We start from the raw sequence: 112,765 nt of genomic DNA, 5'->3' as shown, positions 1-112,765 counted from the left end.
TCGCGGGCCTGTGCCCTGCGCACCTGCACGGCCGATTCCCAGCCGCCGGTGCTCAGGAGCCAGTTCACCGCCAGCTGTTCAAGGACCGGGGTCCCCATGTCGGCGTACGCGCGTGCCGAGACGAGGCTGCGGATGACGTCGGGAGCGGCCCGCACCCAGCCGATGCGCATGCCCGCCCAGAAGGCCTTGCTGGCCGAGCCGACGGTGATGACGGTCGAGCCCGCCGGGTCGAAGCCGCAGACGGGGCGCGGCATCGTCAGGTCGTCGTCGAGCTGCAGTTCGATCATGGTCTCGTCGACGACGAGGACCGTCCCGGCGGAGCGCGCGGCGTCGACGAGCTTGCGCCGCTGGTCCTCGGAGGCGAGGGCGCCCGTGGGGTTGTGGAAGTCCGCGACCACATAGGCGAGCCGGGGCGCCGCGTCCCGCAGCACCTGGCGCCAGCGGTCCATGTCCCAGCCCTCGAGCCCCTCGGACATGGCGACGGGGACGAGCCGGGCGCCCGTCTCGCGCATCAGCTGAAGGATGTTGGCGTACGAGGGGGACTCGACGGCGATGCGTTCGCCGCGCGGGGCGAACAGATGGCAGATCGCGTCGATGGCGCCCATCGCGCCGGTCGTGACCATGATCTGTTCGGGCATGGTCGGGATGCCGCGCGCGGTGTAGCGCTCGGCGAGCATCTGGCGCAGGGCGGGCAGACCGGCGGGGAAGTCGCCGTGCGTGTGCGCGTACGGAGGCAGTTCCTCCAGGGCGCCCTGGACGGCGCGGGTGAGCCAGGGCTCGGGCGCGGGCAGCGCGGCGCAGCCGAGGTCGATCATGGAGCCGAGCGCCTCGGGCGGGAGCGGTTCGAGGCCGCGCGCGGGCAGCGGGTTGCCGGCCGGGACCGCGGTCCAACTGCCCGCTCCCCTGCGGGATTCCAGGAAGCCTTCGGTGCGCAGCGCCTCGTACGCAGCCGCGACCGTGGTCCGGCTGACGGCGAGGGACACGGCGAGCTCGCGCTCGGCGGGCAGCCGTGCGGCGACCGGCACACGTCCCTCGAGGACGAGCATGCGGACGCCGTCGGCCAGGGCGCGATAGGCGGGCGGGCGGCGCGAGCCGGGGCCCGCGGGGCGCGTCTGCTGAGAGGTGAGCAGCCGCGCGAGCTGTGTGGCGCCCACCGCCGAAGTCCACTGAGCCATGATTCCCAGTCCACCTTCCTGGAATTGGCCATGGTTGGTATCCCTTTACGAGCCACAGAGTGTCATGCGTCAGGCCACTACCACCAGCAGGGGGGCATCTCTTGTCCACGACCACGCCACATCTCGTACGACGGCTGATCCAGCTGTACGTCGGCCTGGCGCTCTACGGCGCGAGCTCCGGGCTCCTGGTGGTGGCCGGGCTCGGCCTCGAACCGTGGAACGTGCTGCATCAGGGCCTGGCCGAGCTGACGGGGATGTCCATCGGTGTCGTCTCGATCTTCATCGGCGCGGCGGTGCTGCTCCTGTGGATCCCGCTGCGCCAGCGCCCCGGGCTCGGCACGGTCTCCAACGTCTTCGTCGTCGGCCTCGCGATGGACGGCACCCTCGCGTTGATGCCGGACGCGCACGCGCTCGCCGCCCGCATCGCGCTGCTCGTGGCGGGCATCGTCCTGAACGGCGTGGCGACCGGGCTCTACATCGCCGCGAAGTTCGGTCCCGGCCCCCGGGACGGCCTGATGACGGGCCTGCATCAGCGCACGGGCCGCTCGATCCGGCTGATGCGGACCCTGGTCGAGGTGGCCGTGGTCGCCACCGGTTTCGCGTTCGGAGGCACGGTGGGCGTCGGCACGGTGCTCTACGCGCTGGCGATCGGCCCGCTGGCCCAGTTCTTCCTGCGCCTCTTCACCGCCGCCCCTGCACCATCCGAGGGAGGCGTGGTGGCTGCCGGCGGGCCACCGGAGCAGGCGATACTGCAGCGGTGAGCCCGCGTATGCGCCATCCCTATCTCGACCATCCCGGCCCGCTCGCCTTCGCCCACCGGGGCGGGGCGGCGGACGGCCTGGAGAACACCGCCGCCGCGTTCCGGCGCGCGGTCGACCTGGGCTACCGCTACATCGAGACGGATGTGCACGCCACGTCGGACGGCCGCCTGGTGGCCTTCCACGACGACACCCTCGACCGGGTGACGGACACGGGCGGACTGATCGCCGATCTCCCCTGGAGCGCCGTGCGCCACGCGCGCGTGGCGGGCAGCGAGCCGGTGCCCCTCTTCGAAGAGCTCCTGGAGTCCTTCCCCGACGTCCGCTGGAACGTGGACGTCAAGGCCGAGCCCGCCCTGCTCCCGCTCCTCGAACTGCTGCGCCGCACCGACGCCTGGGACCGCGTGTGCGTCGGCTCGTTCTCCGAGGCCCGCGTGGCCCGCGCCCAGCGTCTTGCGGGCCCGCGCCTGGCCACCTCGTACGGCACGCGGGGCGTGGCGGCCCTGCGGCTGAGCTCGTTCGGCGTCCCGGCCGGCGTGCGCCGCTCCGCGGTCTGCGCGCAGGTGCCCGAGACGCACGGCGGGATCCGGGTGGTGGACCACCGCTTCGTCCGCGCGGCCCACGCGCGCGGGCTGCAGGTGCACGTCTGGACGGTGAACGACGCCGGACGCATGGCCGCTCTGCTCGATCTCGGTGTAGATGGCATCATCTCTGATCACATCGAGACGCTGCGCGACGTGCTGAAGGACCGGGGAGCCTGGGCCTGACCGCCTCCGGGGCGGCAGCGGACCACGGGGACCAGCGAGGGGGCACGGGTGGGTACCGACACCGTGCGGGCAACACCACCGGCCGACGAGAGCGCCGCCGAACGCCGGCGGGAGCAGCGCGGCTGGTACATGTACGACTGGGCGTGCTCGGTCTACTCGACCAGCGTCCTGACGGTCTTCCTCGGCCCCTATCTGACGGAGATCGCCAAGTCGGCTGCGGACGGCGACGGGTACGTCCACCCGCTGGGCGTCCCGATCAGCGCCGGTTCCTTCTTCGCGTACGCGGTGTCGGCGTCGGTGATCCTGTCCGTCGTGGTCATGCCGATGGCGGGCGCCGCCGCCGACCGCACGGGCCGCAAGAAGCCGCTCCTCGCGGTGGCCGCCTACCTGGGGGCCGCGGCGACGGCGGGCATGTTCTTCCTGGACGGCGACCGCTATCTGCTCGGCGGCTTCCTGCTGATCGTCGCCAACGCCTCGCTCGCCGTCTCGATGGTGCTCTACAACTCCTACCTGCCGCAGATCGCTCCTCCCGGGGAACGTGACGCGGTCTCCTCACGCGGCTGGGCCTTCGGCTACGCGTCGGGGGCGCTCGTCCTGGTGGCGAATCTGGCCCTGTTCCTGGCCCACGACACCTTCGGCGTCCCGGAGTCGACGGCCGTGCGCATCTGTCTGGCCTCGGCGGGCGTGTGGTGGGGCGCCTTCACGCTCGTACCGCTGCGGCGGCTGCGTGATCGCAAGGTGCCGCCTTCCGCGGCGTCGGCCCGCGGCTGGCGGCAGCTCGCGTCGACCGTGCGCGACATGCGCCGCCATCCGCACACCCTGTCCTTCCTGCTCGCCTACCTCGTCTACAACGACGGCGTGCAGACGGTGATCTCCCAGGCGTCCGTCTACGGCTCCGAAGAGCTCGGTCTCGGCCAGTCCACGCTGATCGTGGCGGTGCTCCTGGTCCAGGTGCTCGCGGTGGTCGGGGCGCTCGCCATGGGGCGCCTCGCACGGACGTGCGGCGCCAAACGGACCATCCTCGGTTCGCTCGTCGCGTGGACGGTGACGATCGGGGCGGGGTTCTTCCTGCCCGCGGGCGCGCCGGTGTGGTTCTTCGTGCTCGCGGCGGGGATCGGTCTGGTGCTCGGGGGTTCGCAGGCGCTCTCGCGGTCGCTGTTCTCCCACCTGGTGCCGGCGGGCAAGGAGGCCGAGTACTTCTCCGCGTACGAGATCAGCGATCGCGGGATGGCCTGGCTGGGCCCGCTGATCTTCGGCCTGACCTATCAGCTCACCGGGAGCTACCGGGACGCGATCGTCTCGCTCGTGGCCTTCTTCGTGATCGGTTTCGTCCTGCTCGTGCGGGTACCCGTGGAGCGCGCGATCCGCGACGCGGGGAATCCCGTACCCGACAGGATTTAGCAACTGAAGCCAAAGGGCGGTAGTGTACGCGTTTGGCTTACCAGGCGGACCGTTACTGCGCGCTGAAGATTCAGAAACGCAGGGTGACATCCTCTGTCAGATGTGACATACCGGGCGCTGGTGGGTACAACAAGGGGCGGCATACGACGGCGACGCATGACCCTTAACGGGAATCTTTACCGCCGACCGGACGTTGACCGGATGACGACGACAGCGACACCTGTCCTGTGGGCGACAAGCCCGGGAGGCACGATTCATGAGTGAGCGAGCTCTTCGCGGCACGCGCCTCGTGGTGACAAGCTACGAGACCGACCGCGGCATCGACCTGGCTCCGCGCCAGGCCGTGGAGTACGCATGCCAGAACGGACATCGTTTCGAGATGCCGTTCTCGGTCGAGGCGGAGATCCCGCCGGAGTGGGAGTGCAAGGTCTGCGGGGCCCAGGCACTCCTCGTAGACGGCGACGGACCTGAAGAGAAGAAGGGGAAGCCTGCGCGTACGCACTGGGACATGCTCATGGAGCGCCGTACTCGAGAGGAACTCGAGGAGGTCCTGGAGGAGCGCCTCGCGGTTCTCCGGTCAGGAGCCATGAACATCGCGGTGCATCCGCGGGACAGCCGCAAGTCCGCCTGACGGCGAACTGAACAACACCGCACACGAAGGCCGGGGCCACTGCTGAGCAGTGGCCCCGGCCTTCGTGCTGCGTCCTTCGTGCCGCATCCTTTGTGCCGCGCCGGACCGCTCAGCGCGGCGGCAGCTGCGGGTCGTCCGGGTGCGGGCCGCGGGGCGGACGCTCGTCGTCCCTGATGACCTCGCCCTGGACGACCTTGCCGTCCGGACGGTGCATGCGCGCCTGCTGGAAGGCTTCGCCGAGACCGCCCTGGGTGGCCGCCTCGCGGACCTTGCGCTCGAACGTCTTCTCCGCCGTTCGGCTGACGGCCTTCTGGACGGGCGGCACCAGCAGAAGCAGTCCCAGGGCATCGGAGATCAGCCCAGGCAGGATGATCAGCAGGCCGCCCAGCATCGTCAGGGCGTTGCCACCACCCCGCTCGGAGGGATGCGGCGCCAGGCCGCTCTGCTGCTGTTGCACCGCCTCGCTCAGCTCGCGGAAGGCGCGCCGCCCGGCGTGCTTGATGACCATGCCGCCGAGCACCACACCGGCCACGAGCAGCAAGAACACCGTGAGCCCGCCGGCCGCGCCCGCCACGACGGTGAGCAGCCAGATCTCCAGGACCAGCCACGCGGCGATGCCGAGCGGCAGGAACCTGAGGACGCGGGAGCGCCGGGGCCGGGCGGGTCTGGTGGGCGGTACGCCAGTCGTCATGGCTCCAGTGTGCCTGGGCCCGGCTCAGACCGGCATAAGGGAGTGATCAGCAAGCGGCCGCCGGAGCGACGATCAGGGCTTCTTGCCGTCCTTGGAGGGCTCCTGCGCTCCCTCGGCGTCCTTGCGGCCCAGGGCGCGGCCCACACGGCCCACCCGCTCGCCCACGCCCCACGCGGTGACGCGCCACAGCGCCTCGGCCACGATGTCCTGGCTCATCTTGCTGTCGCCGTGCTCGCGCTCGACGAAGGTGATCGGCACCTCGACGACGTGATAGCCCGCCTTGATCGCGCGGCGCGCCAGGTCGACCTGGAAGCAGTACCCCTGCGAGGCGACCTCGCCGAGGCCGATGCCCTCGAGGGTCTCGCGGCGGAAGGCGCGGTAGCCGCCGGTGACGTCGCGGATCGGCACGTCGAGCATCAGGCGGGAGTACGTGCTGCCGCCGCGGGAGATGATCTCGCGGTACTTGGGCCAGTTGACGATGCGTCCGCCCGGCACCCAGCGCGAGCCGAGCACGAGGTCGGCGCCCTTGAGCGCGGTGAGCAGCCGGGGCAGCTCCTCGGGCTGGTGGGAGCCGTCGGCGTCCATCTCGACGACCACGCCGTAGTCGTTGTCCAGGCCCCACTGGAAGCCCGCGAGATAGGCAGCGCCGAGGCCTTCCTTGCCCTTGCGGTGCAGCACGTGCACGTTCTCGTCGTCGGCCGCGAGCTCGTCGGCGATCTTGCCGGTGCCGTCGGGGCTGTTGTCGTCGGCGACAAGAATGTGCGCCTCGGGTACGGCGACGCGGACACGACCGACGATGGCCTGGATGTTCTCCGCCTCGTTGTAGGTCGGAATGATCACCAAGGCCAGGCCGAGCGGGCCGAACTGCCTCCCCTGGTCACCGGTTTCGGAGACCGCACCGCCGTCGTTCACTACTGCCCCTTCGTTCGTACGCAGAGGACCACCATAGTGGCCGCTTCCCGCACGGCCACGGCGGCACGGGCGGTAAAGGGGAGTACTGCGGATCGGGGCCCGGCGCCCTTCGGGCCGACCTGGGGCCCGCTGGCTGCGGGTCGACCGAGAGCCGTTGTCTACTGAGCGTCCGGGCCCCACCCGGGTCACACCTGCCGGCCCGGTGGAACGTTCCCTCGCTTCCGCGGCGCGGGCGCTGGACCTGGCTCCCAGTGGTGGTGCGCCGGTGCGGCACACCGCCCATGGCCCAGCGGCGTTCGACGGCTGCGTGGAATTTCTCCGGTCGGACGTCCTTTGGTGGACCCGGCCGAACCTACCGGCCGACGGCCGCGTTCTGTCAATAGCCATGTGACCTGGGCCGATTCCAAAGACAGCCAGGTCAGTGCCGAGGATACGCAGGTCGTGCGACGCGACAACGAGCCGCGATCGGCCGTACGCACCGCCGGGACATCACTCGTCCGGCCGTACGAAGACCGGCTGTCCGAACACCACCGTGCGCAGGCAGACGGGGAGTTCGACGCCCGGGGAGAGATCCGGAAGGCCGGGCGTGCCGGAGCGCGGATCGGTCGACCAGCGCGCGACGCGGTCGTCCGGCGCCTGGACCACGAGTTCCGCGGTGCGCCAGACGGCGTAGTCGGCGGGCGCCCCCGGCACCAGGACACCGGCGTCGTCCCGGCCGATGGCCCGCCAGCCGCCCCGGGTGTGGGCCGTGAAGGCGGCGCGCACCGACACGCGGTGCTCGAGGGTCTGATGGAACGCGGCGGCGCGGACGGTGCCCCAGGGGTCGAGCGGGGTGACGGGGCTGTCGGAGCCGAAGGCGAGCGGGACGCCGGTGCGCAGGAGGGCCGCGTACGGGTTGAGGGTGCGGGCCCGATCGGCGCCGAGGCGCTGGACGTACATGCCGTCGTCACCGCCCCACAGGGCGTCGAACGCGGGCTGTACGGAGGCGGTGAGGCCGAGCTCCGCGAAGGCGGCGATCGTCTCGGGGGTGAGCATCTCGGCGTGCTCGACGCGGTGCCTCGCGGCGCGGACGCGGGCCAGGCCGACCTTCTCGGACGCGGCGCGGATGCCCTCGACCACGGCGGTCACCGCGGCGTCGCCGATGGCGTGGAAGCCCGCCTGCATCCCTGCCTCGGTGCAGGCGACGACGTGCGAGGCGACGGCGGCCGCGTCCAGATAGGCGGTGCCGGTGTGGCCGGAGTCGGCGTACGGCTCGTGCAGGCAGGCGGTGTGCGAACCGAGCGCCCCGTCGACGAAGAGATCGCCCGCGGCGCCGATGGCCCCCAGTTCCTTTGCACGGGCGACGCCTTCCTCGCCCTGCTGCGCCCAGTAGCCGACGACGCGCGGCCCGGCCTCGTCGGCGGCGAGGCGCAGCAGCCCGGTGAGGTCGTCCTCGCTGGAGATCTCGGGGCCCGCGCACTCGTGCACGGAGCCGATGCCGAGCGCTGCGGCGCGCCGCAGCGCCGCCCGCTGGGCCTCGGTGCGCTGCTGCGGGGAGAGCGCGCCGAGTGCCGCGGCGCGCACCGCGTGGTGGGCGTCGCCGGTCAGCGGCGCGTCCGGGCGGAAGCCGGTGCGCTCGGTGATGCCGGGGACGAGGTCGAGCAGCGCCGTGGTGACGACGGCCGAGTGGACGTCGATGCGGGTGAGATAGAGGGGACGGCCACCGGCCGCCTCGTCGAGTTCCGCGCGCGAGGGCGGACGGCCGTCCGCCCAGCGGGCCGCGTCCCAGCCGTGGCCGAGCAGGACCCGGTCGTGCGGCCGGGCGGCGGCGTGCTCCCGTACCAGAACGAGCGCTTCGCCGAGGGAGCGGGCACCCGTCAGGTCCAGGCCCGTCAGGGCGAGGCCGGTCGACGTGGTGTGCACATGCGCATCGGTGAACGCGGGGGTGACGAGCGCTCCTTCGAGGTCGACGACCTCGTCCACGCCGTCGGCGAAGGCGTCGGCCGCGCCCTCGGATCCCACCCAGGCGACGTGCCCGCGTTCGACGACCATGGCCGTGGCGAACGGATCGGCGGGGCTGTGGACGTCGCCACCGCGCAGCAGCACGGTGCGGTGGCCCTGAGGGCCGTTCTGGGGGGTGGTGCTCTCGCTCATGGGACCAGTTTGGCCCCTGCCCGCGCGGGCCCCGCGCAGGGGTCGCCCACGGGCGGCTCAGACCTGCGGGGGCCTGGCCTCGTACGGCGTGGAGAGGACGACCGTCGTGCGCGTGGAGACGCCGGCGAGAGCGCGCAGACGGCTCAGCAGGTGTTCGAGCTCAAGGGGGGTCGCGACGCGCACCTTGAGGATGTAGTTCTCGTCGCCCGCCACGCTGTGGCACGCCTCGATCTCCGGGACGCCCGCGAGGCGTTCGGCGATGTCGTCGGGCGCGCTCGGGTCGAACGGCTTCACCGAGATGAACGCCGTGAGCGGCAGCCCGACGGCCTCGGCGTCGACGACCGCGGCATAGCCGCGGATGACGCCGCGCTGCTCCAGGCGGCGCACACGCTGGTGCACGGCCGATGTGGACAGGCCCGTGGCCTTGCCCAGGTCGGTGTAGCTCATCCGCCCGTCCTTGACGAGCAGCTGCACGATCTGTCGGTCCAGCTCCTCCATGCGCCGAACCTACAGGGCTCTTGATCCCTCCGGGTACCGGTAGGCGCGACGGCGGCATCTTCTCGGGGCATGTGACGAACGCCACATACCTGTGACCGTGTCCAAAGGGATGTCACGATTACGTCTACGACGGGACGGGAAGTGCTTGCTGTGGTCGAGGCCGCAGCGCCTTCTCGGCCCACCCAAGGGGGAGAGTCCCATGCAGAATCTGAAGCGCCCCGGTCGCCCTGCCCGCAGCAAGCAGCAGCGCTCCGAAGAATCCGCGTCCGCACTCGTATCGGAGGGCGTCGAATCGGGTGAATCCGAGTTCGACGCGTACGACACCTTCGAGATGTACCGGGTGACGTGCCCGGACTGCGCGCAGCCCATCGCGCTCCTGGCCGACGAGGACGTGCTGCCCGAGCACGCGCTGTGCGCCCAGCCGTGGAACCCGTTCGGGCTCACGGTGTGCGCGGGCACGGGCCGTGCCGCGGCCGACGCCGAGCCCGCCGACGAGTCGATGGAGGCTCAGGAGCAGGACACCGCCCTGCTCCTGACGCTCCCTCAGGGACTCGACTGGCGGACGCAGCCCTTCTCGCACGTCGGCGGGCAGGGCTCGCGCCCGGTGCGCGTCGTGCCCCAGCCGGACCGGCGCTCCGCGGCCTGACCGGCCCGAGGGCTACCAGTAGCTGCCCTGCACCATGGCCGCCAGGCTGGCGTGGTGCAGGATCAGCGTGTCCGGGTCCTCGGGGACGGTTGCCTCGCCGAAGTGCACCTGCCGGTAGGCGACGCGCAGCATGACGATGGCGTGCCGCAGCGCCGCGTACAGCGTGTGGAAGTCCATGGACCGGGGCGTGTGGCCGGTGAGCCGGGCATAGCCCTCCTCGATGGTGTCGCGGCGCAGGAAGCCGGGCAGGCCCTCCTGGCCGAAGCTCACCGTCAGGTCCTGGAAGAAGCGGTGCAGATAGACCATCCAGCCGAGGTCGACCTCGCGGGGTGCGAGCGCCGCCATCTCCCAGTCCAGTACGGCCACGGGGTCGAAGCCGTCGTAGATGACGTTTCCGATGCGCGCGTCACCCCAGTTGAGGACGGGCTCGCCCTCGTCGTCCGGCCAGAGCTCCTCCAGCCGTTCGAAGGCGCGCTCGATGAGGGGTGAGCGGGGCAGGCCCTCGACCACCCAGCCGTAGTAGGCGCGTTGGGCGTCCACGTGGCGGCGCAGCGGGCTGCCTTCCCCGGGCAGGGCGAGGAACTCGGCCTGCGCGACGGGCACTTGGTCGTGGAGGTGGGCGAGGAGGCGGATCGACGCGTCCTCCAGGTGCGCGCGCTCGGCGTCACTCGCCGCATGGAGCCAATTCCCCTCGTACGTATAGGGCATGACGTCCGGCGGCACGCGTCCCTCGACCCGCTCCATGACGAAGAAGGGCGCGCCCAGCGGCCCGGGGTCCTCCTCCAGCCACAGCACGCGCGGCACCGGCAGGTCGGTGTGCTCGGCGACGAGCCGCATCGTGCGGTGCTGGCGCGGCAGGTCGTAGACCGGGAAGATCGTGTACGCGGCCGGGTCCGCCGCCACGCGCAACGCGCAGGCCCGCAGCGGTGGTTGTGGATGCTCGATGTCGAAGAGGAGGGTCTCGCTCGACATGCCGTTGGACTCGGGCACCCGCACTCCGGTGGCCTTGGCCCCGGGCAGCCGCACGCCGAGCCAGGCCGTGAGCCTGCGGGTGAGTTCCTCGGGGTCGCGCGTGGTGGTGCGGAGGCGGGGTCTGCTGGGTTCTGTCGCCATCGCGGAGTCCTCTCAGGGTGCGACCGATTCGAAGCCGGTGAAGCCGCTGGGGTCGTGGCGGCCGAAGCTGCCGTGCTCGAAAATGCCGTACCCGGTCTGCCCGTCGAGGGTGAAGCGTGCGGCGTGGTCGATGACTCCGTACGCGGCCATCGGGTGCGCCGCCGGATCCGACAGGTCGTACGTGCGGCGGTCGGTCCAGCCGCGCCCCTGCCAGGTGCCGTGCTGCCAGTCGTCCGCGGGCGGATAGCCGGCACCCACGGCGAGCGGCAGGGAGGCGAGGACCTCGACGCCGAGCTCGAGGGGCTTGCGGTCGTCCGGGCCGGTGAGGTGGATGACGGCGCGCTCGGGGTGCCGGGTGCCGGAGCGGTAGGTGATGTCGGCCTGGGGCCAGCCGAGTTGGCGGTCGCGCACGCCGTTCCGTACGACCGTGGCCTCGTTCAGGGTGCGGTGGCCGTCCGCGTCCTCCTGGGTGATGACCATGAGGAAGCGGTCCTCGAAGCGCACGGGGCTCCAGATCCAGTGGAAGCCCTCGGTGCCGAACTCCTCCTCGAGGCGCCCGCGTTCCTCGCCGGGTATGGGCCGCACGCCCCAGCTGCGGTCGCGGGTGGCGGTCCACTCCCCCGCCGTCACCGCGATGTCCTCGCCGCCGACGCGGATCGTCCCCTCGCAGCCGCCCGCCTGGACGAAGCGGCGCCCTTCGAGGGAGAGCCGGTCGCCGCGCCGCTGGATGTGGTGCGGTTCCCAGAGGGCGGGAAAACCGGCGGTCCACGTGATGTCGTACGCGAGGGAGCCGGGGTCGGCGGGATCGGCGGCGCAGGTCAGGCGCAGCCGTCGCAGCGGTTCCTCGACGGTGATGGTCAGGGGGCCGACGGAGAGGTTCATCCGGTCGTCGCCGAGGGCGTCGGACGCGCGTACGGCGTGCAGCGTGTCTCCGATGCGCAAGGTGGCGTACGCGTCGATCACCCCCACGTTCGGGTAGACCCCGAGCCCGAGGATGAGGAGCGCCTGCCCCTGGTGATCGAAGAGGTGGAAGATACAGCGGTCGTAGGCGTTGCGGTCGCCCGTCGCGACCTGCTTCATGGACAGCGGGACCTGATGGATCGGGTACTCGTCGAGCGGGACGGGGCGGTCGTCTGCCACGGCAAACCTCCCTGGGCGCACGGTGGTTGACGGGCGCGCGACCGATGCCGGGCCCGCGGCGCGGAGTTGACGGTACGTCAGACCGCGTGCCGGAGCCAGACACGTGTCAGCCCGCGTTCGGGGAGAGGGGCCTTCCCGTCCGGCAGCCGCAACGCCGGGGCCGCGCCTTCGTCCGGGGCGAGGGAGAGCGGGCCCCCCGCTCCTCGACACGGGCATGCCACGAACTGAGGGGCGAATCCCGCAGGCGGTGACTCGTCCCCCGCGGGGCGCGTTGGCCGCGTATGACCACCCCCACGCCGATGCCCATGGCGCACCCGCCGACCGGCCGCCGCAGGCGCACCCTCCTGACGGCTCCCCCGCCCGACGCAGAATCGGTTCCCCAGCGCCCTCAGCAGCCGCAGCGCCCCCACCCGCACCACCAGCAGCAACCGCCCCAGCCCCCGCCGCCACACCTGCAGGATCCGCCCATCTACCGCGCCCTCATCCGCAGCTGGGCCGAGCGGGGCAAGACCCTGCCGGGGCGGCACGACCCGGAGTGGGTGCGGCTCGCGGCGCCTCCGGTCAGGCTCGGTCAGTTCAGCGCGTCTCGGGACCCGCGAGGTGACGTGCGATGACCATGCGCTGGATCTGATTGGTCCCCTCGACGATCTGCAGCACCTTCGCCTCGCGCATGAAGCGCTCCACCGGGAAGTCCGCGGTGTAGCCGTACCCGCCGAGGACCTGCACGGCGTCCGTCGTCACCTTCATCGCGGCGTCCGTGCACAGCAACTTGGCCATGGCCGCCTGCTTGGAGAACGGCCTGCCCGCGTCGCGCAGCCGCGCCGCGGAGAGATAGAGCGCCCGGCCCGCCTCGATCTGCGTCGCCATGTCCGCGAGCATGAACCGAAGGCCCTGGAAGTCCGCGATCGGCTTGCCGAACTGCCGCCGCTCGGTGGCATAGCCGAGCGCCTCGTCGAGTGCCGCCTGGGCCACACCGATCGCACACGCCGCGATGCCGAGCCGCCCCGAGTCGAGCGCGGAGAGCGCGATCGCGAAGCCCTGGCCCTCCTCGCCGATGCGGCGGGCGTCGGAGACCCGTACCCCGTCGAAGTTGATCTGGGCGGTGGGCGAGCCCTTCATCCCCATCTTCTTCTCGGGCACCGCCGCGTTCAGCCCCTCGGCGTCGCCCGGCACCAGGAACGCGGAGATGCCGCGGGCGCCTTCGCCGCCGGTGCGGGCGAGGACGGTGTAGAAGTCGGCGACCCCGCCGTGCGTGATCCACGCCTTCGTTCCGCTGATCACCCATGCGTCGCCGTCACGGACGGCCTTCGTCCGCAGGGACGCCGCGTCCGATCCCGAGGCCGGCTCGGAGAGGCAGTACGCCCCGAGGAGCCCGCCGCCGAGCATCGCGGGCAGGTGCTCGGCCTGCTGCTCCTTGGTGCCGTACCCCGCGAGCGCGTGGCAGGACAGGGAGTGGACGCTGACACCGAGACCGACGGTGAGCCGTGCGGCGGCGAGCTCTTCGAGGACCTGGAGATAGACCTCGTACGGCTGGTCGCCGCCGCCGAACTCGGAGGCGTACGGAAGTCCGAGCAGTCCGGATTCGGAGAGGAGGGCGAAGACCTCGCGCGGGAAGTGCCCGGCGTCCTCCTCCTCGGCCGCGCGGGGAGTGATCTCCCGCTGGACGAGGTCACGGACGAGCGAGAACAGATCCCGCGCCTCGTCCGTGGGCAGCTGACGGTCCACCGGCTGCTGCGAGCTTCGCTCAGGCACGATCGCATCCTCCCTTTCGGCACTGCGGCGGACCCGCGGGGTAGTGCGGCGCCACCGTGTCTCACGCCCGGCCGATGGCGCCCTTCCGGGTCGCGGAAGGTGCTGTGACCAGCGGCTCTGGCGCGTTGAGTATGCCCGATCGGCGGCGGCCCGTCACTAGTTAACGACCGCTTACTCAAAAGATAGCCGACGCCCGCAAGAGGGGCCCGGAATTGGTCCGAACCATTGACCCCACTGGTCTAGTCCTCCTAGAGTCCAGCCGAGCGCCTTACCGCGTTCATGCCAATTCAACGTTCACCGACGTTCGTACGGCACCCGCAGGTCAACAGCACCATGTCCCCCCATGCGCCCTCTCCCCCCACGAGGAGAAACGATGCTCAGACCGCACCTCTCCCGCGCCCCCTTCAGGGCGCTCATAGCCACAGCGTGTTGTGCCGTGCTCGGCGGAGGTCTGCTCGCCGGCGCGGGCACCGCCACGGCCGAGCAGAACAAGGACTCCGCGACGAAGGCCGCGGCCGGCTCCAAGGTCGTCGGCTACTTCACCGAGTGGGGTACCTACGACCGGAATTACCACGTCAAGAACGTGGAGACGTCCGGTTCGGCCGACAAGCTCACGCACATCAACTACGCCTTCGGCAACGTCCAGGGCGGCAAGTGCACGATGGGCGATGCCTACGCGGCGACCGACAAGGCGTACACGGCCGACCAGTCCGTCGACGGCAAGGCCGACACCTGGGACCAGGAGCTGCGCGGCAACTTCAACCAGCTGCGCAAGCTCAAGGCCAAGCACCCGGACCTGAAGGTCCTGTGGTCCTTCGGCGGCTGGACCTGGTCCGGCGGCTTCACCGAGGCGGCCAAGAACCCGGCCGCGTTCGCGCAGTCCTGCTACGACCTCGTCGAGAACTCGAAGTGGGCCGATGTCTTCGACGGCATCGACATCGACTGGGAGTACCCCAATGCCTGCGGTCTGACCTGCGACACCAGCGGGCGCGCCGCGTACAAGGACCTGATGTCCGCGGTGCGGGCGAAGTTCGGCGGCGCCAACCTCGTCACCGCGGCCATCCCGGCCGACGCCGAGGAGGGCGGCAAGATCGACGCCGCCGACTACGCGGGCGCCGCCCAGTACGTCGACTGGTACAACCCGATGACGTACGACTACTTCGGCGCCTGGGAGGCGAAGGGCCCGACCGCCCCGCACTCGCCGCTGAAGACGTACGAGGGCGCGCCCAAGGCGAACTGGAACACCGACGCCACCATCAAGAAGCTCCAGGGCCTCGGCATCCCCTCCGACAAGCTGCTCCTCGGCATCGGCTTCTACGGCCGCGGCTGGACCGGCGTCACGCAGAAGGAGCCCGGCGGCACCGCCACCGGGGCCGCCGCGGGCAAGTACGAGGCGGGCATCGACGACTACAAGGAACTGAAGACCAAGTGCCCGGCCAACGGCACGGTCGGCGGGACCGCGTACGCGCACTGCGGGACCGACTGGTGGAGCTATGACACCCCGGCCACCATCGCGGGGAAGATGGACTACAAGAACCAGGCCGGTCTCGGCGGCACCTTCTTCTGGGAACTCAGCGGTGACACGGCCGACGGTGAGCTGATCAAGGCCATCAACTGACCCTCCGCGCACAAACGTTGGGGCGGGAGCCGGTCGGCTCCCGCCCCTTCGTCATGCCGTCGGCGGGCCCTCACGACCGCGGCGGGGCCGGGAAGGACGGCTCGAACTCCTCGATGACGCGCAGGGTGTCGCCGAGGGTCCGCACCAGCAGGTCACACACCGTCTCGCGCGTCAGACCCCGGCTGCCGATCCAGTCGAGCGCGACACCCTCGACGCTGCACAGCCAGCCGAGCAGCGCCGTGCGCGCCAGCTCCGGGATGTCACGGCGGCCGTACGCCCCGTCGGCGATCGCGCCGATCAGGGCCGCGCGCACGCCGTCGCGTATGGCGTGCACCTCGGCGTCGAAGCCGACGCCGCCTGTGATGATGGTGCGGTACGCGGCCTGGTGGTGTTCGGCGTAGCGCAGATAGCCGTCGATCGTGCTGCGCACCCGTTCCGCGGGCGGCAGGTCGTCGTGGCGCCCGGCGCGCGCGACCAGCTCCGCGACCGAGTCCTCGATGATCGCGAGGTAGTAGCCGCGCTTGGACTTGAAGTAGTAGTAGATCAACCCCTTGGCGACGGACGCCTGCTTGGCGATGTCGTCCATCGAGAGCGCGTCGTACGACGTGTCGGCGAACAACTTCCGCCCGATGGTGATGAGTTCGGCGCGGCGCGCCACGGAGCGGTCGGTGCCGCGCGCCTGCGGACGAGCGTCCGCGGGACGGTCGGTGCCGCGCTGTTGACTATTATTCAATTTCGGCCCTAGTCTCCAACTGCCTCGGGAATCCGCAGTATGGCAGAACCAACGCCACCTGCCGGTTCTGCGTCCGACGGCGCTCTCTCACGCACTCCCCCTACGCACACGGACCGCCGTACGGGAGGAAGACTCATGAGCGCAGCGCGTACCCCTTTGCGCGAGGGCAGAACCTCCTGGAAGAAGACGGCCGTCGTGGCCCTGCCGGCCGTCCTGGCCGTCGGCGCGATGGCCTCCGTGATGGCCGAGGGGGCGCTCGCCGCCTCCTTCGCCGTCTCCGGCACCAGCTTCCAGGTGTCATCCGGCAAGCTCACCAGCGAGGGCCTGTCCTCCTACGTACAGACCGACCGGGACATCGACGGCAAGGGGCACCCGGTGGCGCTCCTCGGGATCGGTGACGCGACCCTCTCCGACATCTGCCAGGCCGCCGAGGTGAAGACCCCGGTGGGCACCGTGGTCTTCAAGCTGACCGCGGGCGGCTCGGCGGGCGAGGTCACCGCGAGCAATCTCATCATCGACGGCGAGGACCTGGAGGGCGACGCACGCTTCGGCACGGCGGAGATCGGCCGGGACGCGTCGACCCTGGACGAGGTGTCCGGCGTCAAGGGCGAGCGGGGGAAGTTCGGGCTTCAGGCCGGGGACATCACCGTCTCCGGCGTGAAGTCCCACGCCTGGTCGGCGACCGGCGGCAACTTCCGGCTCAAGGGCATGAAGCTCGATGTCAGCATCGGCGGCAAGAAGTGCTTCTGACCGGCGGCCGGAGAGGCGGGGTCAGGGCGTGGCGCAGAGACGGCGGCGGCTGGCTCGACGAGCGCCTGCCGCTGCCAGACGCGCGTCGGGTGCTGCGCAGGTGGCGGCGCACCCGGCCCTTCTGGGGTGGCCTGCTGCTGATGCTCGGCGGCGCCGAGCTGCTCCTCGTGCCGCTGTCACCGCTGACGGTCCTGGTCAGTCTGGGGCTCGGCGGGCTCGCGGCGATCGGCATCGGGCTCGCCCTGATCGCCGCCGGGATCTTCCTGTGGCTGCTGCCGCACGCCCATCACTATGTGAGCGTCAACGCCCTGATCCTGTCGGTGCTCTCGTTCGCGGCCACGAACCTCGGCGGGTTCCTGGTGGGCATGACGCTCGGCATCGTCGGCAGCGCGATGGGCTTCGGCTGGACGCCGGTGCCCGAGGGCGCCGAGGAGGACGCCGAGCGGCCGAGGGTGCGGGACGGACAGGGCACGCGGACGCTCGGTGTGCTGCTTCCGGTGGTCATCGTGGGGGCGACGCTGTGGGGCGGAAGCCCGGCTGAGGCGGCTCCCGGTCAGGAGATCGTGGCGGCGAGGACTCCGCCGACCGTCACCACCACGCTCTTCGCACCGCAGGGCTTCCTCCTGGCCGGCGTACGCGAGATCCCCACGGCCGACGGGCCGTTGAAGGTCATGGTGCTGAAGATGAAGGCCGCCTCGCTCACCGACTACCGGCTGAAGACGCGCGACGGGAGCAGGGAACTGGCCCTGGGAGCCGACACGTTGGACCTCAGCGGCTCCGTCACGCTCTATCTGACGAAGTTCAAGGGCTGCCTGGAGGGGCTGCTCTGCCTGACCTTCACGCCCGACAAGCTGCCGGTGCCGCCCGTCGTGCCGCCGTTCGTCTTCATGACCGACGTACAGGCCGAACAGGCCCTCGTGACCTCGGACTTGATCGTCGCGGGCGGCCTCACCCTGAAGGCATCGGCATGATCCAGATCCAAGCGGCCCTCTTCTGGGCGTACGCGGTCGGCGCGACGTTCGCGCTCTCCGCGGCCCGGCAGCTCCAGGTGTGGGAGCGGATCAACGCGGGCGAGGGGCCGCGGACGCGCAGCCGCGCCGCGAATCCGTATCTGGCGCTCACCGCGCTCTTCGCGGCGGTCCTGATGGTGCCGACGGGGCTTTTCCTGCTCTGGCAGAACCCCGCGTGGGCGACGATGCACGTCGCTGACGGGCACGACGGCGTGTGGGCCGGGTTCGTGCTCTTCTACGCGGGCGGGATCCCGGTCGCAGCGATCATCGGGTTCCTGGTGGCGCAGGGGCTCGTCCTGGTGGGGGCCGGCTACTGGGCGTATCTCCAGTGCGTGGGCGGGTACTTCCTGCTCTTCGGGACGCTGGTCCACGGCTGGGACGGCAGGGGGTACGAGCGGTTCTTCTCCGCCGAGTCCCGGGACTTCGCCGACTGGCGGCAGGACAGCGTGGTCAACCACGTACTGGACTTCCTGACGTCCGGGACGTTCCTCGCGCTGCTGATCTTCGGCGCGGCCGTGATCGGCACGATGCTGTTGACGGAGATCGGCTGGCTGATGGAGGGCTGGTCGCTGCCCGGCGCGGACGAGGACCGCAAGGTGCACCGGTTCCTGGCGATCGCCGTCGCGGCGGCCGGGGTCTACGGCCTGCCGTTCATCGGCGCGCTCGCCGCGAGCGTCCTCGTGCGGCTCCTGGGCGGGTGGCTCGGCCTGCCGCTGTTCGCGGTGATCGCGGGGCTCACGCTGCTGTCGCGGCGCTCACCCGTGCGCCTGCTCTACGGGCTCGTGGGCGTGCCGCACCGGCACTGGCGGGCGGATCTCGACCCGGGGCAGGCCCACGACGCTCGTACGGGAGGTCAGGAGACCGGCGTGACCGGGGTCACAACAGACCGATCTGCGTGACGAGCATCGCGAGGACGACGACGAGCGTCCAGCCGAGGACGTGCTCGAGCACCTTCGGGCCGTCTTCCTCGGGGCCGCCGGTGCGCGTGGTCGCCCGGGGCTGTGCGGTGGCAGTGGCTGTGGCAGCGGTCATGGCATCACTCGATACATATGCGTCACGCCTCTCGACGCGACGTCCGGCAGCGGACTCCCCCCACTGACCCCACCACCTTGCCATCGGATTCCGCCGCCGCGGGCGAGAGCTTGGTCACGCGCGGGCCCGGCCGCCCACCACGGCCCCGTCCCCCACTGGGCAGGGCCCGTGCAACTCGCACCGAGTGCCGTGCGTCTCACTACACGTGGTGGGGCACACCCCCAGGCACACCCCCCGCCGCTCGTCCGCGCAACCTTCCGACCGAAAGGTTTCCGATGAGCACGCACCGGCCGCACCGGCCGTACCGGACGCCCCGCCGCAGAGCGCGGCTCGCCCTCGCGGCCGCCGTCACCGTGACGGCGGCCCTCACCGGCACGGCGTCACAGGCCGCGCCGTCCGCACCCGGGACACCCTCGCCGGGTGCGCCCGGCCTGGGCGACCCGATGTTCCCGCTGGACGGGAACGGCGGATACCGGGTCGACCGCTACACCCTGGACTTCGACTGGCAGGCGCCGAGGACACCGTTCGAGGCGACGGCGACGATCAAGGCGACCGCCACGCAGTCGCTGTCCCGCTTCAACCTGGACTTCGGGGGCAACACCCTGCACGGCGTGCGGGTCGACGGTTCCTCCGCGCGCACGTCCCGCGCCGGGGACGAGCTGACGGTGACGCCCAAGTCCCCGATCGCCAAGGGCCGTTCGTTCACCGCCAAGGTCACGTACACCGCCGACCCGACGCAGACGCGCCACCGCGACGACGCCATCGAGGACTACGGCTGGATACCCACCGCCGACGGCACGGTGGTCTACCCGCAGCCGAACGGGGCCCGGTTGATCTTCCCGGCGAACGACCACCCAAGCCAACGGGCGCCGATCACCTTCCGCATCACCACACCCAAGGATCTGACGGCGGTCGCCAACGGCAAGCTGGTCGACCGCACGGAACGCCCCGGTGACCGGGTGCGCTGGACGTACGACTCCGAACAGCCGCTCTCCACCCAGCTGGTGCAGATGGCGGTCGGCAAGTTCCAGCTGATCGACGGCAAGGGTCCCGGCGGCCTGCCCCTCCGAGACGTGGTGCCGGACGCCTTGGTCGAGCCGACGGCGGAGTACCGCAAACTCACTCCCGACCACCTCGCCTGGCTTCAGGAGAAGCTCGGCCCCTACCCCTTCAACCGCTACGGCCTCCTGGTCGGCGACACGGACCTGGCCGTCGCCCTGGAGACCCAGACGCTCTCCCTCATCCCGAAGGCGGACCTGCTGGGTACAAAGGTCGACGCCGAACGGAACATGGTGCACGAGCTGACCCACCAGTGGTTCGGCGACAGCGTCGCCCTGAAGAGCTGGTCCGACCTGTGGGTGAGCGAGGGGCACGCCCGTTTCTACGAGCGGATGTACTCCGAGGAGCACGGCGGCGACAGCTTCGAGACCGCCATGAAGACGGCCTACGCCGCTCACGACCAGTGGCGCCACGATTTCGGCGCCCCCGCCGAGCCGACCGAACCGAACCTCTTCAAGCGCATGCGGTACGACGGCTCGGCCCTGGTCCTGTACGCCTTGCGGGAGCAGGTCGGCAACGCGACCTTCGAGAAGATCGAACGGGCGTGGGTCAGCGGCTTCCGCGGAAAGACCGCAAGCACCCAGCAGTTCATCGACCTGGCGTCGAAGGTCGCGGGCGAAGACCTGGACGGCTTCCTGCGGCCATGGCTGTACGGCTCGAAGACACCGCCCATGCCGGGGCACCCCGACTGGGTGGTGGACCCGGTCCAGGGCTGAGAGGCGGCCGGGTCCGTCGTCTGGCGGCGGCGTTCGTGTGAAGCGGCCTGTCGGACGCCTGATCGACGGGGGGACCAGGTCTACGGTGGGTCTCCCGTCGACCTGGGAGGTCTCATGCCGGACCACGAGCAGGAGCAGAAACGCCCCGCGCTGCTGGGCACGGAGATGCGGGAGGCGACACTGCCGGACGGCACCCAGGCGGTGATCGTCGTACAGGCCGGAACCTCCCAGAGCGAGGTGGACGAGAAGGCGGCTCGCTTGCGGCGGGGTACGCCGGAGGCGAAGTAGCTCCGCGAGCGACCCGCGCACACAGACGGCCCCTCCCGTAGTCCGGGAGGGGCCGTCTGTTTCGTTAATGATCGGATAAGCGGTGTCGGATACCATCCCCAGGTCATGAACTGAACATGCTCTGCGGCCTGCCATGTACAGCAGTCGGGCCACGGGAGGGAGAGCCTTGTCCGGTAGCAACCTCACGGTCGACTACGAGTTCCTGAGCGGTTGCGAACGCCAACTCAGTACTTTGCGCACGACGTTCAAGGACATCGAGAACCGTCGTGACGACATGGAGAAGCACTGGGGCGCCGGGAGCATCGCGGATGCCATGGGCGGATTCGTCGACAACTGGGACGACTACCGCACCAGGCTCATCGAAGGCCTGGAATCGACGGGCAAGCTCGTGGCGGAGACGAAGAAGTCGTTCGAGGCACTGGACGTAGAACTCGCCAAGCAGACCAAGGGCAAAGGCAAGGGCGAGGGGAAGGGCCAGTGACCACTGCGGCATCGAAGCGCCGCCCCGTCGACTGGGACCCGCTGTGCGCGAGCGACCCCGTCCCCGGCGACCCGGAGGAGATCCGGGCAGAGGTCCGGCACATGGTCTCGGTCGCCGAGAAGCTGCGCACGCAGGCGAAGAACCTCAAGACCATCTCGGACGAGGAGAGGCTCAAGGGAAAGTACGTCCAACGCCTGCGCGAGGACTCCGGCACGCTGGAGAAGCACATGCGGGAGGTGGCCTCACGGTACGAGCGGGTGCACGGGCACCTCACCAAGTGGGCCGACAAGCTTGAGGACCACCAGGACGACGCCGACCGGATCCTGCGCGAGGCCAAGGAGGCGCACGCGGAGGCCGAGCGGGAGAAGGCCAAGGAAGCCGAGAAGGCGGACAAAGACCAGGACAAGGACAAGGACAAGAAGCCGAACTCGTCGGCGAGCGGCGCTGATCAGGACCCGCTGCAGACGTACAGGACCCGCCTCGGCACCGTCACCGGGAACCGCGACAGCGACGCAAGCCACTACGCCGGCAAGATCAACGATGAGATCGACGATGTCATCGAGGACTCGTGGTGGGACAACGTCAAGGGCTGGGTCCATGACAACGCGGACATGATCAAGGCCTTCATCGATGTGCTCGGCTGGATCGCGACGGCACTGGGCTTCCTGGCGCTGCTCATCCCCGGCCTCAATCTGGTCATTTTGGGCATCGCGGCGCTCACGATCGGACTCAGACTCCTCCTGGTGGCATCCGGCGACGCCACCTGGACCGATGTCATCTTCGACGTCGTGGGCGGGCTGCTCGTGGTGGGTGGCCTCGGGGCGGCCGCGAAGCTCGCCAGTGGGGCCAAGGCCACCGCGGGCGCCGCTCAGGCCGCCCGGACCGCCGGCCTGAGCCGAGGGCTCAGCGGCGTGAAGGGCATCATGGACGACATGGGGCGGTTGATGACCAGATTGCCGGAAGGGGCAGGGCGACAGGTCGTCGGTGCTGCCCGTAACGGCATACGCAAGTCCATCTCCCAGAACGTCGGCCTGGTGGCCAAGGGGCCGTTGAGGGTCAGCCCGCTCTCAACCCTCCTGCATCTCGGCGACAAGGAGATGGCAGGCATGGCGAAGATGCTGCAGGCGAACAAGGCCACCTTCCCGGCCGCCGCGGGGGCGGCCGCGGACAAGGCGTACAAGTCCTACCAGGTGGGGCTTGGCCTTGCCTGGACCGGCATGGGAATGGACGTCGCGGACAAGGCACTGGGCAAGAGCGACCTGACAAGCGTGACGGACGAGAAGTTCGGTACCGGCGAGAAGCCGTACAACGCGGGTTACTCGGACTGGAAGGACAACACCCTGAAGCCCGCCCCCGACACCCACTGGTAGCGAGGAACGACCATGGACCTGTACTCGGCGCAACGCATTGCCGAGGCCGAAGCCGCTCGTACCGGACTCGGCACCGGCCCCAACCGGCGGCTCCGGCTGACCCTGATCATCGGAATGCCCCTGTTCCTGCCGGTATTGGGGATCATGATCCTGGTGCCGAAGTCGATGATGAACACCGTCCTTTACGTGTACGAGGCCGGGATCATCGGCTGTCTCCTGCACTACGTCTGGGTCTTCGTGAAGTACCCCCGCCACGCGGGCCGTCCGCCCTACCTGACCCGGGATCTCGCCATGGGCGGGGGCTTCTTCCTGCCCTCGATGTTCTTCGGTTTCTGGGCAGGCATGATCGCTGCCCCGTTGTGGGCGCTCTTCGTCGGCGTCGCCTACGCCGTGGAAGAGAGGCGGGAGCACCGTGGCCGCCGTTGAGCACCACCAAGTCCCGACCGGCTTCAACCTGGTGCCGCCGCCCGGCTGGGACGTGATTCCGCTGCACTCGGGCACCGAGGAAGCGATGGACCGCATCGTCCGCAAGGCGATCTCGCAATTGCCCGTCGGCTTCCCCAAGGACGACATCCCGAAGGCCCGGCTGAAGCTCACCCAGGAGATGAAGAAGGTCGTACGCCGGGCAAGCGCCAAGGGCGGCATGACCCTCTACCTCCCCACCGAACGGCTCCATGGCGTCGCGCTGCCCGTCTCGATCGTCGCCTCGGAGCCGATCGAGATTCCGAGGGTCAGGCCCGAGAGCGGTCCGGAAGCGGTGCTGCTGGCGCTCGCCTCCGAGACTCCCGGAGCCGAGGTGCGGGAGCTGGACGAGACCGCGGCGCTGCGCTCGGAGCGTGATGTCCCCGCCGATCCCGCCCAGGGTGTCGACGTCGCTCACCGTCGGGTCGAGTACTTCGTGCCGGTTCCGGACAGCACCCCCGACAAGTACCTCACCTTCTCCTTCAGCGCCCTGATCGCGCCCGGCTCGGACCCCGCCTTCTACGACACCCTCGTGGAGCTGTTCGACGCCGTCATGGGCACCTTCCGCTGGAGCTACAGCTGACGGCTGCCGCCCTGCCCGCGCCCCCGACGAAAGAGACCGCTCATGTCCGAAGGCACCCTGTGGAGCGCCGACCTCGGCGAGCTCCACATCGACACGGATGCCAACAAGGGGCTCTGGGGTTATCTCTGGCTCCAGATCGACAAGAAGACGTTCAAGGTCTGGCTGGATGAGTCGCTGACCGACCTGGCCTCCAAGCACGGCATCGAACTCACCCGCAAACTCCGCCGATTCCACAAGACCTTCTACGAGCAGACCGTGGTGACCCTCCGGGACAAGCTTCAGGCCGACGAGGCGTTCATCTACCACCCCGTGCCGTTGACCTACATGCCCCTGGTGATGCACGCCACCCGCATCCACTGCGAGGCCCCCGACGCGGCGTCCTGCGAAGGGCTCACCGCGCCCACCGTGCCGCATCCGGAGATCCCCGAGTGGCAGCAGCGGTCCGGCAGCGTTGCCTTCGCCTCGCCGTATCTGGGCGAGGACGGGGTGCGGGTCACGCGTTCCTACCCCGCGGACAGCACCATCATGATGACCTCGGTGACGTACCACTGGCACACCCCGCCCGGCCTCCCCGACGTCTGTCTGCGCGGGCACCACGACGATCCGGAAGTGATCGCCGCGGTCATGGAGCCCCTGGACGACTTCGCGCGGACGCTGCGGCTCCCCGGGACGGCTCAGTAACCAACCCGCGGGTTCCCTCTTCGGCTGACGGAGAGGGAACCCGCCGCTGCCTCAGTGAATGCCCACCTCCGCCAGCGCCGCCTTCTGCTTCGCCGAGAGCTTCACCGGGAAGTACACGTAGCAGACGCCTCCCGTGCCGGAGACGACCTTCCCCGTGGAGTTGTAGCGCTTCGTGCGGAGCCAGATGTTCTCCCACTCGCGCCGCTTGTAGACCCGGCGCACCGCCTCGTTGCTCGGCGACGCGGGGTCGTTGGCGATCACGTCGCCCTTCGACGTGAAGCCGATCACCGTCATCAGGTGGCCCGCCGTGCCGTAACCCGCGCCCGTCAGCTCCTCCTTGAGGAACGACTGTGACGTTATGACCGGGATGCCGGCGGCGATCAGCGACTCCAGCTCGGTGAGCGAGGCGAGGCGGGTGACGACGCCCTGCATGTCCTTGTACGTCGACGCGTAGGCCGCGTTGAAGGGCCAGTTGCCGCAGCCCGCGTACTGGTAGTCGAAGGTGTACCGGGCCGCGTGGCACACCTGCGGGTCGGCGTAGGAGGGGTCGACCCAGGCGAGGTCGGCGGCGGTCGGCTTGCGGCCCCAGAACTCTATGATCATCTGCGAGGAGGTCGGGCTGCACCAGGCCTCGCCGCCGTTGTCGTACTCCGGGTACTGGCCGACGTGGGTCTCCTGCGAGTAGCGCGGGACCTTCAGCTCCTTGGTGAGCCCCGGCTTCGACGCCGGGACGGTGAAGCGGTCGGGGACGGCGGACGCCATCGCGCCGAGCCGCCACACGGTGGGCGTCTCGGTGGCGCCCGGCTTGCGGTACAGCGTCAGGCGCAGCTGGTACGAGACGAGGCGCAGGCCCGTCGTCGTGTCGTCGATGGAGAACGTGTCCGTCCAGATGCTCGACTTCCCGTCGCTCTGGTCGTCGACCGACGTACGGCGGATGTCCTTCTCCTTGTCGTCGCCGGAGGTCCAGCGGCCGAGGACGTACCAAGGAGTCTTCGCCTTGTCCGAGTACGTTCCCTGGAGCTCCACCTGGAGCCACGTCCCGGTGGGTGTGCGGGCGTTCCAGGAGGCGACGACCTCCGTCGCGGGGACGGTCGGCCGGTGCACGGGCGAGGTCCACCGGGCGTACTCCCAGGTGGCGGTCCTGCCGGTGTGCGGGTCGGCGTAGTCGGTGCGGCCCGCGGCCTCGGCGATCTGCACGGCGGGGCGGGCTCCGGCGACGGCCCGGGTGCCTTCGGCGGTGCCGGCGCTCCAGTCGGCGTGCGAGACCCAGAAGCGGTTGCTCACGGGCCGCTTCGCTCGCGGCGCGGGGCGCAGGCCGCCCGATGCGAGTGCCGGGCTCGCGGTGGCGGCCAGCGCCGCCACGGCCGCGGCCGTGGCGAGGACGGTTCTGCGGGACATGTCATCAGCTCGGTCCATGGCGGGGACCCCCAGTCGACGTGGGCTCCGGACGGGTCCGGAAGGGGCAGGTCGGTGCACGGCGGTAGGCCAACTATGGCTGCTTCGAGCCGACTTCTGCCAGCGCTCGGACCACCACCGCGTCCGCCAATATTGGCCTCGACCACTGGCGTGAGCTGGGACGGCGCGCGGAGTGCCGGATTCCGCACCCGTACGCTTGCCAGGTGATGACCGCTCACGCCACTCCCCTGTCTCACGTCGCCGCGGAGCTGCTGCGCCTGCCGCCCTCCTGCGGCCCCGTCCGTCTCGTCGCCGTCGACGGGCACGCGGGCTCCGGCAAGTCCACCTTCGCCGACCGCCTCGCCGACGCGCTGGGCGGCGCGCCCGTGCTGCGCCTCGACGACATCGCGAGCCACGACGCGCTGTTCGACTGGACGGAGCGGCTGCGTCGGCAGGTGCTCGTGCCGCTCTCGCGCGGCGAGACCGCGCGCTATGAGACGTACGACTGGCACGCGCGCCGCTTCGGTCCCGAGATCCGCACCCTCGCGCCTGAACCCGTGGTCCTGGTCGAGGGGGTCGGCGCGGGGCGCCGTGCGCTGCGCCCGTTCCTGGCGCGGCTGCTGTGGATGGAGCTGCCCCGTGCTGAGGCCTGGGGCAGGGGGCGCCGCCGGGATGGGTCGGTCCAGAGCGACTTCTGGGACGGGTGGGAGCCGGCGGAGCGCCGGCACTTCGCGGACGACCCTTCGCGCCCCTTCGCTCAGTCTTTGGTGCGACAGTGGCGCGAGGGATATGAGGTGCTGCAGGGACCGAATGAGACGCCTGCGCACCACCAAATCGTCACACAGGGTGAGGGACCAGAGGCGGTCAGCTGACCCTCGCCAAGAGCGCTCCCAGAACTTCGCGCCAGTTTCCATGAGTGCCTCAACTCGGCTTGACCGAGGGCCCTTACAGGACTTACGTTCTGAATGTGCGGCCTTTCGGGGTCGCCCGCAGACGCGAAGCCCCCGGTTGTTCCCCCGTGATCGGGGGCTTCGTTCTGCCCCCCATCCTCGCATTCCGGACGCTGCGAGCCGCCTTTCGCTCACCCTCGGTGACGAAGAGGCCTCCCCACTCCTGCCTGATCCCGCACTGCGGCACCCTACGGCCGAGTGCTCCCCCGCAGGTACGATGCCTTTCGGTGCGACTTACGGACGGCTGCTCTGCGCGCCGGTTCAACGTCCGTCCGCAGCACGGCGGTTCAGCGAAGTTTGCCGACGGGCACCGGTCCGGCGGTACACAAACGGGGGCACGGTTTGTGGGGGACGTGATGGACTTCGACGCGGTGGGCTCACCCGCCCCGGCCGACCTCGCCTGGCTGAGGGGCGTCGACGCCTACACGATGGGCGCCTATCCGCAGGCGGAGGAGGAGTTCCGCGCGGCGGTGCGGATGGATCCGGGGATGGCCGACGGCTGGCTCGGACTGCACGCGCTGCGCATCGACACGACGACGGCACTGCTGCGAATGTTCCAGCACAGGGACAGGTTCGGGGAACAGCGCACCCGGCACGGGCGCACGCTCAACTCCTGGTACTGGCTGGGCTGGTGGGTGCAGCCCGTCCTGGAGTCCACGCGTGACCTGCTGCTCGCGCACGCCTCGCACTGGCTCGACGGACGGCATGTCCCGGAGCTCGACCGGGCGTTGGCCGGCCTGCCGCCGGTCGACGCCGATCCGCAGGTGCGCTTCCTGCACGCCTGCCGCTCCTATCTGGTCAAGGACTGGGAGCAGTTGGTCCGGCACACGGACTCGCTGATCGACGACGCGATGCTGGGCATCGAGGCCGGCCTCTTCGGAGGCATGGCCCGCGTACGCCTCGAGATGTACGGCCAGGCCGAGCCGCTGCTCTCCGCGGCCCTGATGCGGTGCCGCAGCGAGCAGCCGCAGCGCAAGGAGCTTCGCTACTGGCTGGCCCGCGCGCACGAGGGCACCGGACGCTCGGCGGCGGCCCTGCCGCTCTACCGCGCGGTGCACCGCGTCGACCCCTCCTTCATGGACACCTCCGCGCGGCTGGCGGCGATCTCCGAGGGCGACGGGTACGACGAGGTCACCGACCTGGCGGCGATCGCCCTGACCGGCTTCGGGCAGGACGTGATGGACGGCCCCGACGGCATCGATCCGCTCTTCGGCCCGGAAGGCCGCGACCTGAAGGTCACCGAGGCCGACCTGCCGCCCACCGGCGGCCCCGCCGAGACCGACTCGGTGCGCGAGAAGGCCGTGATCCCCATTCAGCCGGGGCTGCCGCAGCTGCCGCCAGGACCCACCGACCCCGCCCTTCTGGAGGCCGCGCTCGCCGAGCTGGAGGGGATGGTCGGCCTCGAACCGGTCAAGCGGCAGGTCAAGGCGCTCTCCGCGCAGCTGAACATGGCGCGCCTGCGGGCCGCGCAGGGACTTCCCGTGCAGCCGCCGAAACGACACTTCGTCTTCTCAGGACCCTCGGGCACCGGCAAGACCACCGTGGCCCGCATCCTCGGGCGGGCGTTCTACGCCCTCGGCCTGCTCGGCGGCGACCACCTCGTGGAGGCGCAGCGCGCGGACCTGGTCGGCGAGTATCTGGGCCAGACCGCGGTGAAGGCCAACGAACTGATCGACTCGGCGATCGGCGGCGTCCTCTTCGTGGACGAGGCCTACTCCCTGTCCAACTCGGGCTACGGCAAGGGCGACGCGTACGGCGACGAGGCCCTCCAGGTCCTGCTCAAGCGCGCCGAGGACAACCGCGACCATCTCGTCGTCATCCTCGCGGGCTACCCCGAGGGCATGGACCGCCTCCTGGCCGCCAACCCAGGGCTCTCCTCCCGCTTCACGACCCGCGTGGACTTTCCCTCGTACCGCCCCCTGGAGCTCACCTCCATCGGTGAGGTCCTGGCCGCCGACAACGGCGACGTCTGGGACGAGGAGGCGCTGGAGGAGCTGCGCTCCATCAGCGGGCACGTGGTCGACCAGTCGTGGATCGACGAACTGGGCAACGGCCGCTTCCTGCGCACGCTCTACGAGAAGAGCTGCGCCTACCGCGACCTGCGGCTCTCCGGCTATCCCGGCGAGCCGAGCCGCGACGATCTGTCGACCCTGCGGCTGCCCGACCTGATGCAGGCGTACGGCGAGGTGCTTTCGGGGCGGGGGCCGCAGGACCCGCCGAGGGTCTGAGGCCCCCGCCCCGCACGCTCACACCAGGGCGCCGTCCCGCGACTCCTGCGAGGTCTCCCGGGGCCTGCGCGGCACGGTGACCCGGTGCGCCGGGTCACGGACCTCGCCGACCAGGAGTTCCAGCACGTCCTCCAGGGCGACCAGGCCGAGCACCTTGCCCGACGCGTCGGCGACCTGCGCCAGGTGCGTCGCGGCCCGGCGCATCACGGTCAGGGCGTCGTCCAGGGGAAGTTCGGCGCGCAGCGTCGTCATCGGGCGCCAGACCTGCTGCGGCACCGCGCGGTCCGTCTCGGCGCCGTCGGTGAGGTCGAGTACGTCCTTCACGTGCAGGTAGCCCATGAAGGCGCCGTTCTCCGCGCAGACCGGGAAGCGGGAGTAGCCGGTGCGCCCGGTGAGTTCGATGACCTGCGCCGGGGTGACCCCCGCGCCCACGGTCACCAGCGACGCCCGGTCGAGCAGCACGTCCGTCACCGGGCGCGAGCCCAGCTCAAGGGCGTCCTCCAGGCGCTCCTGCTCCTCGGGTTCGAGCAGTCCCGCCTGGCCCGAGTCACCGACGAGGCGGTTGAGCTGCTCACTGGTGAAGACGGCCTCGACCTCGTCCTTGGGCTCGACCCCGAAGAGCTTGAGCACGACGCGCGCGCACGCCCCGAGCGCCACCGTGACCGGACGGCAGAGGCGGGCGAAGGCGACGAGGCCGGGGCTGAACCAGAGCGCGGTCTTCTCCGGGGCGGCCATCGCGAGGTTCTTGGGGACCATCTCGCCGACGACGAGGTGCAGGAAGACCACCACGGCGAGCGCGATGGCGTACCCGAGCGGATGGATCGCCCCTTCGGGGATGTGCGCCGCCTCGAAGACGGGTTCCAGGAGGTGCGCCACGGTGGGCTCGGCGACCGCGCCGAGCGTCAACGAGCACACGGTGATGCCGAACTGGGCGGCCGCCATCATCTGCGGCAGGTTCTCCAGGCCGTGGAGGACCTGGCGCGCCCGCTTCGTGCCGAGGGGCTCGATCTGGCTGCGGCGCACGGAGACGAGCGCGAACTCGGCCCCGACGAAGAAGCCGTTGGCGAGGACGAGGAGGAGGGCGAACAGGAGTTGGAGCACGCTCATCGGGCGGCCTCCGCCACGCTCAGGGTTTTCGCTGTCTCCGCTGCCTCCGGGATCCGTACGAGCCGGACCCGCTCGGCGCGGTAGTGGTCGACCTGGCGCACGGCGAGCCGCCAGCCCGGGAGTTCCGCGCGGTCGCCGGGGGCGGGGATGCGGCCGAGCAGGTCGGCGACGAGCCCCGCCACGGTCTCGTACGGCCCCTCGGGGACGTCGAGTCCTATCCGCTGGAGCGTGTCGACGCGGCAGCTGCCGTCGGCCTCCCACGCTGGGCGGCCGTCCTCGGACGGGGCCGCCGCGATCTCCGGCAGGTCGAGCAGGTCGTGCTCGTCGCGGACCTCGCCGACGAGCTCCTCGACGATGTCCTCCAGGGTGACCACGCCCGCCGTGCCGCCGTACTCGTCGACGACGACGGCGATCGGCTGCTGGCTGCGCAGCCGCTCCAGGAGCTGCTGCACGGGCAGCGTCTCCGGGACCAGGACAGGCGCCTGCGCGATGCGGCCGACGGGTGCCCGCAGGCGCTCGTGGGCCGGGACCGCGAGGGCGTCCTTGAGGTGCACCATGCCCACGATCTCGTCGATCCGCTCGCGGTACACGGGAAAGCGGGAGAGCCCGGTGGCCCGGGTCAGGTTCACCACGTCCTCGGCGGTGGCCGACGTCTGCAGCGCGCTGACCTTCACGCGTGGGGTCATGACGTGCTGCGCGGTCAGCTCGCCCAGGGAGAGCGTGCGCACGAACAGATCCGCCGTGTCCTGTTCGAGGGTGCCGGCCTGCGCCGAGTGCCGGGCGAGCGAGACCAGCTCACCGGGGGTGCGGGCCGAGGCGAGCTCGTCGGCCGGCTCGACGCCGAAGAGGCGTACGAGCCGGTTGGCCGTGGCGTTCAGGAGGGAGATCACGGGCCTGAAGGCACGCGCGAACACGTGCTGCGGGCCCGCGACGAACCGTGCGACCTGGAGCGGCTTGGACACCGCCCAGTTCTTCGGGACGAGCTCGCCGATCACCATCTGCACGCCCGACGCCAGGAGCATGCCGACGACCACGGAGACGCCCGGTACGGCGCCTTCGGGGAGGCCGGTCGCCGTGAAGGGCCCCGCGAGCAGATGCGCGAGGGCCGGTTCGGCGAGCATGCCGACCACGAGCGAGGTGATGGTGATGCCGAGCTGGGTGCCGGAGAGCTGAAAGGACAGCTCCTTGAGTGCGTCGACGACCGTACGGGCCCGTCGGTCACCGTCGGCTGCGGCCTTCTCGGCGTCCGGGCGCTCCACGGTGACGAGCCCGAACTCGGCGGCCACGAAGAAGCCGTTGGCGAGAATCAGCAGGAATGCCGCCCCGAGAAGCAGCAGGGAGGTGGTCATGCCGCCGCCTCCCTGGTGTGTCCAGTCCCGGTATGTCGGGAGGGGGCGGCGCATGTACTACAGGACGAACCGTCCATCGCCGGAGGGAGTCACTCCTCGGGTAGCAGGAGCCCCTGTGGACCGGGCGGGCCCGACAGGGGCGGGGCGGCACACCATGCGTGCCCCGCCACCAGATTAATCAAGACCCGGCCCCAAGCGTCAGCCCTGCGGGCTGCGGGCGTCGGCGAGGGCGCGCAGCGCGCGGGCGTCGTCGATGGCCCGCTGCTTGGCGATGCCCGGCTGGATTCCCAGGGCGGGGAGGCTGGTGCCGTCGCTGAGGTCGAGGAACACCCACGGGTCGCCGGGGCGCAGGTTGACCCGGACGATCTCGGCCCAGGCAAGGCGCCTGCTCGTGGCGATGTTGACGACGGTCACGCCGGAGTCGTCCGCGACGACCTTGGGCCTGCTCAGGAGCATCAGGACACCGAAGAGCAGCACACCGGTGAAGATGAAGCTGAGCCGCTCCCCCGGGCTGAGACTCGGGATGAGCAGGGAGATCACCGTGAGGACCACCAGGATGGCGGCGCCCGCGGTGAGCAGGACGGCCCGGGTCCGGCCGGGCCGGAAGGTCACGGGCAGGGCGGGCAGGGCGGGGTGCTCGGACATGAGGCGGGTTCTCCTGCCCGATCAGAGGCGGCAGGCGTGGATGGCCGTGGTCAGGATGGCCCGCGCCCCGATGGCGTACAGGTCGTCCATGATCCGCTGCGCCTCCTTGGCCGGGACCATGGAGCGGACGGCGACCCAGCCCTCGTTGTGCAGGGGCGAGATCGTCGGCGACTCGAGGCCCGGGGTGAGGGCGACGGCCTGCTCCAGGTGCTCGGCACGGCAGTCGTAGTCCATCATCACGTACGACCGGGCGACCAGGACGCCCTGCAGGCGGCGCAGGAACTGCTGCACCTTGGGCTCTTCGGTGTCGGCGCCGGTGCGCCGGATGACGACCGCCTCGGACTTCATGATCGGCTCGCCGAACACCTCGAGGCCCGCGTTGCGCAGCGAGGTGCCGGTCTCCACGACGTCCGCGATGACCTGGGCGACGCCCAGCTCGATGGCGGTCTCGACGGCGCCGTCCAGGTGGACGACGGAGGCGTCGATGCCGCTGTCCGCGAGGTGCTTGGCGACGATGCCCTCGTACGAGGTGGCGACCGTCTTGCCCGCGAGGTCCGCGAGGGTGTTCGCGGTGCCCGGCTTGGCGGCGAAGCGGAAGGTGGAGCGGGCGAAGCCGAGCGGCAGGATCGTCTCGGCGTTCGCGCCCGAGTCGACGAGGAGGTCTTGCCCGGTGATGCCGATGTCGAGCTTGCCGGCCGAGACATAGATCGCGATGTCCTTGGGCCGGAGGTAGAAGAACTCGACCTCGTTGTCCGGGTCGACCAGGACGAGTTCCTTGGACTCCTTGCGCTGCTGGTATCCGGCCTCATGGAGCATCGCCGACGCAGGTCCGGACAGTGAACCCTTGTTGGGGACGGCGATGCGCAGCATGAGGTCGGATTCCTTTGCGTGACGGGAGAGTGGGGCGGAGTGGGTGTACGGCTCAGAGGTGGGCGTACACGTCGTCGAGGGAGATGCCGCGGGCGACCATCATCACCTGCACGTGGTAGAGGAGCTGGGAGATCTCCTCGGCCGCGGCTTCCTTGCCCTCGTGCTCGGCGGCCATCCAGACTTCGGCGGCCTCCTCGACGACCTTCTTGCCGATGGCATGGACGCCCTTGTCGACCAGCTCGGCGGTGCGCGACGTGGCGGGGTCGCCGTTGGCGGCCTTGTGCTGGAGCTCGGTGAAGAGCTCCTCGAAAGTCTTCTTGGACATGATGTCGCTTACTTTACGCGGCTCCCCGGCCCCGCTCACCGCCAGGGTTCGGAGATCGTACGCAGCGTGGTCGCGGTGGCGACGGCCGCGGTGACCGCTTCGTGGCCCTTGTCCTCGCGGGAGCCCTCGATGCCCGCCCGGTCCAGGGCCTGCTCCTCGGTGTCGCAGGTGAGGACGCCGAAGCCGATGGGCACGCCGGTGTCCACCGTGACCTGGGTCAGGCCCTGGGTGACGCCCTGGCACACGTACTCGAAGTGCGGGGTCCCGCCGCGGATGACGACGCCGAGCGCCACGATCGCGTCGTAGCCACGGCCTGCCAGGACCTTGGCGACGACCGGCAGTTCGAAGCTGCCGGGTACGCGCAGGACGGTCGGCTCGCTGATGCCGAGCTCGTGCAGGGCGCGCAGGGCGCCGTCGACGAGGCCGTCCATGACCTTCTCGTGCCACTGGGCGGCGATCACCGCGACCCGCAGGTCTCCGCAGTTCTTCACGCTCAGTTCGGGTGCACCCTTGCCACTCACGCGCTTCTCCTGGTTCTCGTATGCCGTACTTCTCGTGTGCCGGTACTTACTGATTGCCGCAGGCGGACACCTCGGGGGCGTCCAGCCAGGGCAGGTCGTGCCCCATGCGGTCCCGCTTGGTGCGCAGGTACCGGAGGTTGTGCTCGCCCGCCGTGACCGCCATGGGCTCGCGTCCGGTGACCTTCAGGCCGTGCCGGATCACCGCGTCGGTCTTGTCGGGGTTGTTCGTCATCAGGCGCACGCTGCGGACGCCGAGGTCGTCCAGGATGCGCGCCCCCGCTCCGTAGTCCCGGGCGTCGGCGGGCAGGCCGAGTTCCAGGTTGGCGTCCAGGGTGTCGCTGCCGCGCTCCTGGAGCTCGTAGGCGCGCAGCTTGGAGAGCAGACCGATGCCGCGCCCCTCGTGGCCGCGGAGGTAGACCACGATGCCGCGTCCCTCGTCCGTGATGCGCCGCATCGACGCCTCGAGCTGAGGGCCGCAGTCGCAGCGAAGGGAGTGGAAGACGTCGCCGGTCAGGCACTCGGAGTGCAGGCGGACCAGGACGTCGTCGCCCTCGCCGACCTCGCCGTGGACGAGGGCGACGTGCTCGACGCCGTCGACGGTGGAGCGGTAGCCGTACGCCGTGAACTCGCCGAAGGCGGTGGGCAGGCGGACCTCGGCCTCGCGGCGGACGGTCGGCTCGGAGCTGCCGCGGTAGGCGATCAGGTCCTCGATGGAGATGATCGTCAGGCCGTGCTTGCGGGCGAACGGGATCAGCTCGGGCAGGCGGAGCATCGTGCCGTCCTCGCCCGCGATCTCGACGATCGCGCCGGCCGGGCGCAGGCCCGCCAGGCGCGCCAGGTCGACCGCGGCCTCGGTGTGGCCGTTGCGGACCAGGACACCGCCGGACTTGGCGCGCAGCGGGAAGATGTGTCCCGGGCGCACGAAGTCGGAGGGCTCGTACGTGCCCGCGGCGAGCATCTGGAGCGTGGTGGCGCGGTCGGCGGCCGAGATTCCGGTGGTGACGCCGTGCGCGCCGCTCGCGTCGACGGAGACGGTGAAGGCCGTCCGCATCGACTCGGTGTTGTTCTCGACCATCTGCGGGAGCTGAAGGCGGTCCAGCTCCTCGCCCTCCATGGGCGCGCAGATCAGGCCGCGGCACTCGCTCATCATGAAGGCGATGATCTCGGGCGTGGCCTTCTCGGCCGCGATGACGAGGTCGCCCTCGTTCTCCCGGTCCTCGTCGTCGACGACCACGACGGGCCGCCCGGCGGCGATGTCCCGGATGGCCGCCTCGACGGGGTCGAGGGCCAGGTCGGAGGCGTCTTCTTCGTGTCCCGTGCTGTACCAAACAGGTGCCGCGCTCATGCCGGGGCTCCTTCCATGTCGGGCTGCGGGGCCTGCGAGGACGCAGTGCGCGACCGCAGCCACCAGTCGCGCATGCCCCACAGGACGAGCGCGAGATAGATGACGTACACGAGGCCGGAGAAGGCCAGACCACTGCTGAAGGCGAGGGGGACCCCGACCACGTCGACCAGGAGCCAGGCGAACCAGAACTCGACCAGACCGCGGGCCTGGGCGACCATCGCGGCGAGGGTGCCGACGAAGATGTAGGCGTCGGGCCAGGGGTTCCAGGACAGGTCGGGCACCGCGGAGAACAGGGCGCCGACCGCCAGGGTGCCGACGGCGGTGCCGCCGAGCAGGACCCCGCGCTCCTTCCAGGTGGCGAACCGGACGGCGATGGAGCCGTCCTGCGCCTGCTGCTTGCCGTTGTTCCACAGCCGCCAGCCCCACAGGGCGACGCCGATGACGAGGAGCTGCTTGCCGACGCCGCCGGAGAGCTGCGCGGAGGCGTAGGCGCCGACGAGGATGAGGCCGGAGAGGAACTGGGCGGGCCAGGTCCATATGGAGCGCCGCCAGCCGAGGGCGAGGGCGATCAGGCCGATGGTGTTGCCCACCATGTCGGACCAGATCACGTGCTGCCCGAAGGCCGTGAAGGCTTCGGAGTTGAGCCAGTTCACTTCGTGGCCTCCTGAGCGGGAGCGGGAGCGGCGGCGGCTGCGGCACCGACGCGGTCGCCGAGCATGCGCTCGACGTACTTCGCGATGACGTCCACCTCGAGGTTGACCGGGTCGCCGGGCTGCTTGATGCCGAGCGTGGTCAGGGCGAGGGTGGTGGGAATGAGGCTGATGGTGAAGTAGTCGGGCCCCGCGTCGACCACGGTCAGGCTGACGCCGTCGACGGTGATGGAGCCCTTCTCGACCACGTAGCGGGAGAGGTCCGCGGGGAGCGAGATCTTGACGATCTCCCAGTTCTCGGAGGGCTTGCGCTCGACGATCTCGCCGGTGCCGTCCACGTGTCCCTGCACGATGTGGCCGCCCAGGCGGTCGCCCACGGCGGTGGGCCGCTCCAGGTTGACCCGCGAGCCGGCCGCGAGCGCGCCGAGGCTGGAACGGTTCAGGGTCTCGGCCATCACGTCGGCGGTGAACTCGTCGCCCTCGTGTTCCACGACCGTCAGACAGACGCCGTTGACCGCGATGGAGTCGCCGTGCTTGGCGCCCTGGGTGACGACGGGGCCACGGACGCGGAAGCGGGACGCGTCGTCCAGGTTCTCGACGGCGGTGATCTCGCCCAGCTCTTCGACGATTCCGGTGAACACTTCAGTGCTCCTTCGCTACGAGGGTCGCGGTGACGCGCAGATCGGGGCCGATGCGGACGGTCTCGCTCACGTCGAGCCGCAACGCTTCGGTGATGGTCGTGATTCCGCCGCCGGTGAGGGCGGCGGGGCCCGCGCCGAGCAGGACGGGGGCGAGGTAGGCGATGACGCGGTCGACGGCGCCCGCGGCGACGAAGGCTCCGGCGAGCGTCGGCCCGCCTTCGAGGAGGACGGAACGCACCCCGCGCGTGTGCAGCTCGTCGAGGAGGGCGGGGATGTCCAACCCGCCGTCCGCGCGCGGCAGTCGTACGGTCTGAGCCGTGCCTTCGGCGCTCACGTTGTCGGCGACCGCGATGAGCGTGGGGGCCGCGTCGTCCAGGACGCGGGCGCCGGGTGTCACCGCGGTGCCGTTCGTGTCGACGACGACGCGCAGCGGCTGGACGGCGCCCTCGATGCCCCGCACGGCGAGGTGGGGGTCGTCGGCGCGCTGGGTGCCGGAGCCGACGACCACCGCGTCGCACTCGGCGCGCAGCCGGTGGACGTCGGCGCGGGCGTCGGTGGAGGTGATCCAGCGGCTGCTGCCGTCGGCGGCGGCGATGCGGCCGTCGAGCGTCGCCGCGTACTTCCAGGTGACGTGGGGGCGGCCCAGGCGTACGGAGGTGAGCCAGGCGGCGTTGCCCGCGGCGGCCTCGTCCTCCAGGAGGCCCGCCCGCACGTCGACCCCTGCGGTGCGCAGTCGCTGCGCGCCGCCGGTCGCGGTGGGGTTCGGGTCGCCGACGGCGTAGACGACGCGGGCGATGCCGGCGTCGATGAGCGCCTGGGCGCAGGGGCCGGTGCGTCCGGTGTGGTTGCAGGGTTCGAGGGTGACCAGGGCGGTGGCGCCGCGGGCCTGTTCGCCTGCCGCGCGCAGGGCGTGGATCTCGGCGTGCGGCCCGCCGGCGCGCTGGTGGTGGCCCTCGCCGACGATCGCTCCGGAGGCGTCGACGATCACGCATCCGACGACCGGATTGGGGCTGGTGGAGCCGAGCCCGAGGGCGGCGAGCGAGATGGCACGGCGCATGGCGACGAGCTCGTGCTCGTCCGCTGCTGTTGCGGGTGCGGTGGCCACCGGGTCCTCCTGCCTCATAGGGCACGGACTCCGGGGCCTGTCGATGACGACAGAATGTACGGACCGCGGCACCGGGGACGACGCCGGAAACGAGACCTCTCCCCGGGAAACCCGAAGAGACGGGTATCCCAAAAACAAGCCACTCGGCGACGTGCACGAATGCCCGCCCGCCGCGCACTGCCTCCCATCCGGACTTTCACCGTCGGTCCAGGAATTTCACCTGGTCAACCGACCGCTGGAGGCGGCCGGGTCGCGGACTATAACCGCCGGTTCGGAATTACACCGACCCCGGAGTGCGCTGCTTTTGGTACGAGGCCAGTGTGCCACGCCTGATCGACGCCCATACGGGCGAACCCCTGTGGCCTGGCTCACAGCAGCCTGTGACAGGCCTCTGACCGGCGGTGACGACCACGCCATCGGGTCTCAGCCGCCGGGTCCCGGTCCGAAAAGGTCGTCCTGGGCGGCGTCCCTGGCCGCAAGCAGCGCGCCCCGCAGCACCGCCGCGCCGCCGAGCGCGCTCGCCCGCACCTCGGTGCGCAGCGGTGACATGGCGGCGAGGCGCTCCGCCACCCGGGCGGCGAGCGCGTCACCGCCCGCGCGCCCGACCTCGCCGCCGAGGACGACGCAGCCGGGGTCGAGGATCGCGGCCATGGCGGCGGCGCCCACGGCGACACGGTCGGCGGCGGCGTCGAGGAAGGCCTCGGGGCCGGATTCCACGGCGCGGCGCACCATGTCCGCGGCGTCGCCCCCGGCCGCCATGCCGTGTTTCTCGCCGAGCTCGCGCAGGGCGGCGGCGCAGGCCAGTGAGTGGAAGCCGCCCTCGCACGCGGTGGCGGAGGGCAGTACGTGGGTGCCGGGCACCGGCAGGAAGCCGATCTCCCCGGTGCCGCCGGACGCCCCGCGGCGCAGGCTCCCGTCGAGCACGACGGCGGCGCCGACGCCTTCGCCGAGCCACAGGAGGACGAACGTGTCGCGGTCGTGGGCGGCGCCGTCGCGCTGTTCGGCGCGGGCGGCGAGGTTGGTCTCGTTCTCCACGAGCACGCGGGCCGGGAGCCGCTCCTGGAGGGCTCCGGCGAGGCGGCGGTGCCAGGCGGGCAGCGAGGTGGTGTCGCGCAGTTCGCCGGTGGCGGGGTCGATGAGGCCGGGGGCGCCGATCGCCACGGTGTGCAGCCGCTCGACGCCGCCGTCCCGCGCGGTGCGTTCCACGAGGTCGACGGCGCGTGCGACGGCGGGTTCGGTGCCGGTGTCGCCGCCGATGGGCGCGGAGGCCTCGGCGAGCACCGCGCCGAGCAGGTCGGTGACGACGACGGAGAGGCCGTCGGTGCGTACGTCGAGGGCCGCGAGATGCGCCCGGTCGGCGACGATCCCGTACAGGCGGGCATTGGGTCCCCTGCGCCGGGCACCCGCCTCCCCCACGACCGCGATCAGGCCGGAGCCCTGGAGGCGCTCGACGAGGTCGGCGACCGAGGGGCGGGAGAGGCCGGTGAGCTGCTTCAACTGGTTGGCCGTCAGCGGTCCTTCGCGCTGCAGGAGCCCCAGGGCGAGCCGGTCGTTGATGGCCCGGGCGGTGCTCGGTGATGCGGGCATGCCGGGGATCCTTCCATAAAGCCGCTATTTATCAGGCAGGGTTCCTGATAGTTTACGTCGCCGTAGCGGGCGGCACCTCGGGAGGGGCAGAGCATCGATGAGTGAAGTGACTTACGACGTACGTCAGTTGAAGCGGGCGCGGTACGCCGTGGCCGCCGTCTTCTGTGTGCACGGCGCCGTCACCGGCTCCTTCGCCACCCGCGTGCCCTGGATCCAGGAGCACGCCGGCCTCAGCGCCGGACTGCTCGGTCTCGCCCTCGCCTTCCCCGCGATCGGCGCCTCCGTGGCGATGCCGCTCGCGGGCTGGGTCAGCCATCGCTTCGGTGCGCGGACCGCGCTGCGCGGCCTGCTCGCCCTGTGGACGCTCTCCCTGATCCTGCCCTCGCTCGCGCCGAACCTGCTCACGCTGTGCCTCGCCCTGTTCGTGTACGGCGCGACGGCGGGCATGTCGGACGTGGCGATGAACGCCCTCGGCGTCGAGATCGAGGGCCGCATGAAGAAGTCGATCATGTCGGGGCTGCACGGCATGTGGAGCGTCGGCGCCCTCATCGGCTCCGCGGCCGGCACGGTCGCCGCCCATCTGGGCGCGGACGCCCGGCTGCACCACGCGCTCGCCGCTGCGGCGCTCACCGCGATCGGCCTGATCGCCTGCCAGGGCGTGCTCGACCTCCAGGCGGAGCCCGAGGACGTGGCGCCGCCGCGCTTCTCGCTGCCGCCCAAGTCGGCACTCCTGATCGGCGCGGTCGGCTTCTGCGCGGTGTTCGCGGAGGGGGCGAGCCTGGACTGGTCGGCGGTCTATCTGCGGGACGTCCTGGACAGCTCGGCGGGTGTCGCGGCGGCGTGCACCACCGGGTTCACGCTCACCATGGCCATCGCGCGGCTCGCGGGCGACGCGGTGGTGGACCGCTTCGGCGCGGTCCGCACGGTGCGGGTGGGCGGCGTGGTCGCGGCGCTCGGCGGTCTCCTCGTGGTGGTGGCGCCGCACCCGGCGGTCGCCATGTCCGGGTTCGCGCTGCTCGGGCTCGGCATCGCGGTCGTGGTGCCCCTCGCGTTCGCCGCGGCCGGACGCAGCGGACCGAACCCGAGCCAGGCCATCGCGGGCGTCGCCACCATCACCTACACCTCGGGCCTGATCGCCCCGTCCGCGATCGGCACGCTCGCCGACGCGACGAGCCTGGTCGTCTCCTTCGGCCTGGTGACCGTCCTCGCCTGCGGGCTCGCGGTGTTCGCGGGGGTGCTGCGCACGGACGGCCGCGAGGCCACTCCGGTGGCTCCGGCGGACGCGCCCGCCGGGAAACCGTGAACCTTACGCCGGATTAACATTGCGCTGACTCATTCGGGTCTTGACAAAGTCGGGCGCACAGAAGGCGGAACTGAACCATGGATCTCGGCGTGCGCTGGAGACTGCACGGCGACGGGCGCACCCCCGCGCCCGGAGCAGTCGTCCGTCCCGACGAGCGGCTCTCGTGGCCGCGCACCTTCGGGCTCGGCGCCCAGCACGTGGTCGCCATGTTCGGCGCGTCCTTCGTGGCGCCCGTCCTGATGGGCCTCGACCCGAACCTCGCGATCATGATGTCGGGCGTCGCGACGGTCATCTTCCTGCTCGCCACGCGCGGCCGGGTGCCCAGCTACCTGGGCTGTTCGCTCTCCTTCGTGGGCGTGGCCGCCGTCATCCGCGCGCAGGGCGGCTCCTCCGCGACCGTGACCGGCGCGGTCTTCGTGGTCGGCGCGGCGCTGTTCCTGGTGGGCCTCGCCGTCCAGAGGTTCGGGGCACGGATCATCCACGCCGCGATGCCGCCGATCGTCACCGGCGCCGTCGTCATGCTGATCGGCTTCAATCTGGCCCCGGTCACGGCGTCCACGTACTGGCCGCAGGACCAGTGGACGGCGCTCCTGGTGATGCTGTTCACCGGTTTGGCCGTGGTGTGCCTGCGCGGATTCTGGTCACGCGTCGCGATCTTCCTCGGGCTGATCTTCGGGTACGTCCTGTCCTGGGTCCTCGACCTGGTCTTCGGCAAGATCCACTCGGCGGACGGCTCGGGCAAGGTCGTCGACCACTGGCGCCTGGACCTCTCCGCCGTCGGCAACGCCGACTGGATCGGCCTGCCGACCTTCCACGCGCCGAGCTTCGAGTGGTCGGCGATCCTCGTCGCGCTGCCCGTCGTCATCGCGCTGGTCGCCGAGAACGCCGGGCACGTCAAGGCGGTCGGCGAGATGACCGGCGACTCCCTGGACGACAAGCTCGGCACCGCCATCTCCGCCGACGGCGCCGCCTCCATGCTCTCCACGGCGGTCGGCGGCCCGCCCAACACGACGTACTCCGAGAACATCGGCGTGATGGCCGCGACCCGCGTCTACTCCACGGCCGCGTACTGGGCCGCCGCGTGCTTCGCCCTGCTCTTCGGCCTCTGCCCCAAGTTCGGCGCGGTCGTGGCGGCCATCCCGGGCGGCGTCCTCGGCGGCATCACCGTCATCCTCTACGGCATGATCGGCCTGCTCGGCGCCCAGATCTGGATCAACGCCGGGGTGGACCTGCGCAATCCGCTGAACCTCGTCCCGGCCGCCGCGGGCATCATCATCGGCGTCGGCGGCGTCTCGCTGAAGATCACGGACAACTTCGAGCTGAGCGGCATCGCACTCGGCACCATCGTCGTGATCACCGGCTACCACGTCCTGCGTGCCTTCGCCCCGCCGCACCTCAAGTCGCAGGAGCCGCTGCTCGATTCGGGCACGTCCACGTACGACGCCACCGACCGGCATGCCGATGGGGACGAGAGCGGCGACGGCTCTCAGCCGCGCGCCAAGTCGTAGGCGTAGCCGGGCGTGAACGTCCCGGGCGCGCCCTTGCAGCCGTCGGACTCGCCCGGCAGTTTGACCCACAGATAGGCGTCGATGCGGGCCTGGCCGGTACGCAGGGTCGGGCTCGGCCCGAGCCCGCGGCCGTCCGGGTCGCACCACTCGCCGTCCGCCGGGGCGCCGTTTCCGTTGCGGCTCGTGTCGATGACGGCGCCGAGGCCCGCCGGACCGCCGAGCGCGGCCAGGACCTGGCGTGCGTACGCGGCCTCGGCGTCGGTGCGGTGGAAGTTCGAGACGTTGGTGAAGACGCCGTCGGACGACGCGGAGGACGCCGCGCCCGCCGCGCGCAGCCGCCCGGCCTGCTTGGCCGCGGCGTTCCAGCCGGAGTGCCCGGCGTCGTAATAGACCCTGGCCCTGGGGTTGGCGGCCTTCAGGGTGCGGCCCGCGCGGGCTAGTGAGGCATAGCGGGCGGTGCGCTCCCGCGCCGAGAGGCACTCGGAGAGCGCGATCGCGTCCGGTTCCAGGATGACGATGACCTCGCCGGAGCCGAGGCCCGCGGCGAACTTCCCGATCCACGCGTCGTACGCCGCGAGGTCCGGCGCACCGCCCTGTGACGCGCCCCCGCAGTCGCGGTCCGGTATCGCGTACGGCACGACGACGGGCACCCGGCTCCCGGCGTTCGACGTCACCGCGCGCACGCGGGAGGTGATGGTCCCGGGCGCGTAGTCCGCGAACCACACGGCGGCGGGGTGGGCGGCGATCCGCGACTCGATGAGCGGCCTGCGCGGGTCGCTCCGGTTGGCCCTGACCCACTCCAGGACCTGTGAATCGCCGTGGCGGTAGAGGGAAGCGGCCGGGGCGGTGGCGCGGTTCGTCTTCTTCGGGCGCTGCGTCGAGGGCTTCGGTCCCGGCTTCGGGGATGCGGAGGACTTCGTCGGCGAAGGCTTCGCCGAGGTCTTCGTGGCGGACGGCGTCGGCACCGCGGGCAGCGGTTCGAGCGTCGGCGACTTCGTCACCTTCGGGCGCGCCTGGTCCTTGCCGCCGCCCTCGTCCAGGGCGGACACCATGCCGGTGACGGTGCCCACGGCGGCCACGACCGAGGCCGCGGCGACCATGACGCCACGGCGGGCGGCGCCCCTCCGCTCGCCCCTCTGCTCGGCCTGCCGTCCGGTCGTCCGCTCGGCGCGATGTCGTGCGCGTTTGCCTGTCACGGTGTTGCTGTCCCTCCCCTCTCCCGTGTCCCCCTGACACGGCGCGCCGGCTCCCCTCCCCAGGGGCACACACGGTCGCCGTTCCCTCGTTCTGGGGAAGCGGCCGGTGCGGTGGCACTCGGGCCAGCCTACGGCTGGGACCCTGCCACCATGGCGCAGTCGGAGCGGTTCGCGGAGTTCACAGGCTCGGCACACGGGGTTGACGGCGTGGTGACCCGCATGCGCGCGCTGGGCGCCGGATTCCCCTCGGGCGACGGGGTCGGGGTCTTCAACCGCGTCTATCTTTCGGTGACCGAAGAGGTGGGACGCCATGTCGGCACCGGGCGCTTTCCGGACACCGGAGCCGCGGTCACGCTGGACGTGCTGTTCGCCGAGCGCTATCTGCGGGCGGTCGACGCGGTGGCCGCCGACCGCAGGCCGCCCGCCTGCTGGCGTCCACTGTTCCAACTCCGGCGCCATCCCGGCGTACGTCCGCTGCAGTTCGCGCTCGCGGGCATCAACGCGCACATCGGCCACGACCTTCCGCTGGCCGTCCTGGACACCTGTCGTACGCTCGGCTGCGAACCGGCGGACCTGGAGGACGAGTTCGACCGCGTGGGCGACATCCTCGTCTCGCTGGAGGAGAGCATCCGCGAAGACCTGATGCCGGGCCCCGACCTCTTCCAGATCGCCGACCCGCTCACCCACCTGCTCGGTTCCTGGAGCCTGGAGCGGGCCAGGGACAGCGCCTGGGCGACGGCACTGACGATGCGGGCCCTGGACGAACTGCCCGGCGTGGCCGAGGAGTTCGTGGAGCGCCTTGACGGAGCGGTCGGCCTGGTGGGCCGGATGCTGCTCACTCCCCTGCCGGCCTGATCCGGCCACCGTGCGCCCACCGCCGAGGAACTCCCGGACGGTAGCTGTACGTTGAAAGCAGTGACCCCGGATGCGAAGGAGCACCACCATGGCCACACGACTCGGTCTCAGCCTCCCGCAGGGCCGGCAGTACAGCATCGGACGGGATGTCCCGGCTGTCGCCCGCGCCGCCGAGGAGATCGGGTACGAGAGCCTGTGGGTCTACGAACGCGTCCTGTTCCCCGAACCGGCGACCCAGGGTCTGTACGGCATCGAGGGGCTGCCCTGGCCCGACACCTACCGCTCGGTGCCCGATCCGCTGATCACGCTGACCCTGGCCGCCGCCGCCACCGAGCGGGCCCGCCTGGGCACCAGTGTCCTGGTCGCCCCGCTGCACGTACCGTTCCAACTGGCGCGCTCGCTGGCCACGTTGGACGCGGCGAGCGGCGGCCGCGTCGTCGCGGGGTTCGGCACGGGCTGGTCCCACGACGAGTACGCGGCTTCGGGGGTGGCCCCCTTCGAGAAGCGCGGCAAGGTTCTCGACGAGCTGATCGACGTCTGCCACGCGGTGTGGGGCCCGGACCCGGTGTCGTACGAGGGGGAGCTGACCACGATCGCCCCCTCGGTGGTCGGCCCCAAGCCCGCGCGCCCCATCCCCATCCTGCTGCCCGCCAACAGCCCGCGCGCCCTGCGCAGGCTCGTCGACCGCGCCGACGGCTGGATGCCGGTGGGCGTGGGCGCCGAGAAGCTGGCCGAACAGGCCCAGGCCCTGAAGGAACTCGCCGCCGAGCGAGGGCGCACGAAGCCGGTCCAGAGCGTCCTGCGCGCCAACGCGCGGTACACGGCGCAGCCGTACGAGGGCGAGAAGCGCGCCCCCTTCCGGGGCAACGTCGCCCAGATCGTCGAGGACCTCCAGGCGCACGCGTCGACGGGCGCGGTGGAGGAGATCCTCATCGAACTGCAGGGCAGCACGAGGGACGCGGAGGAACTGAAGGATCTGGCGGCAGAGGTGTACGAGGCGGCGAGGGCGGCGGGGGTGTAGTCGCTCAGTCTTCCGGCAGCTCGACGGGAGCAATCTCGTCGTACACGTCCCCGGGACCGGGGTTGGTCGCATCCGTGGCCCCGCCAAAGTGATGCATGACGCCCCACACCGCGTTCAGCGCCGTCTGGACCGCGCCCTCGGCCCATCCCGCCGTCCAGGAAATGTCGTCCCCGGCAAGGAAGATGCCCCGCTTGTCCGCCGGCAGGCTCTCCTGCATGAAGTGCGTGAACAGACGCCGCTGGTAGCGGTAGTGACCCGGCAGGTTCGCCTTGAAGGCGCCCATGAAGTAGGGCTCGTTCTCCCAGGACACGGTCACCGGGTTGCCGATGATGTGCTTCCTGATGTCGACCTTCGGGTAGATCTCGCCGAGCGACTTGAGCATGACCTCCATGCGCTCGTTCGCCGACAGGGGCAGCCACTTCAGGCTGTCGTCGCACCAGGTGTAGGAGAGGCAGATGACGGCGGGCTTGTCCGGGCCGTCGTCGAGCAGGTAGGTGCCGCGCGTCATGCGGTCCGTGAGCGTCATCGACATGACGTCACGCCCCGTCTCCTCGTCCTTGTCCAGCCAGAAAGGCCGGTCGACCGGCACGAAGAGCTTGGAGGACTCCATGTAGTGGGTCCGCTCCATCGCCGTCCAGTGGTCGATGGGGAAGAGCGTGTCGTCGCACGCGATCTTGGAGAGCAGCAGCCAGGACTGGGCGGTGAAGATCGCCGCCTGGTAGGTGCGGATGTCGCCCGAGGCGTCGGTGACCGTGACGCGGTTGCCCGCGGTGCGGTCCAGACGGGTCACGGCGGGCTTCGGGACGCCGCCCTCGTGCAGCGAGCTCAGGGAGGTGCCGGGCGCCCAGTGCACGATCTTCTGCGGCTCGCGGTCCCACATGCGAAGCGGCAGCTGCTGGCTGCCGCCGACGATGCCGCGGTGGTGGTCGTCGGCCTCGGTGTAGACGACGCGCAGGATCTCCAGGATGGAGTTGGGGAAGTCGGTGTCCCAGCCGCCCGTGCCGAAGCCGACCTGACCGAAGATCTCACGGTGCCGGAAGGACTTGAAGGCCTCGGACTCGCAGAGGAAGCCGTAGAAGGTCTGGTTGTCGAGCTTCTCGACGAGCTTGGACCAGATCTCGCGGATCTTCGGCACGTCGCGCTCGCGCAGGGCGCGGTTCATGTCGGAGAAGTCGGCGCCCTCCTCCAGGCAGTCGTTCCACGCCTTCGCCACGTCGCGGTAGACCTGCGGCAGGTCGGCGACGGTCTCGGCGTAGTGCGACTCGCCCTTGAGGTCGACGACCGTGGAGGGCGTCGACTCGGCGAGGGGGTTGGGGAACGGCTGGGTCTTGAGGCCCACCAGGTCGATGTAGTGCTGCAGCGCCGTCGAGGACGGCGGGAAGCGCATCGCGCCCATCTCGGCGGTCAGGTCGCCGTCGCAGCCCTCGAAGCCGACGGTGCGCAGGCGGCCGCCGATCTGGTCGGCCTCGTAGACGACGGGCTTGAGGCCCATCTTCATCAGTTCGTACGCCGCCACGATGCCGGACAGGCCGCCGCCGATGACCGCGACCTCCGTGCCGTGCTCGGTCGCGGGTATCTGGCCGAGGCCCGCCGGGTGGGCGAGGAAATCGTCGTACGCGTAAGGGAAGTCCGGACCGAACATGGTGATCGGCGGCTGGGCGTCGGTGTGCTGGACGGCGGTGGGCACCGTGGACGTCATGGGGTACGGACTCCTTGCGGGAACGGCAGAACAGAAGAAGGGAAGCTCGGGGCGGGGCGGACCCGGGGTCAGATCAGGGAGTCGTACAGACCCGGGCGGCGGTCGCGCAGGTAGGGGTTGGCCTCGCGCGACGCGGCGAGGAAGACCGGGTCCGCGTCGGCGAACACCAGCTGCTCCTCGCGTCCTGCGCGGGTGCGCGCGACGCCGTCGGGTCCTGCCAGCGTGGAGAGCCCGACGAACTCGAACTCCCCTTCCTTGCCGACCCGGTTGACGTACGCGACGTACATCTGGTTCTCGAAGGCCCGCACCGGCACGACCGACTCGGCGACGAACTGGAAGGGGTGCATCTGGGCCGTGGGCACGAGCAGCAGGTCGGTGCCCGCGAGGGCGTGCGCGCGGACGTTCTCCGGGAACTCCACGTCGTAGCAGATCATCAGGCCGATCCGCAGTCCGCCCAACTCGGCCTGTACGACGGCCTGTTCGCCGGGGGTGAAGTGATCCCGCTCGAAGCAGCCGAAGAGGTGGGTCTTGCGGTAGTTCGCCAGGCGGGTGCCGTCGGGGCCGATCAGCTGGACGGAGTTGAAGACCTGCTCCGCCTCCCGCTCCGGGTAGCCGTAGGCGATCGCGACGCCGTGGCGGACGGCGCTCTCGGCGATCGCGGCGGCGGACGCCCCGTCGGCGGCCTCGGCGAGACGCGGCACGTCGTCGCCGATCGCGTACCCGGTGAGGTACAGCTCGGGCGCGACCAGCAGCCCCGCACCGGCCGCCGCGGCACGGCCGGCGGCGTCGTCGAGCGCCTTGAGGTTCTCGGCGACGGAGCCGAGCTGCCCGGAACTCTGGAGCAGGGCGGTGCGCAGCGCAGGCATGGCGGATCCTCGGGGCGTACGAAGGGGCAGGTGGGGTCCGTTAGACGGTACGGTCGGCGGCCCTGCCCGGACAAGGCGCGAGCGTTGCGGGCAGATGCTTGATCTGTTGCGCATACAGGCCCCTTGGCGGCGATTCGTTGCGTGGCCGTGTGGGACCGGAGCCGTAGCCGTGTCCACCGCCGGGTGCAGGGCGGGCCGCGGCGCTCCCCGCCGCGCGGCGGAGGCGGATTGCCGCCTGTGGCCGGACGTGCCGGCACCCCCTGTCGCGAGACCGTGATCCCGCCCGGAAGGACCGGGTGAACGGCACTTCGGACGGAGGCTCCCCGTGAGCCGCAACGCAAGCACCCGGATCACCGACAGCCGCCCGGACAGCACGCGCAACCGCGTGATCGCCCTCGGGACCGCCCTGCTGCTGTCCATGGGGGCGGTGGGAGCCGCCGTCGCGTCGGACGGCGGGGCACATCAGGACGGCGGGGCGCCCGAGGCCGCCCCGGACTCCCGGGCCCGCGAGGCCGCCGCCCTCACCGGCAGCGCGAAGCTGGACCGCAAGACCACCGAGGACGTGACGTTCACCTTCGACGCGCACCTGGCACCGCGCGACAACATGCGCCCGGACAAGGCGACCGGCACCTTCACGTTCGTGCACCTGGACAAGCCGGGCGGCAAGGGCGGCTGGGCGAAGGGCCGCATCGACTGCCTGATCACGGGCGGCAAGGTCGCCACGGCCACCGGCATCATCACCGGCACCAACCTGAAGGACATCAAGGGCGGCCGCGTCGGCTTCACGGTCCACGACCAGGGCAAGCGCGACCGCGTGGGCTACAGCTGGGCCGCCGTAGGCGGCCCCGACGGGACCAGGAAGCTGCCCAAGTGCACCAGCGCCGCCCCCTTCGAGAAGGTCGAGAAGGGCACCGGCGACTTCGATGTCACGCCCTGGCACCCCACGTACCCGACAAACTGACCGAGGCGCTAGGCAGGCGCCCCGGAGGAAAAGCGCCGCATCAAGGGCGAGAGCACGAGCACGGACTTCGTCCGCTCCACGAACGGCTCCCCCGCGATCCGTTCGAGGACCCGCTCGAAGTGCCGCATGTCGGCGGCGAAGACCTGGACGACCGCGTCCGCGTCACCGGTGACGGTGGACGCGGACGCGATCTCCGGATACCTCTCCAGACCTCGCCGGATCGCCTCCGGCGAGGTGTTGCGACGGCAGTAGATCTCGATGAACCCCTCGGTCTCCCAGCCGAGCGCGGCCGGGTCGACCCGCACGGTGAATCCCGTGATGGCCCCGGTCTCCCGCAGCCGGTCGACGCGCCGTTTCACGGCCGGCGCGGAGAGCCCGACCAACTGGCCGATGTCGGCGTAGGAGCGGCGGGCGTCCTCGGCGAGGGCGTGCACGATGCGTTCGTCGAGATCGTTCAGTCGCACTGGGGGTGGATCACTTCTCTGCGGAGGCCAATCGGGAGCGGCTCATGCCGTACAGGAAGTAGAACACGAGGCCGACGGCCATCCAGACACCGAAGACGACCCAGGTGACGGTGTCGAGACTGAACATGTTGTACGCGCAGAAGGCGAAGCCGAGGACCGGGAAGAGCCAGCCGAGCGGCACGCGGAAGGTGCGCGGCATGTCCGGGCGGGTCCGGCGCAGCACGATGACGGCGATGTTGACCAGGCCGAAGGCGAAGAGCGTGCCGATGCTGGTGGCGTCGACGAGCTTGCCGAGCGGGATGACCGAGGCGAGCGCGGCGCAGAACAGCGACACGATGACGGTGTTCACGCGGGGCGTGCCGGTCTTCTTGCTGACCTTGCCGAACGCCTTGGGGACCAGGCCGTCGCGGGACATGGCGAACAGGACGCGGGTCTGGCCGTAGAGCACGGTCAGGACGACGGACGCGATGGAGATGACGGCGCCCGCGGCGAGCAGCGTGCCCCAGAAGCTCTGGCCGCTGACATCGTTCATGATCGCGGCGAGCGCGGCCTCGGAGCCCTCGAAGTCCTTCCAGTTCCAGGCGCCGACGGCGACGGCGGCGACCAGGACGTAGAGGGCCGTGACGATGATCAGCGACAGCATGATCGCGCGCGGCAGGTCGCGCTGCGGGTTCTTGGCTTCCTCACCGGCGGTGGAGGCGGCGTCGAAGCCGATGTACGAGAAGAAGAGGCTCGCGGCGGCCGCGCTGACACCGGCCGTGCCCAGCGGCATGAAGTCCGCGTAGTTGCCGGACTTGAAGCCCATGAAGCCGATGGTGCAGAAGAGCACGAGCGCGGCGATCTTCACGATGACCATGATCGTGTTGGCCCGCGCCGACTCCTTGGCGCCGCCGAGCAGGAACACCATGGCGAGCAGCACGACGATCAGGCCGGGCAGGTTGATGATGGCCCCGTCGACCTCGCCGGGCGCCGCCGAGAGGGCGTCCGGGATGGTGACGCCGATGGTGCCGTCGAGCAGTTCGTTGAGGTACTCGCCCCAGCCGACGGCCACGGCCGCCACGGACACGCCGTACTCCAGGACCAGGCACCAGCCGCAGACCCAGGCCACGAGTTCGCCCATGGTTGCGTACGCGTACGAATAGGAGGAGCCCGCCACCGGTATGGAGCCGGCCAGCTCGGCGTACGAGAGCGCGGAGAAGAGGGCGGTGAGGCCGGCGATCACGAAGGAGATGGTGACGGCGGGCCCGGCCTTGGGGACGCTCTCGCCGAGGACGACGAAGATGCCGGTGCCGAGGGTGGCGCCGATGCTGATCATGGTCAGCTGCCACATGCCGAGTGAGCGCCGCAGTGAGCCGCCCTCACCCTGGCCGCCCTCCGCGACCAGGAGTTCCACCGGCTTGCGCCGCATCAGGCGGCTGCCGAACCCGGCGACCCCCTGGGGACTCGGTCGGTTCTGCGGGGGTGCGCCTTGGTCGAGCACGCATGGCTCCTTCATCGCTGCCGGTCAGGCGGTCAGGGCGGGCGGAACCGGCGGCAGCTCCCATGCATGGATGGGGACCGCCGAGCAGGCGGTCCCCGCCACACCACGTACAGCGGATGACTCTATGAGGCGAGCTTCACGTACGTAATGCAGCAACCTTGCGCAAGCCCGCATGATCGTTGCGTACTTCCCCGTCCCGCGGGTCTTCGTTGCGCGGTCCGTTTCGTCCGTTGCGTGCCGGGGCGTCGGGGAAGTCATTGACACTTCGTCAGATCTCCCCCATCGTGCACCCCGGTCGAGAGGGAGGCAGCAGGCGATGGACCTCGATGTGCTGTACGAGATCGACGTGCCGAAGCCCTGGAACGGACCCCATCCGCACGGCCAGCGCACCGCCGAGCAGCGCGCGTACCGCGAGGCCGTGGAGCAGATCCGGCTCGCGGACCGGGTCGGCTTCCGCACGGTGTGGGCCGTGGAGCACCACTTCCGCGAGGGCCGCTCGCACTGCCCGGCCCCCGAGGTGCTCCTCGGGCACCTCGCGGCGCTCACCGAGCGCATACGGCTCGGCTTCGGCGTCACCCTCACCCCCTTCGGCTTCACTCCCCCGCAGCGGATCGCGGAGAAGGTGGCGGCCGTGGACGTGCTGTCGGACGGGCGCGTGGAGTGGGGCACGGGCCGCTCAACCCCCATGGAACAGACGGCCTTCGGCGTCGACCGGGAGCAGTCGCGGTCCGACTGGCGCGAGGCGATCGAGATCGTGACGGGGATGTGGCGCGAGGAGTACTTCGCCTACGCGTCGGAGCGCTTCACCTTCCCCCGGCGGATGGTCACCCCGAAGCCGGTCCAGGACCCGCACCCACCCTGCTGGATGGCGGCGACATCCCCCGGCTCGGCGGAGGTGGCGGGCGCGGCGGGCCTCGGCCTGCTCTCGTTCTCGATCATGCAGCCGCTCGACGCGATGGCCCGTCAGGTCGCCGCCTACCGCGCGGCGGCCCGCACCCCGTCCCCGATCACCGACGTCACCACGGACCGCGTCAGCGCGTACACGCTGGTGCATGTCGCGGACCGGCCCTCGCGGCGGGTCTGGGACTCGGTGGCCTGGTGGTACCGCAACCTGGCCCAGTTCACGCTCGACTGGGAGCTGCCGCACCTGACCCCCGACGAGCGTGAGCGGACGTTCCCCTTCCTCACCCCGATCATCGAAGGGAACGTCCCTGTAGAGGAGTTCAACGACGGCGACATGATCCTCATCGGTGACGCGGAGACCATCGTCCGCAAGGCGAAGCGTTACGCCGACCTCGGCATCGACCAGCTCATCTGCTACGTCCAGTGGGGCTATCTGGAGCACCAGGAGATCCTGCGCACCATCGAGATCCTGGGCAAGGAAGTCATCCCCGAGCTGGCGTCCTACCGGCCCCGCCGGGCGGCACCGTGAGCGAGCCGCTCGACACCTCCCCCGTCCCCGACTACGCCACCCTGCACCGCCTGGACGGCCGCGCCTTCGTCCTCCTCGGCGCGGGCAACGGCATCGGCCGCCAGACCGCGTACGCGCTCACGGCGGCGGGCGCGCGCGTCCTGTGCGTGGACCTCGACAAGGGCCGCGCGGAGGCGGTCGCCGCCGAGACAGGCGGGGTCCCGTACGTCGCGGACGTGACGCGACGCGAGGAGATGAGGGAGCTCTTCGCCTACGCACAGCGGGAGTTGGGCCCCCTCGGAGGCGTGGTCGACATCGTCGGCATGGCCCGCTACACACCTCTGGACGAGTTGGACGACGCCTCCTGGGACTGGCACTTCTCCCTCGTCCTGCGGCACGCCTGGCTGGCGGTCCAGTACGGCGGCGCGGCGCTCGCCGACGCGGGTGGCGGCCCGCTCGTCTTCGTCGCGTCGGTGTCGGGGATGACGGCGGCGCCCCTGCACGCCGCGTACGGGGCGGCCAAGGCGGGCCTGATCTCCCTGGTCCGCTCGGCGGCGGTGGAGTACGGCCCGCGCGGGGTGCGGGTGAACGCGGTGGCGCCCGGAGTGGTGTGGACGCCGCGCGTGGCGGGCCTGATAGGCGAGGAGGGCCGCGAGCGCAACGCCCGCAACGCCCCGCTCGGCCGGGTCGCCGAGACCTCGGACATCGCCTCCGCCCTGCTCTTCTTCGCATCGCCGCTCTCCTCGTACATCACCGGGCAGACGCTCGTCGTGGACGGCGGGGTCGGCGTGAAGTTCCCGTATCCGACCATCGGGGGCGCACGATGAGGGAGTTCGTGCGGGGTGCGCCCTGGTGGACGGAGGACGGCCGGGTGGTGCGTGCCGATCCGGCCGATCGCGCCCGGCTGCCCGGGGACACGTGGGAGCGGGCGGGTCTCCCGGCCGGGGTGCGGCTGCAGTTCACGGCAAGCGGAGTGAGCGCCGTGGAACTCACGTACACCGCATCACACCCCTCACCAACAGACGCGTACAGCACGGCACCCCCGGTCTTCACGCTACTCACGGACTCGGCCACCGGGGGCGGCGGCGCGCAGGCGGGAGCGAGCAGCCCAAAGGAGGGCGCGGAAACCCGCAGGAGGGCGGGAGACCCACCGGAGAGCACCGAGATCGGTGCGCCGACGAACAATCCGGCGGAGAGCGCCGACGGCCGCACCACGGCGGACAGTCCCGCGGGCAGCGGCGGCGCTTCTGCGGCGCGGGGTGGTGATGCGGCGGCCCTCGGCTCACACGCACAAGACGCCGCTCCGGCCCCGGCACCGGCACCCGCCCGCGACACCCCCGCGACCTCGGGCACCCACACAGTGCGCATCGAACTGCCCTGCCCCGACGGCGACTTCATCCTCCACCTTCCCCAGGCACTGCGCCCCACCCTCACCGACCTGCGTCCCGTCGGTGGTGGCACGCTGCGGCCCCGGCGAAAGCAGCCGCGGTGGCTCGTGTACGGCGACTCGATCGTCGAGGGGTGGTCCACGAGCCGCCCCCACCTCGCGTGGCCCGCGCTGGCGGGTCGCGCACTCGGCGTGGAGACGGTGAACCTCGGGTACGCGGGAGCGGCACGCGGGGAGCTGGCGTCCGCCGAGCAACTCGCCACGCTGGACGCCGACTTCATCACCCTCGCCTTCGGCACGAACTGCTGGTCGCGGGTGCCGCACACGGCGAGGCTGCTGTACGAGACGGCCCGGGCGTTCCTGGACCTGGTGCGCCGGGGACACCCGGCCGTTCCCCTCCTGGTCGTCTCCCCCGTGGTCCGCCCGGACGCCGAGACGGTGCCGAACGTGCTCGGCGCCACCTTGCGGGACCTGCGCACCGCCATGGAGCGGGCGGCCCTGGACGCGGGCGCCGACCTGCTGCCGGGCGGCGGCCTGCTGGATGCCGGGCACCTCGTGGACGGAGTACATCCGGGCGACGCGGGCCACGCGCTCCTCGCGGAGGCGGTGACGTCAGCGCTGCGAAAGGAACTGCCGCGGGGGCGGGCCTGAGGCCGGGGCGCCCCCTGAAGGGGCGCGGGGAACTACGCGACCAGCCACGGCGGACCCGCGGCCGCATCACGCAGCGCCCCGCGCAGCGGCTAGCTCCAGCTGGCGTGCAGCGGCTTGCCCTCCGCGTAGCCCGCGGCGCTCTGCACACCCACGGTGGCCCGCTCCGCGAACTCCTCCAGGGAGCCCGCACCCGCGTACGTGCAGGAGGAACGGACGCCCGCGATGATCGAGTCGATCAGGTCCTCGACGCCGGGACGCTCCGGGTCCAGGAACATCCGCGAGGTCGAGATGCCCTCCTCGAACAGCGCCTTGCGGGCGCGGTCGTAGGCCGACTCCTCGCTCGTGCGGTTCTTCACCGCGCGCGCCGACGCCATGCCGAACGACTCCTTGTAGAGGCGGCCGTTGGCGTCCTGCTGCAGGTCGCCCGGGGACTCGTACGTCCCGGCGAACCACGAGCCGATCATGACGTTCGACGCACCGGCGGCCAGCGCCATGGCGACATCGCGGGGGTGCCTGACGCCACCGTCGGCCCACACGTGCTTGCCGAACTTCGCGGCCTCGGCGGCGCATTCGAGCACCGCGGAGAACTGCGGCCGGCCGACGCCGGTCATCATGCGCGTCGTGCACATGGCGCCGGGGCCCACGCCCACCTTGATGATGTCGGCACCGGCCTCGATCAGGTCCCGTACGCCCTCGGCGGCGACGATGTTGCCCGCGACGATCGGCACCTGCGGGTCGAGCGCGCGCACGGCCTTGACCGCGGCGATCATCGACTCCTGGTGACCGTGCGCGGTGTCCACGACGAGGGTGTCGGCGCCGGCGTCGAGGAGCTGCTTGGCCTTGGCCGCGACGTCGCCGTTGATGCCGACGGCGGCGGCGATGCGCAGCTTGCCGTCGGCGTCGAGGGCGGGCGAGTAGAGCGTCGCGCGCAGGGCGCCCGTGCGGGTGAGGATGCCGGCGAGGCGGCCGTCCTTGCCCACCGCGGGGGCGTAGCGGCGGTTGGCGGCGTCCAGCTTGTTGAAGGCGTCGCGCGGGTCGATGTCCGCGTCGAGCAGCACGAGGTCCTTGGACATGACCTCGGAGAGCTGGGTGAAGCGGTCGACGCCGTTCAGGTCCGTGTCGGTGACGACGCCGACCGGCCTCTGGTCGGCGTCCACGACGACGCCCGCGTTGTGCGCGCGCTTGGAAAGCAGCGCGAGCGCGTCGGCGACGGTCTGCGTGGGGGCCAGGACGATCGGGGTGTCAAGGACGTGGTGGCGCGTCTTGACCCAGGAGATGACCTCGGTGACGACCTCGATCGGAATGTCCTGCGGGATCACGACGAGGCCGCCGCGGCGGGCGACGGTCTCGGCCATCCGGCGTCCGGCGATCGCGGTCATGTTCGCGACGACCAGCGGGATCGTGGTGCCGGTGCCGTCCGGCGACGAGAGGTCCACGCCCTGACGCGATCCGACGGCGGAACGCCGCGGCACCATGAAGACGTCGTCGTACGTCAGGTCGTACGCAGGCTGGATGTCATTGAGGAAACGCACGTGCTGCTCATCCCAGTCGATCAGAGGTGGCCCCCGGACAGTTAGGCCGAGGGAAAAGCACGTACTTCAGTGTCCCATGCCCCGGGTGATGCGCCGCCTGGGACGATCACCCAGCCGGACCGTGAGGGCCCTGGTCGGATCCTCCAAGATCGGCCCACGGCGGTCACCGTCCGCTCAGGCACGGCTGCCGAGCGCGAGAACGATCTCCAGGCCCGAGCCGCGTTCCCTGGCGTACACCACCGCGTCGGTGAAGACCTCCTGGGCGACGATCCACTCCTGGGGCGCCGCTTCGGCGTACTCCTGCCAGCCGGTGACGACGAGCAGCCGTCCGGGTGCACGCCCCTGGTCGGTGAGACAGTCGGCGAGGGCGTCCCAGTTCCGGCCGAACCAGTCGGGCAGGCCGAGCGCACGGGCGCAGCGGTCCATGAAGGCGGCCTTGTCGCGCACCCCGGTCAGGTCGAGTGAGACGGTGCCGAGCCCGGCGGCCCGTACGGCCTCCAGGACGGCTGCCAGCGGTTCGGGCGTCATCTCAGTACCGCCTTGAAGGACGCGTAGTGATCGTCCGTGTAGTAGGTCTCGTCGCCGCTCCCGGTGACGATCCGCCGTGCGCCCCGGTCGCGCTCGCCGGGCGTGCGCACGGTGTACTCGCGATAGTGGCCGCGCCGCTGCCTCGGCAGCTCGCCCTCGAAGTTGCCGAAGACGGACCCGTCCTTGGCGTACGGGAAGGGCCCGCCGTCCTCGATGAGCCGCAACGTCCGCCGCGCCTCGGCGGGCAGCCGCTCGGCCCGGACGGTGGCCATGCCGTGCGGCGCCCAGGCGGGAGCGGACGCGCTGCTCCCGTCCTTCCCGCCGCTGTCCGAGGAGCACCCGGCCAGCAGCACGGCGAGACAGACGAGCAGCGCCCCCAGCAGACGGGGGACGAACCGGGTCAGCATGCGGCAGATGCTGCCACAGGGCCCTGCGCGACCAGCCGCAGCGCGCCCGCGGGCGGTCAGCTGCCGTCCGGGTCCGCCCGGTCAAGGGCGGGATGCGGGGTGTGCCCCATGACCATCAGCTGGTCCGCGGCAGCCGTGTCCGTCACCAGGCTGGTGACGAGCCCGGACCGAAGCACCGCGTCGATCGCGGCGGCCTTCCGCTGCCCACCGGCGATGGCGACGACCTCGGGAATCCGTCGAAGCCGGTCGGCCTCGACGGTGATGCACCGCTCCCCCAGGTCGCGCCCGACCCGGCGCCCCTCCGCGTCGAAGAGGTGCGCGGACATCTCGGCGGCGACGCCAAGGGACGCGTAGTGCGCCCGCTCCTCGTCGCTGAGCATGTCGTGGACGGTGGAGATGCCGGGCTCCCAGGAGCCGATGGACACCGCGGCCACGGTCACCTTGTCGAAGTACTCGAAGGCGCGGGCGATGCCCGTCTGGTTGCGCAGGGCCGCCGCGGTGGCCGGGTCCGGCAGGAGCATCGGCGCGTAGATGGGGTGGGCCTCGCCGCCGGAGACCTGCGCGGCACGCCGCACGGCCTCGACGGAGCCGCGTTCGGCCGTCCCGGCGTCGTACACCCCCGTCAGCTGCACCACCGTGCACGGCGGCAGCTGGTCGAGGGCGGCCGCCATGTGAATGGTCGAGCGCCCCCACGCGAGGCCGAGGACATCGCCCTCGGTGACCAGCTCGCCCAGCAGGTCGGCCGCCACCTCGCCGAGGTTCTCGGGGTCGGGCGACTCGTCGATCTCGTCGGCCGGGGCCGGCGACTCGACGACGACCGCGTGCCGCAGGCCGTAGCGGGCGCGCAGCGCGTCCGAGCGCTCCGCGTCCAGCTCGGCGGGCACACGGATCTCGATCCGTACGAGGTCACGCTCCAGGGCCGTCTCAAGGACCCGGGCCACCTTGAAGCGGCTGACGCCGAACTCCTCGGCGATCTGGATCTTGGACTTGCCCTCGAGATAGAAGCGGCGGGCCATGGCCGCCGCCTGCACCAGCTCCGCGGGTCCCATCCGCATGGCTGACCGGCCGCCCGTCGACACGACGGTCTCCTCACTGTCATTTCAAGACTGTCATTTCAAGCAACTGCTGTTCACGCGGTCACCCGCATACGCATTCACACGCATTGGTGCGGCTTCGCGCACATTGCCACGGCTTCTCGCGCATTGCCGCAGCGCAACCAGGGTTCGCCGTTCATCCTTGCAGATCTGACGTACTTGATCAGCCCTGAAGGACTGCGTTCACGTATCCGTGGCTCAGTGGCCGCATGCCCATGCCGCCGAGGACGTCGCCCCGGCCGCCTGGGTGCGCAGTGCACGTACCGCCGCTGCCGGGTCGTCGGCCCCGTAGACCGCGGAGCCCGCGACGAAGACGTCGGCGCCGGCCTCGGCGCAGCGCTCGATGGTTGCGGCCGAGACGCCGCCGTCGACCTGGAGCCAGAGTTCGAGGCCGTGCTTGCTGATCAACTCACGGGTGCGGCGGATCTTCGGGAGCATGATGTCGAGGAACGCCTGGCCGCCGAAGCCCGGCTCGACCGTCATGATCAGCAGCATGTCGAGCTCGGGGAGCAGGTCCTCGTACGGCTCGATGGGCGTCGCGGGCTTCAGCGCCATGGAGGCGCGGGCGCCCTTGGCGCGGATCTCGCGGGCCAGGCGGACGGGGGCGGCGGCAGCCTCCGCGTGGAAAGTGACCGATCCGGCGCCCGCTTCGACGTACTGCGGCGCCCAGCGATCGACGTCCTCGATCATCAGATGGCAGTCCAGCGGCGTGTCCGTCGCCCGGGCGAGAGACTCTACGACCGGCACCCCGAGGGTGAGGTTGGGAACGAAGTGGTTGTCCATGACGTCGACATGGAGCCAGTCGGCACCTTCGACCGCCCTTGCCTCCTCGGCAAGACGGGCGAAATCCGCGGACAGGATGCTGGGGTTGATCTGCACGGCCATGCCCCAAGACTGCCATGCCCGGCGCTCGTTGCCTTGCGCGGTCCGAAGCGTGGGCCGACGGGCTCCTTTGACCATGGACCGCGTGCCATGCTGGGCGGTCCACCGGCACCACGTGAGGCAGCGGGGGCAGCCATGCCAGACGAACGGTCGGACGTACGGTCGGACGGGCAGCGCACGGCGGGCCGAGGCGTGGCCTGGCTGGTGTGCGGGCGGCGCACCAAGTGGCTCGTGGTGCTGTTCTGGCTGGTGGTGATCGTCGCCGCCGCTCCGCTCGCCCAGAAGCTCACGGACGCGCAGGACAACCAGGCGTCGTCCTGGCTGCCGGGATCCGCGGAGTCCACCCAAGTCCTGGACATCTCCGAGGACTTCAGGCCCGAACAGATCCCCGCGATCGTCGTGTACGCCCGCGAGGGCGGACTGACCGTCGCGGACCGGGCGCGGATCGCGAAGGACGTCAGGGAGCTGAAGGAGCTGCGCGCCCACGGCGTGCGGGGACAGGAGACCCGCGGTCCCGTCTTCGACACGAAGAGGCCCGTCGACGCCGAGGCCGCGCAGGTCCTCGTCCCCATCACCATGGACGAGAAGGGCTGGGAGCGGATCGCGCCGGCCGTCGACTCCATCCGGGCTCTGACGGGCGAGAGCACCGGCGGGCTCGCGGTGCACGTCACCGGCCCCGGCGGCACGTCGGCGGACTTCTCCGAGGCGTTCGAGGGCCTCGACTCGACGCTGCTGCTCGCGGCGGCCGGCGTCGTCGTCGTGATCCTGCTGATCACCTATCGCAGTCCGGTGCTCCTGATCGTCCCGCTCATCTCGGCGGTCGTCTCCCTCTTCACCGCGCAGGCGCTGATCTACCTCCTCGCGGAGCACGCGGGCCTGACGGTCAACGGCCAGAGCGCGGGCATCCTGACGGTCCTCGTCTTCGGGGCGGGGACGGACTACGCCCTGCTCCTGGTCGCCCGCTACCGGGAAGAGCTGCGCCGCCACGAGGACCGGCACGAGGCGATGCAGCTGGCCCTGCACCGGGCGGGCCCCGCGGTCATCGCGTCGGGCGCCACGGTCGTCGTCAGCATGCTCGTGCTGCTCACCGCCGACATGAACTCGACGCGGGGCCTCGGTCCCGTCGCTGCCATCGGTGTCGCGGTCGCCCTGATCGCGATGCTGTCGCTGTTCCCCGCGCTTTTGGTGGTCTGCGGCCGGTGGCTGTTCTGGCCGCTGGTCCCGCACAACGGCTCCCAGGAGCCCACCGAGCGCGGCTTCTGGGCGCGCACGGGCGGCCGCATCGCCCGCCGCCCCCGCCTGACCTGGGGCATCACCGCGGTGGCGCTCGCCGCCCTGGCACTGGGCATGACGCAGCTGCGGGCCGAGGGTCTCAGCAACGCGGACTCCTTCACGGACAAGCCCGACTCGATCGTGGGCCAGGAAGTACAGGCCGAGTACTTCGACGCGGGCAGCGGCGACCCGCTGGTGATCGTGGCGAACGAGGGCCAGGGCGCCGAGGTCCGCCGCGCGGTCGCCGGGACGCGCGGGGTGGTCCCGGAGAGCATCGTCGTACCGCCGGGCACGAAACCGGAGTACGAGGGCAAGGTCCTGTTCGAGGTGACGACCACCGACGCCTCCGACAGCGAGGCGGCCAAACAGACCGTGGAGCGGGTGCGCGACGCGGTGCACGCCGTGCCCGACGCGGACGCGCAGGTGGGCGGCAACACGGCGGCCATCCTGGACATGGACCGCGCCACGACCCACGACAACAAGCTGGTGATCCCGCTCGTCCTCGTGGTCGTCCTGCTGATCCTCGCTCTGCTGCTGCGCGCCCTGATCGCGCCGCTGATCCTGATCGCGACGGTCGTGCTCTCCTTCACCGCCGCGCTGGGCATCAGCGCGCTCGTCTTCCGTCACGTCTTCGACTACGCGGGTGAGTCCACGGACTTCCCGCTCTTCGTCTTCGTGTTCCTGGTGGCGCTCGGCATCGACTACAACATCTTCCTGACGACCCGCATCCGTGAGGAGGCGGGCCGCCAGGGCACCCGTGCGGGCGTGCTGACGGGCCTCGCCGCGACCGGCGCGGTCATCACGTCCGCGGGCCTGGTCCTCGCGGGCACGTTCGCCGCGCTCGGCACGCTCCCCATGGTGGGATTCGCCGAGATCGGCTTCGCGGTCGCGGTCGGCGTCCTGCTCGACACCTTCGTCGTACGGTCCGTCCTGGTCACGGCGTTGTTCCTGGACGTGGGGCCGAAGGTGTGGTGGCCGCACGCCCTGAGCAAGGACCCGGCGGCCCCCCGCACACCGGCTCCGGCGAAGGTCTCGTCAGGCGGTCCGCCGGATGAGCGCTAGGTACATCGCGTCGGTGCCGTGCAGATGCGGCCACAGCTGGACGTCGGGTCCGTCACCGAGCGCGGGAACACCCGGCATCAGCGGCCGGGCGTCGATGAGCTCGGCCCCCTCGTGCTGCTTGAGCACGTCGTCGACGACGGCACGCGTCTCCGCGAGGTGCGGTGAACAGGTGGCGTACCCGACGACGCCCCCGACCCGCACGGACTCCAACGCCGTACGCAGCAGCCCGCGTTGCAGCGGCGCGAAGTTGTCCAGGTCCTCCGGGCGGCGACGCCAGCGGGCCTCGGGGCGGCGGCGCAGGGCGCCGAGTCCCGTGCAGGGCACGTCCATCAGGACGCGGTCGAAGGTGCCGGGCTGCCACGGCGGACGGGTGCCGTCTGCGGCGATGACCTCGTAGGGACCCGGGTTGCCCCGCAGGGCCTGCGCCACGAGACGGGCCCGGTGCGGCTGCTTCTCGGCGGCGAGGAGGGCGGCGCCCCGCCCGGCCGCGAGACCCGCGAGCATGGCGGCCTTGCCACCCGGCCCGGCGCATCCGTCGAGCCACTTCTCGTCGCGCCCCTCGACCGGGGCGTTCGCGAGTGCGATGGCGACGAGCTGACTGCCCTCGTCCTGCACCCCGGCCCGGCCCTCGCGCACGGCCTCGATGGACCCGGGCTCACCGCCTTCGCTGAGCCGCACGGCGTACGGGGACCAGCGCCCCGGCAGCGCGGACTCCTCCCCGACCACGTCGAGGAGCTCATCGGCGGTGGTCCGTCCGGGCCGCGCCACGAGCGTCACCTCGGGCCGCTCGTTGTCGGCCTCCAGGAGGTCCTCGATGCCCGCACGGCCGCCGCCGAGCGCGTCCCAGAGCGCGGAGACGACCCAGCGGGGATGCGAGTGGACGACGGCGAGATGGTCCTCGGCGTCCTCGTCGTAGGGCGGCGCGACCTTCTCCACCCAGCCGTCGAGATCGTCGGCGGCGACCTTGCGCAGCACCGCGTTCACGAACTTGGCCCGCCCGTCACCGAGCACCACGCGCGCCAGCTCCACGGAGGCGGAGACGGCGGCGTGCGTGGGGATGCGCGTGCCGAGCAACTGGTGCACGCCCATGTTCAGGACGTCGAGCACCGGCGGGTCGACCTCGCGCAGCGGCCGGTCGATGCAGGCGGCCACGATCGCGTCGTACGTCCCCTGCCTGCGCAGCGTCCCGTAGACCAGCTCGGTGGCGAGCGCCGCGTCACGCGCGTCGAACTTGTCGGCGCCCTCCTTCTCGCGGGCCTTGCGCAGGAGCGGCGGCAGGACGAGGTTCGCGTAGGCGTCCCGCTCGTCAACGGCCCGCAGCGCCTCGAAGGCGAGGAAACGGACGGGGTCCTTCTTGGGACGGCGGTGGGGCTTGGCGGGCTTTCCCTGCTTCTGGGGACGCCGGCTCGGCTGGTCGCTCAAAGGTGCTCCGCTATTGGATGGGGGCTGAACCTATTCAGCGTACGTCGGTGTCGCCGAGCCGCTCGCCCGGGGCGATCCGCACCCCGCGCGCCCAGTCGGCGCCGCGCATCGGCTTCTTGCCCTGCGGCTGGACCCAGAGCAGCTCCACGGCGTGCGAGCCGGTGCCGACGTACACGTTGTTCTTGGCGGCGCCGAGCTCGCCGGGCGCGAGGTCGGTGCGGTCGGCGACGAGCGCGGACTGGATGATCTTCAGCCGCTCCCCGCGGAACACGGACCAGGCGCCGGGCGCCGGCGTGCAGCCACGCACGACCCGGTCGACGCGGAGGGCCGGAGCGGCCCAGTCCACCTGGGCGTCCTCGACGGTGATCTTCGGGGCGAGGGTGATGCCGTCGGCGGGCTGCGGTACGGCCTTCAGGGAGCCGTCCTCGATGCCGTCCATGGTGGCGGCGAGCAGGCCCGAGCCCGCGAAGGCGAGGCGGGTGAGCAGGTCACCGCTGGTGTCGGTGGGCCTGACGACCTCGGTGACGGTCCCGTACACCGGCCCGGAGTCGAGCCCCTGCTCGATCAGGAACGTGGAGGCCCCGGTGATCTCGTCGCCCGCCATCACGGCGTGCTGCACGGGCGCGGCACCGCGCCAGGCGGGCAGCAGCGAGAAGTGCAGGTTGACCCAGCCGTGGGCCGGGACGTCCAGGGCGACCTTGGGCAGCAGCGCGCCATAGGCGACGACCGGGCAGCAGTCGGGCGCGATCTCGCGCAGCCGCGCCAGGAAGTCCTCGTCGCGCGGCTTCACGGGCTTGAGCACCTCGATGCCGGCCTCCTCCGCACGCTGGGCGACGGGGCTCGCGACGAGTCTGCGACCGCGGCCCGCGGGGGCGTCGGGCCGGGTGACGACAGCAGCCACCTCGTGCCGGTCGGAGGCGATCAGGGCGTCCAGGGCGGGGACGGCGACCTCGGGGGTGCCTGCGAAGACGAGCTTCATCGGTGGCTGTCGGCCTCTCGGGGCGGGAAGGTGCGGGAAGCACACCAGTCTATGAGCCGCACCATCGGGCCGCTCTCCGCGGGGCGGTGGGCGCCCGCCCTGCCGTCCCGGCGCCGCTCTCATCACACCGCTTGCCTCCCGTCACCCCCGCCGCTCGACGGTCCACACGGGGGCGTACGCGCGGCCGTGCGCCCTGTGCATATGCGCACACGCCCCCGCACCGTGACCCCACACGAACTAGCGCGTTGGTCAAGAAAGAGTTGACCACAACGGGCCGCGACAGCGGCCCGATCCTTTTCAACGCCGGTTCGAGAGGCTTGTTCATGGCCGACCACGCAACCCACGACGCCCAGGCACGGGCGAGCCTGCACCTCCTGGTTCGGGACATCGAGCGGGTCCGCCGGCAGGTGGACGCACTGCGTACGCTCACCGCCCAGCTCGGCAACGTCTACCGCCCGCGCCGCTCCAGCCCCTCCGCGGGCTTCGTCGTGTACGGGCGTGCCCCCGCCCCGACCGTCCGCCTCGCCCAGGAACTGCGGGACAGCGTCGAGACGCTGGTGACCGCCGCGGTGGACTTCGACCGTTCGCTGGGCTTCTCGTGGGACGCGGTGGGTTCCGCGCTCGGGGTCACCAAGCAGGCGGTGCACCGCCGTTACGGAGCCCGCAGGGCCACCACCCAGGCGGCGGCGGAGGCGGAGCGCGCCACGGAGACGGTGCCCGCGGCCACGGCCGCGCGTCCCCCGGTGCCGGTCGGCGCCCCGCTCCCCTCGGTGCCCGCGGCCCGCGCGATGCCGACCCAGCCCACGGCGGGCAGCCCCGCCCTCCGCGAGGACCCCCGCCCCAACATCTTCCCGGGCCCCCGCAACGGCTGACCACGGCAAAGCGGCGGCTGTCTCCACCGGCACCCCCCGGCGAGGACAGCCGCCGCCGTCGTTCTCCACTGAGGCCAGGCATCACCGCGCCGCCCGCGTTGCGGGCAGACGCCACCGCCCAGCCGCCGTTGTGGGCAGGCGTCACGACCCGCCGCCGTTGTGGGCAGGCGTTCCGCAGGGCGATTGGGGTCTCCCCTGGTCGAGCGAAGCCGAGAGCTTGGGGAAGGGTGGGCACAACACCGAAGCCGCCGCGCACTGGGAAACGAGACGGCAGGTCCAACCCGGGCAGCCCCGCGTAGCGAAAGCCCCGCGCAGCGGAAAGCCCTCCGCCCAGGCAGAGCGGCCCCCCGGCGGGAAGCCGGGAGAGAGACCGGGCGAGAGCCCTAGCCGATGTCCAGCGGGTCCACCCGGATCCGCACCAACTCCCCGGCCCCAGCCCCCCGCGCCATCCGCGCGGCCTGAGCAGTCTTCAGCGAAGCGGCAAGCGCCGCCCCGCTCCCCGGCGGTACCCGAACAAGCACCCGCTCCCACCGCTCCCCGACCGGCGCCGCCCCGGCCCGTCGCGCGGGCCCCAGCCCCGCGTACGGCACGGGCACGGGCCCCAACACCGCCGCGTCCGAAGGGAGTTCGGCCGCGGCGAGGAACCCGGAGAGCGCCTCCGGAGTCCCCGCGACCGACGCCATCCGCGACACGGGCGGAAACCCCAGCTCGGCCCGCTCGGAAAGCTCCCGCACCGCATGCCCCACGGGATCCCACCGCACCAGGGCCTGCACAGGCCGCAACGTCGGCTCGGCGACGACCACCACGGTGCCGCCGACCCCCTGGGGCCGCACCAGCGCGGAGGCCGCGATCCAGCGCCGCAGCGCGTCCTCCCCGGCCCGCAGATCGGGCCGGCCCAGCATGGCCCAGCCGTCAAGCAGCAGGGCAGCGGCGTAACCGCCCTCGGCGACGGGCTCGGCGCCCGGCGTACTCACCACCAACGCAGGCGTACCCGCCACGGTGTCAAGAACCTGCTCACGCCCCGACGTCCGCACCGGCACGGCCGGAAACGCCCGCCCCAACTCCTCCGCCGTACGCCGCGCACCGACCACCTGCGCCCGCAGCCGGAAACTCCCGCACTCCCCGCAGTGCCAGGCGCCTTCCTCCACCCCGCACCAGCCGCACCACAGCCCGCCGCCGTCCTGCGCCTCCAGCGGCCCCGCGCAGTGCCGGCACCGCGCGGGCACCCGGCACCTCTCGCAGGCGAGCCGGGGCACGTACCCGCGACGGGGCACCTGGACCAGCACGGGCCCGTGCTTGAGACCTTCCCGTACGACGTTCCAGGCCAGCGTCGGAAGTCGCGCGGCCCGCGCCGCCTCGTCCCGGGCGAGGTCGCCGTCCCCCACGGTCCGTACGAGCGGGGCGGCCCCCCGCACCTGCTCCCGATCGGCGACCAGCGGCGCCGCCCACCCGCTCTCCACGAGCTGCGCGGCCTCCACCGTGCAGCTCCAACTCCCGAGCAGGAAACCGCACTTGTCGCGCGTGGCCCGCAGTTCGAGCACCTCACGCACATGCGGGAAGGGGGCGTTGTCGTCGCTGTGACTGGCATCGCCGTCGTCCCAGATCACGACGAGCCCGAGATCGCGCACCGGGGCGAACATGGCCGCGCGCGTACCCACCACGGCCCGCACGGCGCCACGCCGCACGGAGAGCCACTCCCGGTAGCGCCGCTCCTGCCCCACGTCAGCGGTGAGCAGCGCATGCTGTCCCGCCCCCATCAGCTGGGTCAGCGCCGCGTCGACCCGTGCCGCGGGCCGCCCGGCAGGCACGACGACCAGGGCCCCGCGCCCCGAAGCAAGTGTCGCCTGCACGGCACGGGCGATCTCCTCGGCCCACTCCGGCCCGGGAAGCGCGGTCCACACGGCCCGAGGCGCACCTCCGGAGGCCAGCGCCCCGAGGAACTCCGCCCCATGCCCATACCGCCGCCAGGTCCCCGCCTCCGGCGCGGAGGGAGCCGGCGGAGCCTCCCCCGCCTCCCGCGCCTCGGCCCGCGCGTGCCGAGGCGGAACCGCCAGCTGCAGCACATCGGCGAGGCTCCCCGCATACCGATCGGCCACGGCACGCGCCAACCCGAGCAACTCACCATCCAGCACAGGCTCGGGCGAAACCACCTGGGCCAGCGCGGCCAGGGGCCCGGAGTAGTCGGTCTCGGCCACCCGCTCGACGAGAAACCCGTCGATCAGGCCCCCGCCCTCACGCCGTCCCCCGCGCACGTTCCGCGCCCCGGCCCCGAACCGCACCCGGACCCGCACCCCGGGCTGAGCCTGCTCGTCCAGCTCCTCCGGCACCGCGTAGTCGAAGTACCGGTCAAGATGCAGCACGCCCTTGTCGACCAACACCCGGGCCACCGGCAGACTCTTCGCCAACGCGGCCCCCCGCCACGTCCGCGGCTTGGCCCGCGGCACCTCGGCCTTGCGCACCGCTTCCCGAATGAGCGCAAGCTGCTCCGGAGGCTCGGCCCCGCCGCCCCCCTCAGACTTCCGATTCGCGCTGCTCACAGCAGCATTCCTACCAGACCCCACTGACACGGCCACGAGCCCGATGCCGGCCACGGCACGACGAAGCCCGGCACCCCACCAGGGGCGCCGGGCTTCGTCAGAACTGGTCGGGCCAGGGAGCCTTAGAGCCCCGCAGCCTTCCGCAACGCGTCCACGCGGTCCGTGCGTTCCCACGTGAAGTCGGGGATCGCGCGGCCGAAGTGGCCGTACGCGGCGGTCTGGGCGTAGATCGGGCGCAGCAGGTCCAGGTCGCGGATGATCGCGGCCGGGCGCAGGTCGAAGACCTCGGAGATGGCGGCCTCGATCTTGTCGGTGTCGACCGTGGCCGTGCCGAAGGTCTCCACGAACAGGCCCACCGGCTCGGCCTTGCCGATCGCGTACGCGACCTGGACCTCGCAGCGGGCGGCGAGGCCGGCCGCGACGACGTTCTTGGCGACCCAGCGCATCGCGTAGGCGGCCGAGCGGTCGACCTTGGACGGGTCCTTGCCGGAGAAGGCGCCGCCGCCGTGGCGGGCCATGCCGCCGTACGTGTCGATGATGATCTTGCGGCCGGTGAGGCCGGCGTCGCCCATCGGGCCGCCGATCTCGAAGCGTCCGGTCGGGTTGACCAGGAGGCGGTAGCCCTCGGTGTCCAGCTTGATGCCGTCGTCGAGGAGGGCCTTCAGCTCGGCCTCGACCACGAACTCGCGGATGTCGGGGGCCAGGAGCGAGTCCAGGTCGATGTCCGACGCGTGCTGCGAGGAGACCACGACGGTGTCGAGGCGGACGGCCTTGTCGCCGTCGTACTCGATGGTGACCTGGGTCTTGCCGTCGGGGCGCAGGTACGGGATGGTCCCGTTCTTGCGGACCTCGGACAGGCGGCGCGAGAGACGGTGCGCGAGGTGGATCGGGAGCGGCATCAGCTCCGGCGTCTCGTCGCAGGCGTAGCCGAACATCAGGCCCTGGTCGCCGGCGCCCTGCTTGTCGAGCTCGTCCTCGTCGCCCTCGACACGCTTCTCGTACGCCGTGTCGACGCCCTGGGCGATGTCGGGGGACTGCGAGCCGATGGACACCGAGACGCCACAGGAGGCGCCGTCGAAGCCCTTCTTCGAGGAGTCGTAACCGATCTCGAGGATCTTGTCGCGCACCAGCTGCGCGATCGGCGCGTACGCCTTGGTCGTCACCTCGCCGGCCACGTGCACCAGGCCGGTGGTGATCAACGTCTCCACGGCGACCCGGGATTTCGGGTCCTCGCGCAGGAGGGCGTCGAGAATGGTGTCGCTGATCTGGTCAGCGATCTTGTCGGGGTGACCCTCGGTCACAGACTCCGAGGTGAAGAGACGGCGGGACACATCGCTCCCTGTGGTTGCAGCGGCTGCTGGCTGATCATTGGTGGACGGCCGGGAGCTGCGCCCGGCGTCGTCCGAGACCAGTTTATCGGTCGCACTCGGCCGCCGGACCACGTGTCTCGCCACTTGGGAGCGCTGTGACCTGCGGCACTGCATTGTGCGGTACGACGATCCTTCTCCACCAGAGGGCCTCACGCCCGAATTTCCCGGGTTTGAGGCGTCCAGTGGGGCGATTGTGACATTTGAAGCGTGGATTCCGCCCCTGTTCTGCTGTGGTTTCGGCAGGGGTTTCTTCTGGGGGGCACCCCTATTGGGTGTCGCCCCCATTGGGGTCGCCCCTATTTTTTCGGGAATTCCTCGGCGGGCGCCGTCAGGCGTTCCGCGACGAGATCCCAGACCGTGTCCGCGAGCGCTTCCTTGGGGCCGTGAGGAACCGGGGTCTCGCTGCCGTCCGCGCCGAGCACGACCGCCTCGTTCTCCTCGGAACCGAAGGTCTTGCGCTCGCCCACCTCGTTCACGACGAGCAGGTCACAGCCCTTGCGCTCCAGCTTGGCGCGGCCGTTGGCGAGCACGTCGTCCGTTTCGGCGGCGAACCCGACGACGATCTGGCCGGGGCGCGCCCGCTCCCCCGCGAGCTCGGCGAGGATGTCGGGGTTGCGGACCAGGGCGATGGGGGGCTGCTCCTGGCCGTCCCTCTTCTTGATCTTCCCGGTCGCGTACGTCTCGGGCCGGAAATCGGCCACGGCCGCCGCCATCACCACGGCGTCGGCGTCCGCCGAGGCCTTCAGCATCGCCTCGCGGAGCTGGATCGCGGTACCCACGGGCACGAGGTCGACGCCCGCAGGCTCCGGCAGCGCCGGGTTCGCCGACACGAGCGTGACGCGGGCGCCCCGGGCCGCGGCACTGCGGGCCAGCGCGTACCCCTGCTTGCCGGAGGAACGGTTGCCCAGGAAGCGGACCGGGTCGAGCGGCTCACGCGTCCCGCCCGCGCTGACGACGACGTGCCGCCCCGCGAGATCCTGCCCGAGGTCGCCGCGCGCCAGGACACGGCGTACGACCTCGAAGAGCTCCACCGGGTCGGGGAAGCGTCCCTTGCCCGTGTCCACGCCCGTGAGACGGCCGACGGCGGGCTCGACGACGAGGGCACCGCGACGGCGCAGCGTGGCGACGTTCTCCTGCGTGGCCGGGTGCTCCCACATCTCCGTGTGCATGGCGGGCGCGAAGATCACCGGACAGCGGGCGGTGAGGAGCGTGTTCGTAAGGAGGTCGTCGGCGAGGCCGTGGGCGGCCTTGGCCATCATGTCGGCCGTGGCGGGGGCGACGATCACGACGTCGGCCGACTGGCCGATCCGCACGTGCGGCACCTCGTGGACGGAGTCCCACACCTCGGTCGAGACCGGGTTGCCGGACAGCGCCGACCAGGTCGCCTCGCCCACGAAATGCAGCGCCGACGCGGTCGGCACGACGCGTACGTCATGGCCCGACTCGGTCAGCCGCCGCAGCAGCTCACAGGCCTTGTACGCGGCGATCCCGCCGCTGACCCCCAGTACGACCTTGGGCTTGCCCACCGTGCCTCCCCGCACTTGTGATCCCCGCATCCGGGGACGTACGACTCCATGACACACCACAGGCCCGGCAGTCGCGCTGCCGAGCCTGTGGTGAAGAACTGCAAGAAAAGAAGCGGAGACTACTGGGCCGGGCCCTCGATGGCCTCGGACGTCAGCAGGCCCGCGTTGATCTCGCGGAGCGCGATGGAGAGCGGCTTCTCGTGGACGTGGGTGTCCACCAGCGGGCCGACGTACTCCAGCAGGCCCTCACCGAGCTGCGAGTAGTACGCGTTGATCTGGCGCGCGCGCTTGGCGGCGTAGATCACGAGGCTGTACTTCGAGTCGGTTGCCTCGAGGAGCTCATCAATCGGCGGGTTGATGATGCCCTCGGGCGCAGTGATGGAAGAGGACACTCTCTGCCTTCCGATGGGGATTGTCCCTCGAATGGAAATTGAGGGCCAGTCCGGGTTACTGAGGATGAAGAAGATCAAACAACTTTCATCAAGGCTAGCAGCTCACGCGCTACATCCTCGACGGAGGTATTGACCAGGGTGGTGTCGAACTCGGCCTCGGCGGCGAGTTCGATCTTCGCCGCACCGAGCCTGCGCTCGATGACCTCGGGCGCCTCGGTCCCCCGGCCGGTGAGCCTGCGGACCAGTTCCTCCCAGCTCGGCGGAGCGAGGAAGACCAGTTGCGCCTCGGACATCGACTCGCGGACCAGACGTGCGCCCTGCAGATCGATCTCCAGGAGGACGGGCTCGCCCGCCTCCAGGCGCCGCAGGACGGCGGCCCGCGGCGTGCCGTAGCGGTTGCCCGCGAACTCGGCCCACTCCAGGAGCTCGCCGTTGGCGATCAGCTTGTCCATCTCGTCGTCGGAGACGAAGAAGTAGTGGACACCGTCCTTCTCGCCGGGGCGCGGCTTCCGGGTGGTGGCCGAGACCGAGAGCCAGACCTCGGGGTGTTCCTTGCGCATATGAGCGACGACCGTGCTCTTGCCGACCCCGGAGGGGCCGGAGAGCACGGTCAGCCGCGGACGTACGTCCGGGGGCACGGGGGTCGTCCCCCGGGATGTTGCAGCCATGCAGCGATTATCCAGGTTCTCAGGAGTGCCTGAGAACGTCAGGCAGCGCCACCACCGAACTCACGCTCCAAGGAGGCGATCTGGTTGGAGCCGAGACCGCGCACACGGCGGCTCTCGGAGATGCCAAGACGCTCCATGATCTGCTTGGCGCGGACCTTGCCCACGCCCGGCAGGGACTCCAGGAGAGCGGAGACCTTCATCTTGCCGATGACATCGTTCTCCTGACCCTGCTTGATGACCTCATGAAGAGAGGCGCCGGAGTGCTTGAGTCGATTCTTGACCTCGGCCCGCTCCCGGCGAGCCGCGGCGGCCTTTTCGAGCGCGGCTGCGCGCTGTTCAGGGGTAAGGGGCGGAAGAGCCACGCCTACGTCACCTCGGATGTCGAACTGTCGGATACGGACCGGTGAGGAACCTAGTCGCCCCACACCTGGTGAGCAACGTGCAACGCGCTTGCCCGTTCGCTCTCGTCGGAGACTAGCGGGCATGGCCGCCAGAGTCAGCGAGAACAGACGAAAAGTCCTGGTCAGCCTCTGTCGAGGTGTGCATTTCGGGCATTTCACCCCGGATTTGGCCCCGGGAGTCATCAGCGAAACGTGGGGACGTGGCCGGACACGACCTTCGAAGACGGAAAAACACCCTCGGCGGACCTCAGAAGACATCGGAAGACCTCAGGCCGAGGCGACGGCCTCACGGATCTCGTCCGCGAAGCGGCTCGCGGCGACGCGCAGACCCGCCACGTCGGGACCGTGACGCAGGACACCCCGGCTCACGCTCGGCACGACGTTGCGCACGGCGTCCCCGAAGACCCCCGGCAGGTCCGCCGGGGTGGCTCCCTGCGCCCCGATGCCGGGGGCGAGCAGCGGGCCGTTGATCGCGAGGTCGTACGAGGACAGGTCCCCGAGCGTGGCCCCGACGACGGCGCCGAAGGACCCCAGGGGCCGCGCACCGGCGTTGTCGGCCGCCAGGTGCCCGAGGATCGTCGCGCCGATCGTGCGGCCGTCCTCGCGCACCGCGTGCTGCACCTCGGCGCCCTCGGGGTTGGAGGTGAGGGCGAGGACGAAGAGCCCGGTGCCGTTCTCGCGCGCGAGGTCGACGGCCGGCTGCAGCGAGCCGTAGCCGAGGTACGGGGAGACCGTGAGGGCGTCGGAGAACAGCGGCGAGTCCTTGTGCAGGAAGGTCTCGGCGTACGCGGCCATGGTCGAGCCGATGTCGCCGCGCTTGGCGTCCATGACCACCAGGGCGCCGGCCGCGCGCAGCTCCTGGACCGCCTTCTCCAGGACGGCGATGCCGCGCGAGCCGAAGCGCTCGAAGAACGCGCTCTGCGGCTTGAAGACCGCCACCGTGCCGGCCAGCGCGTCGACGACGGTCCCGGTGAACTTCTCCAGGCCCGTGACGTCGTCGTTCAGGCCCCAGGCGGACAGCAGGGAGGCGTGCGGGTCGATGCCGACGCAGAGCGGCCCACGCTCGTCCATGGCGTGGCGAAGGCGGCTGCCGAAGGGTTCGAGGGCACTCATGCGGTCTTCCTTACGTCGGCGCCGACAGCCTCGGCGAGGGTGGCGTACGAGCTCGCCCGAAGGCGTGCGGCGAGCCCCTTGTGGATGGCGCGGCCCCAGAAGGGCCCCTCGTAGATGAACGCGCTGTAGCCCTGCACCAGGGTGGCTCCCGCGAGGATGCGCTGCCAGGCGTCCTCGGCGTTCTCGATGCCGCCGACGCCCACGAGCGTGATGCGGTCGCCCACGCGCGCGTAGAGGCGGCGCAGGACCTCCAGGGAGCGCTCCTTGAGGGGCGCGCCCGACAGACCGCCGGTCTCTCCGTAGAGCGAAGGTTCGGACTGCAAACCGAGGCCCTCGCGCGCGATGGTCGTGTTCGTGGCGATGATGCCGTCCAGGCCGAGCTCGACGGCCAGGTCGGCGACCGCGTCGACGTCCTCGTCCGCCAGGTCGGGGGCGATCTTCACCAGGAGCGGCACGCGGCGTCCGGTGACGCTGCGGTCGGCTGCCTCGCGTACGGCGGTCAGGAGCGGCCGCAGCGACTCGGTGGCCTGGAGGTTGCGCAGGCCGGGGGTGTTCGGGGACGACACGTTCACCACGAGGTAGTCGGCGTGGACGGCGAGGCGCTCGGTCGACTTCACGTAGTCGGCGGCGGCCTCATCCTCGGGGACGACCTTGGTCTTGCCGATGTTGACGCCCACGACCGTCCTGAAGACGGCCTTGCGGGCCCCCAGGCGCTCGGCCACGGCCGCCGAGCCCTCGTTGTTGAAGCCCATGCGGTTGATCAGCGCACGGTCCTGCACGAGGCGGAACAGGCGCTTCTTGGGGTTGCCGGGCTGCGGCTCCCCCGTGACGGTGCCGATCTCGATGTGGTCGAAGCCCAGCATCGACATGCCGTCGATCGCGACGGCGTTCTTGTCGAAGCCCGCGGCGAGACCGAAGGGGCCGTGCATCCGCAGGCCCAGGGCCTCGGTGCGCAGCTCCTTGTGACGCGGCGCGAGCACGGCGGCGATGAACGTGCGAAGGACGGGGACGCGGGCCGCAAGGCGGATCCAGCGGAAGGCCAGGTAGTGGGCCTGCTCGGGGTCCATACGCTTGAAGACGAGGTCGAAGAAGAATTTGTACATGTGGGTGTCCTCAGGGGTCCTCAGGTGTGCTCACCAGAAGGGGGACACCGGATCGGTGTCCCCCTGGTGGGCTGCTAGTCGCGGGCCGCGGTCAGATGCTCCGCGTGTTCCTGGAGTGAACGGACGCCCACGTCCCCGCCGTTGAGCGCGTCGATGCCCTGGACGGCGGCGGCGAGCGCCTGGACCGTCGTCAGGCACGGCACGGAGCGGGACACGGCCGCCGTACGGATGTCGTAGCCGTCGAGGCGGCCACCGGTGCCGTACGGGGTGTTGACGATGAGGTCGACCGCGCCGTCGTGGATCAGCTGGACGATTGTCTTCTCGCCGTTCGGGCCCTCGCCCTCGCTCTGCTTGCGCACGATCGTGGCGTTGATGCCGTTGCGCTTGAGCACCTCGGCCGTGCCGGACGTGGCGAGCAACTCGAAGCCGTGCGCGACCAGTTCACGCGCCGGGAAGATCATCGAGCGCTTGTCGCGGTTGGCCACCGAGATGAAGGCGCGGCCCTTGGTCGGCAGCGGGCCGTACGCGCCGGCCTGCGACTTCGCGTAGGCCGTGCCGAACACCGTGTCGATGCCCATGACCTCGCCGGTGGAGCGCATCTCCGGGCCGAGGACGGTGTCGACGCCGCGCCCGTGGATGTCGCGGAAGCGGCTCCACGGCATGACGGCTTCCTTCACGGAGATCGGCGCGTCCATCGGCAGCGTGCCGCCGTCACCGGTCGCCGGGAGCATGCCCTCGGCGCGCAGCTCGGCGACGGTCGCGCCGAGCGAGATGCGCGCGGCGGCCTTGGCCAGCGGCACCGCGGTCGCCTTCGAGGTGAAGGGGACGGTGCGCGAGGCGCGCGGATTGGCCTCGAGGACGTAGAGGATGTCCCCGGCCATCGCGAACTGGATGTTGATGAGGCCGCGGACGCCGACACCCTTGGCGATGCCCTCCGTGGAGGCGCGAAGCCGCTTGATGTCGTGGCCGCCGAGGGTGATCGGGGGCAGCGCGCACGCGGAGTCACCGGAGTGGATGCCGGCTTCCTCGATGTGCTCCATGACGCCGCCGAGGTAGAGCTCCTCGCCGTCGTAGAGCGCGTCCACGTCGATCTCGATCGCGTCGTCGAGGAAGCGGTCGACGAGCACCGGCCGCGAGGGGCTGATCTCGGTCGACTCCTCGATGTACGCGGAGAGGCGGGTCTCGTCGTACACGATCTCCATGCCGCGGCCGCCGAGCACGTACGACGGGCGTACGAGGACGGGGTAGCCGATCTCGTCGGCGATGGCCTTGGCCTCGGCGAAGGTGGTCGCGGTGCCGTGCTTGGGCGCGGGGAGACCGGCCTCGGCGAGCACGCGGCCGAAGGCGCCGCGGTCCTCGGCGGCGTGGATGGCCTCGGGCGAGGTGCCCACGACCGGCACGCCGTTGTCCTTGAGCGCCTGCGCGAGGCCCAGCGGGGTCTGGCCGCCGAGCTGGACGATGACGCCCGCGATCGGGCCAGCCTGCGCCTCGACGTTGACGATCTCAAGCACGTCTTCGAGCGTCAGCGGCTCGAAGTAGAGACGGTCGGAGGTGTCGTAGTCCGTCGAGACGGTCTCGGGGTTGCAGTTGACCATCACGGTCTCGTAGCCCGCGTCGCTCAGCGCGAAGGAGGCGTGGACGCAGGAGTAGTCGAACTCGATGCCCTGGCCGATGCGGTTGGGGCCCGAGCCCAGGATGATGACCGCGGGCTTCTCGCGCCGGGCGACCTCGTTCTCCTCGTCGTACGAGGAGTAGAAGTACGGCGTCTTCGCGGCGAACTCGGCGGCGCAGGTGTCGACCGTCTTGTAGACCGGGCGGACACCGAGCGCGTGGCGCACCTCCCGGACGACGTCCTCGCGCAGGCCGCGGATCTCAGCGATCTGGTGGTCGGAGAAGCCGTGGCGCTTGGCCTCGGCGAGCAGGTCGGCGTCCAGGCGCTCCGCGGCGGCGAGCTCGTCCGCGATCTCCTTGATCAGGAAGAGCTGGTCGACGAACCACGGGTCGATCTTCGTGGACTCGAAGACCTCCTCGGGCGTCGCGCCCGCGCGGATGGCCTGCATGACGGAGTTGATGCGCCCGTCGGTCGGCCGGACGGCCTCTTCCAGAAGAAGAGCCTTGTCGCCGGGCTCGCCCACGAAGGTGAACTGCGAGCCCTTCTTCTCCAGGGAGCGCAGCGCCTTCTGCAGCGCCTCTGTGAAGTTGCGGCCGATCGCCATGGCCTCGCCGACCGACTTCATGGTGGTCGTCAGGGTCGAGTCCGCCGAGGGGAACTTCTCGAAGGCGAAACGCGGGGCCTTGACCACCACGTAGTCGAGCGTCGGCTCGAAGGAGGCCGGGGTCTTCTCGGTGATGTCGTTCGGGATCTCGTCCAGCGTGTAGCCGACGGCCAGCTTCGCCGCGATCTTCGCGATCGGGAATCCGGTGGCCTTCGACGCGAGCGCCGATGACCGCGAGACACGCGGGTTCATCTCGATGACGATGACCCGGCCGTCCGTCGGGTCGATGGCGAACTGGATGTTGCAGCCGCCGGTGTCGACGCCGACCTCGCGGATGATCGCGATGCCGACGTCCCGCAGGGTCTGGTACTCGCGGTCGGTCAGCGTCATCGCCGGGGCGACGGTGATCGAGTCGCCGGTGTGCACGCCCATCGGGTCGAAGTTCTCGATGGAGCAGACGACCACGACGTTGTCGTTCTTGTCGCGCATCAGTTCCAGCTCGTACTCCTTCCAGCCGAGGATGGACTCCTCCAGGAGCACCTCGGTGGTCGGCGAGAGCGTGAGGCCCTGTCCGGCGATGCGGCGCAGCTCCTCCTCGTCGTGCGCGAAGCCGGAACCGGCGCCGCCCATCGTGAAGGAGGGGCGCACGACCACGGGGTAGCCGCCGAGCTCGTCGACGCCCTTGAGGACGTCGTCCATGGAGTGGCAGATGTACGAGCGGGCGGACTCGCCGTGCCCGATCTTCTTGTTGACCTCTTCGACGACGCCCTTGAAGAGGTCGCGGTCCTCGCCCTTGTTGATGGCCTCGACGTTGGCGCCGATGAGCTCGACGCCGTACTTCTCCAGGACGCCCTGCTCGTGCATGGAGATCGCGGTGTTGAGCGCGGTCTGGCCACCGAGGGTGGGCAGGAGCGCGTCGGGGCGCTCCTTGGCGATGATCTTCTCGACGAACTCGGGGGTGATCGGCTCGACGTAGGTCGCGTCGGCGATCTCCGGGTCGGTCATGATCGTCGCCGGGTTCGAGTTCACCAGGATGACGCGCAGGCCCTCGGCCTTGAGCACGCGGCAGGCCTGGGTGCCGGAGTAGTCGAACTCCGCTGCCTGGCCGATGACGATCGGGCCGGAGCCGATGACCAGGACGGACTGGATATCGGTGCGCTTAGGCACGCTGGCCCTCCATGAGCGATACGAAGCGGTCGAACAGGTAGGCGGCGTCGTGCGGACCGGCCGCCGCCTCGGGGTGGTACTGAACGCTGAACGCGGGCTGGTCGAGGAGCTGCAGCCCCTCCACCACCTGGTCGTTCAGGCACACGTGAGAGACCTCGGCGCGGCCGTAGGGCGTGTCGGAGACCTTGTCGAGGGGCGCGTCGACGGCGAAGCCGTGGTTGTGCGCGGTGACCTCGACCTTGCCGGTCGTGCGGTCCTGCACGGGCTGGTTGATGCCGCGGTGGCCGTACTTCAGCTTGTACGTGCCGAAGCCGAGCGCCCGGCCGAGGATCTGGTTGCCGAAGCAGATGCCGAAGAGCGGGGTCTTGCGCTCCAGGACGCCCTTGACCACGGTCAGGTCGACGGTGGAGGGGTCGCCGGGGCCGTTCGACAGGAAGAAGCCGTCCGGGTTGACCGCGTAGACGTCCTCCAGCGTCGCGGTGGCGGGAAGGACGTGCACCTCGATGCCGCGCTCGGCCATGCGGTGCGGGGTCATGCCCTTGATGCCGAGGTCGAGCGCGGCCACGGTGAACTTCTTCTCACCGATGGCCGGGACGACGTACGACTCGGTGGTGGCGACCTCGGAGGAGAGGCTGGCGCCCACCATCTGGGGGGCCTCCTTGACGCGGGCGAGCAGGGCCGCGTCGTCCGCGACCGCCTCCCCGGAGAAAATGCCGACGCGCATGGCGCCGCTCTCACGCAGGTGGCGGGTGAGGGCGCGGGTGTCGATGCCGGAGATGCCGACGACGCCCTGGGCGGTGAGCTGCTCGTCCAGCGAGCGCTTGGAGCGCCAGTTGGAGGGCACGCGCGCGGGGTCGCGCACGACGTAGCCGGAGACCCAGATGCGGGCGGACTCGTCGTCCTCGTCGTTCACGCCCGTGTTGCCGACGTGCGGGGCCGTCATGACGACGACCTGGCGGTGGTACGAGGGGTCGGTGAGGGTCTCCTGGTAACCGGTCATGCCGGTGGAGAACACCGCTTCGCCGAAGGTCTCCCCCACGGCCCCGTAGGCGCGGCCGCGGAAGATGCGGCCGTCCTCCAGGACGAGTACGGCGGGAGTCTTCGAGGCTCCCCTTGTGGAGGTCGTCATCGTGCGGTGCCTTCCGTAGTGCTGGTCTTGTTGATCATGTTGTTGATGGCCTCGACCCACTGGGCCTGCTCGGCCGCGTGGTCCGAGCGGAAGCCCGAGTCGATGAGCTTCTCGCCGTGTTCCCAGGTGACGATCAGCAGACCGCCCTCCGCGAGGACCTTTCCGGCGATGCCCTTGTCGAGGCGGGCCTCGCGCAGCTGCGCGGCCGGGACGAAGAAGTCGGCCGCGCCGGGGCGTACGACGTCCAGGCCCGCGTCGGTGAGCGTGAGCTCGACGCGGCTGCGGGTGCCCAGGCCGTGCGCCACGATGCGGTCGAGCCACTGTCCCGCCGTGGTCGAGCCGTGGTAGCGGCCGCTCAGCTCAAGTCTGGCCGGACCCGGCTCGGACGGCGCGGCGGGGAGCTCCGGCAGGTCGCCCTGGAGCGTGCCGCGCCACTTCCAGCCCTCGCGCATCAGCCAGTAGACGAGCGCGATGAAGAGCAGGAGCCCGACGACCCAGCCCGCACGGGCGGCCCAGTCGGTCACCTCCGCCGATTCCTTCTCGGCGGCCAGTTCCAGAAGAGATGTCACGCGAGCTTCCCGTCGACGACCGTGGCGCGGCCCCGCAGCCACGTGTGCGTCACGCGACCGGGCAGCTCACGGCCCTCGTAGGGGGTGTTGCCGCTGCGCGAGCTGAAGCCCGCCGGGTCCACGACTCCACGGTAAGCCGGATCGAGGAGCGTGAGGTTCGCGGGCTCACCTGCCGAGACGGGGCGTCCGTGGCCTGTGGCCCGCCCGATCTCGGCGGGCTTGACGGACATCCGGTCGGCGACGGCGGCCCAGGTGAGCAGGCCCGTCTCGACCATCGTCTGCTGGACGACGGAGAGCGCGGTCTCCAGGCCGACCATGCCCATGGCGGCCGCGGCCCACTCGCAGTCCTTGTCCTCGTGCGGGTGCGGGGCGTGGTCGGTGGCGACGATGTCGATGGTGCCGTCGGCCAGGGCCTCGCGCAGCGCCATGACGTCGCGCTCGGTGCGCAGCGGCGGGTTGACCTTGTAGACCGGGTTGTACGAGCGGACCATCTCGTCGGTCAGGAGCAGGTGGTGCGGGGTGACCTCGGCGGTCACGTCGATGCCGCGCGACTTGGCCCAGCGGACGATCTCGACCGAGCCGGCGGTCGACAGGTGGCAGATGTGCACCCGCGAGCCCACGTGCTCGGCGAGCAGCACGTCACGCGCGATGATCGACTCCTCGGCGACGGCGGGCCAGCCGCCGAGGCCCAGCTCGGCGGAGACGACGCCCTCGTTCATCTGGGCGCCCTCGGTGAGCCGCGGCTCCTGCGCGTGCTGGGCGACGACACCGCCGAAGGCCTTCACGTACTCCAGGGCGCGGCGCATGATCACGGCGTCGTCGACGCACTTGCCGTCGTCGGAGAAGACGGTGACGCCGGCCGCGGACTCGTGCATGGCGCCGAGCTCGGCGAGCTTCTTGCCCTCGAGGCCGACGGTGACGGCGCCGATCGGCTGGACGTCGGCGTAACCGCCCTCCTGGCCGAGGCGGTAGACCTGCTCGACGACACCGGCGGTGTCGGCGACGGGGAAGGTGTTGGCCATGGCGAACACGGCGGTGTAGCCACCGGAGGCGGCGGCCTGCGTGCCGGTCAGGACGGTCTCGCTGTCCTCGCGGCCGGGCTCGCGCAGGTGGGTGTGCAGGTCGACGAGGCCGGGCAGCAGGATCTGGCCCTCGGCCTCGACGACGGTGGCGTCGCCCGCCTCGATGCCGGAGCCGACCTCGACGATCGTTCCGCCGTCGATCAGGACGTCCTGGGCGTCGCCGCCGAGCACCTTCGCACCACGGATCAGGGTCTTGCTCATGTCTTACTTCTCCTCGGAACCGGTGGGGCGGGTGTGGGTGACGGCGGGTTCGTTGCCGCCCAGGAGCAGGTAGAGGACGGCCATCCGGGTGTGGACGCCGTTGGCGACCTGCTCGATGACCGTGCAGCGGTCGGAGTCGGCGACCTCGGCGGTGATCTCCATGCCGCGGACCATCGGGCCGGGGTGCATCACGATGGCGTGCTCGGGCATCTTCGCCATGCGCTCGCCGTCCAGGCCGTAGCGACGCGAGTACTCGCGCTCGGTCGGGAAGAACGCGGCGTTCATGCGCTCGCGCTGCACGCGCAGCATCATCACCGCGTCGGACTTCGGGAGCACCCGGTCCAGGTCGTACGACACGTCGCAGGGCCAGTTGTCCACGCCGACGGGGACGAGCGTGGGCGGAGCGACCAGGGTGACCTCGGCGCCCAGGGTGTGCAGCAGGTCGACGTTCGAGCGCGCGACCCGGCTGTGCAGGACGTCGCCGACGAGCGTGATGCGCTTGCCGGCCAGGTCCTTGCCGAGGCCCGCGTCGCGGCCGACGAGGCGGCGGCGCATGGTGAAGGCGTCGAGCAGCGCCTGGGTGGGGTGCTGGTGGGTGCCGTCGCCCGCGTTGATCACCGGGGCGTCGATCCAGCCGGAGGTGGCGAGGCGGTAGGGGGCGCCGGACGCGCCGTGCCGGATGACGACGGCGTCGACGCCCATCGCCTCCAGGGTCTGGGCGGTGTCCTTGAGGGACTCGCCCTTGGAGACGCTGGAGCCCTTGGCGGCGAAGTTGATGACGTCGGCGGAGAGGCGCTTCTCGGCGGCCTCGAAGGAGATCCGGGTCCGGGTCGAGTCCTCGAAGAACAGGTTGCAGATCGTGCGGCCGCGCAGGGCGGGAAGCTTCTTGATCGGCCGGTCGGCGACCCGGGCCATCTCCTCGGCGGTGTCGAGGATGAGAACGGCGTCGTCGCGGGTGAGGTCGGCGGCCGAGATGAGGTGTCGCATCATCTGGGTTTACTCCGTCATGGGGAGGTGTGCGGGCATGCGGGCGCGCAGGGGTGTGCCCCGGGTCCCGCAGGAAAGCCGGTCCTACGCGGAAGCGGGCTTGGCACCGAGCAGCACGGCGTCGCGGCCGTCCTCCTCGGCGAGCTGGACCTTGACCGTCTCCCGCAGCGACGTGGGGAGGTTCTTGCCGACGTAATCGGCGCGGATCGGGAGTTCGCGGTGGCCGCGGTCGACGAGGACGGCGAGCTGCACCGCGCGCGGGCGCCCGATGTCGTTCAGACCGTCGAGGGCGGCGCGGATGGTGCGACCGGAGAAGAGCACGTCGTCGACGAGGACGACGAGGCGGCCGTCGATGCCGTCACCGGGAATCTCGGTGCGGGCCAGTGCGCGCGGCGGATGCATGCGCAGATCGTCGCGGTACATCGTGATGTCGAGTGAGCCAACCGGGATACTGCGTCCGGTGATTTCTTCGAGCTTGTCGGCGAGTCGCCGCGCGAGGAAGACGCCGCGTGTGGGAATGCCGAGCAGCACCACGTCTTCGGCGCCTTTGGCGCGCTCGACGATCTCGTGCGCGATACGGGTCAACACCCGTGCGATGTCCGGGCCTTCGAGCACGGGCCGGGCGACATCGGGTTCATTCGTGTCGTGCGAGTCCATATGAAACGGACCTCCTTCTCCGCCTCACGGGACGGACCTTAAAGGACGTCGAAATTGCGCCATCCACGGTACCAGCACCGGAAACGTCCCCGGTCACGACCCCCCTCGGAAGTGCCGGTACGGACCATTCGGCTTGACGCACCCAAGTAACGCTGCGTAACCTCACAGTGAGTTACCGTTCTTCGTCCGGGGAGCTATATGTCCAGCGAATACGCCAAACAGCTCGGGGCCAAACTCCGCGCCATCCGTACCCAGCAGGGCCTTTCCCTCCACGGTGTCGAGGAAAAGTCCCAGGGACGCTGGAAGGCGGTCGTGGTCGGTTCGTACGAACGCGGCGATCGCGCCGTGACCGTACAGCGCCTTGCCGAGCTGGCGGACTTCTACGGCGTCCCGGTCCAGGAGCTGCTGCCCGGAACCGCTCCCGGCGGCGCGGCCGAGCCGCCGCCGAAGCTCGTGCTCGATCTGGAGCGCCTCGCGCACGTCCCGCAGGAGAAGGCGGGCCCCCTCCAGCGGTATGCCGCCACGATCCAGTCGCAGCGCGGTGACTACAACGGCAAGGTGCTCTCGATCCGTCAGGACGACCTGCGCACCCTCGCCGTGATCTATGACCAGTCGCCCTCGGTTCTCACCGAGCAGCTGATCAGCTGGGGCGTCCTGGACGCGGACGCGCGCCGCGCCGTCGCTCACGACGACGTCTGATCCCTCAAGGGACACTTGAGCAGAAACGTACCGCCGGGGTGGCCGGAACCGATCGGGTTCCGGCCACCCCGGCGTTTTACGTGGGCCTTGAGACCTTCCGAGGGTCACGGTGGCCCCAGGAGCCCCGGGACATGCCAGAGGGCCCGCAGCAGTGCGCTGCGGGCCCTCTGAGCGGCGTTCGGCCTCGGCTACGCCTCGTCGCGGCGCAGACTCGGCTTCAGGTCCTTGAAGCGGCCGAGCAGGCCGTTCACGAAGGACGGCGAATCGTCCGTGGAGAACTCCTTGGCGAGCTGCACGCACTCGTCGAGCACCACGGCGTCCGGGGTCGCGTCGACCCAGATCAGCTCGTAGGCACCAAGGCGCAGGATGTTGCGGTCCACGACCGGCATCCTGTCCAGGGTCCACCCGACGGCGTACTGCGAGATCAGCTCGTCGATGTGGCGCGCGTGCTCCGCGTACCCCTCGACCAGTTCCATCGTGAACTCGCTGACCGGCGGCTGCCGTGTGTCAGCCTGCGAGTGGCGCACCCAGTCCGCGAGGACCGTCACCACGTCCGCGCCACGCTGGTCGGCCTCGAAGAGGATCTGGAAGGCGCGCTTGCGGGCCGTATTACGAGCAGCCACGGTTAGCTGTTCACCCGGCCGAGGTAGCCGCTGTCACGGGTGTCGACCTTGATCTTCTCGCCGGTGGTGATGAAGAGCGGCACCTGGATCTGGTGGCCGGTCTCCAGCGTCGCGGGCTTGGTGCCGCCGGTGGAGCGGTCGCCCTGGACACCGGGCTCGGTCTCCTGGATGACCAGCTCGACGGCGGCCGGCAGCTCGACGTAGAGGACTTCGCCCTCGTGCTGCGCGACGGAGGCCGTGAAGCCCTCGATCAGGAAGTTGGCGGCGTCACCGACGGACTTGCGGTCGACGTGCAGCTGGTCGTACGTCTCCATGTCCATGAAGACGAAGTAGTCGCCGTCCATGTAGGAGAACTGCATGTCGCGCTTGTCGATCGTCGCCGTGTCGACCTTCACGCCGGCGTTGAAGGTCTTGTCGACGACCTTGCCCGACATCACGTTCTTGAGCTTGGTGCGCACGAAGGCGGGGCCCTTGCCGGGCTTGACGTGCTGGAACTCGACGACGGACCAGAGCTGGCCCCCGTCGAGCTTGAGCACCAGGCCGTTCTTGAGGTCGTTCGTGGAAGCCACGGTTGCGGAATCTCCTGGACTGACGTGGACGACCCCGGCGCACGCGCACAGCTCGAAAAAGCTAGAGCGCGAGCAGCTCCTTGGTCGTGATGGTGAGTAGCTCGGGTCCGCCGTCCGCCTCGGGGCGCACGACGAGCGTGTCATCGATCCGGACACCACCCCGTCCCGGGAGGTGAACCCCCGGTTCGACGGTGACCGGCACGCAGGCGTCCAGTTTACCCATGGCTGCGGGCGCCAACTGCGGGTCCTCGTCGATTTCGAGCCCCAGCCCATGTCCCATCAACGGAGCGAGGCCGTCCGCATACCCGGCGGAGTCCAGCACATGACGTGCCGCACGGTCGATGTCGCGGTAGGCGGCGCCCGGTACGAGAGCCTCCCTGCCCGCCCGCTGAGCGGCGAAGACGAGGTCGTACAACTCGATCTGCCAGTCCGCGGGAGACGTACCGATGACGAACGTACGCCCGATCTCACAACGATAACCGCGATAGCCGGCGCCCAGGCACACGGAGAGGAAATCTCCCTCCTCCACCCGGCGGTCGGTCGGCCGGTGCCCGCCCCGGCCCGCGTTCGGCCCGGTGGCGACGGAGGTCGGGAAGGCGGGTCCGTCGGCGCCGTGATCGACGAGGCGGCGCTCGAGCTCCAGGGCGAGATGGCGTTCCGTACGCCCCACGAGAATCGATTCGAGCAGCTCACCGAGCGCCTGATCGGCGATCTCGGCGCCGATCCGCAGGCAGGAGATCTCCTCCTCGTCCTTGACGAGCCGCAGCTGCTCGACCGCTCCCCCGAGGTCCGTGAGACGCAGCCGCGGCGCGACGGACCCCAGCGCGCGATGCCGGGCGACCGTGAGGTCGTGCTCCTCGACGGCGAGTGAGTCGGCGCCCTGCCCGGCCGCGAGACCGGCTCCCGCGACGGCGGGGTCGCCACCGGCCGCGTCGAGCAGCTGGACGCGCAGCGCCTCGTCGGGCCGCCCCTCACTCTGCTCGTCACCGGGCGGCCCCGAGCACAGCAGCAGATCCTCGCTGCTGCCCAGCAGGAGCACGGCACCCTGTGGCGCCGCCCCCGCGAGATACCGCACGTTGGCGGGGCGGGACACCAGCGCCGACGCGCTGCCGCCCGCGGCACAACGCTCCCTCAGCCGCTCTCGGCGGGCCGCGTACACCTCAGACATGGGACGAGCCTATGAGCGGGGGCTCGGGTCGGCCGGTCGAGCGCGTCCGACCGAGCGGCTACCACTGCGGCGGGCTCGCGATGGAGCGGGCGAGGACGTCGTCGAGGACCCGGGCGGTGGCGGGCACGTCCAGCTGGGAGTTGTCGATGATGGGCAGGCCCGAGCCGTACCAGCCGGCCATGCGGCCGTGGATGCGGGCCACTTCCTCGTCCGTCAGACGGCGGTTGCCGCTGCGCTCGGCATTGCGCTCCAGGACGATCTCGAGGCCCGGCAGCAGGACCACCGGAAGCAGACCGGGGCCCACGTGGCGCTTCCAGCCGCCGAGGCCGACGACCGGGCGGTCGGGGAAGACCGCGTCGTCGAGGATGCAGGAGATGCCGTTGGCCAGGAAGTTCCGTGCGGCGAAACCGCAGGTGCGGCGGGCCAGGCGGTACTGCGCCTCGGAGTGGTCGTTCCACCCCGACTGGGGGTCCGCGAAGCCCGAGCGCACCCATTCGCGTACGTCGTCCAGGCTGATGTGGGCGGTCGGCACCCTGCGGTGCTCCGCCCAGTACTTGGCCACGCTCGTCTTGCCCGCGCCGGCGGGGCCGATCAGGAGGACGGCCAGCGTGGTGCCGCCGGTGTCCGCCTGGGCCGTGCCGGGCGGGGGGCTCGGCATGGCGACGGGGCCGCCCGGCGGGAGCTGGATGTGGCCGGTGGTGTCCGGGGTCGGGGGCACGGGGGCACCCGGGATGTGGCCGTGCTGCGGGGGGCCGGGCGCCACGTGCTGGGGCGCCGGGGCGTGCGGGTGCGGGGCCGGTCCCGGTGGATGGGGGGCCGTGCCCTGCGGGTGCGGTGCGCCGGCGAATCCCGGCGCGGGAGGCGGTGGGCCGCCCGGCGCTCCGCCCGGCGGCGGACCGCTCGGGTGATGTGCGGCCGGGGACCAGCCGGTGGCCGGTCCGTGCCCCGGCTGATGGGGCGGCGGCAGCGGAGACCCCACTGCGTGCTGCATCCGGTGCCACTCCGTCTCGTGCGACTGACGCTGGTCGGGCGGCGGCCGGGGCCACCCGTTACCGAACGGTACCGTCCCCGGCCGACGTTGTGTGAACGGCCGGGGAGGCCGCAGGGTGCCCGTGGCTTGTTCCGGCGGGCCGATTCAGCGCTTCTCGGGCGCTAGTTCGCCACTTCGCCGTACGCGGCGAGCAGCACCGCGGGGTCGGGTCCCTCCAGGACGGTCGGCTTGCCGAGGCCGTCCAGGACGATGAACCGCAGCAGGTCACCGCGGGACTTCTTGTCGACCTTCATGGTCTCCAGGAGCTTGGGCCACTGGTCGTAGCGGTAGCTCAAGGGCAGGCCGACCGACTCCAGGACGGCGCGGTGCCGGTCGGCGGTCGCGTCGTCGAGGCGTCCCGCGAGGCGGCCGAGTTCGGCCGCGAAGGCCATGCCCACGGAGACGGCCGCGCCGTGGCGCCACTTGTAGCGCTCGTTCTTCTCGATGGCGTGGGCGAGGGTGTGGCCGTAGTTGAGGATCTCGCGCAGGCCCGACTCCTTGAGGTCGCCGGAGACGACCTCGGCCTTGACCTTGATGGAGCGCTCGATCAGCTCGGCGGTGTGCCGCCCCTGCGGGCTGCGCGCCGCCTCGGGGTCCTCCTCGATGAGTTCGAGGATCACCGGGTCGGCGATGAAGCCGGCCTTGATGATCTCCGCGAGGCCCGAGACGAAGTCGTTGACCGGCAGCGAGTCGAGCGCGGCCAGGTCACACAGCACGCCCGTCGGCGGGTGGAAGGAGCCGACCAGGTTCTTGCCCTCGGCGGTGTTGATGCCGGTCTTGCCGCCGACCGCGGCGTCGACCATGCCGAGCACGGTGGTCGGCACGGCGATCCAGCGGACCCCGCGCAGCCAGGTCGCGGCCACGAAACCGGCGAGGTCCGTGGTGGCTCCGCCGCCGACACCGATGATGAGGTCGCTGCGGGTGAAGCCGGACTGCCCGAGAGCCTTCCAGCAGTACGCGGCGACCTCTGCGGTCTTGGCCTCCTCGGCGTTCGGCACCTGGATGGCGACGACCTCGAAGCCCTGTCCCGCCAGGTCCTCGCGCAGCGCGTCGCCGGTCTCGGCGAGCGCCTCCGGGTGGATGATCGCGACGCGCTTGGTGCCCTCGCCGATCAGGCCGGGCAGCTCGCCCAGGAGCTGCCGTCCGACGAGCACCTCGTACGGCTCGGCGCCCGCGGTGCCGCCGACCTGGATACGGGTGGGCGTCTGCCCCGACGTCTCGGTCATCTCGGTCATGCTTCCTTCAACTCCAGTGCGTCGAGGACCGCTTGGGCTACCTCTTCGGGGGTGCGGTCGTCGGTGGCGACGACGGCGCGGGCGACTTCGGCGTACAAGTGGCGGCGGGCGTCCATCAGTTCGCGCCACTGCTTGCGCGGGTTGACCGCGAGCAGCGGACGCGCGACGTTCAGGCCGGTGCGCTTGACCGCCTCCTCGACGTCCATCGACAGATAGACGACGGGGAGCGGCGCGAGGAGCGCGCGCGTGGACTCGTCGAGGATCGCGCCCCCGCCGAGCGCGAGGATGCCCTCGTGCTCGGCGAGCGCCGTACGCACGGCCCGGCGCTCCAGGTCGCGGAAGTGCGGCTCGCCCTCGTCCACGAAGATCTCCGCGATCTCCCGGCCCTGCGCGGCCACGATGTCGGCGTCGGTGTCGCGGTAGACGGTGCCGAGGCGCTCGGCGAGCAGTGCGCCCACCGTCGACTTGCCCACGCCCATCGGGCCGACCAGAACGATCTGCGGGCCGGTCACCGGATCTGGAGGTTGTCGAGGTACGACCGCACGTTGCGCCGGGTCTCGGGCACGCTGTCGCCGCCGAACTTCTCGGCGACGGCGTCGGCCAGGGTCAGCGCGACCATCGCCTCGGCGACGATGCCCGCGGCCGGGACGGCACACACGTCGGAGCGCTGGTGGTGCGCCTTGGTGGCCTCGCCGGTGGCGACGTCCACGGTGGCGAGCGCGCGCGGCACGGTCGCGATGGGCTTCATCGCGGCGCGTACGCGCAGCAGTTCACCGGTGGTCAGGCCGCCCTCGGTGCCGCCGGAGCGGCCGGAGGTGCGCTTGATGCCGTCCTCGGTGGAGACGATCTCGTCGTGCGCCTTGGAGCCCGGCACCCGTGCGAGGTCGAAGCCGTCGCCGACCTCGACGCCCTTGATGGCCTGGATGCCCATGAGCGCGGCGGCGAGGCGGGCGTCGAGTCGCCGGTCCCAGTGCACGTGCGAGCCGAGGCCGACCGGCACGCCGTACGCGAGGACCTCCACCACACCACCGAGGGTGTCGCCGTCCTTGTGGGCCTGGTCGATCTCCGCGACCATCGCCTTGCTCGCGTCCGCGTCGAGGCAGCGCACCGGGTCGGCGTCCAGCTTCTCGACGTCGGCGGGGGTCGGGTAGACGCCGTACGGAGCCTTGGCGCTCGCCAGCTCGGTCACATGGCTGACGATCTCGATCCCGGCCGTCTCCTTCAGGTAGGAGCGGGCGACCGCGCCGAGCGCGACGCGGGCCGCGGTCTCACGGGCGGAGGCGCGCTCCAGGATCGGACGGGCCTCGTCGAAGCCGTACTTCTGCATGCCGGCGAGGTCGGCGTGGCCGGGCCTGGGCCGGGTCAGCGGGGCGTTGCGGGCCAGGTCGGCGAGGATCTCCGGGTCGACCGGGTCGGCCGCCATGACCTGCTCCCACTTGGGCCACTCGGTGTTGCCCACCATGATCGCGACCGGCGAGCCCATGGTCAGGCCGTGCCGGACGCCGCCCAGGAAGGTGACCTCGTCGCGCTCGAACTTCATGCGCGCACCGCGCCCATAGCCGAGGCGCCGCCGGGCCAGGTGGTCCGCCACCATCTCCGTGGTGATCGGCACGCCGGCGGGAAGACCCTCCAGCGTCGCGACAAGTGCGGGTCCGTGGGACTCTCCCGCGGTCAGCCAACGCAACCTGCTCAACGGTGCTCCTCATGCTCGCGCCTGGAACTGCGTGGCGCGACCGGGTGCGCGGCCCTGGCCCGCCACCCCCGATCCTCCCACGTCGGGACGGCGGCCCCGGCCCCTGGTCCACCAGCCGGACTGCCGGGGCCGTGGACCTCAGCGTCCTTCGAGCGCGTGTTCCCCTGCCTTGCGCATCGCGGCAAGCGGCGCGGGCGAGCGCCCGGTCATCTGCTCGACCTGCAGCACCGCCTGGTGCACGAGCAGATCGAGTCCGCTGACCACGGCCCCGCCGTACATCGACCAGCGGGCCGCCAGCGCGGTGGGCCACGGGTCGTACAGGACGTCGAAGAGGGTCGCGGGCCGCTCGGGCACGGCGGCCGACAGCGCGTCCGTGGCACCCGCCGGGGTCGTTGCGATCACCAGCGGCGCGCTCAGCGCCTGTTCGGCGTCCGCCCAGTCCGCCGTCCGCACCTCCACGTCGAGGCGCTCGCCCCACTGCCGCATCTCGGCGGCGCGCGCCTGACTGCGTACGTACGCGACGACCTCGCCGGTGCAGATCCGCGCGAGCGCGGCGAGCGCGGACGACGCGGTGGCGCCCGCGCCGAGGATCGCGGCCGACTCCACCTGCTCAATGCCGTGCTCCCGGAGGGCGGCGATCATGCCGGGGATGTCGGTGTTGTCGCCGACGCGACGGCCATCCTCCGTGAAGACGACGGTGTTGACCGCGTCGACGGAAGCGGCGGTCTCGCTGATCTCGTCGAGCAGCGGGATCACCGCGCGCTTGAGCGGCATCGTCAGCGAAAGCCCGGCCCACTCGGGGCCGAGCCCTTCGAGGAACCCGGGCAGCGCTGCCTCGTCGACGTCGAACAGGTCATACGTCCAGTCGACCAAACCCAGCTCCCCGTATGCGGCGCGGTGCAGCACCGGGGAGAGGGAATGGGCGATGGGGGAGCCGAGAACCGCGGCTCGGCGGCCGCGCTCAGTCGCCATTCTTCTGCCGCTCATTGAATTCACGGACCAGCTTTTCGTGCTCGGACAGCGTCTTGGTGAACTGCGTCTTCTTTCCGTCGACGGAAATGAAGAACATCCAGCCGCCACCATCCGGTGCCAACGTGGCCGCCAGGGCTTCGTCGCCGGGGTTCCCGATCGGCCCAGGCGGAAGGCCCTTGTGGAAGTACGTGTTGTACGGGTCAGGATCGCTCCGGATCTTGGCGATCGGGATGTTGATCTCGCTCTGGCCCTTGAGGTAGTTGTACGTCGAGTCGAATTCGAGCTTCTGGTTGGTGACGGTGTTGGACACCTTGAGGCGGTTGTAGACGACAGCCGCCATCTTCTTGAAGTCGTCGTGCGTCATACCCTCGGCCTGGACGAGGCTGGCCACCGTGAGGACCTGGAGCGGGTCCTTCAACTGCAGCTTGTCAGCCTGCGACTTCAGGCCCAACTCGTCGTACTTCTCCGCGGCGTGGGCCACCATCTTCTTCAGGACGGCCTCGGGCTTCTGCCCCTTGGCGACCGCGTAGCTGGAGGGGTAGAGGAACCCTTCCAATGGGTCCTTGATGTCCTTGTTGGTGTTCGCCCAGTCAGGAAGGCCGAGGCTCTTCCATTCCTTCTTGGCGACGCTCGCCGTTGTCCCCTTGTCGAGTTCCAGGCGGGTGTCGATCTGAGAATAGACCCACGAATTGCGCCGTCCCTCGGGAATGATGAGGTTATTGCGGCTCTTCGGGCTGAGCATCAGGTCGACCGCACTCTTGGCCGACATCTGCTTCTTCAGGACATAAACGCCGTCCTGAATGGAATCACCCTTGGGATTCTGCGCCTGCGCGGAGACAAAAGCATCCACGCTCTTGACGACCCCGGCCTCTTTCAGTTTCTGGCCGATCACATAGCCGCCGGCGCCCTTGGGGATGTCGACGGTTGCGAGGCCCGTGCCCTCGCCCGCGTAGTCCGGCGACGTACCGAAACGGTCCTGGTAGAACTGGTAGCCGAAATAGCCGACCCCGCCGAGACCACCGGCGAAGACCAGCGTCACGACCAGGCAGGCGCAGCCGTTGCGGCGCTTCTTCGGCTTCTTGCCGCCCCGGCCGCCCTTGCGGTCACCGCGGCCGCCCCGGCGCCCCGGCGGCTCGTCGTCGTAGTCGTCCTCGTCGTCATCGCCGCCCGAGAAGAAGGCGTGCTCGCCCTGGTCCGGGCCCGGGTCCCAGTCCTGCTGCGGCTCGGGCTCACCGCGGCGGCGGGACGGCGGCTCTGGCGGGGGGTAGGCGTCCGGAGTGCTGTAGTAGTCCGCGCTCTCCGCGCCGTAGCCGCTCTGCTGGTGGCCGTAGGGATCCGACGGGTCGGCGGTGTACGCGGCCTGGCCCTGCTGGCCGGTGTCCCAGCCGCCGTTGTACTGCTGCTCGGGCCCGCCGTTGTACTGCTGCTGACCGGCCGGGCCGCCGTACTGCTGCTGGCCGTAAGCCTGCTGCTGGCCCGTGTTCCAGTCGTCGTACTGCGCCTGGTGGGGTTGCTGCGGCTGCTGCGCATGCTGCTGAGGGTTCTGGGCATGCTGCTGAGGGTGGTACTGCCCCTGGCCGCCGTAGGGGGACTGGCCGCTCGCGGCCTGCTGTCCTCCCCATCCGCTGTCCCCGTACAACGGGTCCTCGGGATGCCACGGTTCGGAGCCTGGACCCCGGCCATACTCAGTCATCGATCCCCTACAAGCCGCGAGGCGGGGCCGCCGTCCGAGTATTCGGGCAACCGTTCCGCCTCTTGATGCTGTGCGGCAGCTGTTCGAACACCGCCGCATCGCGCGGAACGTTACCGTATCGCGATCAGATGACCACTTCGACGCCCTCGCCCGGAGCTTTACCTGACGCCCGTTCGGACTCCAGTGCTTGCTGAAGGATGATGACGGCCGCCGCCTGATCGATGACAGACCTGCCCTTTTTGGACTTCACGCCCGAGGCGCGCAGGCCCTGACTGGCCGTCACTGTGGTCATCCTCTCGTCCACGAGCCGCACCGAAAGGGGGGCGACCAAGCGGGCGAGGTCCTGGGTGAAGGCGCGGACCTTGACGGCCGCCGGGCCCTCGCCCCCCTTGAGGGAGCGAGGGAGACCGACGACGAGCTCGATAGGTTCGTACTCGTCGACGAGCTGCTTCAAGCGGCGCTGGGCGGCCGGGACATCGCGTCCCGGCACCGTCTCGACCGGAGTGGCGAGGATCCCGTCGGGGTCGCACGAGGCGACCCCGATCCGGGCGTCACCGACGTCGATGGCCAGACGCCGGCCCCTGCGCATGCCCCCGCCTGAATCAGACATCAGGCCGTCTCGCCGACGAGGCGCTCGACCGCGGCCATGGCGTCACCGATGGCCGCGGCGTTCTGGCCGCCGCCCTGGGCGACGTCCGGCTTGCCGCCGCCACCGCCACCGAGGGTCTTGGCGGCCGTACGGACGAGGTCGCCGGCCTTGAGGCCGCGCTCACGCGCGGCTTCGTTCGTGGCGATGACCGTCAGCGGGCGGCCGTTGGCCGTCGTGAAGAGGGCCACCACGGCCGGGCGGTCACCCTGGATGCGACCGCGTACGTCGAGGACGAGCCTGCGCAGGTCGTCGGCGCCCGTGCCGTCCGGCACCTGGCCGGTGACGAGCGCGACGCCGCGTACGTCCTTGGCGCTGTCGACGAGTCCGGCGGCGGCCGCGAGGACCTTCTCCGCGCGGAACTTGTCGATCTCCTTCTCCGCGTCCTTGAGCTTGCCGAGCATGGCGGCGACCTTCTCGGGCAGCTCCTCGGAGCGGCCCTTGATCAGCTCCTGGAGCTGGGCGACGACCGTGTGCTCCTTGGCGAGGAAGTTGTACGCGTCGACGCCGACCAGGGCCTCGATGCGGCGGACGCCCGAACCGATGGACGACTCGCCGAGCAGCTTCACCAGGCCGAGCTGGGCGGTGTTGTGCACGTGCGTGCCGCCGCACAGCTCCTTGGAGAAGTCGCCGATGGTCACCACGCGGACCCGCTCGCCGTACTTCTCGCCGAACTCGGCGATGGCGCCCTGCTTCTTGGCCTCGTCGATCGACATGACCTCGGCCTGTACGTCGAGCTCGTGCGCGAGGACTTCGTTGATCTTCTGCTCGACGTCCGTCATGACGGCCGTGGGCACGGCCGACGGGGAGCCGAAGTCGAAGCGGAAGCGGCCGGGCTGGTTCTCGGAACCGGCCTGGGCGGCCGTCGGGCCGAGCGCGTCGCGCAGCGCCTGGTGCGTGAGGTGCGTGGCGGAGTGGGCGCGGGCGATGGCCGTACGACGGCGCGCGTCGATCGAGGCCCAGACGGGTGCGCCGACGGTGATCTCACCGACCTGGACGGTGCCCTTGTGGACGTGCACGCCGGGGACCGGCTTCTGCACGTCGCGGATCTCGACGACCGCGCCGTTGTCGAGGCGGATCCGGCCGGTGTCTCCGATCTGGCCGCCGCCCTCGGCGTAGAAGGGGGTGCGGTCGAGGACGACCTCGACGTCGTCGCCCTCACGGGCGGCGGGGGACGAGACGCCGTTGACCAGGAGGCCGACGATCGAGGCCTCGTTCTCGGTGAGGCTGTAGCCGGTGAAGTCCGTGGCGCCGGAGGCGTCGGCGATCTCGCGGTAGGCGTGCAGATCGGCGTGACCGGTCTTCTTGGCCTGGGCGTCGGCCTTGGCGCGCTCCCGCTGCTCCCTCATCAGGCGCCGGAAGCCGTCCTCGTCCACGGAGAGGCCCTGCTCGGCGGCCATCTCCAGGGTGAGGTCGATCGGGAAGCCCCACGTGTCGTGCAGCAGGAACGCCTTGTCGCCGGAGAGGACCTTGCCGCCGGCGGCCTTGGTCTCGGTGACGGCGGTGTCGAGGATGTTCGTGCCGCCCTTGAGGGCCTTGAGGAAGGCGGCCTCTTCGGCGAGGGCGACGGTCTCGATGCGCTTGCGGTCGGATCGGAGCTCGGGGTACTGCTCGCCCATCGACTTGATGACCGTGTCGACGAGCTCGTTCACGACCGGGCCGGTGGCGCCCATCAGACGCATGTTGCGGATGGCGCGGCGCATGATGCGGCGCAGGACGTAGCCACGGCCCTCGTTGCCGGGCGTGACGCCGTCGCCGATGAGCATCACGGACGTACGCATGTGGTCGGCGACCACGCGCAGGGAGACGTCCGAGCCCTGCTCGGCGCCGTACCGCACGCCGGTCAGCTCGGTGGCCTTGTCCATGACGACGCGCAGGGTGTCGGTCTCGTACATGTTCTGCACGCCCTGCAGGATCATCGCGAGGCGCTCGAGGCCGAGGCCGGTGTCGATGTTCTTGCTGGGCAGCTCGCCGAGGATCTCGAAGTCCTCCTTGGAGGTGCCCTCGCCGCGCTCGTACTGCATGAAGACCAGGTTCCAGATCTCCACGTACCGCTCGTCGTTGACGGCCGGGCCGCCCTCGACGCCGAACTCGGGGCCGCGGTCGTAGTTGATCTCGGAGCAGGGGCCGCAGGGTCCGGGGACGCCCATGGACCAGTAGTTGTCCTTCTTGCCCAGGCGCTGGATGCGCTCGGCGGGGACGCCCACCTTCTCGCGCCAGATGGTCTCGGCCTCGTCGTCGTCGAGGTAGACCGTCACCCACAGGCGCTCGGGGTCGAGGCCGAAGCCGCCGTCCGCCACGGAGCTGGTGAGCAGCTCCCAGGCGTACTTGATGGCGCCTTCCTTGAAGTAGTCACCGAAGGAGAAGTTGCCGCACATCTGGAAGAACGTGCCGTGCCGCGTGGTCTTGCCGACCTCTTCGATGTCGGGCGTGCGCACGCACTTCTGCACGCTCGTGGCGCGCGAGAACTGCGGCTTGACCTCACCCAGGAAGTAGGGCTTGAAGGGCACCATGCCCGCGGGGACGAGGAGCAGAGTCGGGTCGTCCGCGATGAGCGACGCCGAAGGGACGACGGTGTGCCCGCGCTCCTCGAAGAAGCTCAGCCAGCGGCGGCGAATCTCGGCCGACTCCATCAGTGGTCCTCATTCCGGTTGTACGAGTACTTCGACTTCGAGAGGTACTTGCCCTGCGTGTTCTTGTCGGTCTTGCTGGTCTTGCCGTTCTCGATGGCCACGACCACCCGGCGCTGCCCGGGCAGTTCGGGGTCGACCGGGGCTTCGAGGCCCAGGGCCTCGCCCAGTTCGGCCTCGCGCTGGGCCATGCCGTCGCGGACGTCGAGAGCGAAGTCCTTGAGTTTGTGACCTGCCTCGACCGCCTTGTTCGCGGCCTGGGCCGCGAGGCTCTCGGGGGTCAGTTGCTTGATCTTGCGGTTGACCTTGGTGGTGGCCCACACACCGGCAGCGGCGCCCGCGGTGAACCAGAACGTACGGCGGAACATCGCTGCGTCAGTCCTTCTTCCGCTTGCCCCGCCGCCGCGCGGAGGGCACCGTGCGCCCCACGATCACGGTACGTCGGGCGGGCGCCGGGGGCACATTGTTTGATTCGGGTCCTGCCTTGCGGCCCAGGGCCCTGCGCACCCCGTAACCGAACGCCGCGACCTTGACGAGGGGCCCGCCGAAGGTGGAGGCCACCGTCGTGGAGAGCGCCGACGCGTTCGACGTGACTTCCTGGACGTCCGACGCGATGGCGTCGACCCGGTCGATCTGCGTCTGCGCGGAGCGCACCGCCTCGGAGGCGTCCGCGAGCAGCGGGACGGCCTGCTCGGTCACTTCCGCGACCAGCTTGGTGGTCGCCCTGAGCGTCTGCGCCAGCCTCACCAGCGCCACCGCCAGGAAGGAGACCAGGATCGCCCAGAAGACGGCCACCAGGATCCCGGCCACCTCTCCACCGGACACTCTGCACCGCTCCCTGATCATCGGCCCTGAACATCGAAAAGTCGTCCCCCGACCCTATCGCGCCGGGGCCAAGGCTCCGCACCGCATTACCGTGCAAGCGCAAGGGAGTTACCTGAAGTGATTGTACGGACTGCTTACGCATCGGTACGCTCCGTATCTCATGCGACGCGATCAGCGCACGGGCGCCCACCGGCACAGCTCCCCCACACAGCGCCCGAGACCGGGGAACCTTCCCCTGGAGCTCAACGCCTTCGTCGGACGCACCGCCGAACTGACCGCGCTCACCGCCGCGTTGGAGTCGGCGCGGCTGGTCACCGTGACCGGTGTGGGTGGCGTCGGCAAGTCCCGTCTGGCCGTCCGGGCCGCCTCCGGTGCCGAGCCGCGGGACGGCGCCTGGCTGGTGGAGCTCGCCGGGGTCAGGGACCCGGATCTGGTCGAACACGCGGTCGCCGACGCGCTGAACCTGACCGATCACACCCGCCGCACCCCGCGCAGGTCGCTGCTCGACCATCTCGCGGAGCGGGAAGTCCTCCTCGTCGTCGACGGGTTCGAGCACCTGGTGGAGGCATGCGCGTCGCTGGTGGGGGACCTGCTGCACCACTCCCCCGGGCTCCGTGTCCTCGCGGTGGGACGCCGGCCGCTGGACACCGGGGGCGAGCGGATCTTTCCCCTCGCGCCGCTGCCCACCCAGGACGCCGCCGCGCTGTTCGCCGACCGGGCGGCGTCGGGGCTCCCCGGCTTCACCCTGGACGAGGAGAACGAAGCCGACGTGGCGGAGCTCTGCCGACGCCTCGACGGGATTCCGCTGGCGGTGGAGCTGGCGGCGGGGCGGCTGCGGGCGCTCTCGCCCGCGCAGCTGCTTTCCCGGCTCGACGACCGCTTCGCGCTCCTGACCGGCACACGGCGCGATGTGCCGCCACGCCACCAGACCCTGCGTACGGCCATCGGCTGGAGCCATGAGCTGTGCACGGCGGGCGAGCGTCTGCTGTGGTCACGGCTCTCGGTGTTCTGCGGCCCCTTCGACCTGGAGGCGGCCGAGTACATCTGCAGCGGTGACGGCCTGCACGCGGACGACGTCCTCGACGTGCTCGGCGAGCTGCTCGCGCAGTCCGTCGTGACCCGCGAGGAAGGCCCGGCGGGCGTCCGCTACCGCATGCTCGACACGGTCCGGGCGTACGGCGCCGACTGGCTGGAGGCGACCGGCGACGCCGCGCGCATGCGGCGCCGGCACCGCGACTGGTACATGGGGCTCGCCACCTGGTGCGAGCTGGACTGGTTCTCGCCGCGCCAGGCGCGGGTCGCCGAGCTCGTCGACTGCGAACTGCCCAATCTGCGGGGCGCCCTCGAGTACTGCCTGACCGAGCCGGACGAGACGCATCTGGGCCAGTATCTGGCGGGCAGCCTGTGGTTCTACTGGGTGGGCTGCGGGCGACTCGCGGAGGGCCGGCACTGGCTCGACCGCGCACTCGAGCTGGACGGCGGCCACGACGACTCCCGCCTCAAGGCCCTCTGGGTGCTCGGCTATGTCGCGGTGCTGCAGGGCGACACGGTCGCGGCGCTCGCGGCGCTGCAGGAGTGCAAGGACGAGGCGGAACGTACCGGCAGCGCCATCGCGGCGGCGTACGCGGTGCACCGCATCGGCTGCCTGGCGCTCCTCAACGACGACATGCCGCGCGCCGAGACCCTGCTGCGCTCGGCCCTCGAGCAGTACCGCGAGATCGGCGAGCTCAACAGCAACGTCCTGATGGGCCAGGTCGAGCTGGCGATGGCCCTCGCCTTTCGCGGGGAGCTGGCCGATGCGGTGGAGCTCTGCGAGGACGTGCGCCAGGTCTGCGAGGACCACGGCGAGCGGTGGACTCTCGCGTACGCCCTGTATGTCCTCGGTTTCGCGGCGTGGACGCGCGGTGAGGCGGCGACGGCCCGTGACCTGGTGATGCGGTGTCTTGCCCTTGACCACGCCTTTCACGATCTGCTCGGCACGGTCCTCGCGATCGAGCTGCTCGCGCTCTTCACCGTGGCGGACGGCGATCCGGCCGAGGCCGCGGTGCTGCAGGGCGCCGCGTCCCGCATCTGGCCCTCGGTGGGCCTGCCGCTGTTCGGCTCCGGGAACTTCGGCGGGCCGCACGCGCTGTGCGAGTCGCAGGCCCGCGAGCAGCTGGGAGATGCGCGGTACGAGGAGTGCGTGGCCGTCGGGACCCGGCTCACCCCGGACGCCGCGGTGTCACGGGCCCTGGGCGCCGGCTCGAAGGGCAACGCAAAAACCCGCCGCCTGCCCCACCACGAAGGGAGGGCGGGCGACGGGCTGAAGCAGGGAGAGCTACGTCCGGGTCAGCGGGCGTAGTACTCGACGACGAGCTGCTCGTCGCAGATCACGGGGATCTCCTTGCGGTTCGGGTCACGGTCCAGACGGAAGGCCAGGGCCTTCAGGTTGACCTGGAGGTAACGCGGGATCTCGCCGTCGGGGGCGAAGCCGCCCTCACGGGAGACCTGGAACAGCGGCTTCTCGCGGCTGCGCTCGCGGACCATCACGACGTCGTCGGGACGGACACGGAACGACGGCTTGTCGACCTTGCCGCCGTTGACCTCGATGTGGCCGTGGCTGACCATCTGACGGGCCTGGTAGATCGTGCGGGCGATGCCCGAACGCAGGATCAGGGCGTCGAGACGGCGCTCGAGCTCGATGACCAGGGCCTCGCCGGTCTTGCCTTCGGCCTTCTTGGCGCGGTCGTAGGCACGGGCCATCTGCTTCTCGCTGATGTCGTACTGCGCGCGCAGACGCTGCTTCTCGAGCAGACGGACCTTGTAGTCCGAGTTCTGCTTGCGCCCACGGCCGTGCTCGCCCGGCGGGTAGGGGCGGGCCTCGAAGTACTTGACGGCCTTCGGGGTCAGCGCGATGCCGAGGGCACGCGACTTCTTGACCTTGGGGCGGGACTGGTTCGGCATGAACCAACCTCTCTGTTCAATGTGAAATCGGCTTCACCAGGGTTAGGGGAGGTCGCATCCGCAGCCTGGGAAACCCATCGGATCCGGTGGTTCTGGATCCGGCGGGCAGCCGCTCCCTGGTCTGGGCACTATGTGCAGCACGCGAGTGGCCCACCGACCGCTTCCCGGAGTACGAGATGGTGGTGGGCTGCCCGCGACACCTTCGACGGTGCGCGACGCTCCTGGAGGTCCCTGGACGGTGAGGTCCGGGGCTCCGGCTGGATGTCCCGTTCTGGTGGTGCCGGTACGAGACCGGACACGGGACGCAGCACTTCGGGCAAGTGTACCGGGTGACGGGGGGTGCCTCAGCCGCGGGCGGCGGCGGCCCGGGGCTACTCGCCCTTGAGGCGCTCGCGCACGCGCTCCACCACGTCCGCGTACCGAGCCTCGGCTCCGTAGCGCGTGGGTTGGTAGTAGCGCTTGGCCGCCACGGCGTCCGGTGCGTACTGCTGGGCGGCGATCGCGCCCGGCACGTCGTGCGGATACACATAGCCCTGGGCGTGGCCGAGCTTGGCCGCTCCCTTGTAGTGCCCGTCGCGCAGGTGGGGCGGGACGGGGCCCGCGAGGCCCGCGCGGACGTCGGCCTGGGCGGACTGGATGGCGATCGTCGCGGCGTTCGACTTCGGGGCCAGGGCGAGGGCGATCGTCGCGTGGCTGAGGGTGAGCGCGGCCTCCGGGAAGCCGATCATCGCGACGGCCTGGGCGGCGGCGACCGCCGTGGGCAGTGCCGTGGGGTCGGCTAGGCCGATGTCCTCGCTCGCGGAGATCATCAGGCGGCGTGCGATGAAGCGGGGGTCCTCGCCGGCCTCGATCATCCGGGCCAGGTAGTGCAGGGCCGCGTCCACGTCCGAGCCGCGGATGGACTTGATCAGGGCGCTCGCGACGTCGTAGTGCTGGTCGCCGTCTCGGTCGTACTTCACCGCCGCGCGGTCGACGGACTCCTCCAGGGTCTGGAGGGTGATCTCCTTCTCCCCCTTGGCGATGGCCGAGCCGGCGCCCGCCTCCAGGGCGGTGAGCGCGCGCCGGGCGTCGCCGCCGGAGATCCGCAGGAGATGCTCCTCGGTGTCCTCGGGCAGCTCCACCGCGCCGCCCAGGCCCCGTTCCTCGGTGAGCGCCCGGCGCAGCAGACCGCGCAGGTCGTCGTCCGTGAGGGGTTCGAGCGTGAGGAGCAGGGAGCGGGACAGGAGCGGGGAGATGATCGAGAAGTACGGGTTCTCCGTCGTCGCCGCGATCAGCGTCACCCAGCGGTTCTCGACGGCCGGCAGCAGGGAGTCCTGCTGTGCCTTGCTGAAGCGGTGGATCTCGTCCAGGAAGAGGACGGTCTCCTTGCCGTGGCCGCCCATGGCCCTGCGGGCGCCCTCGATGACCGCGCGGACCTCCTTCACGCCCGCGGTGATCGCGGAGAGCTCCACGAAGCGCTTGTTGGTGGCCTTGGAGACCACGTACGCAAGGGTCGTCTTGCCGATGCCGGGCGGGCCCCACAGGAACACCGACGAGGGTCCCGCCGGTCCTCCGCCGCCCTCGCCGACCAGCCTGCGCAGGGGCGAGCCCTGCTTCAGCAGATGCTGCTGACCGACGACTTCTTCCAGGGTGCGCGGGCGCATCCGGACGGCCAGGGGACTTGTCGAAGGGTCCTTCTCCTGGCGGTCCTCGGCGGCTGCGGTGAACAGGTCGGGCTCCACGGATCGAACCCTACGTCAGCCCACTGACAACGCCGTCGGCGCTGCCTGCCGGCCGGCTCCCGTCAGCTGGTCCAGAAGTCCCACCAGCGCGTGAGGATGAGCATGCCGATGATGCCGACGTGCAGCACCGGAAGCACCCAGGTGAACTCGCCGAAGAACGTGCGCAGCCAGGAGGGCGCGGGCAGGAAGCCGTTGCGGACGTTGAACGACGTGACGTACCAGAACATGACGATCGTGGCGACCCAGGCCAGGCAGCACCACAGGCACAGCGAGTTGATCTCGTACAGCGACTGGTACTGCAGCCAGGTGCAGAAGGCGACCCCGAAGAGCGTGCCCGCGTTCAGCGTCAGGTAGTACCAGCCCGGGAAGCGCGCACGGCCGAGAAGGCTCATGCCGACACAGATCACGACGGCGTAGGCGGCGATGCCCAGCATCGGGTTGGGGAACCCGAAGACCGACGCCTGGTCGCTCGTCATGATGTTGCCGCAGGAGACGACCGGGTTGAGGCTGCAGCCGGGCGTGAAGTCCGGGTCTTCCAGGAGCTTGAACTTGTCCAGCGTGATGACCCACGCCGCGAGCAGCCCCGCGGCGCCCGTGATCACCAGGAGCAGCGCGAACGCACGGCTCCCGCCGACACTGCGTGGCGCGTCCGCGTCCCTTCCCCCGTGGTCGTGATCCTGCTGGGAGGGGCGGCTTCCGCTTGCCGGGGTCGTCTTGCTCATCACGCCGTTCCGTCGCTTGGGGGGCCTGGGGGCAGGGACATTGTGCCGCACGCACGCGGGTGTCCACCGTTCGATGGACATAAGGAGGTACGCACGGAGGTCCCGGAGCGTTCGGTTCGCCACGACGCTCGACGGCATGACGCCATACGACGGCACGACGACCCAGGACGCCACGGCCACGGGCGACCTCGCGGTGGACGTACGGGGACTGCGCAAGCGCTACGGCGAGGTGACCGCCGTGGACGGCATCGACCTGGCCGTCCGGCACGGGGAGGTCTACGGCATCCTCGGCCCCAACGGCGCGGGCAAGAGCACCACGGTGGAGATCCTGCAGGGCCATCGCGCACGGGACGGCGGCGATGTCGCCGTGCTCGGCGTGGACCCCGCGTCCGCCGGACGGGCTTGGCGCTCACGCGTCGGTGTGGTCTGGCAGGACGAGTCGGCGCCCGTCGAGCTGACGGTGCGCGAGACAGTACGTCAGTTCGCCCGCTACTACCCGAACCCGCGTGACCCCGAGGAGGCCATCGCGCTCGTCGGCCTGGAGGAGAAGGCCGCGAGCCGCGTCAAGAGCCTCTCCGGAGGCCAGCGCCGCCGCCTCGACGTGGCGCTCGGCGTCATCGGCGACCCCGCGCTCCTGCTCCTGGACGAGCCGACGACGGGCTTCGACCCGGCCGCGCGGCGTCAGTTCTGGAGCCTGATCCGCGGCCTCGCCGACGAGGGCACGACCATCCTGCTCACCACGCACTACCTGGAGGAGGCGGAGGCGCTCGCACACCGGCTCGCGGTGATCGCCGACGGCCGGGTGGTGGCCGAGGGCGCACCCACGGCCCTGCGCGGGCAGTACGGCACCGAGGCCGTCGTCGAGTGGGCGGAGCCGGACGGGACCCCGCGCGTGGAGCACACCCGGACCCCGACGCGGACCGTCGCCCAGTTGACGGCCCGCTTCGACGGAGAGATCCCGGGGCTGCGCATCGGCCGCCCCTCCCTGGAGGACGTCTACCTGCGACTCACCGGCCAGGAGGCCACGCGATGACATCGACCGCGCCCACCACCGACGTACGCCGCTCCGAGCGGGCCCAGCCGCGCCTGCCCTCCGCCTGGGGGCTCGGGCTGCACCACGGCGCGATGGAGCTGCGGCAGTTCTTCCGGCTGCGCGAGCAGGTGATCTTCACTTTCGCCTTCCCCGTCGTCTTCCTCTTCCTCTTCGCGTCGATCTTCAGCGACGACGTGGAGGGCGCGGGCATCACGGCCTCACAGCTATACGTGGCCGCGATGATCGCCGCAGGCATCATGTCCACCAGCTTCCAGTCGCTCGGCATCTCCATCGCGATCGAGCGTGACGAGAAGATCCTGCGGCGCCTGCGCGGCACCCCGATGCCCCCGGCCGCGTACTTCCTCGGCAAGATCTGGCTCGTCCTGGTCACCGGGCTCCTGGAGACCGCGGCCCTGCTGGTCGTCGGTGTGACGCTCTTCGACGTCGAGCTGCCGACGACCGCGGACACGTGGCTGACCTTCGGCTGGATCTTCGTCCTCGGCCTCACCGGCTGCGCGCTCCTCGGCATCGCCATCAGCAGCGTCCCGAAGTCCGGGCGCAGCGCCACGTCGGTCGTCGTGCTGCCCTTCCTGGTGCTGCAGTTCATCTCGGGCGTCTACATCGCCATCGACACGATCCCCGACTGGATGCTGGACATCAGCGCGCTCTTCCCGCTGAAGTGGATGTGCCAGGGCTTCCGCGGGGTGTTCCTGCCCGAATCGGCGAGCGTCCTCGAACAGGCGGGCAGTTGGGAGTACGGGCGCATCGCTCTGGTGCTCGGCGCCTGGTGCGTCGGAGGATTGGTGCTGTGTCTGCTGACCTTCCGCTGGAAGAACCGGCGCGACGGATGAGCGAGCCGGCCGGGCCGCGCGACTCGAACATCTGGCAGCGCACCTTCCGGATCTGGGACACGTACTTCGCCGTGGTGTGGCTGGCCACCCTGGTATTCGTGCTCGGCACGGCGGAGCCGGGGTGGCCCGTCCGGCTCACCACGGCGGGGCTGCTGCTGCTCCTCGTCCCCTGGTACGTGTGGTTCGGCCGCTGCGTCCTGGTCGAGGAGGGCACCGACGAACGGCGGGCCCTCATCTTCGTGACGGGCACGATCGGGCTGTTCCTGGCGCCGGGGATGCTGGTCGGCCAGACCCGTCTGATGTCCTTCGCGCTCATCCCCATGTGCTTCATCTGCCTGCGGATGCGCCGGGCGCTCGTGGCGGTCACGGTCATCAACATCGCGCCCGTGGCGGGCTGGGCCGTGCTCTGGCGGCCCTCTTCACAAGATGTCTTCTACAACTCGGTCTTCGCCGTGGTGACGCTGGTCTTCTCGGTGGCGATGGGCAGCTGGACCGTCCGCATCATCGAGCAGAGCGTCGAACGAGCCGACCTCATCGCCGAGTTGGAGGCGAGCCGCGAGGAGGTGGCCCGCCTCTCCGCCGAGCGCGGTGCCCTCACCGAGCACGAGCGCATGTCGCGCGAGATCCACGACACGCTGGCCCAGGGATTCACCAGCGTCCTCATGCTGATCCAGGCCGTCGACGCGGAGCTGGAGCGTGACGTGTCCGCCGCCCGCCGCCATCTGGCGCTGATGGAGTCGACGGCCCGGCAGAACCTCGCGGAGGCGCGGGCCCTGGTCGCGGGTGGCGCGCCGGCCGACCTGAACGGCGGTTCGCTGCCGGACGCCCTGCGGCGCCTGGCCGCCCGGCACGAGGCCGAGGTCCGCGTGCGGGGCGATGTGCGCCCGCTGCCGCCCGGCATCGAAGTGGTGGCCCTGCGCGCCTGCCAGGAGGCTCTCGCCAACGTCCGCAGGCACGCGGGGCCGGACGCGTCGGCGAGCGTCGCCCTGGACTACGCGCGGGGCTCGCTCGCCCTGGCGGTGCGGGACACGGGCTGCGGCTTCGACCCCGTTCTGCCGCACCCCGGGTACGGCCTGCGGGGGCTGCGCGCGCGGGCCGCCGAGGTCAGCGGCACCGCCGAGGTGACGAGCGGCCCCGGCGACGGCACGACCGTCACCGTCCTGCTGCCGATCCCCGAGAGGACCGATCCGTGATCCGCATCGTGCTGGCGGACGACCATCCCGTCGTACGCGAAGGGCTGCGCGCCATGCTGAACGCCGAGCCGGACCTGGATGTCGTCGGGGAGGCGGCCAGCGGACCACGGGCGGAGGCGCTCGCCGCCGAACTGCGTCCGGACATCGTCCTGATGGACCTGCGGATGCCGGGTGGCGGCGGGGCGGACTCGATCGAGCGGATGGCTGCGGCCGGGCTCTCCTGCCGGGTCATCGTGCTCACCACGTACGAGACGGACCGGGACATCCTGCGGGCCGTGGAGGCGGGCGCGGCGGGTTATCTGCTCAAGGACCTGGCGCGGGGAGAGCTGGCAGAGGCGGTACGGGCGGCTGCTCGCGGGGAGACCGTGCTCGCTCCCTCGGTGGCGGCGCGCCTGGTGGACCAGCTGCGGACCCGTCCGGAGCGGCCCCGGCTCACCGGGCGGGAGACGGCGGTGCTGCGGCTGGTCGCCGAGGGGTGCACGAACGCGGAGATCGGGCGGCCGCTGCATGTCGCCGAGTCGACGGTGAAGACCCATCTGCTGCGAGCCTTCGGAAAACTGGGGGTGGACGACCGCACGGCGGCGGTGACCAGTGCGATGCGGTTCGGGTTGCTGGAGTGAGGACGCCGGAGGGGCTGAAGAATTCAGCCCCTCCGGCGTTTGAGGAGCGGGGTCCGGGGCGGAGCCCCGGGTTCGGGACGGGTAGGGGCGGAGGGGGCGAAAAACTGCCCGCACCCGACCCCGGCCGCCTAGCCCAGCCGGGCCTTCAGCTCGCCCACGATCTCGTCCACCGCGACCGCGCTCTGCTCGCCGGACTCCATGTCCTTCAGCTGCACGACGCCCTCGGCGAGATCCCGCTCACCGGCGACCACGGTGTACCGCGCGCCCGAACGGTTCGCGTTCTTCATGGCTCCCTTGAGCCCCTTGCCGCCGTACGAGAAGTCCGCCGCGACGCCCGCCTTGCGCAGCTCCGTCACCTTGGAGAACAGCACCCGGCGCGCCTCGTCGCCCAGCGGCACCGCGAACACACTGGTCGCCGAGGGCAGTTCGAGCTCCACGCCCTCCGCCTCCAGGGCCAGGACCGTGCGGTCCACGCCGAGCGCCCAGCCGACCGACGGCAGCGAGGGGCCGCCGATCATCTCGGACAGGCCGTCGTAGCGACCGCCGCCGCCGACCGCGGACTGCGAGCCGAGGCCGTCGTGGACGAACTCGAAGGTCGTGCGGGTGTAGTAGTCCAGGCCGCGGACCAGCTTCTCGTCGTCCTCGAAGGCGACGCCCGCCGCCGTGATCAGCTCGCGGACCTCCTCGTGGTACGCCTTGCAGGCGTCGCACAGGTACTCGCGCAGCATCGGGGCGCCGACCAGCTGCTTCTGGACTTCGGCGCGCTTGTCGTCGAGGACCCGCAGCGGGTTGATGTCGATACGTCGACGTGTCTCCTCGTCCAGGTCGAGCTCGCGCAGGAAGTCCTGCAGCGCGGCGCGGTAGACGGGGCGGCACTCCTTGTCGCCGAGCGAGTTCAGCAGGATGCGGAACTGCCGCAGGCCGAGCGCGCGGTACGCCTGGTCGGCGAGGATGATCAACTCGGCGTCCAGAGCCGGGTCCTCGGCGCCGATCGCCTCGGCACCGACCTGCGAGAAGTGGCGGTACCGGCCCGCCTGCGGCTTCTCGTAGCGGTAGTACGAGCCCGAGTACCAGAGCTTGACCGGGAGGTTGCCCGCCTTGTGCAGGTTGGCCTCCAGGGCCGCGCGCAGCACGGAGGCGGTGCCCTCGGGACGCAGGGCGAGCTGGTCGCCGCCCTTGGTCTCGAAGGCGTACATCTCCTTGGAGACGATGTCGGTGGACTCGCCGACGCCGCGCGAGAACAGCTCTACGTTCTCGAAGCCGGGCGTCTCGACGTAGCCGTAGCCGGAGTTCTTCAGGGGCGCGGAGATCGCGTCGCGCACCGCCAGGAACTTCGCGGAACGCGGCGGGATGAGGTCGTACGTGCCCTTGGGGGCCTTGAAGGTGCTCACGGGTTTTCTCTCGTCACATTCCTCGTCGGGGAGCGTCGGCTCCCAGGCCGGCGGCCACCTGGCGCAGATACGGGTTGGTGGCGCGCTCACGGCCGATGGTCGTGTGCTCGTTGTGACCGGGCAGGACCACGGTCGAGTCGTCGAGCGGCAGGCACACACGCGCCAGCGACGCGAGCATCTCGTCGTGCGATCCGCCGGGCAGGTCGGTGCGGCCGATGGAGCCGGCGAAGAGCAGGTCACCCGAGAAGAACACCGAGGGGACCTCGGCGGACTCGGGCAACTGGAACGTCACCGACCCCTTCGTATGCCCCGGCGCGTGCGCGACGGAGAAGTCCAGACCGGCGAGCTTCAACCGGGCGCCGTCGGCCAGCTCCTTGACGTCCGAGGGCTCCCCCACGGTCAGTTCGCCGAGCAGCTGCGCGCCGAAGGAACGGCCTATGGCCTTCTCCGGGTCGCTCATCATGTACCGGTCGTCGGGGTGGATCCACGCGGGCACGTCGTGCGCGCCGCAGACCGGGACGACCGAGGCGACATGGTCGATGTGGCCATGGGTGAGGACGACCGCGACGGGCTTGAGCCGATGCTTCTTGAGCGCGTCCTCGACTCCCTCGGCGGCCTGGTGGCCCGGGTCGATGATCACGCACTCCTCGCCTGCGGCGGGGGCGACCACGTAGCAGTTGGTGCCCCAGGCCCCGGCGGGAAACCCGGCAATGAGCACGATCGTCCTTCGTTCGTAGTGCGGCGGAGGTGACCGCGCGGGATCGCGGCAGATCAGAGCCTACCGGCGCTCCCGATTCCACAGCTAACCCATATACGGTACGGGGCTAACAGAAGCGGTCATCCACGCAGAGGAGAGAGAACCCGGTGGTCAGCAACGATCAGCGGCGGCGTCAGCTCGCCCGGGAGAAGTTCTTGCGGCAGCAGCAGCGCCGGGAGGCCGCGCGGCGCAGGGCGCGGATGCGCAACGCGGTGATCGCCTCGGCGCTCGCGGTGATCCTGGCGGGCGGCGCGGTGTCGTACGCGGCAGGAGCCTTCGACGGCGACAGCGCGAGCAACGACGAGGCGAACGCGAGCCCCACCACCAAGGCGGACCCCTGCAAGAAGCCCGCGGGCGGCAAGGTGAAGCCGCTCAGCTTCAAGAAGGAACCGAAGCTCACGGTCGACAAGTCGGCCGACTACACGATGAAGCTCGCCACCACCTGCGGCGACATCGACCTGAACCTGTCGGCGGCCAAGGCCCCGCACACGGTCAACTCCTTCGACTTCCTGGCGAAGAAGGGCTACTTCGACCACACCAAGTGCCACCGGCTGACCGCGGGCGGCATCTACGTCCTGCAGTGCGGCGACCCGAAGGGCACCGGCGAGGGCGACCCCGGCTACACGATCCCGGACGAGAACCTCAAGGACAAGCGCCTGAAGGGGAACGTCTATCCGGCGGGCACGGTCGCGATGGCCAACCGGTACAACGCCGAGAAGAAGACGGGCCGGGACACCGGAGGCAGCCAGTTCTTCCTGGTCTACCAGGACAGTCAGCTCCCGCCCGACTACACACCGTTCGGGACCATTTCCGATTCCGGGATGAAGGTGCTCAAGAAGATCGCCGACGCCGGCGAGAGCACCGGCCAGGGCGACGGCGCCCCGAACGCGACGGTCGTCATCAACAAGGCGACCGTGTCGAAATCCTGACCGCCGGGAGGCAAACTTCGGACGCGCGGGATGCGGACAGCCGCCCCGCCGGTCGCCTATGTTGGCGGTGACGAAACTGTGGACGATGCCGGGGGCCCCGAGGCCCTGCGCAGGCATCATGTGGAGGAGGCGCTGTGAGCAGCGACCCGTGGGGCCGCGTCGACGAGACGGGGACCGTGTACGTGCGCAAGGCCGACGGCAGCGAGCGCGAGGTCGGTTCGTGGAAAGCGGGGTCTCCTGACGAGGCCCTGGCTTACTTCGAGCGCAAGTACGACGGTCTGGTCGTCGAGATCGGACTTCTCGAGCGCCGGGTGAAGACGACCGACCTGTCGGCCAAGGACGCCATGACCGCCATCGACCACCTGCGCCAGCAGGTGGACGAGGCACACGCGGTCGGCGATCTGGACGCCCTGAGCACGCGCCTGGACAAGCTCGTCGAGACCGTCGACGCGCGCCGCGAAGAGCGCAAGGTGCAGAAGGCCAAGCAGTCGGACGAGGCCAGGCACGCCAAGGAGGCGCTGGTCGTCGAGGCCGAGGAGCTGGCCCAGAGCGAGCAGTGGCGGGCGGCGGGTGAGCGCCTTCGTGCCCTGGTGGACACCTGGAAGGGTCTGCCGCGCCTGGACCGCAAGTCGGACGACGAGCTGTGGCACCGCTTCTCGCACGCCCGCTCGGCGTTCTCCAAGCGGCGCAAGGCCCACTTCGCCTCGCTGGACGCCCAGCGCGAGGAGGCCCGCAAGACCAAGGAGAAGCTGGTCGGCGAGGCCGAGGCCCTCTCCAACTCGACCGACTGGGGTCCGACGGCCGCGCGCTACCGCGACCTGATGACGGAGTGGAAGGCCGCGGGCCGCGCCCAGCGCGAGCACGAGGACGATCTGTGGAACCGCTTCCGCGGCGCCCAGGACGTGTTCTTCGCAGCGCGCAGCTCGGTCTTCGCGGAGCGGGACGCCGAGCAGACGGAGAACCTGAAGCTGAAGGAGGAGCTGGCCGAGGAGGCCGAGAAGCTCGTCCCGGTGAAGGACCTCAAGTCGGCGCGCGCCGCCTTCCGTACGCTCAACGAGCGCTGGGAGGCCATCGGCCACGTCCCGCGTGACGCGCGGCCGAAGGTCGAGGGCCGGATGCACGCGGTGGAGCGTGCCCTGCAGGAGACCGAGGAGGCCGAGTGGCGCCGGACGAACCCTGAGGCGCGTGCGCGTGCCGAGGGTCTGACCGGTCAGCTGCAGGCCGCCGTCGACAAGCTGGTCGAGCAGATCGAGAAGGCGCGTGCGGCGGGCAACAACGCCAAGGCCGACAAGCTCCAGAAGGAGCTCGACGGTCGCCAGGCGCTGCTCGACCAGGCCCTGAAGGGTCTGCACGAGTTCGGCGGCTGAGTTTTCGCACGCTACGTAGAGGCTACGCAGAGGGGCTCCCGTACATCGCGTACGGGAGCCCCTCTACGTAGTGGCCCGATTTACGGCCTGCGCGCCGACGTCACTCGGTACACGTCGTAGACGCCCTCGACTCCCCTGACCGCCTTGAGCACATGGCCCAGGTGCTTGGGGTCGCCCATCTCGAAGGTGAAGCGCGAGGTGGCGACCCGGTCGCGGGAGGTCTGGACGGCCGCGGACAGGATGTTCACGTGCTGGTCCGAGAGGATGCGCGTGACATCCGAGAGCAGGCGTGAACGGTCCAGGGCCTCCACCTGGATCGCGACCAGGAAGACCGAGGACTGGGTGGGTGCCCACTCGACCTCGAGGATGCGCTCGGGCTCGCGGGAGAGCGAGTCGACGTTCACACAGTCGCTCCGGTGCACCGATACGCCGCTGCCGCGCGTGACGAAGCCGATGATCGGGTCCCCCGGCACCGGCGTACAGCAGCGGGCCAGCTTGACCCACACGTCCTCGACGCCCTTGACGACGACACCGGGGTCGGCGTTGGCGCGGCGCTTGCTGCGGCTGCGCGAGGGCGGTGTGCTCTCGGCGATGTCCTCGTTGGCGGCTTCCTCGCCGCCCAGCGCCTGGACGAGCTTCTGCACGACGGACTGCGCGGTGACGTGGCCTTCGCCGATCGCCGCGTAGAGGGACGAGATGTCGGGGTAGCGCATCTCGTGCGCGAGGGTGACCAGGGAGTCGCCCGTGAGGATGCGCTGGATCGGCAGGTTCTGCTTGCGCATGGCGCGCGCGATGGCGTCCTTGCCCTGCTCGATGGCCTCGTCGCGGCGCTCCTTGGAGAACCACGCGCGGATCTTGTTGCGCGCCCGCGGCGACTTCACGAAGCCGAGCCAGTCGCGGGATGGGCCCGCGCCGGCCGCCTTGGAGGTGAAGACCTCCACCAGGTCGCCGTTGTCCAGGGTCGATTCGAGCGGCACGAGCCGGCCGTTGACCCGGGCTCCTATGGTGCGGTGGCCGACCTCGGTGTGGACCGCGTACGAGAAGTCGACCGGCGTCGCGCCCGCAGGGAGCGCTATGACGTCGCCCTTGGGCGTGAACACGAAGACTTCGTTGCGCGACAGGTCGAAGCGCAGCGACTCGAGGAACTCGCTGGGGTCCTCTGTCTCCTTCTGCCAGTCCAGGAGCTGGCGCAGCCACGCCATGTCGTTGAGGTGGTCGTCCTTGCCGCCGGCCTTCCGCGGCACGTCGGTGCGCACCTTCGAGGCGCCGGCGACGGCCTCCTGCTTGTACTTCCAGTGCGCGGCGATGCCGTACTCGGCGCGGCGGTGCATGTCGAACGTACGGATCTGGAGCTCGACGGGCTTGCCGTTGGGGCCGATGACCGTCGTGTGCAGCGACTGGTACATGTTGAACTTCGGCATCGCGATGTAGTCCTTGAACCGGCCGGGGACCGGGTTCCATCGCGCGTGGACCGTACCGAGAGCGGCATAGCAGTCACGGACCGTGTCGACGAGGACGCGGATGCCCACCAGGTCGTAGATCTCCGCGAAGTCACGGCCGCGGACGATCATCTTCTGGTAGACGCTGTAGTAGTGCTTCGGGCGTCCTGTGACGGTGGCCTTGATGCGGGCGGCGCGCAGGTCGGCCTGGACCTCGTCGGTCACTATGGCGAGGTACTCGTCGCGCTTGGGGGCGCGCTCAGCGACCAGGCGCACGATCTCGTCGTACATCTTGGGGTAGAGGATCGCGAAGGCGAGGTCCTCCAGCTCCCACTTGATGGTGTTCATGCCCAGGCGGTGCGCCAGTGGAGCGTAGATCTCAAGGGTCTCGCGGGCCTTCTTCTCCTGCTTCTCGCGCTTGAGATAGCGCATCGTGCGCATGTTGTGCAGGCGGTCGGCGAGCTTGATGACCAGGACGCGGGGGTCCTTGGCCATGGCGACGACCATCTTGCGCACGGTCTCGGCCTGCGCTGCCTCGCCGAACTTGACCTTGTCCAGCTTGGTGACGCCGTCGACGAGCAGGGCGACCTGGTCGCCGAAGTCGCGCTTGAGGGTGTCCAGGCCGTACTCGGTGTCCTCGACGGTGTCGTGCAGGAGCCCGGCCATCAGGGTGGCCGGGTCCATGCCGAGCTCGGCGAGGATCGTCGTCACGGCGAGGGGGTGCGTGATGTACGGGTCGCCGCTCTTGCGCTTCTGACCGCGGTGCCAACGCTCGGCGACCTGGTAGGCGCGCTCGATCTGGCGCAGCGTCGCCGTCTCGATCTTGGGGTCGTTGCTGCGCACTATCCGCAGCAGGGGCTCGAGGACCGGGTTGTACGGGTTCGAACGCTGGACGCCGAGGCGGGCCAGACGGGCCCGCACGCGGTTGGAGGAGCCGGAGCGCTCGTTCTTGGCCGCGGTGGGGCGGGGCGTGGGCGTCGTGCTGCCCGCGCGGGCCTCGGTGGGGGGCTTGGGGCGCGACGGCTCGACGGCCGGCCTCTCGCGGGGGCCGCTGTCGCCCGGCGTGCTCGGTGCGGACGTGCTGCTGGGGGGCGTGCTCTCCCGCTTCGCCGGCGTCGCGCCCTTGGCGGGCGGCGTGCCCTTCGCGGGCGCGGCAGCGGGTGCCGCCGCGCTCTTGGCCTGCTCTGCGGCCTTGGCGGCGGTGAGTGCCTTGGACTCGTCTGGCAAGAGGCGCTCCCTGTGCGCAATCCGGGTCCCCCGGTCAGGCCCCGAAGAACCCATGGTATCGATCCTGGACCTTCGGCTCGCCTTCAGCCCGTGAGACGGCTCACTACGGGAGAAACGCCTGAGGCGGGCGCCGGATTCCTCCGGGCCCGCCTCAGGGTGTGTGTGGTGGCTGCTCAGACGGTGAGGAGGGCCTCCAGCGGGGCGCCCTCCAGGGCCGTCTCCAGCTTGGCGCGGCCTCCGAGGAAGCCGAGCTCCATCAGGACCGCCACCCCGGCGACCCGCGCGCCCGCGCGGCGGATGAGCCGCAAAGACGCCTCGGCGGTGCCGCCGGTGGCCAGGACGTCGTCGATGATCATGACGCGGTCGTCGGCGGCGAGGTCCTCGGCGTGCACCTCGATCTCTGCGCTGCCGTACTCCAGGTCGTACGACTGGGCGAGCGTCGCTCCGGGGAGCTTGCCCGCCTTGCGTACGGGGATAAAGCCGAGCCCGGCGCGCAGCGCGACCGGGGCGCCCAGGATGAAGCCGCGGGCCTCAAGGCCGACGATCTTCGTGGCGCCGTACCGCACGGCGAGGTCCGCGAGGGCCTCGGTGAGTGCGGCGAAGGCCTCCGGGTCCGCGAGCAGCGGGGTGATGTCCTTGAACGTCACCCCGGGCTCGGGGTAGTCGGGGACGTCCCGGATGCGGCTGAGCAGCAGCTCCGACGTGCCGGCGAGCTCGGTCATCGGCGCTTCCCCGAGGGACGGCCGCGGCCCCGGCCCCGGGAGGCCGGCTGCGTGCGCGGGCCGACGACGCCGGCGGGGGCCGCGTCCTGGGGCAGGTCGTCCGGCGACTCGTCGTCGTCCTCGTCCCGTGCGGGGCTCTCCACGGACTCGCCCTTGGCCGCCGCGGCGGCGCGCTTGGCGAGGACGCGCTTCTTGAGCGCCTTCATCTGCGGCTCGGTCTCCTTGAGATCGGCGACGAGCGGCGTGGCGATGAAGATCGAGGAGTACGCACCGGCCGCGAGGCCGACGAACAGCGACAGCGAGATGTCGTTGAGCATGCCCGCGCCGAGGAAGCCGCCGCCGATGAAGAGCAGGCCGGCGACCGGCAGGAGCGCGACGACCGTGGTGTTGATCGAGCGCACCAGGGTGCTGTTGATACTGCGGTTGGCGACCTCGCTGTAGGTCCACCGCGTCTGCTTGGTGAGGTCCTTCGACTGCTCCTTCAAGCTGTCGAAGACCACCACCGTGTCGTACAGCGAATAACCGAGGATGGTCAGCAGACCGATGATCGTGCCCTGGGTGACCTCGAAGCCCACCAGTGCGTACACACCGACGGTGATCGTGATGTCGTGGATCAGGGCGATCAGCGCGGCCGCCGCCATGCGCCACTCGAAGGCGATCGCCAGATAGATCACCACGAGGACCATGAAGATGATCAGGCCCGTCCAGGCCTTCTTGCTGATCTGCTCACCCCAACTGGGGCCCACGAGGTCGGCGTTGATGGACTCGGACTTGATGTCCATGTCCTTGGCGAGCTCCGCCTTGATCTGGTCGGACTTGGCGGTGTCCACGCCTGCGACCTGGATGCGCAGGCCGCCCGAGCCGAGCTCCTGGACGACCGCGTCGTGACCGGAGGCATCTTCCGCGTACCTCTCGGCCTGCGCGACCGAGACGCTGGTCTTCGGGGTGGTGAAGACCGCCCCGCCCTCGAACTCGATGC

Annotated in this window: 106 protein-coding genes and 1 riboswitch (2 of these 107 running past the window's edge); of the genes, 37 read left to right on the top strand and 69 right to left on the bottom strand. The window is 70.8% G+C overall.

Annotated features, from left to right (window positions below):
- A protein-coding gene (locus AB0M70_RS18985) for a PLP-dependent aminotransferase family protein (RefSeq protein WP_365821092.1) crosses the window boundary here: on the bottom strand, window positions 1-1,175 show its 5' portion. 325 nt of this gene lie to the left of the window's left edge; only the first 1,175 of its 1,500 coding nucleotides appear in the window; it begins with the start codon at window positions 1,173-1,175; the stop codon falls past the left edge of the window.
- A 101-nt stretch (window positions 1,176-1,276) separates the two neighbouring features.
- On the opposite strand from AB0M70_RS18985, the gene AB0M70_RS18980 reads away from it, so the two are divergent.
- The 4 genes from AB0M70_RS18980 (at window position 1,277) to AB0M70_RS18965 (ending at window position 4,732) form a co-directional block, all read left to right on the top strand.
- Window positions 1,277-1,936 (top strand): hypothetical protein, encoded by a 660-nt coding sequence (locus AB0M70_RS18980; protein ID WP_365821091.1) that lies wholly within the window; start codon window positions 1,277-1,279, stop codon window positions 1,934-1,936.
- Window positions 1,933-2,700: a glycerophosphodiester phosphodiesterase gene (locus AB0M70_RS18975; RefSeq protein WP_365821090.1), complete on the top strand. Its 768-nt coding sequence runs from the start codon at window positions 1,933-1,935 to the stop codon at window positions 2,698-2,700. Before AB0M70_RS18980 ends, AB0M70_RS18975 begins: the two co-directional genes overlap by 4 nt.
- 48 nt (window positions 2,701-2,748) lie before the next feature.
- The gene (locus tag AB0M70_RS18970; RefSeq protein ID WP_365821089.1) at window positions 2,749-4,101 is read left to right on the top strand and encodes an MFS transporter; all 1,353 of its coding nucleotides are present in this window, start codon (window positions 2,749-2,751) and stop codon (window positions 4,099-4,101) included.
- 256 nt (window positions 4,102-4,357) lie between these two features.
- Window positions 4,358-4,732 carry an RNA polymerase-binding protein RbpA gene (locus tag AB0M70_RS18965; protein ID WP_030360404.1) on the top strand — a complete coding sequence of 125 codons (375 nt, stop codon included), beginning with the start codon at window positions 4,358-4,360 and terminating at the stop codon, window positions 4,730-4,732.
- A 109-nt stretch (window positions 4,733-4,841) separates the two neighbouring features.
- Here the strand turns inward: AB0M70_RS18965 and fxsA are convergent, their stop codons facing one another.
- The 4 genes from fxsA to AB0M70_RS18945 form a co-directional block, all read right to left on the bottom strand.
- Window positions 4,842-5,423, bottom strand: coding sequence for an FxsA family membrane protein (gene fxsA, locus AB0M70_RS18960; RefSeq protein WP_363211083.1), 582 nt, complete (start codon window positions 5,421-5,423; stop codon window positions 4,842-4,844).
- A 72-nt stretch (window positions 5,424-5,495) separates the two neighbouring features.
- Window positions 5,496-6,335 carry a polyprenol monophosphomannose synthase gene (locus AB0M70_RS18955; RefSeq protein WP_365821088.1) on the bottom strand — a complete coding sequence of 280 codons (840 nt, stop codon included), beginning with the start codon at window positions 6,333-6,335 and terminating at the stop codon, window positions 5,496-5,498.
- 489 nt (window positions 6,336-6,824) lie between these two features.
- A complete protein-coding gene (locus AB0M70_RS18950; RefSeq protein WP_365821087.1) occupies window positions 6,825-8,468 on the bottom strand; it encodes an amidohydrolase in 1,644 nt (547 codons plus the stop codon).
- 57 nt (window positions 8,469-8,525) lie between these two features.
- Window positions 8,526-8,966, bottom strand: a complete 441-nt coding sequence (locus AB0M70_RS18945) for an Lrp/AsnC family transcriptional regulator (protein ID WP_160503714.1) — start codon at window positions 8,964-8,966, stop codon at window positions 8,526-8,528.
- A 199-nt stretch (window positions 8,967-9,165) separates the two neighbouring features.
- Here AB0M70_RS18945 and AB0M70_RS18940 point away from each other — a divergent pair, with 199 nt between their 5' ends.
- Window positions 9,166-9,612: a hypothetical protein gene (locus tag AB0M70_RS18940; protein WP_365821086.1), complete on the top strand. Its 447-nt coding sequence runs from the start codon at window positions 9,166-9,168 to the stop codon at window positions 9,610-9,612.
- A 12-nt stretch (window positions 9,613-9,624) separates the two neighbouring features.
- On the opposite strand, the gene AB0M70_RS18935 is transcribed toward AB0M70_RS18940, so the two are convergent.
- The gene (locus AB0M70_RS18935) at window positions 9,625-10,725 is read right to left on the bottom strand and encodes a phosphotransferase family protein (RefSeq protein ID WP_365821085.1); all 1,101 of its coding nucleotides are present in this window, start codon (window positions 10,723-10,725) and stop codon (window positions 9,625-9,627) included.
- 12 nt (window positions 10,726-10,737) lie between these two features.
- Window positions 10,738-11,865: a hypothetical protein gene (locus AB0M70_RS18930; RefSeq protein ID WP_365821084.1), complete on the bottom strand. Its 1,128-nt coding sequence runs from the start codon at window positions 11,863-11,865 to the stop codon at window positions 10,738-10,740.
- A 281-nt stretch (window positions 11,866-12,146) separates the two neighbouring features.
- Between AB0M70_RS18930 and AB0M70_RS18925 the strand changes: the two genes are divergently transcribed.
- Complete coding sequence (locus AB0M70_RS18925) at window positions 12,147-12,479, top strand: hypothetical protein (protein ID WP_365821154.1); 333 nt, start codon at window positions 12,147-12,149, stop codon at window positions 12,477-12,479.
- Here AB0M70_RS18925 and AB0M70_RS18920 read toward each other — a convergent pair.
- Window positions 12,442-13,617 (bottom strand): acyl-CoA dehydrogenase family protein, encoded by a 1,176-nt coding sequence (locus tag AB0M70_RS18920; protein WP_365821083.1) that lies wholly within the window; start codon window positions 13,615-13,617, stop codon window positions 12,442-12,444. The genes AB0M70_RS18925 and AB0M70_RS18920 overlap by 38 nt on opposite strands.
- Before the next feature lie 373 nt (window positions 13,618-13,990).
- Here AB0M70_RS18920 and AB0M70_RS18915 point away from each other — a divergent pair, with 373 nt between their 5' ends.
- On the top strand, window positions 13,991-15,235 hold the full coding sequence (locus AB0M70_RS18915) for a glycoside hydrolase family 18 protein (RefSeq protein ID WP_365821082.1): 1,245 nt from the start codon (window positions 13,991-13,993) through the stop codon (window positions 15,233-15,235).
- 70 nt (window positions 15,236-15,305) lie between these two features.
- On the opposite strand, the gene AB0M70_RS18910 is transcribed toward AB0M70_RS18915, so the two are convergent.
- A complete protein-coding gene (locus AB0M70_RS18910; RefSeq protein ID WP_365821081.1) occupies window positions 15,306-15,968 on the bottom strand; it encodes a TetR/AcrR family transcriptional regulator in 663 nt (220 codons plus the stop codon).
- A 135-nt stretch (window positions 15,969-16,103) separates the two neighbouring features.
- Between AB0M70_RS18910 and AB0M70_RS18905 the strand changes: the two genes are divergently transcribed.
- The 3 genes from AB0M70_RS18905 to AB0M70_RS18895 all read left to right on the top strand — a co-directional run bounded on the left by AB0M70_RS18905 (window position 16,104) and on the right by AB0M70_RS18895 (window position 18,627).
- Window positions 16,104-16,718, top strand: a complete 615-nt coding sequence (locus tag AB0M70_RS18905) for a DUF6230 family protein (RefSeq protein ID WP_365821080.1) — start codon at window positions 16,104-16,106, stop codon at window positions 16,716-16,718.
- Window positions 16,719-16,783: 65 nt separating this feature from the next.
- Window positions 16,784-17,689 (top strand): DUF6114 domain-containing protein, encoded by a 906-nt coding sequence (locus tag AB0M70_RS18900; RefSeq protein ID WP_365821151.1) that lies wholly within the window; start codon window positions 16,784-16,786, stop codon window positions 17,687-17,689.
- Window positions 17,686-18,627 carry a hypothetical protein gene (locus AB0M70_RS18895; protein ID WP_365821079.1) on the top strand — a complete coding sequence of 314 codons (942 nt, stop codon included), beginning with the start codon at window positions 17,686-17,688 and terminating at the stop codon, window positions 18,625-18,627. Before AB0M70_RS18900 ends, AB0M70_RS18895 begins: the two co-directional genes overlap by 4 nt.
- On the opposite strand, the gene AB0M70_RS18890 is transcribed toward AB0M70_RS18895, so the two are convergent.
- On the bottom strand, window positions 18,605-18,760 hold the full coding sequence (locus AB0M70_RS18890) for an SCO1431 family membrane protein (RefSeq protein WP_365821078.1): 156 nt from the start codon (window positions 18,758-18,760) through the stop codon (window positions 18,605-18,607). The two genes, AB0M70_RS18895 and AB0M70_RS18890, sit on opposite strands and share 23 nt — an antisense overlap.
- Window positions 18,761-19,035: 275 nt before the next feature.
- Here AB0M70_RS18890 and AB0M70_RS18885 point away from each other — a divergent pair, with 275 nt between their 5' ends.
- The 7 genes from AB0M70_RS18885 (at window position 19,036) to AB0M70_RS18855 (ending at window position 24,400) form a co-directional block, all read left to right on the top strand.
- Window positions 19,036-20,535 (top strand): M1 family metallopeptidase, encoded by a 1,500-nt coding sequence (locus AB0M70_RS18885; protein ID WP_365821077.1) that lies wholly within the window; start codon window positions 19,036-19,038, stop codon window positions 20,533-20,535.
- Window positions 20,536-20,649: 114 nt separating this feature from the next.
- Window positions 20,650-20,823: a hypothetical protein gene (locus tag AB0M70_RS18880; RefSeq protein ID WP_365821076.1), complete on the top strand. Its 174-nt coding sequence runs from the start codon at window positions 20,650-20,652 to the stop codon at window positions 20,821-20,823.
- A gap of 166 nt (window positions 20,824-20,989) precedes the next feature.
- On the top strand, window positions 20,990-21,304 hold the full coding sequence (locus tag AB0M70_RS18875) for a hypothetical protein (RefSeq protein ID WP_363211068.1): 315 nt from the start codon (window positions 20,990-20,992) through the stop codon (window positions 21,302-21,304).
- Complete coding sequence (locus AB0M70_RS18870; protein WP_365821075.1) at window positions 21,301-22,674, top strand: hypothetical protein; 1,374 nt, start codon at window positions 21,301-21,303, stop codon at window positions 22,672-22,674. Before AB0M70_RS18875 ends, AB0M70_RS18870 begins: the two co-directional genes overlap by 4 nt.
- A 12-nt stretch (window positions 22,675-22,686) precedes the next feature.
- On the top strand, window positions 22,687-23,100 hold the full coding sequence (locus AB0M70_RS18865) for a hypothetical protein (RefSeq protein ID WP_365821074.1): 414 nt from the start codon (window positions 22,687-22,689) through the stop codon (window positions 23,098-23,100).
- Complete coding sequence (locus AB0M70_RS18860; RefSeq protein ID WP_365821073.1) at window positions 23,087-23,719, top strand: hypothetical protein; 633 nt, start codon at window positions 23,087-23,089, stop codon at window positions 23,717-23,719. The genes AB0M70_RS18865 and AB0M70_RS18860 overlap by 14 nt, the downstream gene beginning before the upstream one ends.
- A gap of 42 nt (window positions 23,720-23,761) precedes the next feature.
- On the top strand, window positions 23,762-24,400 hold the full coding sequence (locus AB0M70_RS18855) for a hypothetical protein (protein ID WP_365821072.1): 639 nt from the start codon (window positions 23,762-23,764) through the stop codon (window positions 24,398-24,400).
- Window positions 24,401-24,451: 51 nt separating this feature from the next.
- Here AB0M70_RS18855 and AB0M70_RS18850 read toward each other — a convergent pair whose 3' ends face one another.
- Window positions 24,452-25,816 carry a peptidase C39 family protein gene (locus tag AB0M70_RS18850; protein WP_365821071.1) on the bottom strand — a complete coding sequence of 455 codons (1,365 nt, stop codon included), beginning with the start codon at window positions 25,814-25,816 and terminating at the stop codon, window positions 24,452-24,454.
- 206 nt (window positions 25,817-26,022) lie between these two features.
- Between AB0M70_RS18850 and AB0M70_RS18845 the strand changes: the two genes are divergently transcribed.
- Window positions 26,023-26,667, top strand: a complete 645-nt coding sequence (locus tag AB0M70_RS18845) for a hypothetical protein (RefSeq protein WP_365821070.1) — start codon at window positions 26,023-26,025, stop codon at window positions 26,665-26,667.
- Window positions 26,668-27,101: 434 nt separating this feature from the next.
- Window positions 27,102-28,973: an AAA family ATPase gene (locus tag AB0M70_RS18840; protein ID WP_365821069.1), complete on the top strand. Its 1,872-nt coding sequence runs from the start codon at window positions 27,102-27,104 to the stop codon at window positions 28,971-28,973.
- Between the two features lie 18 nt (window positions 28,974-28,991).
- On the opposite strand, the gene AB0M70_RS18835 is transcribed toward AB0M70_RS18840, so the two are convergent.
- The 11 genes from AB0M70_RS18835 to AB0M70_RS18785 all read right to left on the bottom strand — a co-directional run bounded on the left by AB0M70_RS18835 (window position 28,992) and on the right by AB0M70_RS18785 (window position 39,118).
- Window positions 28,992-30,080 carry a hemolysin family protein gene (locus AB0M70_RS18835; protein WP_365821068.1) on the bottom strand — a complete coding sequence of 363 codons (1,089 nt, stop codon included), beginning with the start codon at window positions 30,078-30,080 and terminating at the stop codon, window positions 28,992-28,994.
- Window positions 30,077-31,429, bottom strand: coding sequence for a hemolysin family protein (locus tag AB0M70_RS18830; protein ID WP_365821067.1), 1,353 nt, complete (start codon window positions 31,427-31,429; stop codon window positions 30,077-30,079). Before AB0M70_RS18830 ends, AB0M70_RS18835 begins: the two co-directional genes overlap by 4 nt.
- Before the next feature lie 198 nt (window positions 31,430-31,627).
- The gene (locus AB0M70_RS18825) at window positions 31,628-32,074 is read right to left on the bottom strand and encodes a PH domain-containing protein (protein ID WP_365821066.1); all 447 of its coding nucleotides are present in this window, start codon (window positions 32,072-32,074) and stop codon (window positions 31,628-31,630) included.
- 21 nt (window positions 32,075-32,095) lie between these two features.
- Entirely contained in the window at window positions 32,096-32,944 is an 849-nt protein-coding gene (gene hisG, locus AB0M70_RS18820; protein WP_365821065.1) for an ATP phosphoribosyltransferase, read from the bottom strand.
- Window positions 32,945-32,996: 52 nt separating this feature from the next.
- Window positions 32,997-33,269 carry a phosphoribosyl-ATP diphosphatase gene (locus AB0M70_RS18815; RefSeq protein WP_055564821.1) on the bottom strand — a complete coding sequence of 91 codons (273 nt, stop codon included), beginning with the start codon at window positions 33,267-33,269 and terminating at the stop codon, window positions 32,997-32,999.
- Window positions 33,270-33,304: 35 nt separating this feature from the next.
- Complete coding sequence (gene ribH, locus AB0M70_RS18810) at window positions 33,305-33,790, bottom strand: 6,7-dimethyl-8-ribityllumazine synthase (protein WP_363211056.1); 486 nt, start codon at window positions 33,788-33,790, stop codon at window positions 33,305-33,307.
- 46 nt (window positions 33,791-33,836) lie between these two features.
- A complete protein-coding gene (locus tag AB0M70_RS18805) occupies window positions 33,837-35,135 on the bottom strand; it encodes a bifunctional 3,4-dihydroxy-2-butanone-4-phosphate synthase/GTP cyclohydrolase II (RefSeq protein ID WP_365821064.1) in 1,299 nt (432 codons plus the stop codon).
- On the bottom strand, window positions 35,132-35,728 hold the full coding sequence (locus AB0M70_RS18800) for a nicotinamide mononucleotide transporter family protein (RefSeq protein ID WP_365821150.1): 597 nt from the start codon (window positions 35,726-35,728) through the stop codon (window positions 35,132-35,134). Before AB0M70_RS18800 ends, AB0M70_RS18805 begins: the two co-directional genes overlap by 4 nt.
- Window positions 35,729-35,784: 56 nt before the next feature.
- Window positions 35,785-36,426: a riboflavin synthase gene (locus AB0M70_RS18795; protein ID WP_365821063.1), complete on the bottom strand. Its 642-nt coding sequence runs from the start codon at window positions 36,424-36,426 to the stop codon at window positions 35,785-35,787.
- A gap of 1 nt (window position 36,427) precedes the next feature.
- Window positions 36,428-37,483, bottom strand: coding sequence for a bifunctional diaminohydroxyphosphoribosylaminopyrimidine deaminase/5-amino-6-(5-phosphoribosylamino)uracil reductase RibD (ribD, locus tag AB0M70_RS18790; protein ID WP_365821149.1), 1,056 nt, complete (start codon window positions 37,481-37,483; stop codon window positions 36,428-36,430).
- A 218-nt stretch (window positions 37,484-37,701) separates the two neighbouring features.
- Window positions 37,702-37,832, bottom strand: a riboswitch (FMN riboswitch).
- A 122-nt stretch (window positions 37,833-37,954) separates the two neighbouring features.
- A complete protein-coding gene (locus AB0M70_RS18785; RefSeq protein WP_365821062.1) occupies window positions 37,955-39,118 on the bottom strand; it encodes an ROK family transcriptional regulator in 1,164 nt (387 codons plus the stop codon).
- A gap of 97 nt (window positions 39,119-39,215) precedes the next feature.
- On the opposite strand from AB0M70_RS18785, the gene AB0M70_RS18780 reads away from it, so the two are divergent.
- Both AB0M70_RS18780 and AB0M70_RS18775 read left to right on the top strand, forming a co-directional pair.
- Entirely contained in the window at window positions 39,216-40,421 is a 1,206-nt protein-coding gene (locus AB0M70_RS18780; protein WP_365821061.1) for an MFS transporter, read from the top strand.
- 77 nt (window positions 40,422-40,498) lie between these two features.
- Entirely contained in the window at window positions 40,499-41,929 is a 1,431-nt protein-coding gene (locus AB0M70_RS18775) for a solute carrier family 23 protein (protein ID WP_365821060.1), read from the top strand.
- On the opposite strand, the gene AB0M70_RS18770 is transcribed toward AB0M70_RS18775, so the two are convergent.
- Window positions 41,908-43,029 carry a glycoside hydrolase family 6 protein gene (locus tag AB0M70_RS18770; protein WP_365821148.1) on the bottom strand — a complete coding sequence of 374 codons (1,122 nt, stop codon included), beginning with the start codon at window positions 43,027-43,029 and terminating at the stop codon, window positions 41,908-41,910. The two genes, AB0M70_RS18775 and AB0M70_RS18770, sit on opposite strands and share 22 nt — an antisense overlap.
- A 246-nt stretch (window positions 43,030-43,275) precedes the next feature.
- Here AB0M70_RS18770 and AB0M70_RS18765 point away from each other — a divergent pair, with 246 nt between their 5' ends.
- On the top strand, window positions 43,276-43,980 hold the full coding sequence (locus tag AB0M70_RS18765) for a DUF5995 family protein (protein ID WP_365821059.1): 705 nt from the start codon (window positions 43,276-43,278) through the stop codon (window positions 43,978-43,980).
- Window positions 43,981-44,068: 88 nt separating this feature from the next.
- Window positions 44,069-45,001, top strand: a complete 933-nt coding sequence (locus AB0M70_RS18760) for an LLM class F420-dependent oxidoreductase (protein ID WP_365821058.1) — start codon at window positions 44,069-44,071, stop codon at window positions 44,999-45,001.
- 4 nt (window positions 45,002-45,005) lie between these two features.
- Here AB0M70_RS18760 and AB0M70_RS18755 read toward each other — a convergent pair whose 3' ends face one another.
- Window positions 45,006-46,700, bottom strand: a complete 1,695-nt coding sequence (locus AB0M70_RS18755; protein WP_365821057.1) for an NAD(P)/FAD-dependent oxidoreductase — start codon at window positions 46,698-46,700, stop codon at window positions 45,006-45,008.
- A gap of 68 nt (window positions 46,701-46,768) precedes the next feature.
- On the bottom strand, window positions 46,769-47,557 hold the full coding sequence (locus tag AB0M70_RS18750; RefSeq protein ID WP_365821147.1) for a carbon-nitrogen hydrolase family protein: 789 nt from the start codon (window positions 47,555-47,557) through the stop codon (window positions 46,769-46,771).
- A 427-nt stretch (window positions 47,558-47,984) separates the two neighbouring features.
- Here AB0M70_RS18750 and AB0M70_RS18745 point away from each other — a divergent pair, with 427 nt between their 5' ends.
- Entirely contained in the window at window positions 47,985-48,527 is a 543-nt protein-coding gene (locus AB0M70_RS18745; RefSeq protein ID WP_365821146.1) for a Repetin, read from the top strand.
- Between the two features lie 8 nt (window positions 48,528-48,535).
- Here the strand turns inward: AB0M70_RS18745 and AB0M70_RS18740 are convergent, their stop codons facing one another.
- Together AB0M70_RS18740 and AB0M70_RS18735 are read right to left on the bottom strand one after the other, a co-directional pair.
- Entirely contained in the window at window positions 48,536-48,991 is a 456-nt protein-coding gene (locus AB0M70_RS18740) for an Lrp/AsnC family transcriptional regulator (protein ID WP_363211043.1), read from the bottom strand.
- Between the two features lie 10 nt (window positions 48,992-49,001).
- Window positions 49,002-50,471 (bottom strand): amino acid permease, encoded by a 1,470-nt coding sequence (locus AB0M70_RS18735; RefSeq protein ID WP_365821056.1) that lies wholly within the window; start codon window positions 50,469-50,471, stop codon window positions 49,002-49,004.
- 316 nt (window positions 50,472-50,787) lie between these two features.
- On the opposite strand from AB0M70_RS18735, the gene AB0M70_RS18730 reads away from it, so the two are divergent.
- The 3 genes from AB0M70_RS18730 to AB0M70_RS18720 are packed head-to-tail and all read left to right on the top strand — an operon-like array spanning window position 50,788 to window position 53,920.
- Window positions 50,788-51,903, top strand: coding sequence for an LLM class flavin-dependent oxidoreductase (locus tag AB0M70_RS18730; RefSeq protein WP_365821055.1), 1,116 nt, complete (start codon window positions 50,788-50,790; stop codon window positions 51,901-51,903).
- Window positions 51,900-52,709: an SDR family oxidoreductase gene (locus AB0M70_RS18725; protein WP_365821054.1), complete on the top strand. Its 810-nt coding sequence runs from the start codon at window positions 51,900-51,902 to the stop codon at window positions 52,707-52,709. The genes AB0M70_RS18730 and AB0M70_RS18725 overlap by 4 nt, the downstream gene beginning before the upstream one ends.
- Window positions 52,706-53,920, top strand: coding sequence for a GDSL-type esterase/lipase family protein (locus AB0M70_RS18720; RefSeq protein ID WP_365821053.1), 1,215 nt, complete (start codon window positions 52,706-52,708; stop codon window positions 53,918-53,920). Before AB0M70_RS18725 ends, AB0M70_RS18720 begins: the two co-directional genes overlap by 4 nt.
- Before the next feature lie 89 nt (window positions 53,921-54,009).
- Here AB0M70_RS18720 and AB0M70_RS18715 read toward each other — a convergent pair whose 3' ends face one another.
- From AB0M70_RS18715 to rpe, 5 genes are all read right to left on the bottom strand, one after another.
- Window positions 54,010-55,452 (bottom strand): GuaB1 family IMP dehydrogenase-related protein, encoded by a 1,443-nt coding sequence (locus AB0M70_RS18715; protein ID WP_365821052.1) that lies wholly within the window; start codon window positions 55,450-55,452, stop codon window positions 54,010-54,012.
- Between the two features lie 174 nt (window positions 55,453-55,626).
- Window positions 55,627-55,980 (bottom strand): barstar family protein, encoded by a 354-nt coding sequence (locus tag AB0M70_RS18710; RefSeq protein ID WP_365821051.1) that lies wholly within the window; start codon window positions 55,978-55,980, stop codon window positions 55,627-55,629.
- The gene (locus AB0M70_RS18705) at window positions 55,977-56,387 is read right to left on the bottom strand and encodes a ribonuclease domain-containing protein (RefSeq protein ID WP_365821050.1); all 411 of its coding nucleotides are present in this window, start codon (window positions 56,385-56,387) and stop codon (window positions 55,977-55,979) included. The genes AB0M70_RS18710 and AB0M70_RS18705 overlap by 4 nt, the downstream gene beginning before the upstream one ends.
- 56 nt (window positions 56,388-56,443) lie before the next feature.
- On the bottom strand, window positions 56,444-57,442 hold the full coding sequence (locus tag AB0M70_RS18700) for a sugar-binding domain-containing protein (RefSeq protein ID WP_363211159.1): 999 nt from the start codon (window positions 57,440-57,442) through the stop codon (window positions 56,444-56,446).
- A gap of 237 nt (window positions 57,443-57,679) precedes the next feature.
- Window positions 57,680-58,366, bottom strand: coding sequence for a ribulose-phosphate 3-epimerase (gene rpe, locus AB0M70_RS18695; protein WP_365821049.1), 687 nt, complete (start codon window positions 58,364-58,366; stop codon window positions 57,680-57,682).
- A 132-nt stretch (window positions 58,367-58,498) separates the two neighbouring features.
- Between rpe and AB0M70_RS18690 the strand changes: the two genes are divergently transcribed.
- On the top strand, window positions 58,499-60,697 hold the full coding sequence (locus tag AB0M70_RS18690; RefSeq protein WP_365821048.1) for an MMPL family transporter: 2,199 nt from the start codon (window positions 58,499-58,501) through the stop codon (window positions 60,695-60,697).
- Here the strand turns inward: AB0M70_RS18690 and AB0M70_RS18685 are convergent.
- Together AB0M70_RS18685 and fmt are read right to left on the bottom strand one after the other, a co-directional pair.
- Window positions 60,671-62,119, bottom strand: coding sequence for a transcription antitermination factor NusB (locus AB0M70_RS18685; RefSeq protein ID WP_365821047.1), 1,449 nt, complete (start codon window positions 62,117-62,119; stop codon window positions 60,671-60,673). The genes AB0M70_RS18690 and AB0M70_RS18685 overlap by 27 nt on opposite strands.
- Before the next feature lie 34 nt (window positions 62,120-62,153).
- The gene (gene fmt, locus AB0M70_RS18680) at window positions 62,154-63,098 is read right to left on the bottom strand and encodes a methionyl-tRNA formyltransferase (RefSeq protein WP_365821046.1); all 945 of its coding nucleotides are present in this window, start codon (window positions 63,096-63,098) and stop codon (window positions 62,154-62,156) included.
- 323 nt (window positions 63,099-63,421) lie between these two features.
- On the opposite strand from fmt, the gene AB0M70_RS18675 reads away from it, so the two are divergent.
- On the top strand, window positions 63,422-63,970 hold the full coding sequence (locus AB0M70_RS18675; RefSeq protein ID WP_363211029.1) for a hypothetical protein: 549 nt from the start codon (window positions 63,422-63,424) through the stop codon (window positions 63,968-63,970).
- A gap of 383 nt (window positions 63,971-64,353) precedes the next feature.
- Here the strand turns inward: AB0M70_RS18675 and AB0M70_RS18670 are convergent, their stop codons facing one another.
- The 14 genes from AB0M70_RS18670 to pyrR all read right to left on the bottom strand — a co-directional run bounded on the left by AB0M70_RS18670 (window position 64,354) and on the right by pyrR (window position 81,088).
- Window positions 64,354-66,507: a primosomal protein N' gene (locus AB0M70_RS18670; RefSeq protein WP_365821045.1), complete on the bottom strand. Its 2,154-nt coding sequence runs from the start codon at window positions 66,505-66,507 to the stop codon at window positions 64,354-64,356.
- 122 nt (window positions 66,508-66,629) lie between these two features.
- Window positions 66,630-67,838, bottom strand: a complete 1,209-nt coding sequence (gene metK / locus AB0M70_RS18665; RefSeq protein WP_365821044.1) for a methionine adenosyltransferase — start codon at window positions 67,836-67,838, stop codon at window positions 66,630-66,632.
- 335 nt (window positions 67,839-68,173) lie between these two features.
- The gene (coaBC, locus tag AB0M70_RS18660) at window positions 68,174-69,403 is read right to left on the bottom strand and encodes a bifunctional phosphopantothenoylcysteine decarboxylase/phosphopantothenate--cysteine ligase CoaBC (protein WP_365821043.1); all 1,230 of its coding nucleotides are present in this window, start codon (window positions 69,401-69,403) and stop codon (window positions 68,174-68,176) included.
- Window positions 69,404-69,522: 119 nt separating this feature from the next.
- On the bottom strand, window positions 69,523-69,795 hold the full coding sequence (gene rpoZ / locus AB0M70_RS18655; protein WP_005319902.1) for a DNA-directed RNA polymerase subunit omega: 273 nt from the start codon (window positions 69,793-69,795) through the stop codon (window positions 69,523-69,525).
- A 74-nt stretch (window positions 69,796-69,869) separates the two neighbouring features.
- On the bottom strand, window positions 69,870-70,463 hold the full coding sequence (gene gmk, locus AB0M70_RS18650) for a guanylate kinase (protein ID WP_365821042.1): 594 nt from the start codon (window positions 70,461-70,463) through the stop codon (window positions 69,870-69,872).
- A gap of 38 nt (window positions 70,464-70,501) precedes the next feature.
- Complete coding sequence (locus tag AB0M70_RS18645) at window positions 70,502-70,825, bottom strand: integration host factor (protein ID WP_005319887.1); 324 nt, start codon at window positions 70,823-70,825, stop codon at window positions 70,502-70,504.
- 306 nt (window positions 70,826-71,131) lie between these two features.
- A complete protein-coding gene (gene pyrF / locus AB0M70_RS18640; protein ID WP_365821041.1) occupies window positions 71,132-71,977 on the bottom strand; it encodes an orotidine-5'-phosphate decarboxylase in 846 nt (281 codons plus the stop codon).
- Window positions 71,974-73,080: a quinone-dependent dihydroorotate dehydrogenase gene (locus AB0M70_RS18635; protein ID WP_365821040.1), complete on the bottom strand. Its 1,107-nt coding sequence runs from the start codon at window positions 73,078-73,080 to the stop codon at window positions 71,974-71,976. Before AB0M70_RS18635 ends, pyrF begins: the two co-directional genes overlap by 4 nt.
- A 74-nt stretch (window positions 73,081-73,154) precedes the next feature.
- Window positions 73,155-76,463, bottom strand: coding sequence for a carbamoyl-phosphate synthase large subunit (carB, locus tag AB0M70_RS18630; protein ID WP_365821039.1), 3,309 nt, complete (start codon window positions 76,461-76,463; stop codon window positions 73,155-73,157).
- Complete coding sequence (carA, locus tag AB0M70_RS18625; RefSeq protein WP_365821038.1) at window positions 76,456-77,592, bottom strand: glutamine-hydrolyzing carbamoyl-phosphate synthase small subunit; 1,137 nt, start codon at window positions 77,590-77,592, stop codon at window positions 76,456-76,458. Before carA ends, carB begins: the two co-directional genes overlap by 8 nt.
- A complete protein-coding gene (locus tag AB0M70_RS18620; RefSeq protein ID WP_365821037.1) occupies window positions 77,589-78,161 on the bottom strand; it encodes a hypothetical protein in 573 nt (190 codons plus the stop codon). The genes carA and AB0M70_RS18620 overlap by 4 nt, the downstream gene beginning before the upstream one ends.
- On the bottom strand, window positions 78,158-79,444 hold the full coding sequence (locus AB0M70_RS18615; RefSeq protein ID WP_365821036.1) for a dihydroorotase: 1,287 nt from the start codon (window positions 79,442-79,444) through the stop codon (window positions 78,158-78,160). The genes AB0M70_RS18620 and AB0M70_RS18615 overlap by 4 nt, the downstream gene beginning before the upstream one ends.
- A 3-nt stretch (window positions 79,445-79,447) precedes the next feature.
- Window positions 79,448-80,434: an aspartate carbamoyltransferase catalytic subunit gene (locus tag AB0M70_RS18610; protein ID WP_365821035.1), complete on the bottom strand. Its 987-nt coding sequence runs from the start codon at window positions 80,432-80,434 to the stop codon at window positions 79,448-79,450.
- 81 nt (window positions 80,435-80,515) lie between these two features.
- Entirely contained in the window at window positions 80,516-81,088 is a 573-nt protein-coding gene (gene pyrR / locus AB0M70_RS18605; protein WP_365821034.1) for a bifunctional pyr operon transcriptional regulator/uracil phosphoribosyltransferase PyrR, read from the bottom strand.
- Window positions 81,089-81,286: 198 nt separating this feature from the next.
- Between pyrR and bldD the strand changes: the two genes are divergently transcribed.
- Entirely contained in the window at window positions 81,287-81,787 is a 501-nt protein-coding gene (gene bldD / locus AB0M70_RS18600; RefSeq protein ID WP_249591133.1) for a transcriptional regulator BldD, read from the top strand.
- Window positions 81,788-81,975: 188 nt separating this feature from the next.
- Here the strand turns inward: bldD and nusB are convergent, their stop codons facing one another.
- From nusB to AB0M70_RS18535, 13 genes are all read right to left on the bottom strand, one after another.
- On the bottom strand, window positions 81,976-82,410 hold the full coding sequence (gene nusB, locus AB0M70_RS18595; RefSeq protein WP_365821033.1) for a transcription antitermination factor NusB: 435 nt from the start codon (window positions 82,408-82,410) through the stop codon (window positions 81,976-81,978).
- A gap of 2 nt (window positions 82,411-82,412) precedes the next feature.
- Window positions 82,413-82,979: an elongation factor P gene (gene efp, locus AB0M70_RS18590; protein ID WP_365821032.1), complete on the bottom strand. Its 567-nt coding sequence runs from the start codon at window positions 82,977-82,979 to the stop codon at window positions 82,413-82,415.
- A gap of 61 nt (window positions 82,980-83,040) precedes the next feature.
- Window positions 83,041-84,147, bottom strand: a complete 1,107-nt coding sequence (locus AB0M70_RS18585) for a M24 family metallopeptidase (protein ID WP_365821031.1) — start codon at window positions 84,145-84,147, stop codon at window positions 83,041-83,043.
- Window positions 84,148-84,205: 58 nt separating this feature from the next.
- Window positions 84,206-85,138 carry a Pro-rich N-terminal domain-containing protein gene (locus AB0M70_RS18580; RefSeq protein ID WP_365821030.1) on the bottom strand — a complete coding sequence of 311 codons (933 nt, stop codon included), beginning with the start codon at window positions 85,136-85,138 and terminating at the stop codon, window positions 84,206-84,208.
- A 161-nt stretch (window positions 85,139-85,299) separates the two neighbouring features.
- Window positions 85,300-86,412 carry a 3-dehydroquinate synthase gene (aroB, locus tag AB0M70_RS18575; RefSeq protein ID WP_365821029.1) on the bottom strand — a complete coding sequence of 371 codons (1,113 nt, stop codon included), beginning with the start codon at window positions 86,410-86,412 and terminating at the stop codon, window positions 85,300-85,302.
- Window positions 86,409-86,924: a shikimate kinase gene (locus AB0M70_RS18570; protein ID WP_365821028.1), complete on the bottom strand. Its 516-nt coding sequence runs from the start codon at window positions 86,922-86,924 to the stop codon at window positions 86,409-86,411. Before AB0M70_RS18570 ends, aroB begins: the two co-directional genes overlap by 4 nt.
- Window positions 86,921-88,105 carry a chorismate synthase gene (gene aroC, locus AB0M70_RS18565; RefSeq protein WP_365821027.1) on the bottom strand — a complete coding sequence of 395 codons (1,185 nt, stop codon included), beginning with the start codon at window positions 88,103-88,105 and terminating at the stop codon, window positions 86,921-86,923. Before aroC ends, AB0M70_RS18570 begins: the two co-directional genes overlap by 4 nt.
- Before the next feature lie 138 nt (window positions 88,106-88,243).
- Window positions 88,244-89,077, bottom strand: coding sequence for a shikimate dehydrogenase (locus AB0M70_RS18560; RefSeq protein WP_365821026.1), 834 nt, complete (start codon window positions 89,075-89,077; stop codon window positions 88,244-88,246).
- Window positions 89,067-90,770 carry an endolytic transglycosylase MltG gene (gene mltG, locus AB0M70_RS18555; RefSeq protein WP_365821025.1) on the bottom strand — a complete coding sequence of 568 codons (1,704 nt, stop codon included), beginning with the start codon at window positions 90,768-90,770 and terminating at the stop codon, window positions 89,067-89,069. Before mltG ends, AB0M70_RS18560 begins: the two co-directional genes overlap by 11 nt.
- A 124-nt stretch (window positions 90,771-90,894) precedes the next feature.
- Complete coding sequence (ruvX, locus tag AB0M70_RS18550; protein ID WP_365821024.1) at window positions 90,895-91,359, bottom strand: Holliday junction resolvase RuvX; 465 nt, start codon at window positions 91,357-91,359, stop codon at window positions 90,895-90,897.
- Window positions 91,360-91,379: 20 nt separating this feature from the next.
- Entirely contained in the window at window positions 91,380-94,049 is a 2,670-nt protein-coding gene (gene alaS, locus AB0M70_RS18545; RefSeq protein WP_365821023.1) for an alanine--tRNA ligase, read from the bottom strand.
- Window positions 94,049-94,414 carry a DUF6167 family protein gene (locus tag AB0M70_RS18540; protein ID WP_365821022.1) on the bottom strand — a complete coding sequence of 122 codons (366 nt, stop codon included), beginning with the start codon at window positions 94,412-94,414 and terminating at the stop codon, window positions 94,049-94,051. The genes alaS and AB0M70_RS18540 overlap by 1 nt, the downstream gene beginning before the upstream one ends.
- A 7-nt stretch (window positions 94,415-94,421) precedes the next feature.
- A complete protein-coding gene (locus AB0M70_RS18535; RefSeq protein WP_363211008.1) occupies window positions 94,422-94,871 on the bottom strand; it encodes a DUF948 domain-containing protein in 450 nt (149 codons plus the stop codon).
- Between the two features lie 160 nt (window positions 94,872-95,031).
- Here AB0M70_RS18535 and AB0M70_RS18530 point away from each other — a divergent pair, with 160 nt between their 5' ends.
- Window positions 95,032-97,212: an AAA family ATPase gene (locus tag AB0M70_RS18530; RefSeq protein WP_365821021.1), complete on the top strand. Its 2,181-nt coding sequence runs from the start codon at window positions 95,032-95,034 to the stop codon at window positions 97,210-97,212.
- Here AB0M70_RS18530 and rpsD read toward each other — a convergent pair.
- The 3 genes from rpsD to AB0M70_RS18515 form a co-directional block, all read right to left on the bottom strand.
- The gene (rpsD, locus tag AB0M70_RS18525) at window positions 97,200-97,814 is read right to left on the bottom strand and encodes a 30S ribosomal protein S4 (RefSeq protein WP_160503779.1); all 615 of its coding nucleotides are present in this window, start codon (window positions 97,812-97,814) and stop codon (window positions 97,200-97,202) included. The genes AB0M70_RS18530 and rpsD overlap by 13 nt on opposite strands.
- Before the next feature lie 371 nt (window positions 97,815-98,185).
- Window positions 98,186-99,535 (bottom strand): replication-associated recombination protein A, encoded by a 1,350-nt coding sequence (locus AB0M70_RS18520; protein WP_365821020.1) that lies wholly within the window; start codon window positions 99,533-99,535, stop codon window positions 98,186-98,188.
- 62 nt (window positions 99,536-99,597) lie between these two features.
- Complete coding sequence (locus AB0M70_RS18515; RefSeq protein ID WP_365821019.1) at window positions 99,598-100,257, bottom strand: vitamin K epoxide reductase family protein; 660 nt, start codon at window positions 100,255-100,257, stop codon at window positions 99,598-99,600.
- Between the two features lie 136 nt (window positions 100,258-100,393).
- Here AB0M70_RS18515 and AB0M70_RS18510 point away from each other — a divergent pair, with 136 nt between their 5' ends.
- Genes AB0M70_RS18510 through AB0M70_RS18495 form a run of 4 tightly spaced genes read left to right on the top strand, consistent with a single transcriptional unit; the run spans window position 100,394 to window position 103,954 of the window.
- Complete coding sequence (locus AB0M70_RS18510) at window positions 100,394-101,290, top strand: ABC transporter ATP-binding protein (protein WP_365821018.1); 897 nt, start codon at window positions 100,394-100,396, stop codon at window positions 101,288-101,290.
- Window positions 101,287-102,141 (top strand): ABC transporter permease, encoded by an 855-nt coding sequence (locus AB0M70_RS18505; protein WP_365821017.1) that lies wholly within the window; start codon window positions 101,287-101,289, stop codon window positions 102,139-102,141. Before AB0M70_RS18510 ends, AB0M70_RS18505 begins: the two co-directional genes overlap by 4 nt.
- On the top strand, window positions 102,138-103,334 hold the full coding sequence (locus AB0M70_RS18500; RefSeq protein WP_365821016.1) for a sensor histidine kinase: 1,197 nt from the start codon (window positions 102,138-102,140) through the stop codon (window positions 103,332-103,334). Before AB0M70_RS18505 ends, AB0M70_RS18500 begins: the two co-directional genes overlap by 4 nt.
- Window positions 103,331-103,954 (top strand): response regulator transcription factor, encoded by a 624-nt coding sequence (locus AB0M70_RS18495; protein ID WP_365821015.1) that lies wholly within the window; start codon window positions 103,331-103,333, stop codon window positions 103,952-103,954. Before AB0M70_RS18500 ends, AB0M70_RS18495 begins: the two co-directional genes overlap by 4 nt.
- 128 nt (window positions 103,955-104,082) lie before the next feature.
- Here AB0M70_RS18495 and hisS read toward each other — a convergent pair whose 3' ends face one another.
- A complete protein-coding gene (hisS, locus tag AB0M70_RS18490) occupies window positions 104,083-105,345 on the bottom strand; it encodes a histidine--tRNA ligase (protein WP_365821014.1) in 1,263 nt (420 codons plus the stop codon).
- Between the two features lie 13 nt (window positions 105,346-105,358).
- Window positions 105,359-106,063, bottom strand: coding sequence for an MBL fold metallo-hydrolase (locus tag AB0M70_RS18485; RefSeq protein WP_365821013.1), 705 nt, complete (start codon window positions 106,061-106,063; stop codon window positions 105,359-105,361).
- A 146-nt stretch (window positions 106,064-106,209) separates the two neighbouring features.
- On the opposite strand from AB0M70_RS18485, the gene AB0M70_RS18480 reads away from it, so the two are divergent.
- Both AB0M70_RS18480 and AB0M70_RS18475 read left to right on the top strand, forming a co-directional pair.
- Entirely contained in the window at window positions 106,210-107,031 is an 822-nt protein-coding gene (locus tag AB0M70_RS18480; protein WP_365821012.1) for a peptidylprolyl isomerase, read from the top strand.
- 134 nt (window positions 107,032-107,165) lie between these two features.
- Window positions 107,166-108,398: a DUF349 domain-containing protein gene (locus AB0M70_RS18475; RefSeq protein ID WP_365821011.1), complete on the top strand. Its 1,233-nt coding sequence runs from the start codon at window positions 107,166-107,168 to the stop codon at window positions 108,396-108,398.
- Between the two features lie 80 nt (window positions 108,399-108,478).
- Here AB0M70_RS18475 and AB0M70_RS18470 read toward each other — a convergent pair whose 3' ends face one another.
- The 3 genes from AB0M70_RS18470 to secF all read right to left on the bottom strand — a co-directional run.
- The gene (locus AB0M70_RS18470) at window positions 108,479-111,064 is read right to left on the bottom strand and encodes a RelA/SpoT family protein (protein ID WP_365821010.1); all 2,586 of its coding nucleotides are present in this window, start codon (window positions 111,062-111,064) and stop codon (window positions 108,479-108,481) included.
- 173 nt (window positions 111,065-111,237) lie between these two features.
- Window positions 111,238-111,786, bottom strand: coding sequence for an adenine phosphoribosyltransferase (locus AB0M70_RS18465; protein WP_365821009.1), 549 nt, complete (start codon window positions 111,784-111,786; stop codon window positions 111,238-111,240).
- Window positions 111,783-112,765 carry the 3' portion of a protein translocase subunit SecF gene (gene secF / locus AB0M70_RS18460; protein ID WP_365821008.1) on the bottom strand. The gene runs 148 nt beyond the window's last position, so 983 of the gene's 1,131 nt are visible here — the last part of the coding sequence; the start codon falls outside the window, past its right edge; its stop codon occupies window positions 111,783-111,785. Before secF ends, AB0M70_RS18465 begins: the two co-directional genes overlap by 4 nt.

Source organism: Streptomyces sp. NPDC051214 (assembly GCF_040682375.1).
Lineage (GTDB): Bacteria > Actinomycetota > Actinomycetes > Streptomycetales > Streptomycetaceae > Streptomyces.
The sequence above is the reverse complement of the archived record's forward strand: the minus strand, read 5'-3'. Positions and strand labels throughout refer to the sequence as shown.

Bases quoted from the DNA above. Each gene is read 5' to 3' on its own strand.
- AB0M70_RS18770 (WP_365821148.1), bottom strand. From the start codon at position 43,029: ATGGTCGCCGCGGCCTCGGTCGTGGCCGCCGTGGGCACCGTCACCGGC.
- fmt (WP_365821046.1), bottom strand. From the start codon at position 63,098: ATGAAGCTCGTCTTCGCAGGCACCCCCGAGGTCGCCGTCCCCGCCCTG.
- AB0M70_RS18835 (WP_365821068.1), bottom strand. From the start codon at position 30,080: ATGAGCGTGCTCCAACTCCTGTTCGCCCTCCTCCTCGTCCTCGCCAAC.
- AB0M70_RS18730 (WP_365821055.1), top strand. From the start codon at position 50,788: ATGGACCTCGATGTGCTGTACGAGATCGACGTGCCGAAGCCCTGGAAC.
- AB0M70_RS18800 (WP_365821150.1), bottom strand. From the start codon at position 35,728: ATGGTGGGCAACACCATCGGCCTGATCGCCCTCGCCCTCGGCTGGCGG.
- AB0M70_RS18760 (WP_365821058.1), top strand. From the start codon at position 44,069: ATGGCCACACGACTCGGTCTCAGCCTCCCGCAGGGCCGGCAGTACAGC.
- AB0M70_RS18825 (WP_365821066.1), bottom strand. From the start codon at position 32,074: ATGTCCGAGCACCCCGCCCTGCCCGCCCTGCCCGTGACCTTCCGGCCC.
- AB0M70_RS18815 (WP_055564821.1), bottom strand. From the start codon at position 33,269: ATGTCCAAGAAGACTTTCGAGGAGCTCTTCACCGAGCTCCAGCACAAG.
- AB0M70_RS18785 (WP_365821062.1), bottom strand. From the start codon at position 39,118: ATGCCCGCATCACCGAGCACCGCCCGGGCCATCAACGACCGGCTCGCC.
- AB0M70_RS18515 (WP_365821019.1), bottom strand. From the start codon at position 100,257: ATGAGCAAGACGACCCCGGCAAGCGGAAGCCGCCCCTCCCAGCAGGAT.
- AB0M70_RS18780 (WP_365821061.1), top strand. From the start codon at position 39,216: ATGAGTGAAGTGACTTACGACGTACGTCAGTTGAAGCGGGCGCGGTAC.
- AB0M70_RS18950 (WP_365821087.1), bottom strand. From the start codon at position 8,468: ATGAGCGAGAGCACCACCCCCCAGAACGGCCCTCAGGGCCACCGCACC.
- AB0M70_RS18560 (WP_365821026.1), bottom strand. From the start codon at position 89,077: ATGGCGACTGAGCGCGGCCGCCGAGCCGCGGTTCTCGGCTCCCCCATC.
- AB0M70_RS18880 (WP_365821076.1), top strand. From the start codon at position 20,650: ATGCCGGACCACGAGCAGGAGCAGAAACGCCCCGCGCTGCTGGGCACG.
- AB0M70_RS18940 (WP_365821086.1), top strand. From the start codon at position 9,166: ATGCAGAATCTGAAGCGCCCCGGTCGCCCTGCCCGCAGCAAGCAGCAG.
- aroB (WP_365821029.1), bottom strand. From the start codon at position 86,412: ATGACCGAGATGACCGAGACGTCGGGGCAGACGCCCACCCGTATCCAG.
- AB0M70_RS18850 (WP_365821071.1), bottom strand. From the start codon at position 25,816: ATGGACCGAGCTGATGACATGTCCCGCAGAACCGTCCTCGCCACGGCC.
- AB0M70_RS18580 (WP_365821030.1), bottom strand. From the start codon at position 85,138: ATGCAGCACGCAGTGGGGTCTCCGCTGCCGCCGCCCCATCAGCCGGGG.
- AB0M70_RS18635 (WP_365821040.1), bottom strand. From the start codon at position 73,080: ATGTACAAATTCTTCTTCGACCTCGTCTTCAAGCGTATGGACCCCGAG.
- AB0M70_RS18865 (WP_365821074.1), top strand. From the start codon at position 22,687: ATGGACCTGTACTCGGCGCAACGCATTGCCGAGGCCGAAGCCGCTCGT.
- ruvX (WP_365821024.1), bottom strand. From the start codon at position 91,359: ATGCGCAGGGGCCGGCGTCTGGCCATCGACGTCGGTGACGCCCGGATC.
- AB0M70_RS18530 (WP_365821021.1), top strand. From the start codon at position 95,032: ATGCGACGCGATCAGCGCACGGGCGCCCACCGGCACAGCTCCCCCACA.
- AB0M70_RS18700 (WP_363211159.1), bottom strand. From the start codon at position 57,442: ATGCGGATGGGACCCGCGGAGCTGGTGCAGGCGGCGGCCATGGCCCGC.
- rpsD (WP_160503779.1), bottom strand. From the start codon at position 97,814: ATGCCGAACCAGTCCCGCCCCAAGGTCAAGAAGTCGCGTGCCCTCGGC.
- alaS (WP_365821023.1), bottom strand. From the start codon at position 94,049: ATGGAGTCGGCCGAGATTCGCCGCCGCTGGCTGAGCTTCTTCGAGGAG.
- AB0M70_RS18840 (WP_365821069.1), top strand. From the start codon at position 27,102: ATGGACTTCGACGCGGTGGGCTCACCCGCCCCGGCCGACCTCGCCTGG.
- gmk (WP_365821042.1), bottom strand. From the start codon at position 70,463: ATGGCTGCAACATCCCGGGGGACGACCCCCGTGCCCCCGGACGTACGT.
- AB0M70_RS18915 (WP_365821082.1), top strand. From the start codon at position 13,991: ATGCTCAGACCGCACCTCTCCCGCGCCCCCTTCAGGGCGCTCATAGCC.
- mltG (WP_365821025.1), bottom strand. From the start codon at position 90,770: ATGACTGAGTATGGCCGGGGTCCAGGCTCCGAACCGTGGCATCCCGAG.
- AB0M70_RS18510 (WP_365821018.1), top strand. From the start codon at position 100,394: ATGACGCCATACGACGGCACGACGACCCAGGACGCCACGGCCACGGGC.
- AB0M70_RS18775 (WP_365821060.1), top strand. From the start codon at position 40,499: ATGGATCTCGGCGTGCGCTGGAGACTGCACGGCGACGGGCGCACCCCC.
- AB0M70_RS18855 (WP_365821072.1), top strand. From the start codon at position 23,762: ATGTCCGAAGGCACCCTGTGGAGCGCCGACCTCGGCGAGCTCCACATC.
- AB0M70_RS18610 (WP_365821035.1), bottom strand. From the start codon at position 80,434: ATGATGCGACACCTCATCTCGGCCGCCGACCTCACCCGCGACGACGCC.
- AB0M70_RS18710 (WP_365821051.1), bottom strand. From the start codon at position 55,980: ATGACGCCCGAACCGCTGGCAGCCGTCCTGGAGGCCGTACGGGCCGCC.
- bldD (WP_249591133.1), top strand. From the start codon at position 81,287: ATGTCCAGCGAATACGCCAAACAGCTCGGGGCCAAACTCCGCGCCATC.
- AB0M70_RS18895 (WP_365821079.1), top strand. From the start codon at position 17,686: ATGATCCAGATCCAAGCGGCCCTCTTCTGGGCGTACGCGGTCGGCGCG.
- AB0M70_RS18675 (WP_363211029.1), top strand. From the start codon at position 63,422: ATGGCCGACCACGCAACCCACGACGCCCAGGCACGGGCGAGCCTGCAC.
- AB0M70_RS18585 (WP_365821031.1), bottom strand. From the start codon at position 84,147: ATGTCTGAGGTGTACGCGGCCCGCCGAGAGCGGCTGAGGGAGCGTTGT.
- rpe (WP_365821049.1), bottom strand. From the start codon at position 58,366: ATGGCCGTGCAGATCAACCCCAGCATCCTGTCCGCGGATTTCGCCCGT.
- AB0M70_RS18540 (WP_365821022.1), bottom strand. From the start codon at position 94,414: ATGTTCCGCCGTACGTTCTGGTTCACCGCGGGCGCCGCTGCCGGTGTG.
- pyrF (WP_365821041.1), bottom strand. From the start codon at position 71,977: ATGAGTGCCCTCGAACCCTTCGGCAGCCGCCTTCGCCACGCCATGGAC.
- AB0M70_RS18935 (WP_365821085.1), bottom strand. From the start codon at position 10,725: ATGGCGACAGAACCCAGCAGACCCCGCCTCCGCACCACCACGCGCGAC.
- AB0M70_RS18925 (WP_365821154.1), top strand. From the start codon at position 12,147: ATGACCACCCCCACGCCGATGCCCATGGCGCACCCGCCGACCGGCCGC.
- hisG (WP_365821065.1), bottom strand. From the start codon at position 32,944: ATGCTGCGCATCGCCGTCCCCAACAAGGGTTCACTGTCCGGACCTGCG.
- AB0M70_RS18945 (WP_160503714.1), bottom strand. From the start codon at position 8,966: ATGGAGGAGCTGGACCGACAGATCGTGCAGCTGCTCGTCAAGGACGGG.
- AB0M70_RS18705 (WP_365821050.1), bottom strand. From the start codon at position 56,387: ATGCTGACCCGGTTCGTCCCCCGTCTGCTGGGGGCGCTGCTCGTCTGT.
- AB0M70_RS18890 (WP_365821078.1), bottom strand. From the start codon at position 18,760: ATGACCGCTGCCACAGCCACTGCCACCGCACAGCCCCGGGCGACCACG.
- AB0M70_RS18965 (WP_030360404.1), top strand. From the start codon at position 4,358: ATGAGTGAGCGAGCTCTTCGCGGCACGCGCCTCGTGGTGACAAGCTAC.
- ribD (WP_365821149.1), bottom strand. From the start codon at position 37,483: ATGCGCCGTGCCATCTCGCTCGCCGCCCTCGGGCTCGGCTCCACCAGC.
- AB0M70_RS18830 (WP_365821067.1), bottom strand. From the start codon at position 31,429: ATGACCACCTCCCTGCTGCTTCTCGGGGCGGCATTCCTGCTGATTCTC.
- AB0M70_RS18690 (WP_365821048.1), top strand. From the start codon at position 58,499: ATGCCAGACGAACGGTCGGACGTACGGTCGGACGGGCAGCGCACGGCG.
- AB0M70_RS18615 (WP_365821036.1), bottom strand. From the start codon at position 79,444: ATGAGCAAGACCCTGATCCGTGGTGCGAAGGTGCTCGGCGGCGACGCC.
- fxsA (WP_363211083.1), bottom strand. From the start codon at position 5,423: ATGACGACTGGCGTACCGCCCACCAGACCCGCCCGGCCCCGGCGCTCC.
- AB0M70_RS18845 (WP_365821070.1), top strand. From the start codon at position 26,023: ATGACCGCTCACGCCACTCCCCTGTCTCACGTCGCCGCGGAGCTGCTG.
- pyrR (WP_365821034.1), bottom strand. From the start codon at position 81,088: ATGGACTCGCACGACACGAATGAACCCGATGTCGCCCGGCCCGTGCTC.
- AB0M70_RS18720 (WP_365821053.1), top strand. From the start codon at position 52,706: ATGAGGGAGTTCGTGCGGGGTGCGCCCTGGTGGACGGAGGACGGCCGG.
- AB0M70_RS18755 (WP_365821057.1), bottom strand. From the start codon at position 46,700: ATGACGTCCACGGTGCCCACCGCCGTCCAGCACACCGACGCCCAGCCG.
- AB0M70_RS18745 (WP_365821146.1), top strand. From the start codon at position 47,985: ATGGGGGCGGTGGGAGCCGCCGTCGCGTCGGACGGCGGGGCACATCAG.
- AB0M70_RS18885 (WP_365821077.1), top strand. From the start codon at position 19,036: ATGAGCACGCACCGGCCGCACCGGCCGTACCGGACGCCCCGCCGCAGA.
- AB0M70_RS18500 (WP_365821016.1), top strand. From the start codon at position 102,138: ATGAGCGAGCCGGCCGGGCCGCGCGACTCGAACATCTGGCAGCGCACC.
- AB0M70_RS18505 (WP_365821017.1), top strand. From the start codon at position 101,287: ATGACATCGACCGCGCCCACCACCGACGTACGCCGCTCCGAGCGGGCC.
- AB0M70_RS18805 (WP_365821064.1), bottom strand. From the start codon at position 35,135: ATGAGCGCGGCACCTGTTTGGTACAGCACGGGACACGAAGAAGACGCC.
- carA (WP_365821038.1), bottom strand. From the start codon at position 77,592: ATGACGACCTCCACAAGGGGAGCCTCGAAGACTCCCGCCGTACTCGTC.
- AB0M70_RS18765 (WP_365821059.1), top strand. From the start codon at position 43,276: ATGGCGCAGTCGGAGCGGTTCGCGGAGTTCACAGGCTCGGCACACGGG.
- AB0M70_RS18905 (WP_365821080.1), top strand. From the start codon at position 16,104: ATGAGCGCAGCGCGTACCCCTTTGCGCGAGGGCAGAACCTCCTGGAAG.
- AB0M70_RS18465 (WP_365821009.1), bottom strand. From the start codon at position 111,786: ATGACCGAGCTCGCCGGCACGTCGGAGCTGCTGCTCAGCCGCATCCGG.